This window comes from Nonomuraea sp. NPDC050310, assembly GCF_040655795.1.
Taxonomy (GTDB): domain Bacteria; phylum Actinomycetota; class Actinomycetes; order Streptosporangiales; family Streptosporangiaceae; genus Nonomuraea.
Genome location: NZ_JBFAKP010000010.1, coordinates 1 through 109572, shown reverse-complemented (window position 1 = coordinate 109572; position 109572 = coordinate 1). Strand labels below are relative to the sequence as shown.

The following is a 109572-nucleotide window of genomic DNA, read 5'->3' as shown; positions in this document are numbered from 1 at the left end:
GGGCCGCGCTGTGGGACGTGCGCGAGCGCCGCAGGACCGGCCTGATCACCGGGGTCGGCGAGGCGGTCAAGGCCGCGCTCAGCCCGGACGGGCGCACCCTCGCCCTCCAGGACGCCCGGCGGGTGCGGCTGTGGGACGTGGCCTCCGCGCGGCCCACCGGGATGGAGCTGGACAGCCCGATCAGCCTGCCGCACATCGGGCTGCTGGAGTTCGACGCCACCGGGCGGCGGCTGGCGGTGCCGTCGGGGGAGTGGGCGGTCGCCTGGTGGGACCTCGCTACCCGCACCCGGCTGCTGAGCCCGGACGGCGTGCCGTACGACGCCCTGAGCCCCGACGCCGCGTACGGCGTGGTGCGCTCGGGCGGCAAGGCGGGGCCGGTGGAGCTGTGGGAGACGGGGCCGCGGCGGCGGCTGGAGCGCTCGTGGCTGACCGCCAAGACCGAGTCCGACGACGCCGCGTTCAGCGCGGGCGGCGGCCTGCTGGCCCTGGTCGAGCCGGGCGACAGTACGCAGGAGCGCGTCGTCCGGCTGCGTCGCTGGCCCTCGGGCGAGGAGGTCTCCGCCACCGTCGCGCCGGCCGCCGGGCTGCAGGTGGCCTTCGGGTTCGGCGACCGGTACCTGGCGATCTGGAGCCTGCTGGGCGACCTGATCGTGCTGCGCACCGACGACGGGACCGCGGTCGTGCGCCGCAAGGTCGCCGACGACCTCGACCTGGTCCGATTCGACGAGGCCGGGCGCGTGCTGCGGCTGTTCGCCCTCGACGGCGAGGTCACCACGCTCGACCTGGCCCACCTGTTCGACGAGCCGCGCACCGCCGTCGCCGGGAGCTCGGCCGTGCTGGGGCCGGGCGGGCGGCTGCTGGCCACCTTCGCCGGCGGCCGGGCCCAGCTCTGGCACGCCGGTACGGCCCGCCGCATCGGCCCCGCCGTGGAACTCGGCGGCTACCGGGCGGAACTCGCCTTCGACCCCACCGGCAGCCGCCTGGCCGTGGGCGGGCAGGCCGGGGTGCGGGTGCTCGACACCTCGTCCGGCCAGGTCCTGCACTCCTTCACCCACGGCGCCGAAGGCGTGGACGAGCTGGCCTTCGTCCCGGGCGGGCTGCTGGTGGACACCTTCCAGCCCGAACGCCTGGAGCTTCGCGCCGGCCCGCGGGTCGTGCCCGTCGGCCTGACCCAACCGCTGGCCGAACCGCTGGCCGTACGCCCCGACGGGCGGCTCGCGCTGGCCGGGAACCCGCCCACGCCGTTCGACCCGGCCACCGGCCGCCTGCTGCCCGCGCCCGCCGGCCTCGGCGCGTTGTCCGGGCCGGCCGCGTTCAGCCCCGACGGCAGCCTGGTGGCCTTCGCCGGGGACGAGCGGATCCGGTTGTGGAAGGGCGATCTGAGCGGACCCGCCGGAGACCTCCCCGCCGCCGGGATCACCGAGTTCGTCCGCTGGTCGCCGGACGGCCGGCTGCTGGCCTCCTACGAGCGGGGCGACCGCGTCCGGCTGTGGGAGGTGGCCGGGCGGCGCTCGCTCGGCGTGCTCTTCGACGGCGGCACCGAGATCGGCGCGCAGAGCGGCGCCTCGCTGGCCTTCGCCGGCTCCTCGCTGGCCGGCGCGGTGCCCGGCGGGATCGTCCGGAGCTTCCCGCTGGAGCCGGCCCGGGTGGCGGCGGCGGTCTGCGCGCGGCTCGCCAAGCCGCTGACCGAGGCCGAGTGGACGGCGCTGGACCCCGGCACCGCGCCGATCACGGAGTGCAACCGCTGAGAAATCGGCCTGCAAGCCCCCGAACCTACCGTCGGCACATGCGCTCGAAGTTCCTGCTCGGCGTCGCCGCCACGGCCTGCGCCGCCCTCCTGCTGCACTCCCAGGCCGCCGCCGCGGCCCCGCCCAAGCCCGCCAAGGTCGCCGGGCAGCTCTTCAAGGCCTGGCTGGCCGACGACCCGGCCGCCGCGGCCGCGCTCGCCTCGCCGGCCGCGGTCAAGACGCTGTTCGCCTACAAGTTCCGTGCCCCCGACACCGGGCCGCACTGCACGGGCGGCGTCTGCGACTTCCGGCACACCAGCGTGACCGTGCCGGGCGGGCTGAACGGCATCCGCATGATCGTCTCCGGCTCGAAGGTGACCCGCGTGTACACCTCGCGCCATCTCACCAAGCCCTCGGCCGCGGCCAAGTGGCTCTACGGCGCCTACCAGCGCGGCGACCGGCACGCGGCGCTGGAAGTGGCCTCGACCGGGGCGGTGAAGCAGCAGTTCAAGGTCAAGTACGACCCGAACTCGACGCCCCACCAGTTCATGGGCTGCTCGAAGGAGCCCAAGGGCTACGTGTGCCACTGGTACTACGAGGGCGGCTCGGTCGGGATGCACGTGCGCGGCACCAAGGCGCGCGGCTACCACGTCTCGTTCCTCACCTACGTCGCCGACTGAGCCGTCCACTGGCCCCACGCGTCGAGGGGCCGGTAGCCCAGCTCGTCGTTGACCGCCACCATGGGCGCGTTGCTCGCCGCGTTCCAGGTGACCAGGCGCTCCACCGAGGGGGCGTCGCGGCGCAGGCGCACCAGGTTGGCCGCCTTGAGCAGCACGCCCAGCCGCCGGCCCCGATGCTCGCGCAGCACGGTCGTGTCGGCCTGCAGCCCCCAGGCCGGTTCGCCGTCCTCGTCCACGTAGATGCGGGTGAAGCCGGCCGGGACGCCGTCGGCCAGGCGGCGCGCGACCACGACCAGCGACCGCTGGCGGCACGGGCCCAGCGCCTCCTCGGCGAAGGCCACCCGCTCCCGGCCCCAGTCGGGTTTGTCCACCCCCTCGGCCTGCGGGGCGTCGTTCATGCCCTGCATCAGGGCGGTCAGGTCGTCCAGCCGCGCGCCGCGCGCCGGGCCGTCCCAGTACTCCAGCTCGTAGCCGGGCACCCGCACGGCCGCCAGCTCCCGGTACCGGTCCCAGCCGGCCGTGCGCAGGTCGAGCAGGCGGCGCACCGAGGCGTAGGTCTGGTCGAAGCCGAGCGCCTGGGCGAACCCCGCCGTGGCGCCCTCCGCCCGGGCCCACGTCAGCACCGCGCCGCGGCCGTTGGCCCGGGCCCGCTCATGGACGTGCGCGATCAGCGCGCGGCCCACGCCCCGGCGGCGGTGCGCCGGATGCACGGTCAGCGCGATCAGCTCGGCCAGGTGCGGGTTCTCGTCCTCCGGGAACTCCAGCGCGTAGCCGCCGACCACCTCGCCGTCCGCCACCGCGGCCCAGGCCTCGTGCGGGTAGCCGGCCCAGCCCCGGGTGATCATCCACGCGAACCTCGGCCGGGACCGGGGCGGCTCGGGGCGCTCGTCGTCGCCGGCCACGTAGGCCGCGTAGTAGCCGTCGAGCAGGTGACCCGGCCGGTCGAGATCGATGCGGTGCAGTTCCATGCCGCCCAGCCAAACCGACGCGGAGAGGCGGGCGCCACGGGTTTTCCGGCGCCCCTACTGCTGGTAGTTCTCCACCTCGCCGGGCGGGCGCACGCCGGAGGCGTCGGGGTCCTCGCCGAACTCGCGCCGGGCCCGGCGCTGGCGCAGCAGATCCCAGCACTGGTCGAGCGCGACCTCGACCTCCCGCATGCGCGCGTTCTCCTCGTCGGAGCCGATCGAGCGGTCCTGCAACCGGGAGCGCAGCTCGTGCTCCTCCGCCACCAGATCCTTGATCCGGCCCAGAATCTCGTTGTCCTGCATGATCCTGACTCTAGCCACCGCGTGATAGAACACGCCCTATGTCTGGTATCGCGCTGGTAAGAAAGCCCGGACCGCGGCTGGCCGACGGCCTCGTCACCCACCTCGAACGCACTCCGGTGGACCCCGTTCTGGCGCTCGCGCAGCACGCCGCCTACGTGGCCGCGCTGGAGGACAACGGCTGGCGCGCGGTCCACCTGGAGGCCGCCGACGAGCTGCCGGACGCCCCCTTCGTCGAGGACACGCTCGTGGTGGCCGGGCGGCGGGCCGTCCTCACCCGGCCCGGCGCGCCCGAGCGGCGGCCCGAGGTGGACTCCACCGCGCGTGCCGTCCAGGACCTCGGCCTCGACGTGCGGCGCATCGAGGCCCCGGGCACGCTCGACGGCGGCGACGTGCTGCAGGTCGGCCAGACCGTCTACGTCGGGCGCTCGGCGCGCAGCAACGACGAGGGCATCGCGCAACTGGCCGCCGCGCTGCCGGACCGCACCGTGGTGCCGGTGGAGCTGCGCGGCGTGCTGCACCTCAAGTCCGCGGTCACCGCCCTGCCCGACGGCACGCTCATCGGCGACCCCGCCTTCGTGGACCTGCCCGGCCTGCTGGTGCCGCCGGAGGAGGCCGGCTCGCACGTCGTGCCTCTCGGCGGGACGCGGCTGCTCATGGCCGCCTCCGCCCCCCGCACCGCCGCCCTGCTGGAGGCGCGCGGGCTTTCGCCGGTCAAGGTGGACATCTCCGAGTTCGAGAAGCTGGAAGGCTGCGTCACCTGCCTTTCGGTTCTCATCATGTGAGACCGGGGCCGGGTCATCGCGAGACGTCTGGTAGCGTGCTTGACATGCTGCGCGGGCTGCTTCTTCTTAGCCGCCGCGGCGGGGGCCTGTAAGAGGCCGGCTCCCTCGCCGCGGTGCCGCTTCCGCGTGTCGGCCGCTTTCCGTCTTGACGAAACCGGCGAGGAACCCCGATGACTTCTCAGCAGCCCAGTGGCATGCCCATCCACCGTTACCAGCCCTTCCAGCCCGTACGGCTGGCCGACCGCACCTGGCCCGACCAGGTCGTCACCAAGGCCCCCCGGTGGTGCGCGGTCGACCTGCGCGACGGCAACCAGGCCCTGATCGACCCGATGGACTCCCACCGCAAGCTCCAGATGTTCGAGCTGCTGGTCCGGATGGGCTACAAGGAGATCGAGGTCGGCTTCCCGGCCGCCTCCCAGACCGACTTCGACTTCATCCGCAAGATCATCGAAGAGGGCCGCGTCCCCGAGGACGTGACCATCCAGGTGCTGACCCAGGCCCGCCCCGAGCTGATCGAGCGGACCTTCGAGTCGCTCGCCGGCGTGCACCGCGCCATCGTGCACCTGTACAACTCCACCTCGACCCTGCAGCGCCGCGTCGTGTTCGGCCAGGACCGCGAGGGCATCACCGCCATCGCCGTCGAGGGCGCCAAGCTGGTCAAGAAGCTCGCCGAGGCCAGCGAGGTGGACGTCCACTTCCAGTACTCGCCCGAGTCCTTCACCGGCACCGAGCTCGACTACGCCGTCGAGGTCTGCAACGCGGTCAACGAGGTCTGGCAGCCCACCCCCGACCGCAAGGTCATCATCAACCTGCCCGCCACCGTCGAGATGGCCACGCCCAACATCTACGCCGACCAGATCGAGTGGATGAACCGGAACCTGGCCCACCGCGACTCCATCATCCTGTCGCTGCACCCGCACAACGACCGCGGCACCGCCGTCGCCGCCGCCGAACTCGGCTACCAGGCCGGCGCCGACCGGATCGAGGGCTGCCTGTTCGGCAACGGCGAGCGCACCGGAAACGTCTGCCTGGTGACCCTGGGCATGAACCTGTTCTCGCAGGGCGTCGACCCCGAGATCGACTTCAGTGACATCGACGAGATCCGTCGCGTCACCGAGTACTGCAACCAGCTCCCCGTGCACCCGCGCCACCCGTGGGGCGGGGAGCTGGTCTACACCGCCTTCTCCGGCTCCCACCAGGACGCCATCAAGAAGGGCTTCGAGCACCTGGAGCGCGACGCGGCCGCGGCCGGGGTGCCGGTGGACGACTACACCTGGGCCGTGCCGTACCTGCCGATCGACCCGAAGGACATCGGGCGCAGCTACGAGGCGGTCATCCGCGTCAACAGCCAGTCCGGCAAGGGCGGTGTGGCCTACATCATGAAGGCCGACCACCAGCTCGACCTGCCGCGGCGGCTGCAGATCGAGTTCTCCCGGGTCGTGCAGGCCCAGACCGACGACCAGGGCGGCGAGGTCACGCCCGCGCAGATGTGGGACGTCTTCGCCGACGAGTACCTCCCCAACCCGGCCAACCGCTGGGGCCGGCTGGGCCTGATGGCGCACCGGCACGAGTCGACCGTCGACGAGAAGGACCGGATCAGCGCCGACGTGCGCTTCGACGCCGAGATCCGGGAGATCAGCGGCACCGGCAACGGGCCCATCTCGGCCTTCGTGGACGCGCTCGGCGCCGTTGGCGTGGAGGTGCGGGTCCTCGACTACGTCGAGCACGCGCTGACCTCCGGCTCGGACGCCAAGGCCGCCTCCTACGTGGAGTGCGAGGTCGGCGGGCAGGTGCTGTGGGGCGTCGGCATCGACGCCAACACCACGACGGCCTCGCTCAAGGCCATCATCTCTGCCGTCAACCGGGCCACCCGGTAACCGCCTTCCACCCGGGGGCGCCACGCGCCCCCGGGCTATCGGCCGGGTGCGGGGACGCCGCTGTAGTCGGCCTCGGGCAGCTTGGTGATCTCGGAGGCCGCGGCGCGGGCCTGTTCGACCCGCAGATCGGCCTGGTCGGGCATCGTCGCCAGGACGCCCTCCCACCGGGTGCCGCCCTCGCCGGTGACCGGCTGCCAGGCCAGCAGGAAGGCGGGCGAGCCGTCCGGGCGCAGCACGAGCGGCGGCATCCGCAGCGGCTGCGGCTCGGCGTCGTCGCCGGGCGCGGGCCGGGGGACCGGCGAGTAGTCCACGCCGGGGAGCTGTTTCAGCTCCGCGGCGGGCGCCCACCGGTAGTTGAGCCCGTGCACGCGGTGGCCGTAGACGTCCACCTGTGACTGCGGTACGGCGAGGCGGGCCTCCCAGACGGGCTGCCCGTCGGCCGTGCCCCGCCGCCAGGCCAGCAGGAAAGCGGGGGATTTGCCGGCGTAGAGCACCAGCGGTGGCATCTGAAGCGGTTCGACCTGATCCACAGCACGCAGGGTAGCCGCGCGGTCCGACAAAACGGGAGACCCACCGCGAACGGGGGAGGCCGCGCCCCCGGGCGAGGGGGACGCGGCCTCCGGTCTGCGGTGCCTCGGGGTGATCAGGCCGAGGCGGTGGCCTCCTGCTTGGGCTCGGACGGCAGGTCCAGGCTGTCGCGCAGGGTGGCCGGCTTGAGGAAGGCCGCGGCGATGATGCCGACGACCGCGATGCCCGCCGAGACGAGGAAGATGTGCCCGGTGGCGTCGCCGTACGCGACCTTGATGATCTCCTGGATCGGCTCCGGCAAGTTGCCCAGGTTGGGGCCGATCTTGCCGGTGGTGGCGCCCGTGACGGGGACGCCGGCCTTGGCCAGGCCCTCCAGGGCGTTGGCGGTGACCTGGTTGGCCAGGATGGCGCCGAGGACGGAGACGCCCACGGTGCCGCCGAGCGAGCGGAAGAAGGTGATCGCGCCGCTGGCGGCGCCGATCTCGCGGAGCGGCACGGTGTTCTGGACGACCAGGACGAGGTTCTGCATGGACATGCCGACGCCGATGCCGACCAGGAGCATGTAGAGCGAGATCAGGACCAGCGACGTGGCGTGGTCGATGGTGGACAGGCCCAGGAAGCCGGCGGTCAGGACGATCAGGCCGACCATGATGTACGGCTTGGTCCTGCCGGTGCGGGAGACCATCCGGCCGCTGATGGTGGAGGAGAGCAGGACGCCGGCCATCATCGGGATGGTGAGCAGGCCCGCCTCGGTGGGTCCGAAGCCGCGGCTGGTCTGGAAGTACTGGCCGAGGAAGACCGAGCCGCCGAACATGGCCATGCCGACCGCGAGGCTGGCCAGGATGGCCAGGGCCGGGGTGCGGCGGCGGATGACGTGCAGCGGGACGACGGGCTCCTTGACGCGGGTCTCGACCCAGGTGGCCAGGGCGAGCAGCACGACGCCGCCGCCGGCCATGGCCGCGGTCTGCCACGACAGCCAGGCGAAGCTGTTGCCGACGAAGGTGACCCAGATGAGCAGGACGCTGACGCCGGTGGCGATGAGGGTGGCGCCCCAGTAGTCGATGGAGACGCCGGTGCGGCGGGTGTCGGGCAGGTGCAGCGTCTTGGCCAGCAGGACCAGGGCGACCGCGGTGAACGGCACGGCGATGAAGAAGCACCAGCGCCAGCCGAGCCAGGAGGTGTCGGTGAGCAGGCCGCCGAGCAGCGGCCCGCCGACGGTGGCGACGGCCATGACGGCGCCGAGGTAGCCGTTGTAGCGGCCGCGCTCCTTGGGGCTGATCATGGCGGCGATGATCACCTGCGCCAGGATCTGCACCGCGCCCATGGCCAGGCCCTGGACCGCGCGGAAGGCGATGAGCTGCCCGGCGTTCTGGGCGAAGCCGCAGGCCAGCGAGGCCACGGTGAACAGCACGATGGAGATCTGGAGCAGGAGCTTCTTGTCGAACAGGTCGGCGAGCTTGCCCCAGATCGGCGTGGAGGCGGTCGAGGCCAGCAGCGAGGCGGTGATGACCCAGGTGAACTGCGACTGCGTGCCGTTGAGGGCGCCGATGATCTGGGGGAGCGCGACCGAGACGACGGTCCCGCTGATCATCGCGACGAAGAGCACGAGCAGCAGGCCGCTGAGCGATTCGAGCACCTGGCGGTGGTTCATGGGTGCCGCCGTGGGCGGCGCTGCCGGCTGTGCGCTCATTCGCGACCTCCAGGAAAGGGGATGACTGGGACACCATACATGCACAGTGAGAAAGTTTGCGCACTGGGCATTTATTCCCCTCCGGTAAGCTCGTCCGCATCATGGACACGACAGTCGGGTTGCGCGAGCGCAAGAAGGCCGAGACGCGCCAGGCGGTGCACGAGGCCACGTTGCGGCTGGTGATGGAGCACGGGCTCGACCACGTGACGGTCGAGGCCATCGCCGACGCGGCCAACATCTCGCGGCGGACCTTCTCCAACTACTTCGAGAGCAAGGAGGACGCGCTGCTCTACGGCGACGAGCAGCGCGTGGCGGAACTCGTCCAGCTCGTCCGCGACCAGCCGGCGGAGTACTCGGCCTGGCAGGCGTTGCGGGGGGCGTTCGCGTCCTACTACGGCGAGCAGGGCTCGCCCGACCGCGAATGGCTGCAGCGCGCCCGGCTGGCCAAGCAGCACCCGTCGTTGCTGGCGCGGCAGCTCGCCGGCCGGGTCCGGCTGGAGAACGAGCTCGGCCAGCTCCTGGCCGGGCGGGTCCAGCCGGACGGGGTGGACCCGATGGTGATCGCCGGCGCGTTCCTGGCCGCGCTGCGGATCGCCACGCACCGGTGGCTGGCCGAGGAAGAGGCCCGCACCCTGCAGGAGGTCAGCGACGAGGTGCTCGACCAGTTCGCGCGCCCGTTCCGGTGACCGTCAGCCGAGCAGCCCGAGGACCCGCTCCAGCGGCAGTCCCGGCACCCGCCGGCCCTGCCGCCCGGTCATGGTACGGCCGGCGACCAGGGCGTTGAGCACGGCTTCCTCCACCGCCTCGACCACCGCGCGGTAGAACGGGTCCATCCATCCCCAGGGCACGAAGCGCAGGCTCTCGTAGACCGCCGCGCCCTCGGGGAAGCCGCTGGTGAGCGCCCCGGCGTTGGCGGTGGAGAAGGCCAGGAAGATGTCGCCGGAGAAGTGCGAGCCGGTGGTCCCGGTCCTGGCCAGGCCCAGCGGGACCCGCCGGGCGAGCGCGGTGCACTGGCCCGGAAGCAGGGGCGCGTCGGTCGCCAGCACGACGATGACCGAGCCCGCGCCGGGCGGGGGCGCGGCGTCGGCGAACGGGTCGTCGTCGAGCAGGAACGGGCCGACCGGCCGGCCGGTGATGGTGAGCTCGCGGCGGGCGCCGAAGTTGGCCTGGACGAAGGCGCCGACGGTGTAGGTGTCCTCGCCGTGCGAGACCAGCCGGGAGGCGGTGCCGCTGCCGGCCTTGAAGCCGTAGCAGTTCATGCCGGTGCCGCCGCCGACCGAGCCCTCGGCGATCGGGCCGGGGTGCGCGGCGTCGATGGCCGCGACGGCGTGCTCGGGGCGTACGTGATCGCCGTTGATGTCGTTGAGGTAGCCGTCCCAGGTCTCGGCCACCACCGGCAGCAGCCACTCGTGCGCCCCGGCGGGCCGCTCGCGGGTGACCCACTCGACGACGCCGCGGTGGCAGGAGCCGACCGCGTGCGTGTTGGTGATCATGATGGGCAGGCCGGCCGAGCCGCTCTCGCTGATCCAGGCGGTGCCGGTCATCTCGCCGTTGCCGTTGAGCGAGTGCCAGCCCGCGGCGCACGGCAGGGCCAGGTCGGGGCGCGGTCGGGGGAGGATCGCGGTCACGCCGGTGCGCACGTCGTCGCCGGCCACGAGCGTGGTGTAGCCGACCTCGACGCCGGGGACGTCGGTGATCGCGTTGTGCGCCCCGGGCAGCCCGGCGAGCGCGAGGCCGAGGTCGCGCGCCCTCACAGGCTCACCCCCGTGACGCCGGCGGCGTAGGCGCGGATCTGCGCCGCGGCCTGTGCGGGGGTGACGGTCGGCACGGCCATGGTGGCGTGCAGGCCGTAGCCGTCCTCCAGGGTGACGAGGTTGCGCGCGATCACCACCGCGTCGCCGGTGAGGGCGAAGCGGCCGGTGGCCGCGCCCGCTTCCAGAATGGCCACGTAGATTCCCACCTGTCGTTCGTAGAGCCGGATGTACTCGGCCGCGCAGCCGGCGTCGCGCCGGGCGATGGCGCCGAGCTCGTAGAGCAGTACGCACAGTTCGTCGCGCGGGTCGCCGGGCAACCCGCTGTCGATCATCGCGGCCAGCTTGCGCCCCGGGTCGGGCTCCTCGCGCACCGCCTCCTCACGGGCGGTGCAGAAGCGCTCGACCGCCTCCCGGTGCACCTCGCGCAGCAGGTCGGTGAGGCCGGGGAAGTAGTAGAGCACCGAGCCGGGTGACATGCCCGCCTCCTCCGAGACGTCGCGCAGCCGCAGCCCCAGCAGGCCGCGCTCGACGACGCTGCGGCGGGCCGCCTCGATCAGGTGCGCACGGCGTTCGTGCGCACGGGAGGGTCGTGCCATCTCACCTCTCAGTTGTCTGAATGACATTCAAAGCTATTGACGGGGCCGACGTCGAGTTCTTTGATGCTTGTTAAAAGTATGGAGGCGTCATGACCACTCTGCCGCGCGGGTTACGGGCCTTCGGCACCCTCCTCATCGTCCTGTCCGCCATCACCCCGGCCTCGTCGGTCTTCATCATCGCCCCGGGCGTCATCGCCCAGGCGGGGACCGGCGCCTTCTGGAGCTACGTCGCCGCCGCGGTGGTCGGCGTCTTCATGGCCTTCGTCTACGCCGAGCTGTCGTCCGCCTATCCGCTCACCGGCGGCGAGTACACCATCATCGGCCGCACCCTCGGCCGGCTGCCCGGCTTCATGGCGCTGGTCCTGGTGCTGGTCACCCAGCTCCTCATCCTCGCGGTCATCGCGCTCGGCGTCGGCACCTACCTCGGCGCGCTGATCCCCGGCCTCAACGGGCCGGTCGTCGCCGCGGTGACCGTGCTGCTGGCGATGGTGCTCGCCGTCCTGGACATCAAGGTCAACGCGCTGGTCACCGGGATCTTCCTGGCGGTCGAGATGCTCGCGCTGGCGGTCGTGACCTGGCTCGGGCTGGCCAACGTCACCCGTCCGGCCTCGGCCATCCTGGTGGAGCCGCTGGCCGGCGGCGGGCTGGGCCTGATCGCGATCGCCACCGCCGTGGCGATCTTCTCCTACAACGGGTACGGCTCGGCGGTCTACTTCGGCGAGGAGACGCACGAACCGCGCCGCGACATCGCCCGGGTGATCCTCTGGGCCCTGCTCATCACCGTCGCCGCCGAGCTCATCCCGATCACCGCGGTGCTGCTGTCGGCCGACAGCCTCCAGGGGGACGTGATGCTCGGCTTCGTCACCGCGCGCGGCGGCTCCACGCTCGCCACGCTGGTCAGCCTCGGCATCGCCCTGGCCATCGTCAACGCGGTCCTGGCCATCATGCTGCTCTGCGCCCGGCTGATCTTCAGCACCGCCCGCGACGCCACCTGGCCGGCCGGCGTCAACCGCGTGCTGGGCACGATCCACCCGCGCTTCGGCACGCCGTGGCCCGCCACGCTGGTCGCCGGGGTGATCAGCGCCGCGGTCTGCTTCGTGCCGCTGTCGTTCCTGCTCGTCGTCACCGGCACCTCGCTCGTGGTGCTGTACGCCGCGCTGTGCGTGGCGGTCATCGCCGGCCGGCGCAACGGCAGTACGGCACGCGGCACCTACCGCATGCCGCTCTACCCGCTCGCGCCGGTCGCCGGGCTGCTCGCGCTCGGCTACGTCGTCTACGCCAGCGCGCTCGACCCGGTGATCGGCCGCCCGAGCCTGTTCGTCACCGCGGGCATCCTCGCCGTCGCCGCGGCGCTGTTCTTCCTCACCGTACGGCGGAGCTGGGCGGTCCAGGACGTCAGCGAGTGAACCCCAAGTAGGCGGCCATCGAGCGGGCTCCGTGCTCGAAGGTCGCGTCCAGGTGGTGGAAGAGGTTGTTGTACATCCCGAACAACTCGAAGCTGACCGACCCGTACAACCAGGTCCACGCGTGCACCGCGCGCAGTGCGACCTCGGGCGGGACCCCTGGAAAGATCGCTTCCAGGTGCCGGGCGTCCTGTGCCGCGCCCGGCGGGGCGGGGGTGGGTGGCGGCGCGGCCACCGCCCCCGCCGACGCCGCCTCGGCGATCAGGAGCCCGAAGCGCACCCCGTCGCGGGAGGCCGGGTCCACGGTGTCCTGCGGCGCCTGGTAGCCGGGCACCGGCGTGCCGTGGATCAGCGCGTACTCGTGCGGATGGGCCAGCGCCCAGGTGCGCACCGCGGTGCACATCGCCAGCCAGCGCCCGGTGTAGTCGTCCCGGTCGCACGCCTCGTCGGCCTGCTCGACCGCGTCGCCGACCGCGTTGTACGCCTCGATGATCAGCGTGGTCAGCAGGTCGTCCTTGGTCGGGAAGTAGCGGTAGATCGCGCTGGAGACCATCCCCATCTCCCTGGCGACCGCGCGCAGTGACAGCCCGCCGGCCCCCTCCGTGGCCAGGTGACGCCGCGCGATCTCGGTGATCTCCCTGGTCAGTTCAGCCCTGACCCGTTCTCGTGCCGTACGTCCAGCGCTCATAGCCGTCACCGTATCAGAGCGGTGCCCGTTTGTGAGAGCACCGCTCTTGACAAGTGCGCTTCGTTTGGAGAGCATTGCTCTCGTTGCGAAGCACTAATCACGAAATTGCGAGGCGATGATGTCGGTTCTCAAGGGCGCCAACCTGCTCCTGATGTTCCTCCTGGAGCTCGGCGTGCTGGCCGCCGCCGGATTCTGGGGCTTCACCCTGCCGGCCGGCTGGCTGGTCCGGATCGTCGCCGGGATCGGCGCACCCGCCCTCTTCATCGCCGTGTGGGCCCTGTTCGGCGCCGCCAACGGCGCCACCTACCCGCTCACCGGGCTCGCCCGCCTCCTGCTCGAACTGGTCTGGTTCGGCGGCGGCGCGGTCCTGCTCTACTTCGCCGCCTCGGCCGCCCCCGCGGCCGCCTTCTTCGCCCTCTGGGCGCTCAACGGCGTCCTCCGCCTCGTCTGGAAGCAGGTCTGATCATGGGAAAGCACATCGTCGTCGGAGCCGGCCAGGTCGGCTCGCACCTGGCCGCCAAGCTCGCCGCCCAGGGTGAGGAGGTCGTCGTGGTCACCCGCTCCGGCAGCGGCCCGGACGGCACCACCAGGGTGTCCGCCGACATCGCCGCCCCGGGCCGGCTCACCGAGCTCGCCCGCGGCGCCGACGTGATCTACAACTGCGTCAACCCGCCCTACCACCGCTGGCTCACCGACTGGCCGCCCATGGCCGACGCCTTCCTGGCCGCCGCCCGCGACACCGGCGCGGTCCTGACCATCCTGGGCAACCTCTACCCCTACGGCCCGGTGCGCGGCCCGATGACCGAGGACCTGCCGCTGGCCTCGCCCTCGGCCAAGTTCAAGGTGCGGACCCGCATGTGGCACGACGCGCTGGCCGCTGGCATCCGGACGGTCGAGGTGCGCGGCTCCGACTACTTCGGCCCGGGCGCCACCGACCAGTCCTACCTCGGCGACCGCTTCATCGCGCCGCTGCTGGCCGGGCGGCGCATCCCGGTGCTGTGGCCGCTCGACGTCCCGCACACCTGGACCTACCTGCCCGACGTCGCCGACGCCCTGATCATCGCCGGGCGCGAGGAGCGGGCCTGGGGCCGCGCCTGGCACGTGCCCAGCGACGAACCGCAGACCTTCCGGCAGATGGGCGCGCGGATGGCGGCCGTGCTCGGGAAGCCCGCGCCGAAGATGAGCTCCCTGCCGTGGCCGCTGGTGCGGGCGGCCGGGCTGTTCTCCCCGATGATCGGCGAGCTGGGCGAGGTGCGCTACCAGTTCACCGCCCCGTTCGTCATGGACTCCACCGACTTCCAGAAGACCTTCGGCATGGCGCCCACGCCGCTCGACGAGGCGCTCCGCCGTACCCTGGGGCGATGAGAATCGCCATGATCGGGCTCGGGGACATCGCGGAGAAGGCCTACCTCCCGGTGCTCGCGGCCCAGCCCGGACTCGACCTCCACCTGTGCACGCGCAACCCCCGGACGCTGGAGCGCCTGGGGGCCGCCCACCGGGTCGCCGCCCTGTCGAGCTCGGTCGAGGAGGTCGTGGCCGCCGGGGTCGAGGCGGCCTTCGTCCACGCCGCCACCGACGCCCACCCGGCGATCGTGGAGACGCTGCTCAAGGCCGGGGTGCACGTCTACGTCGACAAGCCGATCGCCTACACCCTCGGCGAGAGCGAGGCGCTGGTACGGCTGGCGCGCGAGGCCGGGCGCTCGCTGCTGGTCGGATTCAACCGCCGGCACGCCCCCGGCTACGCCGCCCTGGCCCAGGCGCCTCGTGACCTGGTGCTGATGCAGAAGAACCGCACCGGCTTCCCGGACACCCCGCGCCGGGCGGTCTTCGACGACTTCATCCACGTCGTCGACACCCTGCGCTTCCTGGCCCCCGGCCCGGTGCGCTCGCACTCCTTCCAGGTGCGGGTGGCCGGCGGCGTGCTGGAGCACATCGTCCTCAGCCTGCACGGCGACGGCTTCACCACGATCGGCACCATGCACCGCGCGAGCGGCGCCTCGGAGGAGTCCTGCGAGGTCATGGGCGGCGGGCAGAAGAGCCGCGTGGTCAACCTCGGCGACGTGGTGACCTACACCCCGGCCGGCGAGAGCCTGGTCCGGCGGCCCGACTGGGTGCCCGTCTCCCGCCAGCGCGGGGTCGAACAGGTGACGCTGGCCTTCCTGGAGGCGGTGCGGGCCGGTGAGCTGCTCGACGCGGGCGACGCGCTGGTCACGCACCAGATCTGCGAGGAGATCGCCGTCGCCGCGGAGCGCTGACGGGAGTAGACACTTCCCGCCACTTTCAACATATAGCGCGACCCGGGGCTTGCGGCAAGACCCCCGTCATGCCGCACAATCGCTAGCCGTACGTCCGGACCTGCGAAAACAAGGGGGAAGTGATGATCGACGTCATCATCGCGGGCAGTGGACCGACCGGCACGATGCTGGCCGCCGAGCTGCGGCTGTGGGGCGTGGAGGTGGTCGTCCTGGAGAAGGAGGCCACCCCGCCGCCCTTCGTCCGCTCGCTCGGCCTGCACGTGCGCAGCATCGAGGTGATGGACCAGCGCGGCCTGCTGGGGCGCTTCCTCGAGCCCGGCAAGAAGTTCCAGCTCGGCGGCTACTTCGCCGGCATTATGAAGCCGTGGCCGGAGGGGATGGACACCGCCCACCCCTACCTCCTCGGCCTGCCGCAGCCGGTGATCGACCGGCTGCTGGAGGAGCACGCGGCCGAGGCGGGCGCGCAGATCCGCCGCGGCCGGGAGCTCACCGGCCTCAGCCAGGACGCGGACGGCGTGACCGCCGAGCTGGCCGACGGCACCCGCCTGCGCGCCCGGTACCTGGTCGGCTGCGACGGCGGCCGGAGCACCGTGCGCAAGCTGCTCGGCATCGGCTTCCCCGGCGAGCCGGCCCGGCGCGAGACGCTGCTCGGCGAGATGGAGGTGACCGAGGACCCGGCGGCGATCGCCGAGCTCGTGACGGAGATCCGCAAGACCGAGCTCTTCTTCGGCCTCGGCCCGATCGGCGGCGAAGGCGTCTTCCGCGTCGTCGTGCCCGCCGACGGGCTCACGCGGGACAAGACCGTCCCGCCGACCCTGGAGGACTTCCGCCGCCAGCTCCGCCGCTACGCCGGCACCGACTTCGGCGTGCACTCGCCGCGCTGGCTGTCGCGCTTCGGCGACGCCACCCGGCTGGCCGAGCGCTACCGCGAGGGCCGGGTGCTGCTGGCCGGCGACGCCGCGCACATCCACCCGCCGCTCGGCGGGCAAGGGCTCAACCTCGGCATCCAGGACGCCTTCAACCTCGGCTGGAAGCTGGCCGCCGAGGTCGCCGGCTGGGCGCCGGACGGGCTGCTGGACAGCTACGAGGCCGAGCGCCGCCCGGTGGCCGCCGACGTCCTGGACAACACCCGCGCCCAGGGCCTGCTCATGTCCACCGAGCCCGGGCCGCGGGCCATGCGCCGGGTGATGTCCGAGCTGATGGACTTCGAGCAGGTCAATCGGCACCTGATGGAGAAGGTCACCGCCGTCTCGGTGCGCTACGACTTCGGCGAAGGCGGGCACGAGCTGGTCGGCCGGCGGCTGCGCGACGTGGAGCTGAAGCGCGGGCGGCTCTACGAGCTGATGCACGGCGGTCGGGGCCTGCTGCTCGACCAGACCGGCCGGCTGTCGGCGGCCGGCTGGGAGGGCCGCGTCGAGCACGTCGTCGACGTCAGCCCCGAGCTGGACGCGCCCGCGCTCCTGCTGCGGCCCGACGGCCACGTCGCGTGGGCGGGCGAGGCCCAGGAGGAACTGCTCGCCCACCTCCGCAGGTGGTTCGGCGCCTGACTAGCGCTGCGCGGTGTACTGCCGGGCCAGCTCGCGCAGCCGCGCGTGGGCCGAGCCGTACACCTCGCCGCCGCGCAGGTACTCCTTGGCGACCTTCGCCACCATCGTGTAGTTGGTGTCGCAGACGTTGCCCACCGGCGCCGTGCCCGCCTGGCTGATCAACTGGTAGGCGTCCAGGGTGTCGAGCCCGGTCAGCTCGGCCGCCCAGGTCACCAGGTCGTGCTGGCTGACCCGGAAGGCGTCCTCCAGCGGCCGGGCCGAGCCGGTGGACATGAGGTGCAGATCGTCCTCCAGGCGCGGCCACGGGGTGGCGACGCCCTTGATCAGCTCGACCGCGACCACGGTGTTCATCGCGCACTCCAGCGCGGTGCCGCAGACCTCGCCCTCGCCCTGGCGGGCGTGCCCGTCGCCGATGGCGAACAACGCGCCCTCGACGTTGACCCCCAGGTAGGCGGTCACGCCGGCACGCAGCTCGGTGGTGTCCATGTTGCCGCCGTGCGCGTCCGGCGTGATCGTCATCCGGGCCTCGTTGGCCGCCGGGGCGACGCCGACGGTGCCGTGCATCGGGTCGAGCGGCAGCTCGACCGAGTAGTCGCTGCGGCGGGCCTCGAACCGCGCCACCCGTCGCTCCAGGTCGAGGTCGTAACGCCAGACCCGCTCCTCCAGCGCCGGCTGCAGCGTCGCGGTGGTGTGCGTGCCGGTCAGCGCGCCGAACAGCGGGAAGGTCGACGACCACGCCACGTCCCGGGCCGGGGTGATCGAGACGAAGTGCAACGCCAGCGTGTCACCGGGCTCGGCGCCCTCCACGTGGAACGGGCCGGTCACCGGGTTGAGAAAGGGGAACTCGCACACCTGCGACGGCAGGTCGCCCACGTCCCGCACCCGGCCGCCGAAGCAGTCCTCGGTGAACAGCTCCAGGATCGTCCCCGGGCGCACCTTCGCGACCGGTGCCCGGCCGCCGAAGGTGTAGCTGAGCTCGCTGGGCTCCGGGCGGTAGGTCAGGACGTTCATACAACCTCGATTTCGTGCGGGATGCCTGGAAGGCACCCTAGGACCTATCGCTTTCTAGAGAAAAGGTTTCTCCAGCAAGAATTCGAGCCCGTCGGCCCGGCCCAGCAGGACCCGCTGCCGGACGTGCCGGTCCTCCAGGGTCAGCCGCCCGCGCGCGCTGGTGATCGACGTGCCGTCCGCGTGCGCGTCGATGTCGGGTACGGCCAGCGAACCCGCCCTGGCGGCGAGCGCGGCCAGCATCGCGACCGCCTCGTAGAGGCCGTGGCCGTGCGCGTTCAGCAGCGGGGCGCTCGGGCCGAAGGCCCTGGTGTAGCGCTCGGCGAAGCGCAGGCCGGCGTCGGTGGTCAGGCCGTGGAAGTAGCCCATCGAGGCGTACAGCTCGCCGGTGTCGTCACCGCCGATGCCCATCAGGCCGTGCTCCTCCAGGGCCGCGCACAGCCGGGGGGTGGTCAGGCCCGAGGCGTTGAACTCGCGGTTGAACTCGACCAGGTCGCTGCCGATCAGGGTCACCAGGATGGCGTCGGGGCGGGTCGACTTGATCGTCTCGATGGTGGCGGCTGCTCTGCCGTACGGCACATAGAGCTCAGCCACCACCTGCTCCAGATATTTCCGGACACCGGAGTGCACCAGCCGCGGCCAGACATAGTCGTTGCCCAGCAGGAACCACCGCCGCGCCCGCCGGTGCTCGGCCAGCCACGCGATCGCCGGCCCAAGCTGCCGCACCGGCGTCTCACCCAGGAAGTACACGCCCTTCGCGTGCCCGCCCCCCTCGTACGGCGGCGCGTACACGAACGGCACCCGCCCGCGCACCGCGCTCACGATCGCCACCCGCACGTCGCTGGCCACCGACCCGGCCAGCGCCTGGACCGTGCCCCCGGCCACCAGCCCCGCCACCTCCTCGGCCACCTCGTACGGCCGGCGGCCCCCGTCGACGAGCACCAGCTCCACCGGACGGCCCAGGATGCCGCCCTTGGCGTTCAACTCCTCCGCCGCGAGCAACGCGCAGTTGATCGCGCTCGGGCCGACCATGCCCAGCACTCCCGACACCGGCACGATCAGCCCGATCCTCGTCGCCTCGGACGGCAGCAGCCGTGCCTCCAGCGGATCGACCATCGGGACCACGTGGACGAGTATCCTCCCTTACGGCGGCATTTCGTACGGGGCTGGAGGATTCGATGGTGACGACCGGGCTCGGCGCCTCACTCGCCTACCTCCTCAGCCGGGCCGAACGCAGCGTCAACCGCGCCCTCGCCACCGCCCTCAGCGCCGAAGGCGTCACCGTCGAGCAGTGGCGCATCCTGCGTGCCCTGGCCGACGGGCAGGGCCACTCCATGGGCGAACTCGCCGTCGCCGTCCTCATGCCCCACCCGACCCTCACCAAGGCCGTCGACCGCCTGATCGACGCCGCCCTCGTCTACCGGGGGCCCTGCGCGGGCGACCGCCGCCGTGTCGCCGTCTTCCTCGCCGACCGGGGTGTCGACCTCCTGGCCCGCGTCGAGGGCACGGTGGCCGAGCACCACCGGGACATCGAGGCCGCCTACGGGCCCGACCGCACGGGACGCCTCATGACCGACCTCGACGACCTCATCCGGGCCCTCGAACAACAGTAGACCGGGCCTCCGCTTCGCTCCGGGCTCCCTTTTGTGGGGGGCCGAGCCCCCCACACCCCCACCGGCCCACCCGTGGCGCGCTTGGACTTCTACGCGCCTGATGCCCGCCCCGGTGGTCCTCGCCCTTCGGGCTCGGGCTGTTTCTCTGTGGGGGCAGAGCCCCCACACCCCACTTGCCCACCGTTGTGCGCCTCGGCTTCTGGCTGCGTGATGGGTGGCCCGGATTGAGCCGATGGCCAGAAGGTGAGAGATCCCGAGATGCCGCAGCCTCGCCGTGGCGAGGGTCAGGAAGGTGACGCGAGGTCCGCTGCCGAAGGTGCGCGTGGAGGGAAGGGCCGCGGCGTGACGACGTACGGGAACCGGGACGGCGACAACGCACGTCAAGCAGGCATGCGGGGAAGAGACGGTTGCCGGGCTTCGGGAACGAATTGGGCTGCGTGTCCTGGCTGGGAGGCTCGGTTTCTAGACTCGAGGCGTGAGCGTGATGCGCGAGGAGCTTCATCACCTGGTGGATCTGCTGCCCGAGGAGAAGGTGGCGCCTCTGCTACGCCTGGTCCGTGACCAACTCGACTAGCCGCCGGCGGCCCGCGGCCTGCCGTTCATCGGGATGCTGGAGGCGGAGCCGGATCTCGCGGAACGGGCTGAGGAGATCCTGCGGTCGGAGGACAGTCACTCCTAAGCCCAGCCGTTGCGCCCTCAGCGGTCTAGGGGACGGCTGTCGGGTCGATCGTGGCCTCCCATCGTCCTCGGCACAGGGTTATCACACCATCGGGGGTGATCGTCGCACGGGCGCCTCGGAACGGCAGTTCACCGTTCCGGATCCAGAAGTCGCGGAGCCGGTCGAGGACGTCCTACAGGCGGCGCGGCCCGGACTGGTGCACCAGTACGCGGCCGTCACGCTCGACGGCGCGAGCCCAGGAGCCGTCCGCGTGAGTCATCACCGCGACCCTGCGCCCGTCGTCGTGCTCGGCGTAGTGGTGCTGGGTGCCAGGGGCGAGGATGCTGATCATGGTGTGCACGTCCCACGCTTCGACCACGTCGAGCACCGGGTAACGGCCCGGCTCGACGTGCTCGCCGTCCTCCACCAGCGCCCGATCACGCAGGGCCAGGTCCCGAGGCGGGTAGTCGTCACCGGTGCGGGTGTGCATGAACGCTGCCTGGTCGCGCTCGACCCGGCCCGCCGCGGTGCCGTCGGTGAGCTTCTCGGCGGTGAGGATGAGGCCCATGTCGGCAAGAGTGGTGGCCAGCCTGCCGCCGGTGGGGAGCGCGTCCAGCCAGGAGGGCGGGACGGTCGGCATGGCGACCATCGCGACGATGCGGTCCCACTGTCCGTCGAGCGGGCCGGCCGCGTCGCCGGTGAGGATGCGCGGCCGATGGCCGATCGTGTCCAGCCGATCGGCGGCGGCGTCGTTCAGCTGCTGGTCGATGTCGATGGCGGTGACACGGGCGTCGCCGAGGCGGGCGCACAGGACTGCGGTGCCGTACCCGCTGCCGGTGCCGACGTCCAGGACGGTGTCGTGGTCGGCGATGGAGGCGTGCCGGTACATCTGGACGACCAGGCTCGGCAGCGTCGAGGACGAGGTGGCGCGGCCGGTCGCGGACGTGCCCGGAGCGGCGTCGTCGGCGTGCAGCGGCCCGACCCGGGTGACGAGTGTCCGGTCACGATAAGCCGCCGACAACCACCTCTCGACGTCGTCTTGACCGCGACGAAGCCGCCAGCCGCCGTTCCCGGCCGCCCACCAGTTCGGGACGAGCACGTGCCGGGGCGTGCTCTCGACCGGGCCACGCCGGCGGGAGCCGGGCGGGGTCGCCACGGAGGCGAGGGCGGACGCTTCCTGTTTCCAGTCCATGACCGAGTATGGACGCGCGGCGATCACTGGCCGCCCCCCGGCGCGTCAGGGTCTCGGCCGAGATTGTCGGCAGGATGAGGGCGTTGCTCTCGCACAGAGTCTCGGCCGGGCTGCAGTCGCCGCCGGCTTGCAGTCTCGGCCGACCTTGCGCGGCACCTGCCCGAGCAACCCGATCCACGCCTCACCGGCCAGGATGTCGGCCAGCGGTCGACCAGGCCGTCACACTGGCCGAGCGGGATCGGGCATGGTTGCGGGAGCGACTGGCCGACCTCCGCTCGCGATGGGAGGCGCTGCAGCCCGGGTTGCCGCACAGCGTGGTGCACGGCGACGCATGGGTGGGCAACGTGGTGGCCACCGAAGACGGGCAGGTGGTCCTGCTGGACCCGGAGCGCTGCTCGGCCGGGCCGCCGGAATGGGAAGCCGTGCCCTAGGCCCACATGCTCCCCGGGCGGTCGGGCGGCTGATGGTGGGGCGGGACCGTCTGGAGTCCGGCCCCACCATCAGCCGAGGAGCATGAGAGCAGGCTCAGGGGTAGAGCCCCCGCATGCGGTGGGCGTCGGCGACGCGGCCGACGCCGATCAGGTGGGCCGCGTCGCGGAGGGTGACGCCGCGGTCGGCGGCCAGGGACTTGACCTCGCCGAAGGCGCCCTCCATGAGGTCACGCAGCCGCACGTCCACCTCGCCGGCGCTCCAGGAGTAGGCCTGCATGTTCTGCACCCACTCCAGGTACGACACGATCACCCCGCCGGCGTTGGCGAGGATGTCCGGGACGATGACGGTGCCGGCGTCGGCCAGGATGGCGTCGGCCTCGGGAGTGGTGGGCCCGTTGGCGCCCTCCACGATGAGCCTGGCCTTCACCCGCGGGGCGTTGGCGGCGGTGAGGACGCCTTCGAGCGCCGCCGGGACGAGCACGTCGACGTCGAGCTCCAGGAGCTCGTCCAGGCCGAGGGCGTCGGCCTCGCGGTAGCCGCGCACGCCGCCGGTCTCGGCGACCCAGGCGCGCACGGCGGCGACGTCCAGGCCGGCGGCGGAGTGGATGGCACCGGTGACGTCGGAGACGGCCACGACGCGGCAGCCGGCGTCGGCGAGGTACTGGGCGGCGAGCGCGCCGACCTTGCCGAAGCCCTGCACGGCCACGGTGACGCCGTCGCCGGAACGGTCCAAGGCGGCCATCGTGGCGATCTGAACGCCGCGCGAGGTGGCGCCGGCGCGGCCGAGCGACCCACCCAAAGTGGTGGGTTTACCGGTCACGACCCCGGGGACTGAGTAGCCTGCGTTGACGCTGTACGTGTCCATGATCCACGCCATGGTCTGCTCGTCGGTGCCGACGTCCGGGGCGGGGATGTCCTTCTCCGGGCCGATGAGCGGAAGGATCTCGTTGACGTATCTCCTGGTGAGCCGCTCCAGCTCGCGCGTGGTGAGCGAGCCCGGGTCCACGGCCACGCCGCCTTTGGCGCCGCCGTACGGGATGCCCACCAGGGCGCACTTCCAGGTCATCCACATCGCCAGCGCGGTGACCTCGTCGAGGTCGGTGCCGGGATGAAAGCGGATGCCGCCCTTCGCCGGGCCTCTGGTGATGTTGTGCTGCACGCGGTAGCCCTGCACGACGTCCATGCGCCCGTCCTCGCGCCGCACCGGGACCGAGACGGTCAGCGAGCGGCGGGGGGTGGCGAGCATCGCGTGCAGGCCCTCGTCGAGGCCGAGTCCTTCGGCGGCCTGGGCGAGCTGGTGGAGCGCGGAGTCGAGGGCCTGGCGGCCGGGGGTGATCGAGTGGGCCGGCGTCCTTGACGGCACCATGACGGTCATGGAAGGAAGTCCTCCTGTTATGGACGCCCATAATTCAGGCAAGGCGCCGTTGCCTTACCTGTATGGGCGATCTGTCGGAATCAACCCTAGGCGGGGGGTTTGGCGTTGGCTAGGGGGTGGCGTTGCGTCTGTTGTGGCTTCGCGGCCGATCTGTTGTGATCGTTTGAAGTGGGAAGGGGTACGGCATGGCATCACTGGTGGTGGGGCCGCTGCTGCGGTATGTGGATTCGAGCAGCGCCTCGATCTGGGTGGAGACGAGCGTGCCCTGCGAGGTGGGCGTGCGCGCGAGCGGCGTGGACGCGAGCTCGCGGACCTTCACCGTGCACGGGCATCACTACGCCATCGTGGACATCGAGGCGGCGGGCGCCTACGAGGTGCGGCTGGACGGTGAGCGGGTGTGGCCGCTGCCGGGCGAGTCGCCCAGCCGCATCACGTTGACCAACCAGGACAAGGCCACCCGGCTGGCCTTCGGCTCCTGCCGTACCAGCGTGCCCCACGACGCCGCGCACAACCGCACGCACGGCCCCGACCTGCTGCGCGCCTACGCCCGGCACCTGAAGAATGCCCCTGAGCAGGAGTGGCCCGACGCGTTGCTGCTGCTGGGGGACCAGGTCTACGCCGACAGCCCGTCGGCGGAGATGGTGCGCTTCATCCAGGAACGCCGGCCCGGCACCGAGCCCGCCAAGGAGATCGCCGACTACGAGGAGTACGCCGAGCTCTACCGGCTGGCCTGGTCCGACCCGGAGATCCGCTGGCTGCTGTCGACCGTGCCGACCAGCATGATCTTCGACGACCACGACCTGCGCGACGACTGGAACACCTCGCGCGACTGGCGGCGGAAGATGGCCAAGGTCGAGTGGTGGCCGCGCCGCGTCATCGCCGGGCTGGGCGCCTACTGGGTCTACCAGCACCTGGGCAACCTCTCCCCGGCCGAGCGGGCCGAGGACGAGCTCTTCGCCCGGCTGCGCGAGTGCGACGAGGTGGAGGCGACCAAGGCGCTCGACGTCTTCGCCGCCCGCGCCGACGCCGACCCGGCCAGCAACCGCTGGAGCTACTCGCGCGAGTTCGGCGACACCCGCCTGATCATGGTGGACACCCGCTGCGCCCGCCAGCTCACCCCGCGCGACCGCATGATGCTCGACCCCACCGAGTGGTCGTGGCTGCTGGAGCAGGTCAGCGCGCCGACCGGGCGGCTGGTCATCGGCTCGTCCATCCCGTACCTGCTGCCCGAGGGCGTGCACTACGTCCAGAACTGGAACGAGGCCCTGTCCGACGGCAGGTGGGGCCGTTTGGTCGCGCGGCTGTCCGAGACCTTCCGGCAGGCCTTCGACCTGGAGCACTGGGCCGCCTTCCGGCAGTCCTTCGACCAGCTCGGCAGCCTGCTGCACCGGCAGGGCAAGCCGGTCCTCATCCTGTCCGGCGACGTCCACTACTCCTACGCCGCCCAGGCCGGGCCGATCCACCAGCTCGTCTGCTCGCCCATCCGCAACCCGCTCAGCCGTACGCTCCGCCTGGCCAACGTGATCACCCAGTTCGGGCTGGCCACCCTGGTCGGCCGCTTCCTGGCCCGGCTGGCCGGGCTGCCGCGCCCGCCCTTCCGCTGGCGGATCACCAAGGGGCCGTGGTTCAGCAACGCCCTGGCCACCCTCGACCTCGGCGAGGCCGCCACCGTCACCTGGTACACCGCCTCGCCCGACTTCGCGCCGATCGACGCGCTCAGGGTGAAGTAGCGGGATGTGAAATAGCGGGATGGACGAGCACTTCTCCAGGGCCGTGCCCTTCTACGACCTCTGGCACGACGACGGCCACCTGCCCGCCGTCCGCGAGCACCTGCCCGGCCTGCTGTCCGGAGTACGGCGGAGCGTCCTGGAGATCGGCGCGGGCACCGGACGGGTCACCGAGATCATCGCCACGGCCACCCCGGCGGAGATCTTCGCCGTCGAGCCCGCCCTCGCCATGCGCGGCGTGCTGCTGTCCCGGCTCACCGACCGGCCCGAGCTGCTCGACCGGGTCACCGTCCTGCCCTGCGGCGGCCTGGACGTCGAGCTCGACGAGCCGGTGGAGGCGGTCGTGCTGATCGCCGTGCTGGCCGCCTTCTCGCCGCAGGAGCGCGAGCGGCTCTGGCCCGTGCTCGCCCGCCAGCTCGAACCCGGCGGCCTGCTCGTGCTCAACCACCGCGAGCGCCCGCTGCCCGAATCCGGCGAGGAGGAGCTCCTGGCCGGCTACCGCGTCGGCCGGCACGTCTACGAGATCCGCTCCCGCGTCCTGGCGGCCGAGCCCGGCCGGGTCACCTCGCGCTTCCGCTACCTGATCCGCCAGCGCGGCGTGGTCATCGACGAGACGGTCGTGGTCAGCGACGCCTACCGGCCCACGCGCGCCGACCTCGAGGCCGAGCTCGCCCGGGCCGGCTTCGTGCCCGCCCCCGCCCCCGAACCGCTCCTCGCCTGGACCCTCGGCTGACCGGCCGCGAAACGGCGGGAAAACAGGCGGAACCAGGGCTCAGTCTGCGGCCAAGTACGGGAAGACAGCAGTGATTCCCGGGAGGACCTTCCTTGACCGCTGACGCCGAGCTGATCGGGCGGTCGCTGACCGAACCGGAGGCCTTCGCGCGGCTCTTCGACCGGCACGCCGACGAGCTGTTCCGCTACGCCGCCCGGCGGCTCGGCGGCGAGCTCGCCGAGGACGTGGTCGGCGAGGTCTTCCTGACCGCCTTCCGCCGCCGCGCCGACTACGACCGCGCCCGCGAGGACGCCCGGCCCTGGCTGTACGGCATCGCCACCCGGGTCATCGCCCAGCACCGCCGCGCCGAACGCCGGCGCACCCGCGCGCTGGCTCGCCTCGCGGCCGACCGGCCGGGCGGCTCCGAGGCCGCCTTCGACGAGCGCAGCGCCGAACGGGTCAGCGCCCAGCAGCTCCAGCCCCGGCTGGCCCGGGCCCTCACCCGGCTCAACGCCGCCGAGCGCGACCTGCTGCTCCTGCTGGCGTGGGCCGACCTGTCCTACGAGGACGCGGCCCTGGCCCTCGCCGTGCCGGTCGGGACGGTCCGCTCGCGGCTGCACCGGTTACGGGCCAAGGTACGCCGGGACCTGGGTCCCTTCGTGGAGGAGCGGCACAGTGGATGACGAGGTCAGGATCTTCGCCGAACACCGCCCGGAGGCCCCGCCGTACCCGGAGAGGGCCAGACAGGCGCTGCGCGCCCGGTTGCTCGGCCAGCCGGCCGGCCGGCCCCGCCGTTCCCGCGCCTGGGGCGTCGCCGGACCGCTGGCGGCGGTGTTCGCCCTCACCGGGGTGCTGGTGGGCGGGGTGGCGATCGTCGCGTCCGGCGGTCCGGGTGACACCCAGTGGGCCACCACGAGCGACCTGCCGGAGCTCGATCCCCGGCCGGGCCAGCTCATCGTCACCGAGACGCTCCGCCAGGCGCTCGACTCCGCCACCTCCGCGCGGACGTGGTCGAGCTGGTACGAGCGTTCCTGGCAACCGGTGGAGCCGGCCGGGGCGGGCTTGGTCGAGACCGGCCGGCGCGGCAGGCCGGTACAACCGATGCGGCGACCGGCGGACTTCCAGGTAGCGCCCTGCGCGAAGCTGCCGGAGCAGGCGCGCTCCGACTACGCCCTGTTGCGGACGCTGCCCACCGAGCCGGCCGCCATGCGGGCCTACCTCGTCGAGCGCCTGGGCGGGGACACCAGCCCGGTGGGCAGGGGGGAGATCGAGCGCCTGCTCCAGGAGCTCTACGCGCCCCTTCCCCAGCGCAGGGCCGTCTTCGAGGCGCTCAAGGGCTGGCCCGGCTATCGGGTGATCGAAGGGACCCGGGACGCGCTCGGCCGGGCCGGGACCGCCCTGGGCTTCGAGCACGAAGGGGAGCTGCGAGAGTTGATCTTCGACCCGCAGAGCTACCTGCTGCTGGGCGCCCGCCGCACCCTCACCGTCGCCGATGGGACGCTGCCGGTGGGGACCGTCAAGTACCTGTCGGCACGGGTGCGGCACGAGCTGGTTCCGGCACCGGAGGGGCTCGGTGGCGGCGGCTGCCTCGTCGCGCCGAAGCCGGCCCCCGGCTCCTGGGACGCCGCCTGGTACACCCCGCGCCCGTACACGGACACGCTCTCGTCGACGGTGCCGCCCCTGCCCTCGACCCTGCCTCCGCCCAGTTCCGAGCCGGCGATCGTCTCGCCCACTCCCGGCCCGGGTGTGCCCACCTTCTCGCCCTCGCCGACGCCCTCCGGCTGACACGCGTACGGCCCGCACCCGGAGGACCGGATGCGGGCCGTACTGGAAAACAGGGGTCAGGCCTGGGTGAAGGAGGCGATGGCCTCGGCGAGCCGGTCGACGGCCCAGAGGAGGTCCTCCTCCGAGATGACGATCGGCGGGGCCAGGCGGATGGTGGAGCCGTGCGTGTCCTTGGCGAGCACGCCACGCGCCAGCAGCGCCTCGGAGACCTGGCGGCCGGTGGCGAGCGAGGGGTCGATGTCCACGCCCGCCCACAGGCCGCGCCCGCGGATGGTGATGACGCCCTTGCCGACCAGCTCGCCGAGCCGGGCGTGCAGGATCTCGCCGAGGCGGGTGGCGCGCTCCTGGAACTCGCCGGTGTTGAGGATCTCGATGACCGCGTTGCCGACCGCGCAGGCCAGCGGGTTGCCGCCGAAGGTGGAGCCGTGCTGGCCCGGCTTGATGACGCCGAGCACGTCGCTGTTGGCGGCGATGGCCGAGACCGGGACGACGCCGCCGCCGAGGGCCTTGCCCAGGACGTAGATGTCCGGGACGACGCCCTCGTGGTCGCAGGCGAAGGTCTTGCCGGTCCGGCCGAGGCCCGACTGGATCTCGTCGGCGATCATCAGCACGTTGTTCTCGGAGCAGATCTCGCGCACCTGGGTGAGGTAGCCGTCCGGCGGCACCAGCACGCCGGCCTCGCCCTGGATCGGCTCGACCAGGACCGCGACGGTGTTCTCGTCGATCGCCTCGCGGATCGCCTCGGCGGAGCCGTACTTCACGATCGTGAAGCCGGGGGTGTACGGGCCGAAGTTGTCGCGCGCGTCCGGGTCGGTGGAGAAGCTGACGATCGTGGTGGTGCGGCCGTGGAAGTTGTCCTCCATCACGATGATGTTGGCCTGCTCCGGCGCGACGCCCTTGACCTCGTAGCCCCACTTGCGGGCGACCTTGATCGCCGTCTCGACGGCCTCGGCGCCGGTGTTCATCGGCAGGATCATGTCCTTGCCGGTGAGGTCGCCGAGCCCGGCCGCGAACCGCGCGAACTGGTCGTGGTAGAACGCGCGGCTGGTCAGCGTGAGGTTGCGGAGCTGCTCCTGGGCGGCCTCGATGATCTTCTCGTTGCCGTGACCGAAGTTGAGGCTGGAGTACCCGGACAGGAAGTCCAGGTAGCGCTTGCCCTCGACGTCGGTGACCCACGCACCGTGCGCCTCGTGGATGACGATCGGCAGCGGGTGGTAGTTGTGCGCGCTCCGGCGCTCGCTGATCTCGATCAGGTCGGTGGTGGTGCTCATCGAATCTCCAGGGTGCAGCACTTCGGTCCGCCGCCCGCCTTGCGAAGCTCGGACAGGTCGACGGTGACGATTTCGTAGCCACGGCGCTTCAGCTCGAGCTGAAGGTCGTGCGCTTCGGTATTGATCACGACGGTGGAGCCGTCGCTGACCGCGTTGAGTCCGAGGACCTCCGCGTCGGCCGCGGTGGCGATCACCGCGTCGGGGAACATCCGGCGCAGCACTTCACGGCTCCCTTCACTGAACGCTCCGGGGTAGTACGCGATATTCCGCCCGTCGAGCGGGAACAACGCGGTGTCCAGGTGGTAGAAGCGCGGGTCGACGAGCTGGAGCGTGACCACTGGGACGCCGAGGAACTCCTGGGCCTCCAGGTGCGCCGACCGGTCGGTCCGGAAGCCGGTCCCGGCCAGGATGACGTCGTCGAGTGTGAGGAAATCCCCTTCGCCCTCGTTGGTGAACTCCGCCTCCTTGGCCTGCTCGAAGCCCTGCTCCACGAACCACTTCAGGTAGGCGGGGCCCTCGGCGGCGCGCTCGGGGAAGGCGAAGCGCGCGCCGTACACGCGGCCGCCCACGACGAGCGCGCCGTTGGCGGCGAAGACCATGTCCGGCAGCCCGTCGATCGGGTCGATCAGGCTCACCTTGTGCCCGAGGCCCTCGTAGGCCGCCTTCAGCGACTCCCACTGCCCGATCGCCACCTCGCGGTCGGCGCCCTCGGAGGGGTCCATCCAGGGGTTGATGGCGTACTCGACCGCGAAGAACTCCGGGCGGCACATCAGGTAGTGCTTGGGCATGGCTGGGCTCCATCACTCGTTCAGGGGGAACGGAGACAGCCTAGGAATGCATGTTTATGCAGGCCAAGCACCCTGCATTGCGTGTTGCCGCAGGTCTGTTGCGCGTCTCAGCCGCCGACCGGGGATCCGTTGCGTGCCTCCGGTACGGCGGTGCCCGGCGGGGTGTCGACGAGCCGCGAGAGCACGATCGAGGACTTGGTCCGCACCACGAACGGCTCGGCCGCGATGCGCTCGATCACCCGCTCCACGTGCCGCACGTCGGTCGCCCGGATGTGCAGCAACGCGTCGGCCTCGCCGGTGATCGTGGCCGCCGAGACCACCTCGGGATAGCGCGTCACCGCGAGCGCGATGTCGGACGGCTTGGTCTTGCCCGCGCAGAACAGCTCGACGTAGGCCTCGGTGGTCCAGCCGAGCGCCTGGGGCGCGACGCGGGCGCTGAACCCGGTGATCGCGCCCAGTTCGCGCAGCCGGTCGACGCGCCGCTTCACCGCCGACGCGGAAAGGCCGACATGAAGGCCTATTTCGGCATAAGTCGCCCGAGCGTCTTCCACGAGCGCGCCGATGATGTCACGGTCAAGCCGGTCCAGTTCCACGAAAGTCCTGTATACCGCCTCTTCGCGCTATCCGAGCACGTCGGCGCGGAGCTGGGGGAAGACCTTCGCCACCTTGCCCAGCAGGTACTCGCCGTAGGTGCCGGTGAAGGCGCGCAGGTCCTGCCCGTCCCAGCGGGCCCGGCCGCCCGGCGTGTACGGCAGCGGCGGCACCTCGCGGTCCCAGCCGGGGTCGAAGAAGAACGGGAAGCTCAGCCGCTCGTTGCCGGTCAGGTTCCGCACCCGGTGCGGCGTCGAGCGGTACAGCCCGCCGGTGAGCTTGTCGAGCATGTCGCCGAGGTTGCAGACGAAGGTGCCCTCGATCGGCGGCGCGTCGATCCAGCCGTCGCGGGTGTGCACCTGGAGGCCCGCGTTGCCGTCCTGGAGCAGCAGCGTCAGCAGGCCGTAGTCGGTGTGCTCGCCCACGCCCCAGCCGTCGGCGTCCGGCTCGCTGGGCGGGTAGTGGAAGATGCGGAACAGCACCGTCGGGTCGGCGGTGTAGGTGTCACGGAAGTAGCCGCCGTCCAGGCCCAGGCTCTCGGCGACGGCGTGCATCACCCGGTGGCCGGTGGCGGTCATGACGTCGAGGTACTCCAGCACCGCCTCGCGCAGCTCGGGCACCTGCTCGGGGAAGAGGTTGGGGCCGTGCAGCGGCACCGGTCCCGGCGGCTCCTCGCGGCCGAAGTAGAGCCCCTCCTTCAGGTCCGGCACGCCCGAGGTCAGCTCGCCGCCGACCGGGAAGAAGCCGCGCCAGGCCCGGCCGCCGCGCTCCATGGAGATCTCGTTCTTGACCGCCTCGGGCAGCTCGAAGAAGGCCCGCGCGGCCCGGTCGAGGCGCCGGGTCAGCTCCGCGGGCACGTCGTGGCCGGCCAGGTAGAAGAAGCCGTGCTCGCGGCAGGCCCGGCCGATCTCCTCGGCGACGGTGGGGGAGTCCTGGCCGAGGTCGATCACCGGTAGCGCGGTCATACCCGGCATTATCGGCTCCCGGCGCCGGGTCAGGCGAGCCAGAAGTCCCAGGCGTGCGCGCCCGGCCGGAAACCGGCGGACTCGGCCATGGCCGCCGCCACCCCGAAGCCGTGCGCCAGCCGCTCCGGCTCGTGCGCGTCGCTGGCGAAGGTCACCGCGCGCCCGCCCTCCTCGCGCCACCAGCGCAGCACCCCGGGGCCGAGCGGCACCCGCGTGTTGACCTCCAGGGCCTTGCCCGCCCGGGCCAGCGCGCGCAGCACCTCGCGGAACTCCTCCTCGAACGCCGCCGCCGCGAACGCCTGTCCGGGCCAGCTCCGCGCCGGGTAGTCGAGGTGGGCGAGCACCTCGAAGTCGTCGAAACCCTCGATCAGCCGCAGCGTCTCGGCGAGGTAGTCGCGCACCACGGCCGAGGCGGGGCGCTCGCCGTACAGAGCGGAGACCTCGGTGAACCCGCCGCCGACGGGCAGGGAGTGCACGGAGGCCAGCACCCGCTCGAAGCGCCCGGAACGCAGCAGCCGCGAGCTGCGCCCGGCGTGGTGGTGCGGCTCGCTCAGCTCCACCCCCGACAGGATGGTCAGCCGGGGGAACCGCTCCCGGCAGCGGGCCAGGCAGGCCCGGTAGCCGTCGAGATCGAGCTCGGGCGGGGTGAGCACGCCCTCGCGCACCAGCGGCAGCCAGGCGTCCGGCAGCCGCTCGCCGGGGCCGAGCACCCAGGGCGTGAAGTCGGCGTGCTCGGTGAACGCGAGAGCGGGCAGTCCGAGCCGGACCGCCCGCTCGCAGGTGGCTTCCATCGAGCCGGCCAGCGCGTCCCAGGACCACTGGCTGTGCACGTGGCTGTCAGCGGGCAGTCCCGGGTACGGCATGCGGATCAGCCCTTGTCGGCCTCGCCGGTGGCGGCCTCCTGGGCGTCCTCGGGGGAGGCCTCGAGATCCTGCTCGGCGTCGGCGCCCGCCTGGGCGGAGGCCTTGTCGAGCCGGACCCAGGAGGTGACGCTCTCCACCGAGAAGAGCACCAGCAGGTAGGCGGTCAGCACCGCCAGGACCCAGGTGAGCTGCCCGGTCGCCGCGCCGATGCCGATGATCAGCAGGCGCAGCTCCCAGCCGAGCCCGGCCTGGAACACCCAGGCGGGCGGCCAGATGCTCTGCCGCGTCCGGTAGACGGTGTCGTAGGTGTGGTAGCCCACGACGTACAGCAGCACGAACAGCAGCCACTTGGGCGCGTCGGCGGCCAGGCCGACCAGCACGATGACCAGGAACTCCAGCCCTCGCACCAGCGGCGGGGTGAGCCAGTCGAAGCGGCCCAGGTGGTTGTGCGCGGCGGTGGGCAGCACCAGCACGAGCATGACCAGCGCCGGCACCAGCAGCCAGAAGCCGGAGGTGAGCAGCCCCGCGGCGGCCAGCGCGACGACCGCCACGACGGCGACCAGGAGCGTGGGCACCGGGGGCAGGGAGAAGCCGAGGCGGGGCGCCACGGCGTGGACGAGGGGACCGTCGTCGCGGTAGGCGTGCAGGCGGGCGGTCTGGATCCGGCGGCGCTCCTCGTCGGGGTCGGGGGCGCCGGTGGACAGGGCCTGCGGCTGAGTGATCATGATGCGAGCGACCTCAGGAGACGACCGGAGAGGGAGTAGCAGGCGGCGACGGTGCCCCAGATCAGCAACGTGAGGAAGGTGATCCGGGCGTCGAAGAGGGCGGCGGTGATCGCGATGGCCGCGAACCGCTCGCCGATCGGGAAGACCAGCATCTTGCGCGTCCAGTGCACGGCGCGGTTGCGCCCCGCCTTGGTCCACATCTTGAGCAGGCCGCGGATGCCGCCGCTGCGCTCGACCCGGCGCTCCTCGAGCTGCTTGCGGAGCTGGCGGTCGTCGGGGGCGGTCAGCTCCAGGGTGGGCAACTGCCGGGGCGGCTTGCGCCGGCTGGCCGCGCCGTAGGAGAAGTCGAGCAGGTGGCGCACCGACTGCAGGCCGATCGCGGCCATGGCCAGCACCCAGATCTCGTCGCCGTGCCCGATGGCGACGTAGCCGATCGCCAGGCCGGCGAAGACCACGTACTCCTTGAACCGGTCGAAGGTCGCGTCCAGCCACGCGCCGAGCACGCCGAACTTGCGGGCGTAGCGGGCGACCTGGCCGTCGACGCAGTCGAAGACGAAGGCGAAGTAGATCAGGACGCCGCCGGCGACCATGCCGAGCCGCTGGCCGGTGGCGAAGCAGGCGGCGGCGGCCACGCCGAGCGCGATGGAGATGAGGGTGACCTGGTTGGGCGTCAGCCCGCGCCGGGCCGCCCAGCGGGCGATGAAGCGCGAGTAGGTGCTGACGAAGTAGGTGGTGAAGAAGCCGTCGGCGCCCTTGACCGCGTTGTCGAGCCGGGCGCGGTCCTCGTCCATGCCGGCGATCTCGGCGCCGGCCTCGTTGGCCTCCGGCTGGGTGGTGACCCGGCGGAAGAACAGGTCGCGGCGGCCGCGGATGCCGAGCGAGACGCCCTTGCGCACCAGGCCGAAGGCGACGAGCTGGACCAGGTCGTCCTCCGGCCCGAACAGGTGGGCCAGCTCGGCCAGCTCGCGGCAGGTCTCGGCCAGCAGCGGGAGGTGCTGCGCCTTGAGGTGGAGCGGTCCGAGCAGCACCGTGTTGGGACGGGTCACCGCGTGGTGGGCGGTGCCGACCGAGACGATTCGCGACTTGCCGGCGCGGGCGCGGACCATGAGGCCCTCCAGCGAGCGGCTTCCGATCTCGGGCTCGGACTCGTCGACAGGGATAACCTCTTCGGGCTCCTCGCCGTTGCTCTCCGGTCGGGGCTCCTTGGCGACGAGGGCCAGCGCGCCGCGCTTGGCCTTGGTGATCTGGTAGATCAGCTCGTCGTGCACGACGGAGTTGTCCGGCAGGATCAGCAGGCTGTCGCCCGTGGCGGCGTCCGCGGCGTCGGCGAGGGCGCGCAACATCGTCGCGACATCGGCATGGGCCACGGTGGCGAGCTGCGGATCCAGGGAGAGGAGCTGGCTGCGCAGGCGGTCGCCGACGGTGGGGCTGCCGGGCAGCGCGGCCAGGCGCAGGCCGGTCGGAGCGGTGTCGTGGCCGGGCGAGGAGCCCAGCAACACAACCTTGGTCATATCTCCCTCTCGACGGGGGGTGGTGGAGGACGGGCAGACGTCAAAGTCTAGTGAGCCTTGAGTAAAGCCCGTGCAGCCGAGGTTTGGGGCCGGAGGATTGCATAGACTCCCCAGGTGAGTCTGTATCGTGACGAAGGCGTTGTGCTTCGCACCACCAAACTCGGCGAAGCCGATCGCATCATCACAATCCTCACCAAACGCACCGGCAAGATCCGGGGCGTGGCGAAGGGCGTGCGGCGCACGACCTCGCGCTTCGGCGCGCGCCTGGAGCCCTTCACCCACGTCGACCTGCAGCTGCACACCGGCCGCACGCTCGACGTCATCACCCAGGCCGAGACCCTGCGCCCCTACGGCGAGGCGCTGGCCCACGACTACCCGCGCTACACCGCCGGCCACGCGATGCTGGAGACCGCCGACCGGCTCACCATCGGCGAGAAGGAGCCGGCGCTCAAGCAGTTCCTGCTTCTCGTCGGCGGGCTGCGCACCCTCGCCGACGGCAGTCACGAGCCGCGTCTGGTGCTCGACGCCTTCTTCCTGCGCTCCCTGGCCATCGCCGGCTACGCGCCCGCACTCGTCCAGTGCGCCCGCTGCCAGGCGCCCGGCGTGCGCGCCTTCGCCATCGTCGCCGGCGGCGCGGTGTGCGGGCAGTGCCGGCCGGCCGGCGCCGCCGTACCGGCGGGGGAGACGCTGCTGCTGATGTCGGCGCTGCTGAAGGGCGACTGGCCCGCCGCCGACGCCTCCGACAAGCGCCATCGCAGCGAGTGCAGCGGCCTGGTCGCCGCGTACCTGCAATGGCACCTCGAACACGGCATACGCTCTCTCCGACACGTAGAAAGGGAGCCCATCGCGTGAACGTGCGTCCCCCGTCCCCCCACCCCTCCGGCGCGACCCCGCCGCCCATCCCGCGCGACCTGGTGCCGCGGCACGTGGCGATCGTCATGGACGGCAACGGCCGCTGGGCCAAGCAACGCGGGCTGCCGCGCACCGAGGGGCACAAGGCGGGCGAGGCGTCGCTCTTCGACGTCATCGAAGGAGCCCTGGAGCTCGGCATCCCGTACCTCAGCGCCTACGCCTTCTCCACGGAGAACTGGAAGCGCTCGCCCGACGAGGTCCGCTTCCTGATGGGCTTCAACCGCGACGTCATCCGCCGCCGCCGCGACGAGCTCCACGCCATGGGCGTGCGGGTGCGCTGGGCGGGCAAGCCGGGCCGGCTGTGGAAGAGCGTCATCTCCGAGCTGGAGAGCGCGCAGGAGATGACCGCGCGCAACCGCAAGCTGACCCTGCAGTTCTGCGTCAACTACGGCGGCCGGGCCGAGATCGTCGACGCCGCGGTCAAGCTCGCGCACGACATCGCCGCCGGCCGGGTCAAGCCCGGCAAGGTGGACGAGAAGCTCTTCGCCCGCTACCTCGACGAGCCCGACATCCCGGAAGTGGACCTGTTCGTCCGCAGTTCCGGCGAGCAGCGCTTCTCCAACTTCCTGCTGTGGCAGTCCGCCTATGCGGAAATGGTGTTTCTCAACCGCCTGTGGCCTGATTTCGACCGGCGTGACCTCTGGGAGGCTTGCGAGACATTCGCCAAGCGCGACCGCCGGTACGGCGGAGCCGTCCCCAACGAGGTGGTACCACGATGACGAGCCGCGACGAGCAGATCGACCTGCTGTGCGCCCAGGTGGAGCAGTACTACGTCTTCCCCGACGTGGCCAGGGAGATCACCGCGGTGCTGCGCGGCCGGGCCGCCGAGGGCCGCTACCGCGATCTCGCGGGTGACGAGGAGTTCGCCGCCGCGGTCACCGAGGACCTGCAGAAGGTCAACGGCGACAAGCACCTGCGGCTGCTGCACAGCGTCGAGGAGGTCCCCGAGCACGACGCCTTCGACCTCGTCTCCTACCGCCGCCAGGCCGAGCTGACCTCCTACGGCTTCGCCCGGGTGGAGCGGCTGGCGGGCAACGTCGGCGTGCTGGAGCTGACCAGCTTCTACGCCGCCGAGCTGGCGGGGGAGCGGGCCGCCGCGGCGATGACGCTGCTCGGCACCACCGACGCGCTCATCGTCGACCTGCGGCGCAACGGCGGCGGCTCGCCCGACCTGGTCGCGCTGCTGTGCAGCTACCTGTTCGACGAGCCCACCCACCTCAACTCGCTCTACTGGCGCGACCGCGACGTCACCGAGCAGTTCTGGACCCTGCCGTACGTGCCGGGCGGCCGGTACGGCCAGGCCAAGCCGGTCTACGTGCTGACCAGCGCCACCACCTTCTCCGGCGCCGAGGAGTTCAGCTACAACCTGCAGTCCAGGGGCCGGGCGACGATCATCGGGGAGACCACCCGCGGCGGCGCCCACCCCGGCACCCGCTACCGCATCGCCGCGCACCTGCGCTCGGCGGTGCCCAGCGGCCGGGCGATCAACCCGGTCACCGGCACCAACTGGGAGGGCACCGGCGTGCTGCCCGACGTGCCGCTGCCGGCGGAGCAGGCCTTCGACCACGCCTACCGGCTGGCCTTGGAGCACGTCCTGTCGCTGGGCGAGGCCGACGGCCGCCGCACCGTGGCCGAGGAGGCCCGCACGGCGCTCAACGGGTGACCAGCGGCCTCAGCCGGTGATCAGCGCCTCCCGGCGCGCGCTCAGGTCGCGGTGGTTGGCGGCCAGCTCCGCGCGCCGGGCGGCGGCGGCGTCCATGGTCGCCCGCACCCACTGCTCCATGGCCGTCACCGCGTCGCGCGTCGCCATGATCCGGTGGTGCTTGAGCGCGTCGGTGACGATGTTGTCGAAGAAGGTGTCGGCGAACCACCGCGTGTCCACCTCGGCCAGTCTCGGCTGTACGGCGAGGCCCACGTCGGCCAGCTCGCGGGCCAGGACGTCGAGCTTGCGCTGCGCCTGCCAGGCCAGCCGGTCGGCCTCCTGGAGCCGCCGGCGCTCGTGCGCGTCGGCCATGTAGCCGCCGCCCATCACGTCCCACGTCGAGGCCCGCTGCGCCGCGCCCAGCCGCTCCAGCACCTGGCCGAGCGCGTCGAGCGCCTCGCCGCCGGACATCCGCACGTGATCGTGCTCGGAGATCGCCGCGTCCACGTCGGTGAGGTGGCGGGCCAGCTCGACCAGCTCGGTCGCGCGCGGGTCGGCGCGCTCCAGCAGTTCCCGTTCCATCGCCGCCAGCAGGCGCGGGTACTCCTCGACCGCCTGGGCCAGCTCCGCCAGCTCCCGCTCGTGGGCCGCGAGGTCGGCCTGGAGCTGCTCGACGCGGGCGCGGTTGCCGGCCACCCGCTGGCGCACCGCCTCGGCCTCGGCCCGTTCACGGGCCAGCCGCTCCTCCCGGGAGCCGGTGAGGCCGGCGACGAAGCCGAAGAAGCCGCCCTCCAGCCGGGTCACGTCGCGCTCCTCGTCCTCGAGCTGCCCGACCAGCGTGGCGAGGGCCTGCCGTACCTCGGCGAGCTGGGCGCGGGCGCCGTCCCTCAGTCCCTGCAGGTGCCGGGCCCGGCGGACGAGCTCGCCGGTGCCGCGCAGCCGGGCGTCGAGCTCCTCGAAGGTCATCTCCATGCGAGTGGGACGAACCGGGGCGGAATATCGTTCCTCAGGCGCGCCGGCGGGCCCGGTAGGCCGCCACGTGCATCCGGTTCCCGCAGGTACGGCTGTCGCAGTAGACCCGCGAGCGGTTGCGCGACTCGTCCACGAAGACCCGGTCGCAGTCGGGCGCCGCGCAGGTGCGCAGCCGCTCCCACTCGCCCTCGACCAGCAGGTGCGCCAGCGCCACGCCGCAGTCGGCGGCCACGTGCTCGGCCAGCGTGGCGTCGGGGGCGAAGTAGTGCACGTGCAGCGGGTGCCCGTCGTGCTCGGTCAGCCGCGGGGTGATGCGGGTCTTGGACAGCATGCCGTTGAGCAGCCGCACGGCGGCCGCCTGGTCGGGCGCGGTGAAGACGGCGTGGAACGCCTCGCGCAGCCGCCGGAGCTCCTCCAGGTCGGCGCCGGTCAGCTCGGCCACCCCGCTCACCTGCCGGGAGTCGACGAAGGCCCGCAGCTCGTCGAGGCTGCCCAGCCCCTCCGCGTCACCCGTGGCGGGGGAGGTGTTGATCAGCTCGACGACGGTGGCGAGCGAATACACCATGTCATGGCCAAACGGCATATTGACTCCTGACTGCACCCGGTCTTGACGTGAAGACTATCTCGCCATCCGGACGCCCAGAGCCCCTCGCTGGGTGCACATCGCCGTAGCGCCCCGCCCGGCCCGCCCTCAGCCGGGCCGCTGCGCGAGGCGGCGCTCAGCCGGCCTTGGCCGTGGCGCAGTCGGCGCAGGTGCCGAAGACCTCGACGGTGTGCGTGACCTCGGAGAAGCCGTGCTCGGCCCCGACCGCCTCGGCCCAGCGCTCGACCGCGGGCCCGGCCACCTCGACGGTCCGGCCGCAGCGGCGGCAGACCAGGTGGTGGTGGTGCGCGTCGGTCGCGCAGGCGCGGTAGACCGACTCGCCGTCGTCGGTGCGCAGCACGTCGATCAGGCCGCCGTCGGCCAGCGCCTGCAGCGCCCGGTAGACGGTGGTCAGGCCGATCTTGGCGCCGTCCGACCGCAGTTGCGCGTAGACGTCCTGCGCGCTGCGGAAGCCGTCGCTCCGGCGAAGTGTGTCGTGAACGGCGTCGCGCCGACTGGTCATGAGGCCCTCCTCCGGCGTACGAATCTACCGACTCCCAGCGCGAGCACGAAGCCCGCCAGGGCCAGCAGGACGATGGCCGCGCCCGGCGGCACCTTCGGGGAGAGCGTAGAGCTCAGCAGGCCGCCCACGGCCGCGATCACGCCGAAGAGCATCGCGAGTCCCATCGTGGCACGGAAGCCGTTGGTGAACTGCTGGCTGGTCGCCACCGGGATCACCATCAGCGCGCTGACCAGCAGCAGGCCGACCACGCGCATGGCGATGACCACGGTCAGCGCGGCGGTGATCGCGATGATCATGGACAGCAGCCGCACCGGCAGCCCGCTGGCCTTGGCCACCTCCTCGTCCTGGCAGAGCACGAACAGCTCCCGGCCGAAGACCGCCACCACGCCGATCACCGCGACGGCCAGCCCGGCGATGACCCACAGGTCCTCGGCGGCGACGGTGGCGATGGAGCCGAACAGGTAGGAGTTGAGCTTGGCGTTGCTGCCGCCGGGCGCGATCGCCATGAGCAGCACGCCGCCGGCGATGCCGCCGTAGAACAGCAGGGCCAGGGCCACGTCGCCGGTGGTGCGGCCACGGGCGCGCACCAGCTCGATGGCGACCGCGCCGGCGACCGAGACGATGATCGCGGTCAGCACGGGCGCGGTGCCGGTCAGGAAGCCGAGCGCCACGCCGGTCAGCGCCACGTGGCCGATGCCGTCGCCGAGCAGGGCCAGGCGGCGCTGGACGATGAAGGTGCCCACCGCCGGGGCGCACAGGCCCACCAGCAGCGCGGCGATCAGCGCCTGCTGGAAGAAGGGGAGCTGGAGCAGCTCGATCACGGGTTCACCACCAGGGCGCGGGGCTGGACGGAGGTCGGGTTCACGGCTTGACCTGCCAGCTCTCCAGCGGGCCCGACTCCTCGGGGCGGCCGGAGTGCGGGTGGAGGTGCTCGTGGCCGGGCCGGGCGCAGTCGCCCTCCGGCGCGGGCGGTCGGCCGTCGTGCGCGATCACGCCGTCGCGCACCACGACGCCCCGGGTGATCAGCGGCTCCAGCGGGCCGAGCTCGTGCGCGACGAGCACGATGGTCTTGCCGCCCTCTACCAGGGCGGCCAGCGTGTCGGCCAGCAGGCGCTGGCTCTCCGCGTCGACGCCGGCCGTCGGCTCGTCCATCACGTAGGTGTCGGGGTCGCCGGCCAGCGCGCGGGCGATGAGCACCCGCTGCTGCTGGCCGCCGGACAACTCCTGGGCGCGGTCGCCGGCGCGGTCGCTCAGGCCCACCGCCTCCAGGGCGCGCTCGACCGCGGCCCGGTCGGCGGCGTCGGTGAAGCGGAAGCGGCGCTGGCGGGCGATGCGCCCGGAGGCGACCACCTCCCGCACGGTCGCGGGCACGCCGCCGCCCACCTGCAGCCGCTGGGGCACGTAGCCGACGCGCTGCCAGTCGCGGAAGCGCGCGGGCGGCGTGCCGTACAGCAGCGTGCTGCCGCCGGACAGCGGCATGAGGCCGAGCAGCGCCCGGACCAGGGTGGACTTGCCGGAGCCGTTGGCGCCGAGGACGGCCACCACCTCGCCCGGGCAGACGGTCAGGTCGACGCCGCGAAGCACGGGCCGGCGGTCAAGTGTCACCTGGCCGCCGGTCATCGCGAAGACTGGCTGGTTCAAGAGCATCCCAGAGCGGTGCGCAGGGTCTGGAGGTTGGTGCGCATGGCCGACAGGTAATCACCGCCGGACGGCTGGCTCTCCAGGGGGTCGAGCACCGCGGTCTTGGCCCCCACCTCGCCGGCGAGGACCTCGGCGACCTTCGGGCTGACGAGGGCCTCGGTGAAAATGGTAGTCACCTTCTCCTGCTTGGCGAGCTTCGCCACCTCTGCGATGCGCGTGGGAGAGGGCTCGCTCTCCGGGTCGAGCACGATGCCGACCTGCTTGAGGTGGTAGCGGTCGGCCAGGTAGCCGAAGGCCTCGTGGCTGGTGACCAGCGTCTTGGAGGAGCAGGTGGCCAGGCCCTTGGCCAGCTCGCCGTCGAGGGCGGTGAGCTCGCCCGCGGTGGTGGCGGCCCGCTGCCGGTAGCCCTCGGCGTGCGCGGGATCGGCCTTGGCCAGGCGCTCGCCGAGCGCGGTGGCGACGGTGGCCAGGCGGCTGGGGTCGAGCCACAGGTGCGGGTCGTAGGAGACCTCGTGGTCGTGGCCGGGCTCCTCGGAGTGCTCGCCGGCGTGCTCCTCGGCGTGCTCTCCCGCGTGCTCTTCGGTGTGCTCCTGGGCGGCCAGCGTCTTGACGGCGGTCGCGGCGTCGAAGCTGCGGTCGGCGGCGTGCTGCTCGACGGCCTCGTCCACGGCGGGCTGCACGCCCTTGATGTAGACCGACAGCGACGCGCCGCCGAGCTGGGCGACCTGCTGCGGGGAGAGCTCGAGGTCGTGCGGCTCCACGCCGGGGGCGGTCAGGCCGGTGACCCGGATGTCAGTGCCGCCGACCCGCTCGGTCACCCACTGCAGGGGATAGAAGGCGGCGACCACTTCCTGCGTGCCGTCCTGGCCCTTGCTCGTCTGGGCGTTGCCCGCGCCGCAGGCGGCCGCGGCGAGCAGGGCCGTTCCCGCGAGCAAAGCGGAGGCACGTGAACGGATTTTTCCTGACATCATGCCGACCAGTATGCGGCAAAATGAAAACGGTTGTCAAAATCGGTGCAGACGCCCCGAACCCGGAGCCCTGGGGGCCGGTCGCTTCAGAAGGCTCCGAACCTGGACGCCACCAGGAGCGCCAGGAAGGTCAGCATCGCCACCCGCAGCAGCTTCCCGCCGGGTTTGAGCGACGGCCACGACAGGTAGGCCAGCCAGCCGACGAAGACGATCACCGGCAGTACGGCCAGCCCGCCCAGCCAGCTCTGCACGGCGAAGCCCGCCAGCAGCAGCCCGACCATCACCACCGGGACCACCCAGCGGGGCACGTAGACGAACAGGAAGGTCATCGGAGGGCCGCTGCGCTCCTCCACCCGCTTGCGCAGGCCGGTCGCGCCGGGCGTGAAGAACTGCTCGCCCTGCGGCAGGGGCCGCTTGGGACGGGCCTGCGGTCGCCCGCGGCGGTCGTTGTGTGAGGCCACGAGCCCGAGCCTAGCGCCGCACCCCGTTCCTGAAGAGCCCTCCGGCCAACCGCCGCCCGCGCTTTGCCGACCTCTGGGGCGAGCGACTGCCCGTGGCTATGATGGGCGCACGGCGATTCCCGCGCCGAACCTCCACGGTGGCCGTCCACGCCGGCCGCGGCAGCACGGGGGCAAAGGGGACGCAAGCGCCTCGGGAGCAGCTCAGTCCGTCAGGCCTGACCACCGTGCGGCGGCCGGGGCCCGCGGGCGTGGACCGCGCCCTTGGCGACGCCGCTGACAGGATCGGGCATGACCGGCAAGAAGCAGCTCAAGGCGCGCATCCGCGCCCGCATGGCCAAGACCGGCGAGAGCTACACCGCCGCGCGCCGCCACCTGGTGGGCCCCGCCGAACCACCACGCGACGGCGACTGGGTCTTCCACGGCGGCCGCGACCCCCGCAGCGCGGTCGTCTCCGCGCTCACCGGCCTGCCCGAACCGCTGGTCTTCCTGGCCGGCGGCGGCATCGGGGCCGGCTACATCCTGTGGGAGTTCAAGCGGCACGAGGCGGTCCACCTCACCCTCGGCTTCAGCCACCTGTGGCAGTACCACGACCGCTGGATGACCGGCACGCTGGAGCGGCTCGGCGTGCCCTTCGACCACCACGAGACCTCAGGCGCGAAGGGCGCGGCGGCCCGGCTCGCCGCCGAGCTGGCCGCGGGCCGGCCGTGCGTCGTGCTGCCCGACCGCTACGGCGCGGGCTACTGGAGGCTGCCGGAGTTCCTGGACGGGCACGGCGGCCACCCCGTCATCGCGTACGGCACGGCCGGAGACGTGGCCAAGGGTGGCATGGTCAAGCTCGACGACCGCGGCACCGCGCCCGTGCTGGTGCCGGCGGACCGCCTGGCCGCGGCCCGGGGCCGGGTCCCGTCCTACCGCAACTGCCTGTTCGTGCTGGGGCAGGTGCCGGACGGCGGGGCCCGGCTGGCGCCTGCGGTACGCGAGGGACTGCGCGCCTGCGTGACCCAGCTCTCCGGCGGCTCCGACTCCTTCGCGCTGCCCGCCTGGCGCAAGTGGAGCCGCACCCTCACCGACGCCCGCGCGGCCAAGGGCTGGCCGCGGGTCTTCGAGAACGGCCGGGGCCTGGCCGGGGCGCTGCTGTCGGTGTGGGAGGGCGTGGAGCCGGTCGGCCTGGACGGCGGCAACCTGCGCGACCTGTTCGCCGACGGCCTGGACCTGGCCGCGCCGCTCCTCGGCGAACCCCGGCTGGGCGAGGCGGCGGCCGAGTTCCGGCGGGTGCACGGCCTCTGGCACGACCTGGCCGAGGCGGCCCTGCCCGCCGAGCGGTTCGGCCGCATCCGCGAGCTGACCGCGGCGGTCCGCGAGTCGGTGGCCTCGGAAGGCGAGGCGGGCGAGGCCGAGGCCGCGGAGCTGTGGGAGCTGCGCGCGGCGGCCGACCGCGAGCCCGCCGGGGTGGACCTGGCCGAGCTGGGCGCCAGGCTGGCGGCGATCCACGCGGCCGAGTCCGGCGCGATCGCCCGCCTGGGGGAGATCGTCTGACATTCTGGACGGGTGCTCGCCGTCATTCGCTACACCGTTCCCGAAGCGCAGTCCCAGGACTTCGTCAAGCAGGCCCAGAACATCCTCGACACGCTGGCCGCCCAGCCGGGCCACCTCCGCGGGCGGCTGGCGCGCTCGGTGGACGAGCCCAACCTCTGGGCCCTGGTGAGCGAGTGGGAGGGCGCGGGCTTCTACCGCCGCGCCCTCTCGGCCGCCAGGATGGCGATGTATCCGCTGATGATCCTGATGCTCAACGAGCCCAGCGCCTACGAGGACGTCTACGTAACCGGACAAGACGTTTAGTCCCGCACGGGGCCGCCATGACGTCCCCTAAGCTTGAGGTTCATCCGATCCACCTCGCCGACCTCCAGCCGGAAAGAGACTCATCACCATGGCACGCCGGACCGACATCCTGGACACCATCGTCAGCCTCGCCAAGCGCCGCGGGCTCGTCTACCCGTCGAGCGAGATCTACGGAGGCCTGCGGGCGTCGTGGGACTACGGTCCTCTCGGAGTCGAGCTGAAGAACAACGTCAAGCGCGAGTGGTGGCGCTCGATGGTGCAGGGCCGCGACGACGTGGTCGGCCTCGACTCCTGCGTCATCCTGGCGCGTGAGGTGTGGCAGGCCAGCGGCCACGTCGAGACCTTCACCGACCCGCTGACCGAGTGCCAGTCGTGCCACAAGCGCTTCCGCGCCGACCACCTCGTCGAGGCCTACGAGGAGAAGCACGGCCGCGCGCCGGAGCAGGGCCTGGCCGACATCACCTGCCCCAACTGCGGCAACAAGGGCGGCTTCACCGCGCCCCGGCAGTTCAGCGGCCTGCTCAAGACCTACCTCGGCCCGATCGAGGACGAGTCGGGCCTGGCCTACCTGCGGCCCGAGACCGCGCAGGGCATCTTCATCAACTACCTCAACGTGCAGCAGTCGGCGCGCAAGAAGATCCCGTTCGGCATCGGCCAGATCGGCAAGTCGTTCCGCAACGAGATCACGCCGGGCAACTTCATCTTCCGCACCCGCGAGTTCGAGCAGATGGAGATGGAGTTCTTCGTCAAGCCCGGCAGCGACGAGGAGTGGCACCAGTACTGGATCGACGAGCGCTTCCGCTGGTACTCCGACCTGGGCATCAACAAGGACAACCTGCGCCTGTACGAGCACCCGAAGGACAAGCTGTCGCACTACTCGAAGCGCACCGTCGACATCGAGTACCGCTTCAACTTCACCGGCAGCGAGTGGGGTGAGCTCGAGGGCATCGCCAACCGCACCGACTTCGACCTGACCGCGCACGGCAAGGCCTCCGGCACCGACCTGTCCTTCTTCGAGCAGGACTCGGGCGAGCGCTACGTGCCCTACGTCATCGAGCCCGCGGCCGGTGTCGACCGCGCGACGCTGACCTTCCTGCTCGACGCCTACACCGAGGACGAGGCGCCCAACGCCAAGGGCGTGCTGGAGAAGCGCACGGTGCTGCGCCTCGACCACCGGCTCGCGCCGGTCAAGGTCGCGGTGCTGCCGCTCAGCCGCAACGCCGACCTGTCGCCCAAGGCCCGCGACCTGGCCGCGCAGCTCCGCCGCCGCTGGAACGTCGAGTTCGACGACGCCGGCGCGATCGGCCGCCGCTACCGCCGCCAGGACGAGATCGGCACGCCGTTCTGCATCACCGTCGACTTCGACACCCTGGAGGACCACGCGGTGACCATCCGCGAGCGTGACTCGATGGCGCAGCAGCGCATCGCGCTCGACCAGGTCGACGCCTACCTCCGGCAGAACCTCAACGACTGATCGCGCTCTTGGTACGGCCCCCGTCGTCCCGGCGGGGGCCGTCGGCGTTTTTTGAGCACCCCCTACTCATGTCACGACGGCGCGCGCGGGCGAGCGTGGTGGGCATGAGAAGAGCACTCGCCATGGGCACGGCGGCCGTCGCGTCGGTCGCCGGAATGATCACCGCTCCCGCCGCCTCCGCCGCGACCTCGGCCTGCTCGATCCAGCCGTACGGGCTGATCGGCGACTACTGGCGCTCGCTGGGCGGGGAGGACAGCATCATCGACTGCCCGACCGGGGTCGAGTACAGCATCCCCAACCGCAACGGCCGCCGGCAGAATTTCGAGGACGGCCAGATCGCCTGGTCCCCAGACCAGGGCGGCCGGATGATCGTCGCCGCCTACGCGGCCAAGGTGAACGGGCGGCGCGCGGTCGTCTTCCGCTGGGGTCCGAGCACGCCGTTCACCTACGACTACTGGAAGATCTCCGTCCGGACCAGCGACGGCAGCCTCAACCGCACCGGCAACGTGGACAACCAGCCGAGTTCGCACGGCAAGTTCGTGGTCTATCCGGCGGCGGCCGGGGTGAAGGTCAGCTTCACCGTCATGGGCTGCGACGACCTGCGGCTCAACCCGTGCCGCCAGGGGTGGACCCTCTGGGTGAGCGCGACCTCGAACTGACCGCGCTCGGGGCGAGCGGCTAGAGTGGCGGGACGTGACGATTACCACCGCTTTGGCGACGTTCGCGGTGATGGTGGGGCTGCTCACCCTCACGCCCGGTCTCGACACCGCGCTCATCCTCCGCACCTCCGCCCTGGGTCACCGCCGCAAGGCCGTCGGCGTGGTCCTCGGCATCCAGGCCGGCACGATGGTGTGGGGCATCCTCACCGCGGCCGGGGTGACCGCCCTGCTCACCGCCTCGCAGCTCGCCTACGACGTGCTGCGCTGGGCGGGCGCCGCCTACCTGGTGTGGATGGGCGCCCGCATGATCGTCGACACGCTCCGCAGGCGTACGGCAGAGGCGGCCGACGCGGGGGAGGTCGTGGTCGCCGGCGCCGACTCGCTCGCCGCAGGCTTCCGGCAGGGCGCGCTCACCAACCTGCTCAACCCGAAGGTCGGCGCGTTCTACGTCGCCGTCCTGCCGAACTTCATCCCGGCCGGCGCGCAACCCCTGCTGCTGGGCGTGGCGCTGGCCGGGACGCACGTGCTCCTCGGCCTGGTCTGGTCGAGCGTGCTGGTCGTGCTGGCGCGGGCGCTCCGCGCGCAGCTCGCCAGGCCGCGCGCCCGGCGCGTGCTCGACCGGCTCACCGGCACCGTCGTCGCCGCCTTCGGGATCAAGCTGGCGCTCGGCGATCAGTAGCCGCCCCGCACCGGCGACAGGAGCTGCGGCTGCCCCTCGTCCCGATGTACGGCCAGGCAGGCGATCTTCTGGTCGTCGCGCCAGCCCTGCAGGCTCGGGATGAGGGTGAGCTGGCGCAGCGGGTCGCCGGAGTCGGTGCCGACCTTGATCCGCACGCCGGTCCGCTCGGCGCACTCGGTGTCGGCCAGCTTCTTCAGGACCAGCTTGCCCGGCCAGCGGCCGTCGGGGGCGGAGAAGACGGCCAGCACCTCGCCGTCGTGGAAGTCCTGGCACGGCACCGCGAACAGGTACTTGGCCTGAGCGGTCTCGAACACGCCGTTGACGCACATCCCGGTCTCCAGGTCGGCGAGCCGTACCGGATCGGGGACCGGGGCCTCGACGAGGTAGCCGGTCTCTGGAGGCGGCTCGCCGGTGTCCATCCCGGCCACGCGTAACCCCACGGCGCCCATGCCGCTCACCGCGAGGGCGAGCACGAGCGAGGCCGCGACGGGCAGGGCCCGCGAGCGGGCGTGGGGCGGCGGGCCCGGCGGGGTGTCGTACCCCCAGCGGAACTGGCCGTGGTCCTCCGGTGGTGTCCAGGTCATGCCCTACCCCTCCTGCGGCAGATGGCGAGAGTGATCGCGAAGGCCAGGGCCGGAAGGACGAAGACCGCGACGCGTAAGCCGTACGTCACGACGGTCAGGGTCTCCGGCGAGACGGTCAGCAGCGGGCTGTAGCCCTTGGCGGGGGCCGAGAACCAGGTCGCGGCCCAGACGACGGTGAAGAAGGTCATCACCGCGACGCCGACTGCGGTGCGCACGGGCGCCTGCGAGGGACGGTCGTTGAGGTGGTGCACGCGCCGGTCTCCCGTCAGCCGCCGTTCGAGGTAGGGATAGAGCAGCAGCAACGTGAAGAAGCCGCCCAGCACCAGCAGCGGCACGAGCAGGCCGAGGTTGACCGGGCCGAGATCCCAGGCCGGCATCAGGCGCAGCAGGCCGTCGAGGACGCCTGAGTACCAGAACGGCTGGGCCATCGGCGGGACCGCGCCCGGCTGGTACGGCCCCGCCTGCCAGACCGGGTTGACCAGCACGAAGGTGGCCAGCGCGCTGATCACCGCGAAGGTGCCGAGCGAGGTGATGCCCTGCTTGAGCGCGAAGTAGGGGAAGAACGGCCCGCCGGACACGCGGCGCTCGTCGGAGTCGCGCGCCCGCCGCTCGGTGTGCTTCTGCCGCCAGGTCAGCACCAGCGCGTGCAGCGGCACGATCGCCAGCAGGATGCCGGGCACCAGCAGCACGTGCGCGACGAACAGCCGGCCGATCGCGTCGCCGGGGAAGCCGCCGCCGAAGGCGAAGGCGGACAGGTAGGTGCCGATCAGCGGGATCGACAGCAGCAGGCCGTCGGCCTGGCGCAGCCCGGTGAAGCCGACCTGGTCGGCCGGGAGCGAGAAGCCCAGGAAGGACTCGAATAGCACCAGCGCGAAGAGCGTCACGCCGAGCATCCAGGTGAGCTCGCGCGGCTTGCGGAAGGCGCCGGTGAAGAAGACCCGCAGCAGGTGCAGCACGATCGAGAGCACGAAGACCGTCGCCGACCAGTAGTGGAGCTGGCGCATCAGCAGCCCGCCGCGCACCTCCAGGCTGAGCTCGGTGACGGAGGCGAAGGCGGCCTCGGGGGTGGCCTGGTAGAAGAACGTCAGGAACGTGCCGGTCAGCACCAGGAAGACGAAGGCGTAGAGGGCGAACTCGCCCAGCAGGAACGACCAGTGGCTGGGGAAGAGCTTGCGCAGGTTGGGGCGCAGCCACCGGCCCAGGCCGAGGCGGTCGTCGAGGTAGCCCGCCGTGCCCGCGGCGGCCCGCGTGGAACCGGCGGCCAGGCGCTCTCGCCGGGTGGGTGGCTTCGTGGGGGTGACCATTGCGCCTCCCGTGAGGGGTCTTCCTGATTCTGCACCGGCGGCCCCGGTTTCTCAAGAATTGGTTTACACCAATTGGTATAAACCAATTACCGCCAAGCGGGATTTACAGTGGATTAGACCTCATGGGAGGTGTTGAGCTGGGAAAACGGGAAGTTAACAGGGGGGTGCAGTTTCTTCGTCTTTTCCATAGGTAGAGTCCGGGCAGAGTCGTGGAAATCCCAGAAGGAGCGCTCGTGGCCAAGTACGTTTACGACTTCACCGAGGGCAACAAGGACCTCAAGGACCTCCTCGGCGGAAAGGGCGCCAACCTTGCCGAGATGACGAACCTCGGTCTGCCCGTCCCTCCGGGCTTCACCATCACCACCGAGGCCTGCCGTCACTACCTCGCCGAGGGCGAGGTCCCCGGCGGGCTCGACGAGGAGATCGGCACGCACCTGGCCGCGCTGGAGACCACCATGGGCAAGCGGCTGGGTCAGGCCGACGACCCGCTGCTGGTCAGCGTGCGCTCGGGGGCCAAGTTCTCGATGCCAGGGATGATGGACACCGTGCTGAACATCGGGCTCAACGACGAGTCCGTGCACGGCCTGGCCAAGCAGGCCGGCGGCAACGAGCGCTTCGCCTGGGACTCCTACCGCCGCCTCATCCAGATGTTCGGCAAGACCGTGCTCGGCATCGATGGCGACCGCTTCGAGCACGCCCTCGACGAGCTCAAGGGCAAGCGCCAGGACACCGAGCTGAGCACCGCCGAGCTGCGCGAGCTGGTCGGCACCTACAAGGAGATCGTCCGCGAGGAGACCGGCCACGACTTCCCCGCCGACCCGCGCGAGCAGATGCGCCTGGCCATCATGGCCGTCTTCGACTCCTGGAACTCCGAGCGCGCCGTGCTCTACCGCCGCCAGGAGCGCATCCCGGCCGACCTCGGCACCGCGGTCAACGTCTGCTCGATGGTCTTCGGCAACTGCGGCGACGACTCCGGCACCGGCGTCGCCTTCACCCGCGACCCCGCCTCCGGCCGCCAGGGCGTCTACGGCGACTACCTGTCCAACGCGCAGGGCGAGGACGTCGTGGCGGGCATCCGCAACACCATCCCGCTCCAGGACCTGGAGCAGCTCAACAAGGGCGCCTACGACGAGCTCATGGCCATCATGGCCACGCTGGAGAACCACTACCGCGACCTGTGCGACATCGAGTTCACCGTCGAGCGCGGCAAGCTCTGGATGCTGCAGACCCGCGTCGGCAAGCGCACCGCCGCCGCGGCCTTCCGCATCGCCACCCAGCTCGTCGACCAGGGCCTGATCGACCTGGACGAGGCGCTGCTGCGGGTCACCGGCGACCAGCTCGCCAAGCTGATGTTCCCGCGCTTCTCCACCGACGCCGAGCGCACGCTGCTCACCAAGGGCATGAACGCCTCGCCGGGCGCGGCGGTCGGCAAGGCCGTCTTCTCCTCCGAGCGCGCCGCCGAGCTGGCCGCCGCGGGCGAGGACGTCATCCTGGTCCGGCGCGAGACCACCCCGGACGACCTGGCCGGCATGATCGCCGCCCGCGGCATCCTCACCAGCCGCGGCGGCAAGACCTCGCACGCCGCCGTCGTCGCCCGCGGCATGGGCAAGACCTGCGTCTGCGGGGCCGAGGAGCTGGAGGTCTCGATCTCCGGCAAGCGCTTCACCGCGCCCGGCGGCGTCGAGGTCACCGAGGGCGACGTGATCTCCATCGACGGCAGCACCGGCGAGGTCTTCCTCGGCGAGGTGCCCGTCCAGGACTCGGTCGTGGTCGAGTACTTCGAGGGGGCCGCCGACGAGTCCGACGAGCTGGTCCAGGCGGTGCACCGGATCATGGCGCACGCCGACTCGGTACGCCGGCTCGGGGTGCGGGCCAACGCCGACACCGAGGAGGACGCCGCGCGGGCGCGCCGCTTCGGGGCGCAGGGGATCGGGCTCTGCCGTACCGAGCACATGTTCCTGGGGGAGCGGCGGCAGCTCGTCGAGGACCTCGTCCTGGCCGCCTCGCCCGAGGAGCGCAAGGCCGCGCTGGACGCGCTGGAACCGCTCCAGCGCACCGACTTCATCGGGATTTTTCAGTCTATGGCGGGACTGCCGGTGACGATCCGGCTCATCGACCCGCCCCTGCACGAGTTCCTGCCCGACCTCGTCGAGCTGTCGGTCAAGGTCGCCAAGGGCGAGGCCACCGACAAGGACCACAAGCTGCTGGAGGCCGTCCGCCGCCTGCACGAGCAGAACCCGATGCTCGGCCTGCGCGGGGTACGGCTCGGCCTGGTCATCCCCGGCCTGTTCGCCATGCAGGTCCGGGCCATCGCCGAGGCCGCCCGTCAGGTCGAGGGCGCCCAGGCGGAGATCATGATCCCGCTGGTCGGCGCGGTGCAGGAGCTGGAGGCGGTCCGCGAGGAGGCCGCCGCGATCCTGGCCGACGCCGGCGTCGAGGCGCTCATCGGCACCATGATCGAGGTGCCGCGCGCCGCCCTGACCGCCGGCCAGATCGCCGAGGCGGCGGAGTTCTTCTCCTTCGGCACCAACGACCTGACCCAGATGACCTGGGGCTTCTCCCGCGACGACGTCGAGGCCTCGTTCTTCTCGCGCTACCTCGAACTCGGCATCTTCGGCGTCTCCCCGTTCGAGACCCTCGACCGCGACGGCGTCGGCCGCCTGGTCCGCATCGCCGCGGAAGAAGGCCGCAAGGCGCGGCCCGACCTCAAGCTCGGCATCTGCGGCGAGCACGGCGGCGACCCCGACTCGGTGCACTTCTGCCACGAGGTGGGGCTCGACTACGTCTCCTGCTCGCCCTTCCGCATCCCGGTCGCCCGCCTGGAGGCCGGGCGGGCCGCCCTCGAATCCGCGGGATCCGGCGACACCCGATGAGTGTGGCGGGCCCGTCCCGCGGATATCATCTCGTCACTTATGGCCCTCTACACCGATCATGACCAGGCGAGATGGGTGCCGGAACCGCCCGGCCCGCCCGAGCGCAGCGCGTTCGGGCGTGACCGGGCGCGGGTCCTGCACAGCGCCGCGCTCCGCAGGCTGGCGGCGAAGACGCAGGTCGTGGGGCCCATCGACGCCACCGGCGACGGCCAGCACGTGCCGCGCACCCGGCTGACGCACTCCCTGGAGTGCGCGCAGATCGGGCGCGAGATGGGCGACGTGCTCGGCGTCGACCCCGACCTGGTCGAGGTCGCCTGCCTGGCCCACGACCTCGGGCACCCGCCCTTCGGGCACAACGGCGAGACCGCGCTCGACGCCCTCGCCGCCGGATGCGGCGGGTTCGAGGGCAACGCGCAGAGCCTGCGCCTGCTCACCCGCCTGGAGGCCAAGGTCCTGACCGAGGACGGGCGCAGCGCCGGGCTCAACCTCACCCGCGCCGCGCTCGACGCCTCGATCAAATACCCCTGGACCCGCACCGAACCCGGCGCCAAGTTCGGCGTCTACGACGACGACCTGCCGGTCTTCGAGTGGATCCGCGACCACGCCCCGCCCGGCCGGGTCAGCTTCGAGGCCCAGATCATGGACTGGGCCGACGATGTCGCCTACTCCGTCCACGACCTGGAGGACGCCCTCCACTCCGGCCACGCCACCTTCGCCCTGCTCCGCTCCACCGCCGGACGCGCCGAGGTCTGCGAGGTCACCCGCCGCCTCTACGCGCCCGACGCGCCGGTGGAGGAACTGGAGCACACCTTCGCCCGGCTGCTCGCCGAGCCGCTCTGGCCGCGCGGCTTCGGCGGCACCCTCGCCGACCTCGCCGGGCTCAAAGCCCTCACCAGCGGGCTCATCGGACGCTTCTGCCGCGCCGCCCAGGCCGCCACCCGCGAGGCGTACGGCTCGCGCCACCACGCCGACCTGATCGTGCCGCGCGCCGCGCGCCTGGAATGCGCCCTGCTGAAGGGCGTCACCGCGCACTACGTCATGCTGCGCGACGACCGCACCGCCACCCAGGCCCGCCAGCGCGACCTCATCGCCGAACTCGCCGCGCTCATCACCCTCGGCGCCCCGCGCACCCTCGAACCGGCCCTGCGCCCCGCCTTCGAGCAGGCGCCCGACGACGCCGCCCGCACCCGCGTGGTCATCGACCAGATCGCCTCCCTCACCGACACGTCCGCGGTCGCCTGGCACCGGAGGTTGTCCTAGGCCGATACTGGGCCATGACCACCCACGTGATCGTCGGAGCCGGGCTCGCGGGCGCCAAAGCGGCGCAGACCCTGCGCGAGGAGGGCTTCGACGGGGACCTCGTCCTGATCGGCGCCGAACGCGAACGGCCCTACGAGCGGCCCCCGCTGTCCAAGGACTACCTGCAGGGCAAGAGCGAGCGGGAGAAGATCTTCGTCCACCCGCCCGGCTGGTACGGCAAGCACGACGTGGACCTGCGGCTCGGGGTGAGCGCCACCCGGCTCGCCCTCGACGAGCACGTCGTCGAACTGTCGGACGGGACGCGGCAGCCGTACGACAAGCTCCTCCTGGCCACCGGCGCGACGCCGCGCCGGCTGCCCGGGCCCGGGCTGACCCTGCGCAGCGTCGAGGACAGCGAGACCCTGCGGGACGGCCTCGCCCGCGGCGGGCGCGTCGTGATCGTCGGCGGCGGCTGGATTGGGCTGGAGGTCGCGGCGGCCGCCCGGCTGGCCGGCTGCGAGGTCACCGTCGTCGAGCCCGAACCGCTGCCGCTGGCCCGGGTGCTCGGGGCCGAGGTGGGCGCGGTCTTCGCCGCGCTCCACCGCGAGCAGGGCGTCGTGCTGCGGCTGGGCGTCGGCGTCGCCTCCGTCTCCGACCACGGGGTACGGCTGGCGAGCGGGGAGACCGTCGAGGCGGACCTCGTCGTCGTGGGCATCGGCGCGGCGCCGAACGTCGAGCTCGCCCGGACCGCCGGGCTGGAGGTGGCGTCCGGCATCGTGTGCGACGCCTCGCTGCGCACCTCCCACCCCGACGTCTACGCGGCCGGGGACGTGGCCGAGCCGTACCATCCGCTGTACGGGCGGAAGCTGCGGGTCGAGCACTGGGCCAACGCGCTGAACGGCGGCCCCGCGGCGGCCCGGGCGATGCTGGGGCGCGAGGTCGTCTACGACCGCCTGCCGTACTTCTTCACCGACCAGTACACCCTGGGCATGGAGTTCACCGGCGACACCACCGGCTACGACGAGGTCGTGTTCGAGGGGTCCGTGCCGGAGCGCGAGTTCGTCGTGCGCTGGTCGCGCGACGGACGGATGGTCGCGGGGATGAACGTGAACATCTGGGACGGCGTCGAGGAGCTCCAGAACCGCATCCGGGCGGACCTCAGCCGGAGCTGAGACCCGCCCGGTTCCGTCAGCCGTTGGCCGTCGTCGGCACCGTGTGCGGCGGCGGTTGCTCCTGCTGGTCGTCGTTCTGGCCGCCGCCCGAATCGCCCTGGTCCTGGTCCTGCTTCGGCGTCTTCTTCTTCGGCGGCTTGCCGGCGCACTGGACCGTGCAGCTCGGCGTCTCGCCCACCTTGCCGCGCAGCTTGAACGTCTCAGCCCGCGGGGACAGCGTGGAGTTGCCGCTCTGCCAGGCGTCCAGGTAGTCCCACGGCTTGACCATGCCGCGCCGGACCCACCAGTAGGCGGGGCCGGTCTTCCACGAGATCGCGAAGTACAGGTTCGGGGCGGTGTCGCGGGCGTTGCCCGTGTTGCCCACCGTCCCGAGCTGCTGTCCCGCCTTGACCTTCGTGCCCGGCTTGATGTCGTCGCCGATGTCGTCGAGATGCCCGCCTAGGTACCGCACGCCGTCCTCGCCGATCACCGTGACGAACCGGCCCTCCCGCGTCGCCCCCGCGTCCACCGACGGGCGCCACCTGTTCTGCAGGTTGACCTCGTCCACCACGCCGTCCACCGGGGACACGAACGCGCACCCCTTGGCGGCCCAGATCGTCGTCTTCGGCAACACCAGCAGCTTGCGCTGATAGGTCGTCGAGCAGCCCTTCACCGGGAAGACGTACTTGTGCTTGGACAACTTCGGCGGCGGCACCTGCACCGGCTCGTCCGTCGCCGGCCGTCCCGCCTGATGCTCCGGGGTCGGCGTCGCTCCCGGCGTCGTGCCCGTCACCTCGGGCGTCGCCCCCGTCGCCGTCGCGACCGGCGCCTTCGTGCTCACCCCGGCCACGCCCGTCCCCTGCGCGCACGCCGTCGCGCAGGTCAGCAGCAGCGCGCCGGTGAGCGCGGCCAGCTTGGTTGAATGCCCCGATCGCATGATCTCCACCTGTGTCACCGTATCCAACGACAACTTTTACCTTTTTAGCCGACTCCTTGGTTGGGGATGGGGTGTTTGGCCCTTTCCTTACCGGGCCGGGACCTCAAAGGCATGGGCCTCGCTTCGCTCGGGCTGCTCTTCCGGTCGCGCTCCGCGCGACCCCTGGCGGACTGCGCTTCACGCAGGCGCTTCTCTTTCAAGGCGCCTGCGGCGCCGACGAGGGTGGGGCGTTTGGGGAGGGTCTGGTGCCGGCTGGGTGGGGATATTGGGGTCTGTCGGGCTGGGTCAGGTCGAGGGGTTCTTGGAAACACGCTGTTGCTGTGATGAAGCCGCGGCGGCGAAGGGTGCTTTGACGCGCGCGGAGAAGATCTCCGTCGGGGTCAGCCCTCACCGCCCGCGCGGGAATGGTTCCGCCGGCTTGGTCGCCGAGCAATGAGGAGAGGCTCAGTTCATGCGCACTGTCTATGTCGTCACTCACCCGGAAGCCACGCATCACATCGAAGGCGTCGTCGGGGGCTGGCATGACTCGCGGCTGACGGAGGGTGGGCTCGGGGCGGCGGCGGCCATTGCTCGTGCGTTGCGGGGGCGGATTCCCGAGGACGCGGAGGTGGAGCTGTTCTCGTCGGATTTGCGGCGGACGCGGGAGACGGCCGAGGCGATCGCTGAGGTGTTCGGGGTGGGAGCTGTGCTGGATTGGCGGTTGCGGGAGAAGTCCTACGGGGTTGCGGGGGGTCGGGCGCAGGAGTGGCTCGATCAGCGGTTCGTGCCGCCGCCGGCGGTGGGGGAGCGGATGGAGCACGACGAAGGGATTGAGGGGGCGGAGACCAAGGCGGCGGTGGCGCGGCGGGTCTATGCCGCCATGGACGAGATCTTGGAGCGGCCCTGTGCGCATCAGATTGTGGTGACGCATGTGGGGTCGTTGACGTTTGTGGTGACCTCCTGGATCAGGATGCCGGTTGAGGCGGTCGGGTATGCCAGTTTTCGGGTGCCTTCGGGGAGTATCACCACATTGCGGGAGGACGACTTCTATCGCAATCGGGCGGTTGTGGGGCTGGGGGACATCGGGCATCTCGGGGTTGGGTGATGGCGCTGTGGGGTTCTCAGGTCAGGGTTTTGTGGAGGAGGGTGGCGAACTCGGTGGGGTGGGTGGTCAGGCCTACGTGGCCGCCGGGGAAGTGCAGGAGGTCGGCGCCCAGGTGGGCGGCGAGCCAGGCGGCCGGGCGGTAGGTGAGTTCGCCGGGGGAGTCCTCGCCGGCGGCCAGGGTCAGGCGGTCGGAGAGGGTGGCCAGGCGGGCTAGGTCGGGGGTGTGGGACATGAAGGTGGGGACGATGCGGCGGAGGAAGAACGGCATGTTGGACATGGTGCGTTCGATCCGGGCGGCGGCTTCGGGGGAGAGGGTGGGGGGCTGCTGAGCTTCCCGGGTGGCGGGTGTGGGCCGGGACTGGGCCGCGGTGGGTTCGGGGGTGAGGCGGGCCTGGGTCGCGGTGGTTTCAGGGGTGAGGTCGGCCGGGGCCGTGGTGACTTTGGGGGTGGGGCGGGGCGGGGTGGCGGTGGATCCTGAGGTGGGGCGGGACAGTCCGGTGGTGAAGACGGTCATGGCGGGCTGGAGGCCCTCGGTGTCGTAGGTGTCGCGGAGGTTTTGCAGGAAGGCGCGGTGGGTGGCGGCGTCCGGGAGGAGTTCGACGAGTGGGGGCTCGTGGGCGATCACCTGGGTGACGCGCTCGGGGTGGGTGGTCAGCAGGTGGAGGGCGACGATCGCGCCTGAGCTGGAGCCGAACACCTTCGCGGGGCTGGTGGGGGACAGGTGCTCCAGGAGGCGGTAGGCGTCGTCGGCGTGGACTGCGACCTGCTGGTCGGTGGCGGGGGCGTCGAGAGGGCTGCGGGAGAAGCCGCGGGGGTCGTAGGTGATGACGGTGCGGTCGGCGGACAGGAGGTCGGCGACGCCGTCGAAGGCGGATGCGGCGCCGGTGCCGCCGGGGATCAGGAGGAGGGCCGGGCCCTGGCCTCGGGTCTCGTAGTGGAGGGTGGCGCCGGGTACGCGGAGGGTTCCTGTGGCGGGCGGGGTGGTCATGAGGGTGTTCCTCCGGTTGTGAGGGCGAGTTCGGCGGAACTCGGCGTAGGGCGGCCGCGGGTTGGGCGTTCGGTACAGGTGGGCCCAGGGGAGGCCGGGTGGGCTCTCGGCGTAGGGCGGGTCAGGGGTTCGCGGAGCGCAGTCGGCGGTTCTTTCCCTGGGTCGGGGTCAGGGGCTGAGACGGCCAGTCCGTTTGGTGGGGCGGGAGGGCGCGGGCTGGGGTGGAGAAGGGGGTCAGGGTGGGGGCCAGTTGAGGAGGAGGGTGTGGAGGGCGTCCAAGGTGCGGGGCCAGGTGTGGTCCGGGGTGCGGTGGTGGGCGAAGCCGCCGGCGGCCTCCAGGGCGACGAAGCCGTGGAAGGTACTGCGGAGCAGGCGGACGGCGTCGGTGAGGTCGGGCTCGTCCAGGCCGTAGGCGCGCAACATGGTGTAGGTGAGCTCGACGGCGCGGCGCGGGCCGGAGGCGGCGGCGGCGAGGGCGGGGTCGATCCGGATCGGTGTCTGGGTGGCCAGGTAGCGGCCGGGGTGCTGGTGGGCGAAGTCACGCCAGGCGTTGGCGTAGGCGACGAGGGCGTCCTTGCCGGCCCGTCCGGCGGTGGCCTCGGCGATGCGCGTGGTCTTCTCGTCGGCGGCGAGCAGGGCGATCCGGCCGCGCAGGTCTTCGAGGTTGCGGACGTGGGTGTAGAGGCTGGCGTCCTTCACCCCAAGGCGGCGGGCGACGCGCGCCATGGTCACCTGGTCGAGTCCTAGCTCGTCGGCCAGGTCGGCGGCGGTGGTGGTGACGCGGTCCACGGTCAGTCCGGCTCTCGGCATGATGTCCTCCTAGGGGTCCTAGTTCTATCCTAGGATTCCTAGGAGACGCAAATGGGGCGGATGGGTGGTTATGTTGGGGCGGGTGAGCAAGCTGAGCCTGTCCTGGGACCTGCCCGTGGTGGCCGCGGCGGCGCTCGTCGGCGCGTGGGGGATCACCACGCCGTCGCTCTGGCGCGACGAGTCGGTCAGCGCGATGGTGGCGAGGATGTCGTTCGGCGACCTGTTCGCCTTCCTGGGCGACCTGGACGCGGTGCACGCGCTCTACTACCTGGTCCTGCGCCCGTTCGCGGCGATCGAGGCGGGACCCGTGGAGTGGTGGCTGCGGGCGCCGTCGTGGCTGGCGTTCGTGGGGGCGGCGTACGGCGTGGCGGTCCTGGGGCGGCGGCTGGCGGGGCCGGTGGCCGGGCTGATGGCGGGGCTGGTCTACGTGCTGCTGCCGATCGCCTCGCGGTACGGGCAGGAGGCGCGGAGCTACGCGCTGGTCTCGCTGGCGGCGGTGGCGGCGACCTGGTTCCTGGTGGAGTTGATCGAGGGGCGGCGGCCCCGGCGGGCTTTCGCGGGATATTTCGTGAGCGTGTGCCTGCTGGGAGCCTTGCACCTGTACGCGCTGCTGCTCCTGCTCGCGCACGGGGTCGCCGTGGCGGCCGCCGCCCGCACGAGCCCGAAGCGGGGCCGGCGGGTGGTGGTGGCCTGGGTGAGCGCGTGCGCGAGTGCCGCGGTCGTGCTGACGCCGCTGGTGGTGATCGCGGCGGGGCAGCGCGAGACGCAGGTGTGGTGGCTCAAGCGGCCCGGCCTGGCGGAGATCGGGGCGTTCCCGGTCGAGGTGGCGGGCGGGGTCGCGGGGGCGGTGCTGCTCGGGGCGCTGGTCGCGGCCGGGATCTGGGCGGCTCGCCGTACGCCGGTGGTGGGGGTGTGGGCGATAGTGCCGTTCGCGGCGGCGGTGGCGGTCTCGCAGGTGCAGCCGATCTATCACGCCCGGTACGTGCTCTATGTCGTTCCCGGGATCGCGCTGGCGGCGGGGATCGGGCTGGCCGTACTGGCTCGGCGGTGGTCGCCCGTGGCGGCGGCCGGGGGCGTGACGGCGCTGGCCGTACTGGCCGCAGAGGCCCAGGTGGTGCAGCGGGAGCCGGGTGCGCGGCCGGACGACCTGCGGGCCCTGAGCGCCACGCTCGCCGCCGAGCGGCGGCCTGGGGACCGGGTGCTGTTCGTTCCGCACCGGTACCGGCTGTTCACCGCGGTGTACGGCGAGCCGTACCGGAATCTGGTGGATGTCACGCGGGAGCCGGGTTCGGCGGTCCCGCACAGTGGTGAGCAGGTTCGGGCGGCTTTGGCGGGTGCGCGCCGGGTCTGGCTGGTCTCGCCGTGGATCGGGGCCCGGTACCGGGACGACGAGCGACTGGTGGGCCTGCGGGCGCGGTTCGAACCGGGGCCGGTGAAGGCGTTCGGCGACGTGCGGCTGACCCTCTACGAACGGCGGGCGAAGTCCTGAGGCCCTGCGAGGGCGCCGCGAGCGGGCGGAGTCCTGAGGCCGCGGCAGCCCACCGCGAGTGGGGTCATCGGCGTTATTTGTCGGTGGGGCGCAATAGACTCGCCGCGTGGCAGGCCGGATCCGTGACGTCGACATCGCACTAGTTCGTGAAAGGTCGCCGATCGACTCCGTCGTCGGTGACTACGTGCAGCTCCGCAATGCCGGGGGCGGCAACCTCAAGGGCCTGTGCCCGTTCCACGACGAGAAGAGCCCGTCCTTCAACGTCACCCCCGAACGGGGGATGTACTTCTGCTTCGGCTGCCAGGCCGGCGGCGACGTGATCAAGTTCGTCGAGGAGATCGAGCACCTGTCGTTCGCCGAGTCGGTCGAGCGGCTGGCGCAGCGGGCCGGCATCCAGCTCCAGTACGAACAGGGCGGGTATGTCCCCAAGCGCGACCACGGCGAGCGGGCCAGGCTGGTCGAGGCGCACCGGGTGGCGGCCGAGTTCTACGCCGAGCGGCTGCTGAAGGCCGACGCGGCGCCGGGCCGGAAGTTCCTGTCCGAGCGCGGCTTCGAGCGGGCCGACGCCGAGCGCTTCGGCGTGGGCTACGCGCCCAACGAGTGGGAGGCGCTGACCCGGCACCTGCTCGGCAAGGGGTTCACCACCGAGGAGATCGTCAAGGGCGGGCTGGCCAAGGAGGGCCGGCGCGGGCCGATCGACCGCTTCCGCGGCCGGCTGGTGTGGCCGATCCGCGAGGCGACCGGCGACGTGATCGGGTTCGGGGCGCGCAAGCTGCTCGACAACGACGACGGGCCGAAGTACCTCAACACCCCCGAATCGCCGATCTACAAGAAGTCGCAGGTGCTCTACGGCCTCGACCTGGCCAAGCGCGAGATCTCCAAGCGGCTGCAGGCGGTGATCGTCGAGGGGTACACCGACGTGATGGCCTGCCATCTGTCCGGCGTGCCGACCGCGGTGGCCACCTGCGGCACCTCCTTCGGCGAGGAGCACATCAAGGTGCTGCGGCGTTTCCTGCTCGACCAGGCCGAGTTCCGCGGCGAGGTGATCTTCACCTTCGACGGCGACGAGGCGGGGCAGAAGGCCGCGCTGCGGGCGTTCGCCGACGAGCAGAAGTTCGTGACGCAGACCTACGTCGCGGTGCAGCCGGACGGGCTCGACCCGTGCGACCTGCGGATCAAGCAGGGCGACGCGGCGGTGCGCGACCTGATCGCCTCGCGCGAGCCGCTGTTCCAGTTCGCCATCCGCAGCACGATCGCCCGGTACGACCTGCGCAGCAACGAAGGCAAGATCGCCGCGCTCGACGCGGCGGCGCCGATCGTCGCCGGGATCAAGGACGTCGGGCTGCGCAAGCGGTACGCGATCGACCTCGACCGGTGGCTCGGCTTCATGGACGAGCGCTTCGTGATGCAGCGCATCGCCGACACCGCGCAGTCGCAGGCCGGGCGGCCGAAGCGGGCGCCGCGGCCGGCTCCCGTCGATCCGCACGTGCGGGTGGAGGGGGAACTGCTCAAGCTGGCCGTGCAGCGGCCGGCGCTGCTCGGGCCGCGGTTCGACGCGCTCGACGTGCAGGCCTTCACCGCGCCCGACCACGTGGCCGTGCACCGGGTCATCATCGCCGCGGGCGGGATGGGGGCGGCCGGGCACGGTGGCCGGACCTGGGTGGACGCGCTGCTGGAGCAGGCGCCGGACGAGGCGGCACGCGGTCTGATCACCCGGTTCGCGGTCGATCCGATCCAGGCCGACTCGCACGTGGAGGAGCGGTACGCCTCGGCCATGCTCGCCGCCATCGAGGCGGTGGCGGTCGACCGGGCCATCGCGCAGGCCAAGTCGCGGATGCAGCGCCTCAACCCGGTGGAGGAGCAGGCGGAGTACAACCGGCTCTTCGGCGAGCTGGTGGCGCTCGAACAACAACGCCGCGTCCTGCGAGACCGCGCCGCGGGAAGCTGAGAGCGCGCCGCGGATAGCTGGGCCTGCGCCGCGGGAAGCCGAGCCCGCGTCGCAGGAAGCCGAGCCCGCACGGGGCGCCGGAACCGGAAGGCCCGCCGCCGATCCCGGAAAGGCCCGGCTGGTCCGCCTGCCGTACCCCTGCTCCGACAAGCCCGACGAAGCGCAAAAAATGCTCTGAACTGGTTAGATGTCCCAGGCAAGGCCCCGGAGGCCGCGCAGGCAGGCTGCACAGACGGATGGAGAGACGATGACCAAGGGCAGCACGTCGCCCGAGATGCACCCCGCGGACAGCCACGACCTGATCCGCGTGCACGGCGCCCGCGTCAACAACCTCAAGGACGTCAGCATCGAGATCCCGAAGCGCCGCCTGACGGTCTTCACCGGGGTCTCCGGCTCGGGCAAGAGCTCGCTGGTGTTCAGCACGATCGCCGCGGAGTCGCAGCGGCTGATCAACGAGACCTACAGCGCGTTCGTGCAGGGATTCATGCCGACGCTGGCCCGCCCCGACGTGGACGTGCTCGACGGGCTGACCACGGCGATCATCGTCGACCAGCAGCGCATGGGCGCCGACCCGCGCTCGACCGTCGGCACCGCCACCGACGCCAACGCCATGCTGCGCATCCTGTTCAGCCGGCTCGGCACGCCGAAGATCGGCCCGCCCACCGCCTTCTCCTTCAACGTGGCGCAGGCGGTGGCCAGCGGCGCGATCACGGTCGACAAGGGCCAGGGCGAGCGGAAGGTCGTGCGCGACGCGGTCTACCACGGCGGCATGTGCCCGCGGTGCGAGGGCCGCGGCTCGGTCACCGACTTCGACCTCACGCAGCTCTACGACGCCGGCAAGTCGCTCAACGAGGGCGCGCTGTCCATCCCCGGCTACAGCATGGACGGCTGGTACGGCCGGATCTTCCGGGGCAGCGGCTTCTTCGACCCGGACAAGCCCATCAGCAAGTTCACTAAGAAGGAACTGCACGACCTGCTCTACAAGGAGCCGACCAAGATCAAGGTCGAGGGCATCAACCTGACCTACTCGGGCCTGATCCCGCAGATCCAGAAGTCCTTCCTGTCGAAGGACGTCGACGCGATGCAGCCGCACATCCGGGCGTTCGTGGAGCGCGTGGTCACCTTCACCGCCTGCCCCGACTGCGGCGGCACCCGGCTCAACGAGGCGGCGCGCTCGTCGAAGATCAAGGGCGTCAACATCGCCGACGCCTGCGCGATGGAGATCCGCGACCTGGCCGAATGGGTCCGCGGGCTCGACGAGCCGACCATGGCGCCGCTGCTCGGCAAGCTGCTGCACAGCCTGGAGTCGTTCGTCGAGATCGGCCTCGGCTACCTGTCGCTCGACCGGCCCGCGGGCACGCTGTCCGGCGGCGAGGCGCAGCGCACCAAGATGATCCGCCACCTCGGCTCCGCGCTCACCGACGTCACCTACGTCTTCGACGAGCCGACCATCGGCCTGCACCCGCACGACATCCGGCGGATGAACGACCTGCTGCTCCGGCTGCGCGACAAGGGCAACACCGTGCTCGTGGTCGAGCACAAGCCGGAGGCCATCGCCATCGCCGACCACATCGTCGACATCGGCCCCGGAGCCGGTACGGCAGGCGGCACCGTCTGCTTCGAGGGCACCATCGAGGGCCTGCGCGCCAGCGGCACCATCACCGGCCGCCACCTCGACGACCGCGCCAAGCTCAAGGACTCCGTGCGCACCCCCAAGGGCAAGCTGGAGATCCGCGGCGCCACCCGGCACAACCTCCAGGACGTCGACGTCGACGTCCCGCTGGGCGTGCTCTGCGTCGTCACCGGCGTCGCCGGCTCGGGCAAGAGCTCGCTCATCCACGGCTCCATCCCGGCCTCGGCCGGCGTCGTCTCGATCGACCAGGCCCCGGTCCGCGGCTCGCGGCGCAGCAACCCGGCGACCTACACCGGGCTGCTGGAGCCGATCCGCAAGGCCTTCGCCAAGGCCAACGGCGTGAAGCCGGCGCTGTTCAGCGCCAACTCCGAGGGCGCCTGCCCCACCTGCAACGGCGCCGGCGTCATCTACGTCGACCTGGGCATCATGGCCGGCTCCAGCACGACGTGCGAGGACTGCGAGGGCAAGCGCTTCCAGGCCGCGGTGCTGGAGTACCGCTTCGGCGGGCGCGACATCGCCGAGGTGCTGGCCATGCCGGTGACCGAGGCCGAGCGGTTCTTCGCCGAGGGCGAGTCGAGGGTCCCGGCGGCGCACGCCATCCTGGAGCGGCTCGTCGACGTCGGCCTGGGCTACCTCACCATCGGCCAGCCGCTCACCACGCTGTCCGGCGGCGAGCGGCAGCGGCTCAAGCTGGCCACGCACATGGCGGAGAAGGGCGGCGTCTACGTCCTGGACGAGCCGACCACCGGCCTGCACCTGGCGGACGTGGAGAACCTCCTGGGCCTGCTGGACCGGCTCGTCGAGTCCGGCAAGTCGGTCATCGTGATCGAGCACCACCAGGCGGTCATGGCGCACGCCGACTGGATCATCGACCTCGGCCCCGGCGCCGGCCACGACGGCGGGAAGATCGTCTTCGAGGGCACGCCGGCCGATCTGGTCGCCGCGCGCTCCACGCTCACCGGCGAGCACCTCGCCGACTACGTAGGCGCCTGATCCTGCGCTAGATCAAGAACTGCGGAAACCGGGCCCGCGTTACGGCATGCCGTGACGCGGGTTCTTACTCTGCGGGAAAGCCGCCGGGCACGCTAACGCTGGTATTTCCCGTAGATCGGGTGGACAATTCCCGGCCGGGCAGACGGTAAGGGCACCCTGACCTCGGGTGGGACCAGCAGGATCACGTAATTACGTTTACTTTCCTGATCAAACTTCGGCCAAACCTGGGCCGGATCTCGATTTGGTAATGATGCACGCCTTACCTTCTGTGCCAAAAATGGGTCTGCCATTTTCACTAACGAATACTGCAGACTGTCTCCCGTGGGTGCATCGGTGCTGCCAAGTGGACCGCCATCCGTAGATCAGGTGGCGGACCTCGTCGCGAAAGGAAGGGAGCGCGGGAGCGTAACCGTCGATGACGTCGCAGCCGCGCTCGACCGATCCGAGCTTCCCTCCGACACGCTCGAACGCGTGGTGCGGATGCTCGCCGAGAACGGCGTGGAGGTGCTGGAGCCTCAGGGCGACGAAGAAGTCGTCCGCGCCGATGAGGAGGACGTAGGCAAGCGGGCGCCGACCAGTGATCTGGTCCGCATCTACCTGCGGGAGATCGGCCGCGTGCCGCTGCTCACCGCCGAAGAGGAGGTGGAACTCGCCAAGTCGATCGAAGCCGGCCTGTTCGCCGAGGACAAGCTGGGCAACGGTGTCTCCAGGCTGGCCTTCCCGGAGTTCAGGGAGCTCGTCTGGGAGGGCACCAGGGCCAAGCAGCGGCTGATCGAGGCGAACCTGCGGCTCGTGGTGTCGATCGCCAAACGGTATGTCGGACGCGGCATGCTCTTCCTCGATCTCATCCAGGAAGGCAATCTCGGCCTCATCCGCGCGGTCGAGAAGTTCGACTACACCAAGGGCTACAAGTTCTCCACGTATGCCACGTGGTGGATCCGCCAGGCGATCACGCGCGCGATAGCGGATCAGGCGAGGACCATCCGGATCCCCGTGCACATGGTGGAGACGATCAACAAGCTGGTCCGGGTGCAGCGCCAGTTGCACCAGGACTTCGGCCGCGAGCCGACGCCGGAGGAGATCGCCAAGGAGATGGACCTCCCGGTCGATCGCGTGGTGGAGATCCAGCGCATCGCGCAGGAGCCGGTCTCGCTGCAGTCGCCCATCGGTGAGGAGGATTCCGACCTAGGCGACTTCATCGAGGACGCGGACGCTGTGGTGCCCATGGAGGCCGCGGCCTTCATCATGTTGCAGGATCAGCTCGACGACATCCTGGCGACGTTGTCCGACCGCGAGCAGCGGATCATCCAGTTGCGCTTCGGACTGGCCGACGGCCACCCCCGTACCCTGGAGGAGGTCGGCCGCGAGTTCGGGGTGACCCGGGAGCGGATCCGGCAGATCGAGTCCAAGACGCTGGCCAAGCTCCGGCACCCGACCCGCGCGCAGATGCTGCGCGACTATCTGGACTGAACCCGTGCCCGCCGTCCCGCGCTCCCGCGCCGGGACGGCGGGCCTTGCCTTTCCAGAGGCCGGCGGGGGCTGCCGGGAAGGTGGGCAGGGGTGCGCAATCCCCCTATGGCTGCCGTTCTGATCGGCGGTGCGGCCCTGGTCGTCGTCGCCGTGCTGCTCGGGCAGCCGGTCGTGGCGGCGGCGGTGGGCGGCGTGGTGGCGGGGGTGGCCGTGACGGCCGTGGCCGCGCGGCGGGCCGGGCGCGAGCAGCGGGCCGAGGCGGAACGGCTGGCCGGCCTGGTCGAACGCCGGGCGGAGCAGGTGAGCGCGCTGAGCCACGAACTCCGCACCCCGCTGAGCATGATCAAGGGCGCGGCCGACCTGCTGCTCGAGGGCAGCCCTGGCCCGCTGACCGCGACGCAGACGAAGTTCCTGCACACCATCGACCAGCAGTGCGCCCAGGTGATCCACCTGTGCGAGAGCCTGCTGATCCACGCCCGCATCGAGTCGGGTCTGTTCAGCCCGGCCTTCGAGAAGGTGGACGTGGCCCAGCTCACCCGCGAGGTGGTGGTCGCGATGCGCCCGCTGTGCGCGCGGCGCGGGCAGCGCATCACGCTGGACACCCCGCAGGTCGCGCCCGAGGTGGAGGCGGACCCGAGACTGCTGGTCCAGGCGGTCACCAACCTGTTGTCGAACGCCGGCCGCTTCACCACCGTCGGCGGCAGCATCGCGGTGCGGGTGGCGGCGATCGACACCGGCATCGCCCTGTACGTCACCGACGACGGCGCGGGCATGACGCGCGAGCGCCGCCGCGAGCTGTTCCGCCCGTTCGTGACCAGCTCGCCGCTGGGCGACGGCACCGGGCTCGGGCTGGTGATCACCAAGTCCATCGTCGAGCTGCACGGCGGCTCGATCCTGATCGACACCCAGGCCAGGAAGGGCACGACCATCCTGGTGACCCTGCCGAAGGGACGGACCGCGTGAGCGTGGCCCTGGTCGTGGACGACGAGCCGCAGATGACGATGATCGTCGCCTTCGCCCTGGAGACGCAGGGCTTCACCGTGCACCAGGCGCACGACGGCGCGACCGCGCTCAACCTGCTGCGCACCCGCCAGGTGGACCTGGTCGTCCTGGACGTGCTGATGCCCTCGATGGACGGGCTGACCCTGTGCCGCGCCATCCGCGCCCGGCACGAGGTGCCGATCATGATGCTCACCGCGCTGGCCGGGCCCGACCAGGTGGTGGCCGGGCTGGAGTGCGGAGCCGACGACTACGTGGTCAAGCCCTTCCATCCGCGCGAGGTGGCTCTGCGGGCCCAGGCGCTGGTACGGCGGGGCGGTGGCGGGGCCAAGACGATCGAGGCCGGGCCGCTCACCCTCGACCTGGTGGAGCACGTCGCCATCGTGGGGGGCCGCCGCCTGGAGCTGCCGTTCACCGAGTTCAAGCTGCTGGCCCATCTGGCCGGGCGGCGGGGGACCCCGGTGTCGTGGCAGGACCTGCTGCGCGCGGTGTGGGGCACGACGGCCCTGCGCGGCGGGCGGGACGTGGTCAAGTCGGCGATCTTCCGGCTGCGGTCGCGGCTGGCCGAGGCCGGGCAGGACGCCGTCGCGATCAAGACCGTGCGCGGCGTCGGCTACGTGATGCCCACCGACGCTGACGGGAACGCGGGATGAGCGGGGGCTGAGCGCCGGTGACGGCGGCGTTACCTGAGCTCACCGGGTGTTCACCCCCGGGCCCGCGGGCCCGCCTACGGTGAGGGCATGCTGAGGCTCCTGGCCGCCGCCGCCCTCGCCCTGGTCCCCGCCGCCTGCGGGAACACCGCCCAGGACAAGATCACCATCATCTGCGGCGCGGACGAGCAGTGGTGCGTGATGATGGCCTCGCGCTTCGCCGAGCAGACCGGGATCGACGCCGACTTTGCCCGGCTGTCGAGCGGCGACGCCCTGGACCGCATCCGCCGCACCCGCTCCGCGCCCGAGTACGACGTCTGGCACGGCGGCCCGGCCGACGCCTACGCCGCCGCGGCCCGGGAGGGGATGCTGGAGCCGTACCGCTCGCCGATGGCCGCCCACGCCCGCCAGGGCTGGGGCGACCCGTCCGGGGCCTGGACCGGCGTGTACGGCGGGGTGCTGGCCTTCTGCAACAACGTCAGAAAGCTGACCGCCAAGGGGCTCGGCCCGCTGCTGTCGTGGCAGGAACTGCTCGACCCGCGCCTGGCCGGCAGCGTCGGCATCGCGCACCCGGCGACCTCGGGCACCGCCTACACCGCGCTGTGGACCCAGGTCGAGCTCGGCGGCTCGGCGGAGGCGGGCCTGGACTACCTGCGCCGGCTGCACCCGAACGTGCTGCGCTACAACCGCTCCGGCGCCGCCGCGGCCGAGCAGGCCGCCCGCGGCCAGGTGGCGGTGGGCGTGGCCTTCTCCCACGACTGCGTGGACCTGCAGGAGCAGGGCTTCCGCGACCTCCAGGTCAGCTTCCCCGCCGAGGGCAGCGGCTACGAGGTCGGCGGGGTGGCGGTGCTGGCCGGGACCCGGCACCCCGAGGCCGCCCGCCGCTTCGTGGACTGGGCGCTCAGCGGCGACTCCCAGCGGCTCGGCCCGCTGGCCGGCTTCTACGCGCTGCCGGCCAGCACCGAGGTGGCTCCTGACTCCAAGGCGGCCGATCTGGCGCAGGTGCGGCTGATCGGCTACGACTTCACCCGCGCGGGGGCGGCGAAGTCGGAGCTGACCCGGCGCTTCGGCGCCGAGATCGCGCCGCCTCCGGAGCGCTAGCGCCCCCCGGCCAAGGGGGGCGCTAGCAGCCCTCGAACTGCGGCACCGCGACGGCCGACAGGTCGAGGCCGGCCTTGCCGAACCACTTGTCGAGGTACATCCGGGCGCTGCCGTCCTGGTACATCTTGGTGATCGCCCGGTTGAGCTCCTCGCAGCCGTCCACGTCGCCCAGCCGCATGCCCACGCCGGTGCGCTGCTCGTTGAAGCGGGCGTTGAGCAGCTTGAGCCCCGACCCGTCGTGCAGCGCGAGCCCGGCCAGGATGATGTCGTTGGTGGTGATCGCGTCCACCCGGCCGTCCTTGAGCATCGTCACGCAGCCGGCGTAGTCGTCGGAGGGCACCAGCGTGGCCTTGACCCCGCGCTCGTCCACCACCCGCTCGGCCGCGTTGGCCCCCTTCACCGCGCAGATCTTGCGCCCGTCGAGGTCGCGCACCTCCCGGATCGCGCTCTCCTCCGGCCGCACCAGGATGTCCTGGTAGGACACGTGGTACGGCCCGGCGAACCCGATCTTCGTCTTGCGCTCCTGCGAGATGGTGAAGGTGGCCAGCACCAGATCGGCCCGCCCCGAGGTGAGCAGCGGCTCCCGGTCGGCGGCCAGCGCCTTGACGAAGCGCACCTCCTTGCCGAGCTCCTTGGCCAGGTAGCGCGCCACGTCCACGTCGAAGCCCTCGAAGCGGCCGTTGCCGGTCTCCAGCCCGATCTGCGGCAGGTCGGGCCGTACCCCGACGACGAGCACGTCCTTGTCCATGATCGACTCGGGCGTGCCGGAGCCGCACGAGACGCTCGCCGCCGCCAGCAGCAGGGCGCACAGCAGGCGCTTCACCGGTACTCCTTCAGTCGCGGCCAGATCCCGGCCAGGATGAGCAGGGCGCTGAGCGCCAGTCCGGCCGGGACGAAGCGCCACAACCCGGCCAGGGCCGCGTCCCCGGAGCCGATCGCCCGCCCGAACACGGACTCGTAGCGCTTGGTCAGCTCTTCGAGGAGCTGGTCGTAGCGCTGGTAGTCCTCCTTGAGCGTGCTGTTCCAGAGCTGGATCGCCTGCGCGGGCGGCTGCTTGCGCAGCTCGGCGTCGCTCTTCTGGAAGGCCTGGTAGGCCTGGAAGACGCGCTCGCCGTCCTGGCCGACCACCGGGGCGAGCATGCCGAGGAAGCGGGGCCCCTTCTGGTCCTTCGGGTCGGGCGGGTCGAGCGCGGCCTGGTAGGCGGGCAGGCTGGTCTTGTCGAGCTTGAGGTAGGCGACCGCCTGGGCCTTGTCCAGGAAGGTGTGCTCGTAGGTGTCGCGGCGGCCGGCGTCCAGCAGGTAGCGGCTCTGGTCGCCGTACATGCTGTTGCTGATCGCCCGTGCCCTGGTCAGGGTCAGGACCTGGTCGAAGCCGCGCCGCTTGGCCTCGTCGAGCGCGCTGTCCTGGCGGCTGAGCAGCGTGACGCCCAGCACCGTGCCGACGCCGGCCAGCAGGGTGGCCAGCACCAGCGCGGGCGCGAAGACGCGGCGGAAGCTGCGCGTCAGGTAGAGCTGGAGCGCGACCAGCAGGCCGAGCGCCAGCAGCCCGGTGAGCACCACCGCGGCCTTGGCGAGGGCCGCGGCCGACTGCTCGGCGGCGTGCGCGCGGCGCACGATGGTGCCGGTCTCCAGGGTCAGGTTGTAGGCCTGCGGCAGGAGTTCGCGGTGCATGAGGTCGGTCGCCTGGCGGTAGACCGCGACGACCGCCTCGGGGGTCTCGCCCGCCTTGTGCCCGGACTGCGCGTCCAGCAGCCTGGCCCGCGCCGCCAAGCGCTCGTAGCGGCCCAGGCCCTCGATCAGCGACTGGACGGTGCGCTGCTCGGCGGGGTTGTCCAGGGCCAGCTCGTAGGCCTTGAGCAGGGTCCGCGTCACCTGCTGGCGCTGGGTGTCGTAGGCGGTGTGGTCGGCCTGGCGCTGCTCGCCGTACTCCGCCCCGAGCAGGAGCGACTCGGCCACGAGCGCGTCCATCGAGGACATGTGCCGGTAGAGGCCGGTGGTGGCCAGCACCTGCGGGCCGGCGTCGTGGCCGATGGTGCGCAGGCCCTCGCCGGTGCCGGCCGCGCCGGCGGCGGTGACGCCGAGCAGGAGCGCCAGCGACAGCAGGGACAGGGTGGCCAGCGTGCGGACCCGGCGGGGCACGGAGACCCGCCGGGAGCGCACGCGAGGGGTGGCCTGGGTGACGGTCACGGCGCACCCCGGAGCGTGATGACCGTCCAGGCGCCCAGGTGGATGCGGTCGCCGTCGCCGAGCGGCACCGGCACGTTCGGCTCCACCGGCTGCCCGTTGACCTCGGTGCCGTTGGCCGAGCCGGGATCGACCAGGGTCCAGCTCCCGTCCGGCTGCGCCATCAGGACGGCGTGCAGGTGGGAGACGCCTGGGTCGGGCGGCGCCTGCCCCAGGTCGATCTCGGGGGTGACGCCGCGCGAGCGGCTGGCCCGGCCGATGCGCACCTGCTCGCCGCTGAGCGGGTAGGAGCGCTCGGGGCAGTAGGGCGGGAAGACGATCTTGCCGGAGTCGGGCCCGCCCACGCCGATGACCCGCTCGAAGTAGGCGCGGTCGGCGCCGACGACCGCCTCCCAGGAGGAGGCGGGCAGCGGCGGGGCCTCGACGACCGGCGCGGTGGAGTCGTGCCCGCAGACCTCGCAGTAGCGGCCGGGCAGCGGCGCCTGGCAGACCGGGCAGCCGGTGAGCCCGGTCGGCTCGGCGGCCGGGGCCGCGCCGCCGATCTGGGTGCCGCACTCGTCGCAGAAGGTGTCGTCGGTGGAGGGGTGGCCCAGCGGGCAGACGGCCATCACGCCTCACCCGTCTTGAGCCGGCTGGTCCGGACCGAGCCGGTGTCGAGCTCCAGCTCGACGTCCTTGCCGACGCCGGCGCGAAGCCGCGCGGTGCCGGAGGAGTCGACCTCGACCATCTGGGCCAGCAGCCGGGCGGTGTCGTCGCGGCCGGTCTCGTCGGCCAGCTTCTTGGCCTTGGCCAGCCGCGCGGTGGCGGTGTCCTGGTCGCCGGAGTCGCGGGCCTGCAGCCCCTCCTGGATCAGCGAGTGCAGCTCGGCCTGGCCGGTGTAGTGGGCGACCTTGCGGTTGATCCGGGTCGACTGGGCCAGGTCGTCGGTCCAGGTGGCCAGCACGTTGCCGGAGGCGAAGATCTCCAGGGTGTCGGGCCGGACGAGCCGGACCCACGCCGCGCGCACCGGCGGGCCGGGCTGGCGCGCGGGCATCTCAACGCAGATGTGGTAGACGCGCTCCTCGGCGCCCCACGAGCCGGTCGGGAAGTCGGTGGTCAGCGCGTCCACCTGGACCCGCTGGCCGGTCAGGTCGAGGATGGTCGGCGCGACCTGCTTGACGAACAGCACCTTGGCGTCGTTGGGCGTCTTGACGTGCAGGGTCAGCTCGGCCAGCGTCTTGCTCATCGCGGTCTGCGTGAGGTCGCGGAAGTAGTCGGCCAGCGCGGCGCCCTGCTTGACGTAGTCGTAGGTGCCGAGCAGCGCGGTGGCGACCTTGGCGAGCTCGGTCCGGACCCAGTCCTCGCCGACGCCGAGGCTGTCGCAGGTGAAGCGGCCCTGGCAGGCGCGCAGCACGCTCTCGAAGCGGCTCGCGCTCTCGTTGTTCTGCCCGTCGGTCATCAGGATGGCGTGCCGGATCGCCTCGGGGTGGCCGTCCAGCAGCGAACCGGCCAGCTCCAGCCAGCGGCCGATCTCGGTGCCGCCGCCGGCGGTCATCCGGTTGATCTCCTTGACGGCCGCGTCGCGGGTGGCGCGCGAGGCCCGTACCAGGTTGCGGCCGCTGGGGTAGATCAGCCGCGCGTTGTCGGTGCCGGAGATGACGCCGAAGTGCACGCCGTCGCGGAGCGACTGCACGGCGACCGCCGCGGCCTGCCGCGCCTCGCGGATCTTGCTGCCGGACATCGAGCCCGAGGTGTCGATGATGATGACCTCGGCCGCCTCCGCGGGCCGGGTCTCGACGACGGGGCCGCCGGCCGAGCCGACGGTCAGCACCGCGTGCACCTGGGTGGCGCCCACGGCGAGGTACTGGTTCTGATCCACGTGCAAGGTGAAGCTCATACCGGGCCTCCCGGGATAAGGACGATGGTCACGTTGTCGCGGCCCCCGGAGTCGAGCGCGTGCCGCAGCAGCAGGCGGGCGCGCTCCAGCGGGGTGCCGGCGGCGGGGAAGTCCCCCGTCAGGTACTCCCAGAGGCCGTCGGTGCAGGCCAGCAGGAGACCGGGCAGGTCGGGGGAGAAGCTGAGGACGTGCGCGTCCTCCGGTTCGGCGTCCGCGCCGAGCCAGGAGGAGATCACGCCGTGCGAGGCGACGTCGTCGGTGGTCAGCAGCCGGCCCGGGCCGCCCTCGGGCAGCCAGTAGGCGCGGCTGTCGCCCAGCCAGCCCACGGTGATCTCGCCGGGTGCGACGACCGCCGAGACGTAGGTGCAGGCCGGGGCGTCCTCGACGGTGCCCATGGCGGCCACCGCCGAGGCCGCGGCGGCGCAGGCGCGGACCGTCGCCTCCTTGGCGTCCGCGCCGCCGCCGAGCTCGGCCAGCAGGCGCTCCACCGCCAGGTCGGCGGCGGCCTGGGCGGCCTCGTCGGCGCGGGGCGAGGTGGCCACGCCGTCGCAGACGACGGCGACGGTCAGGCCGCCGGCCGCGCCGAGGGCCATGGCGTCCTCGTTGCGGCGCCGGCGCAGGCCCAGGTCGGTGACGCCGGCCGCGCCGCCCGGCTCCAGCTCGGTCTCCAGGTGGTCGCGGCCCTGCGGCAGGCGGGTGCCGCAGTCGGGGCAGAAGCCGGAGTCGTCGGTGGCGGCGGCGCCGCAGGCCGTACAGGCGGGGGTGTGGAGGTTCAGGCCGCAGTTCTCGCAGAAGTTGTCGCCGGGGGAGACCGCGTGGCCGCAGCCGGAGCAGGTCATACCCACGTCCGGGGGCGGACGGCGTTGGCGCGGTCGACCAGGGCGTGGCGTTCCTGGCGGGTGGCGGCGGCCTTGGCGAGCCGGCGGTAGATCGCCGCCAGCTCGCGGCGGTGCTCGTCGGAGTCGGCGCGGGCCAGGGCCGCCTCCAGGACGCGGGCGGTCAGCTCGTCGTGGCGGCGGGCGTCCAGGCGCAGGTCCTCCAGCCGCTCCAGCGCCTTGGGCACGTCGCCGGGGTCGCTCAGGTCGCGGGCCAGGCACTCGACCGCGGCGAGCTGGGCGTTGGCATGCTGGCTGGAGCTCTCCGGCACCTCGTCCAGCAACGCCACGGCCCCGTCGCGGTCACCGGCCTTCAGCCGGGCGCGGGCCAGGCCGAAGGCGGCGCCCACGTAGGAGTGGTCGGTGCGCCAGACGGTGCGGTACCACCGTTCGGGGTCCTGGCCCGCGCCCTCCAGCGCCAGGCCGAGCGCCAGCTTCGGCGGCAGCTCGCCGGGCAGCCAGTCCAGCACCTTCTCGAACTCCACGGCCGCGTCCTGGAAGCGGGACTCGGCCAGCGCGAGCTGCCCCCGCACCCAGTCGACCCGCCAGTCGCGGGGCAGCGCGGCGTCCGCCTCGTCGATCGCCGCCGCCGCGCCGGCCAGGCCGTTCTCCGCCAGGACGCGCGCCCGGGCCAGGATCGACTCCGGCGTCCTGGGCAGCGCCTCCAGGCGGGTGACCAGCTCGGCGGGGCTGCGCGCGATCAGGCCGCTCAGCCCGGACGCGGCCGGGTCCTCCGGATCCGGCACCGGTACCGGCAGGCTCGCCGGTCCCGGCCGCTCGCTCACGCTGCCCTGCGCGGCCCGTTCCGGGCCGAACAGCCGGGACTGCCCCGGGTACGGCACGCCGTCCTCTTCGGCGCTGAGCTCGCGCAGCACGCCGGTGAGCTGCTCGGCGAACTCCGCGCTGGACTGGAAGCGGCGCCGCGGGTCGGCGTCGGTGGCGCGGCGCAGCACCCGGCCGAAGGAGTCGTGCCCGCAGTCGGCCGGCAGCGGGTTGACCTTGCCCTGCGTGGTCGGGCTGAAGTTCCGCACGCTCAGCACGGCCAGCGTGCGGGCCACGGTGTAGAGGTCGGAGGCCACGCTGGCCGGCTTGGTCTCGATCTCCGGCGCGCTGTAGCCCGCGGTGTGCCACGAGGTGCCGGGCGGCGAGCCGACCCGCTGGACCGCGCCCAGGTCGATCAGCTTGAGCCGGCGGCCGGCCCGGATGGCGTTGTGCGGCTTCAGGTCGCAGTAGACCAGGCCCTGGTCGTGCAGGTAGCCGAAGGCCTTGAGGATCTCCAGCCCGTAGCGGATGGACTCGCTCAGCGGCAGCAGGCCGTCCTTGCGGAGCTCGGCGAGCGAGGGGCCGCCCACGTACTCCATGACGATGTACCCGGCCGAGTCGTGCCGGCAGAAGTTGAAGATCTTGACGATGTTCGGGTGGTCGACGCTGATCAGGAAGCGCCGCTCGGCCTCGGCCGCCGCCATCGCCTCGGCGTCACCGGCGTTCAGCAGGCCCTTCAGGACCATCCACTTGCCGTCCAGGTTCTGGTCGGAGGCCAGATAGATCCAGCCCAGCCCGCCGTGGGCCAGCGCCCCCTCCACCCGGTACTGCCCGGCCACCAGGTCGCCCTTGCCCAGCTTCGGCGCGAAGTCGTAGGCGTGGCGGCAGTTGGGGCAGAAACCCCGCACCCGGCCCGGCTGCCCCTGGATGCCCCGGCCGACCGGCTTGCCGCAGGCCGAGCAGTAGCGCTTGTCCTCCGAGACCGCCGGGTCGGCGAGGATCACGTCCTGCGGGTTGCGCACCGGGATGGCCGGCAGATCGGCCAGGCCCTCACCCAAGAATCCACGCGAACGGGCGGACGACGAGCCGGTCGACCGGCTCACCGACCCGGACGGGGTGCTCACCGGCGTGCTCACCGGCGTGCTCACCGGCGGGGGCGGCGGCGCGGCGACGGCCGCCACCTCCGGAGCCTCCCCGCAGCGGTCGCAGAAGCCGTCCTGGATCGTCCCGGAACAGCCTGGCCTGGCGCACTGGCTCACCGGTTGACCTCCTCGCTGTAGCGCTCGACCGCCCGTGCCGCCCCGGTCAGATCGCAGGGCGCGCTCCACAACAAGGTGCGCGCCTCCTCGTACAACCGGCTTGCCACGGGATCTTCGGCGAGTCTCTTCCGTACGGCTTTCGCCTGGGTTGCAGTGAGCCTGCCGCGCAGCTCGTCGCGCCGGTTGACCAGGCCGAGGAGCGCCCCGGCGGTCCGGGCGGCACGCTGGCCGGCCTCGGCCGCGGCCTTCTCCAGCGCGCCCAGGCGGGCGGCCCGGGCGCTCCAGCCCCCGGCGGAGGCGTCGATCGCCTCCAGCTCCGCGCTCAGCTCGGCGGACCGGGCCGGGGGACGCGCCGAGGGGGGCAGCGCGATCTTGGCGCTCACCTGGGTGTGGGCCAGCCGGGCCTGGCGTTCGGCGTCGGCGGCCTTGGCTATCTCGATGGTCAGCAGTTCCTTGCGCCTGCCGTACTCGGCCTTGAGCGTGGCGGCGGCGCGCAGGGTCGTGCGGCGGGCGGCGAGCGCGGCCAGCGCCCGGTCGAGGGCGGCGGACGGCAGGCCGGGGCCGAGCGGGTCGAGCAGCACCTGCTGCCGCATCCCGTCCACCTCGCCCTCCAGCGCGCCCAGGGCCGGTTCCTCGCCCAGGTCGGCGGCCAGGTCGGCGATCTCGCGCAGCGCGGCGGCGGCCTCGTCGAGGCGGGGCAGCGCGGCCGACCACGCCTGGTCGACCGCCTCGACCACCTCCATGACCTGGCGGAAGGCGAGCTCCATGCGCTCGACCACCTCGTCCATGGAGACGGTCTCGTCGGGCGCGGGGAGCAGGGTGAGCGGCCGGGCCTTGGGCGCGGGGGAGGGGACGATGATCGACGACTCGGTGAGCAGCAGGTTCAGCTCGGCCATCTCCTGCGCGCCGGGGCGGGCGCGGCGGGCCCGCACCTCCTCGGCCTTGCGCAGCGTGCTGCGGTAGGCGTCGTTCAGCGCCCACATCGTCGCGGCGGCGGCCTCCGCCTCGGCCCAGCGGTCCTTGGTGGTGCCGCGGAGCTGGGAGCCGTCCAGGAGCTGGTAAGTGGTGTGGGACTCCAGCGTGAGCAGGCTTTCGGATATGCGGTCGCGTTCGGCCACCCGCGCGCGTAAGGCGTGATCGACCCATTCCTTGCTGATCGGCGTTCCCATGGCGCCTCCCGCCCCGTAGCCCCCTACGAGGTGATTTATCGGCTCAACGGGTGGATTGTCTAGGCAGTTCCTCGTGAACTTCTGCCGGATCCGGTGCCCGCGTGACCGCAAGCGACACCGCCGGACTCTTTCCGGTCCGTTCCGATGCGCGCATAGTGGGTTGATGGAAGGCCGGCCGGCAGTCGACGACGTCGCGCTCGAACGCGAGGCGCTGTCGGTGCTGGAGTCGAACTGGACGGGCACGGCGACGGTGCCCGCCCCCGGCCTGTACCCGCACCAGTGGAGCTGGGACTCGGCGTTCGTGGCGATCGGCCTGGCCCGGCACCGGCCCGAACGGGCCAAGGCGGAGCTGATGAGCCTGCTGCGCGGCCAGTGGGCCAACGGGATGCTGCCGCACATCGTCTTCCACACGCCCGAGGTGTACTTCCCGGGGCCGTCGGTCTGGCGGTCGCAGGACCAGGCCGAGGCTCCGCATGCCGTACTGACCAGCGGGCTGACCGCGCCGCCGCTGCACGCGCTGGCGGTGTGGTGGCTGTGGCGGCACACCGGGGACGAGGCGTTCGTGCGGCGGGTCTTCCCGGCGCTGGCCGCCCAGCACCGCTACCTGGCCACCGCGCGGGACCTGGGCGGGTCCGGGCTGGCGGCGATCGTGCACCCCTGGGAGTCGGGCATGGACGACAGCCCCGCCTGGGACGAGCCGCTGGCCGCCCTGCCCGAGATCAGGTACGGCTACCGCAACATCGACCTGGAGGAACGCCACCCCGACAGCGCCCACGACCGGTACGTCTGGCTCGCCCTGCGCTACCGCAACGCCGGCTACGGGGCCGGCTACCTGCGCGACGAGCACCCGTTCGCGGTCGAGGACCCGATGTTCAACGGCATCTGGCTGGCCGCCAGTGTCGCGCTGGCCGAACTCGCGCCCCTGGCCGGAGCCGACCCGGCCCCGCACGCCGACCAGGCCGACCGGATCAGGGCCGCCCTGGCCGAGCGGCTGTGGGACGGCTGCTTCCACGCCCGCGACCTGCGCGGCGACCGGCTGGTCCCGGTGTGCACGGTGGGATCGTTCGGGCCGCTGCTCGACCCGCACCTGCCGGCCGAACGGGTCGGCGCGATGATCGAGGTGCTGGAGTCGGCCCGGTTCATGGGCGCGACCGGCTACCCGGTGCCGAGCTGCGAGATCAGGGCCGGCCAGTTCGACCGCACCCGCTACTGGCGCGGGCCGTCCTGGGTGAACACCAACTGGCTGCTGCGGCACGCCGCCGGCGTGCACGGCCTGCGGCAACTCGCCCAGCTCCTGACCACCGGCACCCTGCGGCTGGTCCGGCAGGCCGGTTTCCGCGAGTGTTTCGACCCGTTCGACGGCAGCGGGCGGGGCTGCCGGGACTTCTCGTGGAGTGCGGCGCTCACCCTCGACCTGCTCGCGGATACCGTGGACGGATGAGGTTCTTGACCGGCCGGATGCCGGCTGAAGTGCGCAAGGGGCTGGCGTTGGAGCCGGGGGAGCGGGTGCTGGCCTACGCCGCGCCCGTGGTCGCCACCGAGCGGGCGTTGCTGCTGCCCGAGGGGGTGCGCGTGCCGTACGAGACGGTGGGCAAGGCCTCCTGGGACGAGAGCGGCCTGCGGCTCTCCCTGACCGACGGGACGGTCCACGAGGTGCCGGTCGAGACCCCCGGACGGCTGCCCGAGACGCTCCGCGAACGGGTGAACTCCACGATCGTGGTCAACAAGCACGTGTCCCTGCCCGGCCGGGGCGGCGTGCGCCTCATCGCCCGCCGCAAGCCCGGCGGCGAGGTGCTGGGCTGGAGCTTCCTCTTCGACGAGGGCCTCGACCCCGACGACCCCGGCCTGCGCGCCCACGCCGAACAGGCCCTGGAGACCGTACGGCGGAGCATGGGCGTCTGACCGCTGGAGAAACGGCGAAGGCCCCGCGATCGGTCAATCGGGGGCCCTCGGTCAGTACGGCATGCCGCTGCGATCCAGTTTGTCGCCGTGTTTCTTCTCCCCGCCGGGTTCGTCCGGCCAGCCCAGCCCGGTGTCGTGGTGATCTCCCCGGTTGAGGAACGGCACCCGGTGCTGCAACGTGTCCTTGGCCAGCCCTGTGGCCTTCGAGACCTGGGCTCCCACGAGCCCCGCGGCCTCCTGCACCGTCGGGCTGTCGGCCACGCGCTGCGCGGTCCGCTTGATCTGCTCGTACCGTTCCCGCCCGGCCCGGCTGCCGAGGACGTAGCCGACGGCCAGTCCTACGGCGAACACCATCCGATATCTCATGGTCCACCTCCGCTTCTTCCGGGCCTACCCCGAGGACGATGCAGCACGCACTCCAGATGTGCGCTAATCTATTCCTGCGCCGCAAGAAGGGCCCCAAACACCCGGCGAGCAGCGCAAAGCACGATCCCGTGTAGCTCAATCGGCAGAGCAGCCGGCTGTTAACCGGCAGGTTATAGGTTCGAGTCCTATCGCGGGAGCAAGCCGAAGGGCCCCCTCATCGAGGGGGCCTTTTTCGTGTGCCCGGGCGGGTGTTGTGATCTCGATCACAGGGGGGGTCGCCGGGCCGTAGATTGGCCGGCATGCGTGCGGTGCGGATCGTGGGGGTTGTGGCCGGTTTGGCACTTCTGGCCGGGCTCACCGGGCCGTCGGCGGTGGTGGAGGAGCCGGGGCCGCCGGTGGCGAGTGTGGCCGACTGTCCCGCCGAGCGGCCCGAGGCGGTTCTGTCCCGCGCCGATCATCCGGGTCCGCTCGTGCCGTCGGTAGGGGCGGTGTCGGTGACCTATTGCGAGATGCCGGTGAAGAACTGGTCCCGGTCCCTGTCGCGGCGGGACCGCACGCTAACGGTCGGCGTCGAGCGGATGGTCGCGTTGCTCAACCGGCTGCCGCGCCGCAGGGAGTACGTGGGACTCGTGCGGCGGCAGTTGATCGCCAAGGGGGAGGATACGACGAGGGTGTCCATCGGCGAGATGTGCACGCTGATCGGGTTCAGCCACGAGCAGTGGCTCCTGGTGCGTTACCGGGACGGGTACGGGGCCGCGGTGCACGTGGACTTCAACTGCGGCACGGCTCGGCGCGGAGGGATGCGGCGCTACCTCACCGAGAAGCCGGTCGAGGCGTTCCTGGAGCTCTACCGGGCGCAGGTGGCCGCCTCCCGGCCGCCGAAACCGGGCCTGGCGTGTGCGGGAAGCCTGCCGCGCCGGCAGGACCTGTTGAGCGACCCGATGGACGGGATCGCCGTCAACCGGGGGTGGAAGGGTGCCTATCTGCCCACCGAGCTGACCGCGGCGCTGGCCTGCCGGTACGAGGCAAGGGGTGGCCGGCTCCGGCTGGTGCGGCAGGCCGCCCCAACCGGTCTGGACGAGGTGCGAACCTTGCTCAACGAGGCGGCGCTTGTCTGGACGACCAGCCCGCCGGGCGGCGGGCAACTGGATGTGAGCACGACGGGCTGCGGGCTGAACGGGGAGCCGGCGATCGAGGCCATGGACGTGGTCTGGGTCGCCGACCGGACCGGCCAGGTGGCCGAGTCCCGCGTGGTGAGGGCGCCGTGCCAGGCGGTCGCGTCCGGCCGGAAGGGGCCGCTCAAGGTGAAGCCGCCCCTGCTGCCCGCGCTCGACGCCTGGCTCGCCCGCTGACCCGCCCGCGATATCACCCTCAGTGTCGATAAGATCACAGATTTTTGGATTTACCGGGACAACAGGCCTCAGTGCGGATAAAGATGTGGCTGCTGCGGACACAACGGTCCCGGGTGGCAGGGGAGGGCGCCACCCAGAGGATCGTGCGCCGGCCCGGAACCGGCTGCGCGATCCGTGAACGCGATTGAGCTGGTTGTTGCGTGCTTGCTTGGATCAGGGCCATACGGCCCGTCGAGGGCCATGCCGTACGAGAGAAGACCGTGGATCTGGGGGAGGCCGAGCGGTTCATAGCGCTGTTCTGCCGCGAGAACGGAGGCGACCCGCAGGCGAGGATGCGCCAGGTGGCGCGGGAGGTGGCCAGGACGGGCAGCTACACCCACACGCCCGAGGAGCTGGCCTTCGGCGCCCGGGTGGCCTGGCGCAACAGCAACCGCTGCATCGGGCGGCTGTACTGGCGCTCGCTGCGGGTGCGGGACCGGCGCGCCGTGACCACGGCGGAGGGCATCGCGCTGGAGTGCGTGACGCACCTGCGCGAGGCGGCCGTGGGCGGGAAGATCCGCCCGACGATCACCGTCTTCGCCCCGGACCGGCCGGGACGGGACGCGCCGCGCATCGTGAACGAGCAGTTGATCCGCTACGCCGGCTACCGCGCCGACGACGGCACGATCGTGGGCGACCCGCGCAACGTGGAGCTGACCGAGCTGGCGCTGAAGCTGGGCTGGCGCGGCCGGGGCGGGCGGTTCGACGTGCTGCCGGTGGTGATCCATCCGGGCCGGGGCAAGCCGCTGCTGTGCAACCTGCCGGGTGACGCGGTGCTGGAGGTGCCGCTGGCGCACCCGGACTACGGCTGGTTCGCCGAGCTGGGGCTGCGCTGGCACGCCGTGCCGGCGATCGCCAACATGTGCCTGGAGATCGGCGGGATCTGCTACCCGTGCGCGCCGTTCAACGGCTGGTACATGGGCACCGAGATCGGCGCGCGCAACCTGGCCGACGAGGACCGCTACGACCTGCTCCCGGTGATCGCCCGGCGGCTGGGGCTGGACGTGCGCAACGAGCGCACGCTCTGGCGCGACCACGCGCTGGTCGAGCTGAACGTCGCGGTGCTGCACTCCTTCGAGCTGGCCGGGGTGACGATGACCGACCACCACACCGAGTCGCGCCGGTTCATGAAGCACCTGGAGAAGGAGAGCCGGGCCGGGCGGGTCTGCCCGGCGGACTGGTCGTGGATCGTGCCGCCGATGTCCGGTTCGGCCACGCCGGTCTTCCATCGCTACTACGACGAGAGCGTGTTGTCCCCGGCCTTTGTTCACCACGGCGAATGAGGTAGAACATTGTTCTATGGATGACCTCGTGCTCTCCGCCCTCGACCGGGGCGTGCTCACGCTCACCTTCAACCGGCCCGACCGGCTCAACGCCTGGACCGACCAGCTCGGCCGGCGCTACTTCGACCTGCTGGCCGAGGCGGAGAAGGACCCGGCGGTCCGGGCGATCGTCGTCACCGGCGCGGGCAAGGGCTTCTGCGCCGGCGCCGATTTCCAGACGCTGGGCGAGTTGCGCGACGGCTCCTACCAGGGAGAGCCGGACCCGCGGCCCAACACCTTCCCGGCGAGCGTCGGCAAGCCGATCGTGGCCGCGGTCAACGGGGCCTGCGCGGGGCTGGGGATGGTGCACGCGCTGATGTGCGACGTGGTCTTCACCGCCGCCGAGGCCAAGTGGACCACCGCCTTCGCCCGGCGCGGGCTGATCGCGGAGTACGGCCTGGCCTGGGTGCTGCCCAGGCTGGCCGGGCAGCAGCGGGCGATGGACCTGCTGCTGTCCGGGCGCACCTTCACCGGCACGGAGGCCTACGAGCTGGGGCTGGTCAACCGGGTGCTGCCGGGCGGGGAACTGCTGGCCGCGGCGCAGGACTACGCCGCGGACCTGGCCGCGCACAGCTCCCCGGCCTCGATGGCGGTGATCAAGCGGCAGGTGTGGGGCGACTGGGAGCTCACGCTGGAGCAGTCGGCCCGCAACGCCACCCACGAGATGCTCGCCTCGTTCGGCCGGCCCGACTTCGCCGAGGGCGTGGCGAGCTTCCTGGAGCGCAGGCCGCCCGCCTTCCCGTCGCTCTAGACGTCGATCCTGTGCGCGCCGGCCGAGGGGACGGCGGTGAGGAAGCCGGGCTCGGTCCAGCCGCGCTCGGCGTAGGCGGCCAGCACCGACTCCCGGACCGCCTCGACCCGCTCCTCGGCCACCAGCGCGATCGCCGAGCCGCCGAAGCCCCCGCCGGTCATCCGCGCGCCCCGCGCCCCGCCGCGCAGCGCGGCCTCGACGGCCACGTCGAGCTCGGGGCAGGAGACCTCGAACTGGTCGCGGAGTGACAGGTGCGAGGCGTTGAGCAACGCGCCGATCTCGGTGATCGCCCCGGCGCGCAGCAGCCCGATGAGCGCCTCGACGCGGTGGTTCTCGGTGACCACGTGCTGGACCCGCTTGCGCTCGTCGCCCTGGAGCTGGGCGAGCGCGCCGGCCAGGTCGGTCACGTCACGCAGGGCCTCGACGCCGAGCTTGCGCGCGGCCGACTCGCAGTCGGCGCGGCGCTTGGCGTACTGGCCGTCGGCCAGCTCGTGGTGGACCTTGGTGTCGATGATGAGCAGGCGCAGGCCGTGCGCGGCCAGGTCGAGCGGGACGGCGCGGGAGCCGAGCGAGCGGCAGTCGAGGAAGAGCGCCTTGCCCTCCTGCGACAGCGCGGAGGCGGCCTGGTCCATGATGCCGCAGGGCATGCCGACGAAGTCGTTCTCCGCCTTCTGGCCCAGCAGCGCGATCTCCATGGGGGTCAGGCGCAAGCCGTACAGCTCGTTGAAGGCGGAGGCGACGGAGACCTCCAGGGCCGCGCTGGAGCTGAGCCCGGCGCCCTGCGGCAGGTCGCCGTCGACGGCGATGTCGGCGCCGCGCACGCGCTCGCCGAGCATGGCGGGGATGCCGACGACGTAGCGGGTCCAGCCCTGGGCCTGGTCGTGGGAGGAGAGGGTGATCGGCGCGCCGGGGCTCTGGAGGGACAGCAAGCGGATGACGCCGTCCTCGCGCGGGCTGACCGCGGCGGTGACGCCCCACGGCACCGCGAAGGGGAGGACGAAGCCGTCGTTGTAGTCGGTGTGCTCGCCGATCAGGTTGACCCGGCCGGGTGCGCGCCAGACCGTCTGAGGGTCGGCGCCGAAAGCCCCACGAAAAGCTTCAATAACCCGCATTTTTCAACATACCTCCGCCGGTACTCTAGCGCCCATGGAGCTCGGCAACGTCCGGCTCGTGCTGGTGCACGACGACAACAAACCGCGCAAGCTCAAGCACAACCTCGGCCACCCCAGGATCCTGGCCTTCGGCGGAGCCTATTCGAACCTGATCCGAGCCCTGGCCGGAGCCGGTAGGGAGCACGGCGTCGAGACGATCGGGGTCATCCGCGGCGAGGAGCACCTGCCGCTCAACCCGGTGCTCGCCTACGCCCGCGCGTGCGGCATGCGCCTGACCTACCTCGACCGCGCCGCCTACCGGCGCAAGCACACCCCCGAGGTGCTCGACCGGCTGCGCGCCGAGTTCGGGGAGGTCTTCGTGCTGCCGGAGGGCGGCAGCAACGCCGCCGCCGTGCGCGGCTGCGCCGAACTGCCGGCCGAGCTCGGCGACGACTACGACGTGATCTGCTGCCCGGTCGGCACCGGCGGCACCTTGGCCGGGATCGCGGCCGGGCTCCCGCCCGGCCGCCGCGCGATCGGCTTCTCGGTGCTCAAGGGCGGCGGCTTCCTGCACGAGGAGGTCGCCCGCCTGCAACGCCAGGCGTACGGCGAAGCCACCGCCAACTGGTCGATCGAGCTCGGCTACCACTTCGGCGGCTACGCCAGGACCACCCCCGAGCTCGACGCCTTCGCCGCCGAGCACCACGTCGAGCGGATCTACGTCGCCAAGATGCTGTACGGCGTGCACGACCTGATCCGGAAGGGCCGCTTCGAGCCCGGCACCCGCATCCTGGCCGTGGTCACCGCTCAGCCGGAGTTGCCGGTCGCCTCGTGCGACTCGCCCACCGGCTTCGACTCGGGTGAGCCCCGCTGGCGCAGGTAGATCGAGAGCACCACCATCGAGGCGACCGCCAGGAACTCCGACTGCCAGTTCTGCAGCGTCCGGTTCCAGAACTCCGGTGCCAGCACGTACTCCCCCCACGAGATCGGATCGCGCAGCTCCGACAGCCGTTGCGCGTTCCCGGCGGCCACCCCGGCGATCGACTGGCTCAGCCACGACAGCAGGAAGATGATCCCCATCGTCAGCCCGAGCGAGTTGCTGAACAGCCAGCGCCGGAAGCCGCCGACCTTGGCCCAGGCGGGCGAGTCGGGTTCGGCGTGCTCGCCGATCTTCTGGTCCTTGTCCGACTCGGCGCCCTCCTTGCCCGGCTCCTTCGACTCGGTCGAGCCGCGCTGGATCAGCCACACCGTGACGATGACGAACAGGAAGAACTGCAGGTACTCCGACTGCCAGTTCTCGGCCACGTCCACCGCGAAGTCGGAGGAGGCCACGTAGGCCAGCACCGAGAGCGTCGAGCCGCCGTCGACGAGCTGCCGCTCGTTGTAGTCGGCGGTGCCGGCGAAGGCCTGCCCGACCAGCGCGGCCAGGAAGAGCAGCAGGAAGACCAGGGACAACGCGTTCTGCCGGATCTTCATCGTTGCAGCACCCCCATGGCGAAGAACCAGATCAGCCCGATGACGATGATGGCGAGCGTCGCCGCGAAGACCAGGCGCATCAGTCCTCCACCTCGCAGTCGAAGGGCAGCTCGGGGCGCGGCTCACAGCCGGCCGCCTTGATCCGCCAGCCGTCGGCGTACCGGTGCAGGAAGAGCGTGTCCTCCGCCAGCGAGACCTGCGCCTCCTCGCCCCACACCGCGGCCCGCTCCACCTGGCCGCCTTCCAGCCCGAGCTTCGCCAGGGCCTGGCCGCAACTCTCGCCCTCGTCCGGCAGCTTCGCCGCGGTGCGCGGCGCCAGCAGCAGGCAGGCGGCGTCGGGTTGGCCGGAGGTCAGCGCCCGGTAGAAGCGCTCGGCCGTGCCGATCGGCGCCGAGGCGTCCGGCGCGCACCCGCTGACCAGCACCACGGCGGCCAGTATGAACAATCCCCTCATGGCTGGGCTCTACCCAGAATCATCTCCACCATGAATTGACCCCCGTATCTGGCGCGCCCAGCCGAGTCGTTGCGCTGAGAGCGGAGCCTTGTCGTGTCCCGCCTCGAACGGGGTTACCGTCCGGGGAGAGGAGGTTCGAGACGTGACCCTGGAATGGACGCCACCGCTCAGACCCGACCCCTTCCCGGCCCCGCCGCCGCCCCAGCCCTACAACGTGCACCTGACCCGTGACCCGGTCGCCGAACGGCTCTTCGAGCAGCGCCTCGTCCTGGCGCACGGCGAGCTCACCACCGAGCGGCTCACCCAGTGGTGCGCCGCGCTGCTCACCCTCGACGGCGCCGGCGACCAGCCGATCAAGCTGCACCTCAGCGTCCCCGACGCCGAGCCCGGCGCGGCGCTGACCCTGCTGGACACGATCGAGTCGCTGCGCGCCGAGGTGCACGTCATGGTGACCGGGCAGCTCGGCGGGCCGGCGCTGGTGGTGCTCGCCGGCGCCGCCAGCCGCCGGGCCTCGCCGAACGCGCTCTTCCGGCTCGGTGAGCCGCGCTTCACCGCCGAGGGGCACGCCGAGCAGATCCTCGCGCAGCAGGAGCAGCATCGGCGGGTGCTCGACACCGTCTACCGGCGGCTGGCCGAGCTGACCCGGCGCCCGGTGGAGGAGGTGCGCGAGGACGCGCGCCGCAACCGCCACCTCGACGCCGACGAGGCGATGGCCTACGGCCTGGTCGGGCCCCTGTAGATCTGCCGGGTTCGTTAGCCGGTCGGTTTCGTTGGCGGACTGACTTCGTTGGCCGGTCGGTTTCGTTGGCGGGCTGGTTTCGTTAGTGGGCCGGTAAAGTGCCGGGCGGACCGCGCGGCCCGCCGGGAACGATGGCGATCATGCACGACTGGAGCCTGGCCGACGACCACGACGTGGAAGCGCGGTGCGCCGCCTTCCGGCAGGCGAAGCTCGCCCTCGACCGGGGCGTCTCGCTGGAGGTCCTGCTCGGGCAGTCGCCCGGGGGCGAGATGAGCTGAGGAGTGTCCAGCCCGTACGCGCGCCTCCGCACAAGGTGCCGGCCCAGCAGGACCGAGCCGCCGAGTTGCCGAGCTGCTCGACCAGGCCGAGGCAAACGTCTACACCATGGCCGCCACCGGCTCCGACGACACCGCGCACCTGGAGCTGCTGCTGGAGTTCGGGCTGGGGCGGGGCGACGGCGGGCCGTGGATCGCCCGGTTCGGGCGGGCACACCACCCCCGCCCAGCTCCTCGCCGACGAGCTGGCCACCGCCGCGCTGCGGGGCCGCCCTCCTGCTGGCGTACGGCACGCCGCCCGGCGCCGTGGGCGCTCACCCGGTCTTCGGCGGGCGCCTGCCGTACGAGCTGGCGGTGGCGCACGGGCACGCGGAGGTCGCCGAGCTGCTCCGCGCGGCCGGTGCTCAGGCCTCGTCGTAGAGGCTGTCGATCACGTCGGAGTACTTGGCGTGGATGACCCGGCGCTTGAGCGAGAACTTCGGGGTGAGCTCCTCGGTCTCGGTCGTCCACTCCACCGGCAGCAGCCGCCAGTGCTTGACCTGCTGGACCCGCGCCAGGTGGCTGTTGGCCCGCTCCACCGCCGCCTCGATCTCGGCGAGCACCTCGGGCCGGTCGGCGAAGTCGGCCAGGCCGGCGAACTCCAGGCCGCGCGCCGCCGCCCACTTCGGCGCGATCTCCGGGTCGAGCGTGATCAACGCCACCGGGTACGGCCGGCGATCCCCGTAGGCCAGGGCCTGGGCGATCAGCGGGTGCTGCTTGAGGTGGTTCTCGATCAGCGACGGCGCGACGTTCTCGCCGCCGGCGGTGATGAACAGCTCCTTCTTGCGGTCGACGATGCGGTAGTAGCCGTCCTCGTCCACCTCGCCGACGTCGCCGGTGCGCAGCCAGCCGTCCTCGTCGTACAGCTCCTCCTCGGGCAGGTTGCGGTAGCCGGAGGTGGCGATCGGGCCGCGCATCAGGATCTCGCCGTCCTCGGCGATCTTCACCTCGATCCCCGGTACGGCGGGGCCGACCGAGCCGAAGCGGTAGGCGGCCGGCCCGTTGGCGGTGAACGCGCCGGTGGTCTCGGTCATGCCGTAGACCTCCAGGATGTTCATCCCGAGCCCGGCGAAGAACTGCTGCACCTCCAGCGCCAGCGGGGCCGCGCCGGAGCCGACCCAGGTCGCCCGGTCGAAGCCGATCAGCGCCCGGATCCCGGCCAGCGCCGGATCCACCCGCTCGAAGGCCGCCTTCAGCTCCTCCGGCGGCGTCGCTCCGCCCTGCCCGGCCTCGTAGTACGCCAGTGACGCGGCCATCGCCGCCTTGAGCTGGGCCTGCTTCTCCTCCGGCTGCGCGGCGAGAGCGGCCTGCAGCCCGGCCATCAGCTTTTCCCACACGCGCGGGACGCCGAAGAACGTCACCGGCCGCACCTGCCGAAGCGCCGGCGCGAGCTGCGTCGGATCCGGGCAGAAGTGCACGTGCGAGGCCTTGAACAGCGGCAGGTACAGGCTCAGCACCCGCTCGGCGATGTGCGCGTAGGTCAGGTAGGAGATCTGCGCGCTCAGCGGCGCGAGCTGGCCGATGCGGTCGATCACCTCGACCTCGTAGCAGACGTTGCGATGCGTCAGCGGGACGCCCTTCGGGTTGCCCGTCGTGCCCGAGGTGTACAGCACGGTCAGAACGTCCTCCGCGCCGATCGTCTCGTACCGCGCCGCCACGGCCGCCTCGTCGTAGCCCTCCGTGCCCCGCCGCAGCAGTTCCGCCCACGTCATGAAGCGCTCGTCGCCCGCCGGGCAGGCCGCCTCGTCGAGCACCACCACCTTCTCCAGGTGCGGCAGCTCGGCCAGCGCGTGCTCCCACCGGGCCAGCTCCGCCGCCCCGCCCACCACGGCCACCCTGGCCCGGCAGTCGGCCGCGATGTAGGTGACCTGCTCCGGGGCGAGCGTGCCGTACACCGTGATCGGGACCGCGCCCGCGTGGAGCGCTCCCAGGTCGGTCAGCACGTGCTCGGTGCGGTTCACCATCATCAGCGCCACGCTGTCGCCCGGCCGTACGCCCAGGTCGACGAACGCCTGGGCCAGGTCGAGCACCTGCCGCCTGGCCTCGCCGTACGTGATCGTCCGCCACCCCTCGCCCTCCGGCGTCGAGTACGCCGGGGCGTCGGGGTGGGCTTCGGTGATGGCCTTGAGCTGGGCGCAGATGGTGTGGCCGGCGATCTGCGCGTCGATGGCGGAACGCTCCTGGAGAACTTCGGCCATGCGGGCTTCTCCTGTCAGTATCCACTTATTGGGGGTGGGTGTATCTGACCATGCGCACTCGCCTGTGACAAGGGTCACTTCTGTCGGTGCCTGGCCCTATGCTGCGACCTGATCTTGGATTGCGGAGGAGGGGCCATGCGGTTGTCACCGGAAGAGAGCCAGTGGGCTCTGCTGACCGGGGCCGGAGTGCGCGGCGGTTTCCAGGCGGCCTGGATCGAGGGAGACGACCTCGATGCGATCACCGCCGGGCTGGGCATGGACCCCGAGGAGCGGATCGAGTGCGACCTGGCCACCGCCATGCGCTGGCGCCGGCCGGTCCACGCGCCCGTCGTCCACTGGGTAGGGTCGCATTCGCCGGGCTGGACGTTCGCGATGCTGGTGGCCGGCTTCGAGTTCGACGCCGCGCTGCCGGGCCGGCAGGTGTACCCGTTCACCTACCTGTACGAGATCGGCGAGTTCTACAGCGTGCCCGGCCTGGAGTGGGACGACGAGCGCTTCGCCGATCTCGCTCTTCCGGACGACATGGGCGACGAGGAGTGCCTGGACGACTGCCTGGTCGCGGTCGGGCGGATCACGGGGCGCTTCATCGACCGGGCCTGGCTCGCCGAGCCGCGCACCCTGGGCCGGCTGACCGGCGGAGGCTGGTGATGAGCGCTGAACTGCTCCGTGAGCGGGGCTTGGGCTGGTTCTTCGCCGCCACCTGGATCGAAGGGGACGACCCGGCGGAGATCGCCCGCCTCCTGCGCGCCGACCCGGAGGACGGCGTGCCGTGCGAGCTGGCCGAGGCGATGCGGCACTTCGACCCGTACGCGTTGACCGAGCTGATCTGGCTCGGCGCGCACGCTCCCGGCTGGAGCCACGCCGTCACCATCGCCGGCCCGCCGTTGCGCACCGCCCCGTTGCTGGCGGCCGGGCGCAAGTACGTCCACGTGGTGTGGGACGGTCCCGGCCCCGGCGTGCACGACCTCGTCCACTCCGACGGGGTCACCGAGTTCCGGCAGCCGCCCGCCCGCGTCCACGACCCTGGCTGGCGCCTGCACGAGTACGCCGAAGGGCTCCTGCCGCCCGGCCACCCAGGCGTCTTCGACGTGCTGGCGGGTGGCGGCGAGCGGCAGTGCCTGGACAACTGGCTCACCGTGGCCGCCCGGCTGACCGGCCGTGCCCTCACCGAGGAGGCCCTTTCCGCGCCCCGGCTGCTGTACCGCCTGCCGATCTGAGCCGAACCGGGACTGCTGCGCCGGTCCGTCCTCCCTTCCACGGTCAGCCGGCCGACGCCTCGAACCCTCCACGAGCCAGCACCACCGACCTCGTTCTCTCTCCCGAGACGGTCACCCGGGGCTCACCGGGACCGTGGAGGGCACTGGTCCGCAGCCCGAACACGCTCGGCTCGCGGATCTGCAGGCCGGACAGCCGCCACGGTTCGTCCGGAGCGGACGGCCGAGCCATCTGGACGACCGCCGAACCGGCCCGCTCGAACCCACGCTCCACGTAGCCGGCCCGGTACCGGGCCAGCCGCAGCCTCGCCTCAGCCGGAAGGTCGTGGTCCTGCTGGGCTGGCAGCCGTGAGTACGGCGGCGCCGCCGGTGTGAGCGCTCGGGCCTCCTCCGTGAGGTGGCTGTCACCGCCGATGTCGTGCAAGGCGTTGACCAATCGCGGCCGCAGAGCCGGACCGCCGCGGCTCAGCCACGTGTCGATCAGCCGCCGGAAGGCCACTTCACGCCGCGCCGCCAGCCGATGAGCGGCTGCCGCCACGACGTCCGCCCCCGCACCACTGAAGGCCCGGGCCAAGGCGTGCACCGGGATCTCGCCCGCGTGCTCCGGCGGACTATCCGGATCTCCACCATGACGCGACGAAGGAAGCTCAGGACGCTCCGGCGGAGCAGGCGCCCACACTGCTGGGCTGACCCTCGGCATCCGAGCTGCGGACAGGGCCCAGCCGGAGTCGTCGAGCCACCCGTGTAGCTCTGCGAGTGGGCGATCGGTCCCCGGCAGGTAGCGGCGAACCACGCCTACGACGAGCGCGCCTGTCAACCGGGAGCCGACCCATTCCAGGCCCGGGATCAGCCATCCATCGCAGGGCCGCCCGGGCTTGCCGCTCCCGGCCCCGGGCAGTGCGCGTCATCGCAGCGCGGAACAGCGGGAGCGTGTTGTTGTCCCAGACATCCGCGGTAGCCCGGACGGTCTCCCGGTCGAACGTCCTGGCGTCAGCGGAAGCCTCCGCGATCTGTACCAGAGACCCATCCAGCAGAGCGCCCAACGCGGCGAGAGCATTTCTCCTTCTGCCCATCATGCGGGAGGGCACCTGACGTCGGACAGCCGCCTGCTCAGAGCCGAGATGCGCGGCACGATCACCACGAGCAGCTCATCCGCCCGGTCCGGTCGGCTGGATGGAAGCACCGTCGCCGACCGTGGGCAGGTCGCCTCGTTCGACGGGGCTTCGACGCGGTCCCGGCGACCCCGTCGCGACCGCACGGCGGGCGCTGCCCACAGCCGTCTTCAAGGTGTCCCGATCGACGTCCGCGAGCTTCCCGGCCAGCACGAGGACCGCGTCACCGCGGACAGCGACGTACTCGTGCCGCCCAGCGGCCTGCCGGTACCACCCGGCCTCATCACGCGCGCATTGGACCGGCGAGCCGACGGGATCGGCGTCGGTGACCGGCTTGTCCGGACAGAGCGCGTCGCTGAAAGTGCCGCGATCAACGCGCAACTGGAGCTGCTCACCCTCGGGAGAGACGTAGAAGGCCCCGAAACCCTCTTCGTTGACCCCGCCGACGGACTGCTCGACGAGGTCGTAGCCCGGCACATCCACCACATAGATCAGATCAGGCGCGACACCGGCTGCCCGGGCCTGATCGATCAAGGCCTGGCTGAGCGCGCCTCCCGAACCGCACCCCGCGACGGCCAAGACCACGATCCCGAGCCCGACGCTCTTCAGCATGCCGTCACCCTAACGCGGCCCACGATCGCTGACGGCTGTGATCACCGTCATCCGAACGGCCCTACACGCCAACCCGGTGATCGCTTCGAGTCACAGCCCCAGCCCGTACGGCACGCACGAGCAAGCTCACTGCGAGGGCGACGTGCCACAGGGCGTACCCCAGTGCGCTGATGGCGTCCCACGTGGTGATGTCGCTCCAGCTCACACCGCGGTTTTCTATCGCGAACCACAGCACGTACGTCGCCGTGGAGACCAGCCCGATCAAGGTGCCCAGCACCGCGGGGACCCAGCCCGCTCGCCAGGCCAGCAACGCCGTGACCACGACCAGCAGCCCCTGGACCGCGGAAACGGCGATCACCGCCTGCTGGTCGAATCCCGTCACCATGGCGATCGACACCATCACGCTCACGAGAGCTGTCGGCACGAGGGTGACGGCGGCGGCGAGGCTGGTTCGCCGGAGGGAGACGGCGAGGGCGACCAACGCTGCCACCAGGGTGATGTCGCTGACGACCCACACCGCCAGCATGATCTCCCGCAGTTCCCTCCTGCCCCACACGAGGATGATGACCGTCAGGATCAGGATGAAGAAACCGGACAGGATGGTCAGGACCAGCGCGGTGGTCGCCTGCGGTACTCCCGTCTTCGGCTTGGCCGGGCGAGCGTGCGGGTGCACAGGCGGTGCCCCCCAACCGGGCGGCTGGGCAGGCATCGGCCGACCCCAGCCCGCCTGCCCACCGGAACCCCCGCCTGGCTGCTGCCCCCCGGACTGGCCGGAGGGACCCCAAGGGGCCCTGACCTCGGGCGCGGCCACGGCCGGACGAACGGTGTGCTGGTCGGAGTCGGGCAGCAGCAGGGTCGCGGGCGGTGGTCCTGACAGCAGGGTGGGCTGTTCGGCCAAGGCAGCCGGAAGCTCCTCCCCGGTGATCCGCCGCAGCAGGTCAGCGGCACTGGGCCGGGACGCCGGGTTCTTGGCGAGGCAGGCAGCGAGCATCGGCCGCAGTTCATCGGGCACAGCGGACAGATCCGGCTCGCGAGTCATGATCGCATGCATGACCGCCGGGAAAGTATCCCCGCGAAACGCCTGCTGCCCACTGGCCGCGTAGATCATCGTCGTGGCCCAACTGAACATGTCCAGCGCCGAAGTGGGCGGACTCCCCTCGAACTGCTCAGGTGCCATGAACGCGGGAGTCCCCATGATGCTGTGTGTGGCACTACGGTCCAACGCCCGGGCGATCCCGAAATCGATCACGACCGGCCCCTCGGGACCCAGGATCACATTGCTCGGCTTGAAGTCGCGATGCACGATCCCGGCCCGATGAATCGCCGCCAAGGCGGTCAACGTCGTCACGGCCAGCCGCTCCAACCCGCTCCCCGACCGCGGCCCCTCCTTCCGGACCAGCTCATCCAGCGAAGGCCCCGGAATGTGCTCACTGACGATGTACGGCCGCTCATTCGCGATCCCGACATCCAGCACCCGCGCCGTACAGAACGGAGCCACCCGTCGGGCCGATTCGGCCTCCTGCAGAAACCGCTGGCGCGCGTTGTCGTCCGCCAGCGCCTCCACGTGGAGGGCCTTGACCGCCACCTGCTGCCCCGTAGGCCCCTGCCCGAGATAGACAGTGCCCTGGCCACCCCGGCCCAGCACACCCATCAACCGATACTCGCCAAGTTGTCCGGGCTCTCCCGGTATGAGGGCTTGCACGAGATCCGACCCTACATGCGGCCTTCTGCCGGGCGGCGCATGATCATCGCAGTGGGTGAGAGCAATGGTCGGAGAAACTTGATCCAACTGAACCGCGCCGGCGCGCCTCGCGGGCAGTGGGTAGCCGGGTGGTGCGCTCGCCGATACTGCGCCGCATTCGTACGCAGAATCGCCCCACGTTCCGACGATGCTGCACTGGAACCGGGGCCGCCGCCCGGACCGGCATCACTGCTGCTCGTCAATCCGCCAGGATCTTCAAGGCAAGGTTGACGGGAGGAGAAAGCTTTTCTTGGAGTGGAGAGCGTGCTTCGCCTGGCGATGACAGACGCAACTTTCCTTCCCGCTTGAGCAAGATATCCCGCAGAACTACGCGATATACGGAACACCGCCGATATCTTGCGAGCGCCGCACGCCTATCTCAAGCGCTTCCAAAAGGCAGGGAACTGCTGGTCTGGCATCCTCCCCCCGGCCTGCCGTACTCCGCTTACGTGGTTTGTCGGCGCGGGGCACATGCATGGCCCAGGCGCTGAGCAGCAACATGGCGGCCTGGAACGATCCATATGCGAGTCCTCCGAAACCGGCCTACCATCCCGGAGTTCAGAGCTGCGGCCGTGAAACGAGGCGACGGACGCGGCGGCGATCCCACTGCACATCCCGAGAACCAGGGGAGCGATGTGACGATTCTAGTGACGGGCGCAACCGGCAACATCGGCCGTCGCGTGGTGGGTGGGCTGGTGGGCGCGGGTCAGCGGGTGCGCGCCATGACCCGCGACCCGGGAGCGGCCCGCCTGCCCGACGGCGTCGAGCTGGTGCGTGGAGACTTCACCCGGCCAGACACCTGGTCGGGTGCGCTGGACGGAGTCGATCGCGTCTACCTGTTCCCCTTCGCGTATTACGTGCCGGAATCCGCTGCGCTCGGCTTCGTCGAGGAAGCAGCCGCGGCGGGCGTACGCAGGTTCGTGGTGCACTCGGCCGCGGCAGCGGGGTTCGCCCCGTCCGACGGAACGAGCGCGCTGGACCGCCACCTGGAGGAGGAGCGGGAAGCTCATCGCGGGCTGGAGCTGATGGTGGAGGCCACGGGCCAGGAGTGGACACACGTGCGTCCGGGGCTGCTCGCCGCCAACGCACTGGGCTGGGCGGCGCGGATCCGCGCCGAGCGAACGGTACGGGAACCGTACGGCCGCTCCGGCTATCCCTTGGTACACGAGGCGGACGTCGCCGAAGTGGCCGTCGCCGCCCTGCTGACCGATGCCCATCTCGGCGCGGCCTACACGATCACCGGCCCGGCTCGGGTCACCTTGGTCGAGCAGGCCACGGCGATCGGCGCCGCCATCGGCGCGGAGATCCGATTCGAGGAACTGACCCCGGAGCAGGCCCGAGCGCAGTGGCTCGCGGACGGCTACCCGCTGGAGATGGCCGACTGGATGATCGAACTGCGCGCCGCGGCGGTCGACGGGCCTGGTGTGCTGCCGCCTACTCGCACGTACGAGGAGATCACCGGTCGCCCGCCGCGCACGTTCGCCCAGTGGGCGCGCGACCACGCGGTGGACTTCATGGAGGTGGCGGCATGACCACCCTGGTGACCAAGGCGACCGGCGTATCGGCGTCTCGAGGAACGGCTGAAGGTCCGTCAGGACCTACGCGCTGGGACGCGGCGCCCTGCGGTTCGCGGCCCGCCGGACAGGGCTGAGAGCGAGGATCGAGCGGCGTATGCCCATGCGCTCGCTGCTGTCGAGCGTGGCGTGCACCGCCGCTTCGGCTCCGTCGCCAAGCCCAAGGACAATCTGGCGCGGTGCTCGCCGGCGCCTCAGCATGTCCTCTATGGCTCGCCCACTTGCTGGGGGTGAGGAAGGAACCCTGAGCAACAACGGAAGCCAGCTCGGACGGGCCGATCGTAGGGCTGTATCCGCCCGGCGGCGTGGCGCCGGGGTCGGCGAGGTCGCTTGGTGCGGCGGGCCTGGCAGTCGACGGGCAAGCGACCAACCGCTGTACGGCGGGCCGCGGCGCCGCCTTGACGTTGCGTGACAGAGTCGCGCCCACAAGGACCCCGGGACGCCTCGAGGTCCTTGGTCGTTGTCGCGGAATCTGCAAACAACGCATCCGAATTGCCACTTCACCCGGGAAACGCCCCAAGATCCATTCCCCGGATATTCCGGGAAGGGTGGCATGCGGCTGCAGGCGGAGCTCAGCTCGCCGTGAGGTGAAACCCCTGCTCAGCAGCATGATCTGAGGTGAATAGTGGTAGGGCGGGTGGGACTTGAACCCACGACCCACGGATTATGAGTCCGATGCTCTAACCGGCTGAGCTACCGCCCCGCAATCATGGAGTCTCCCACAACTTGAGAGCAAACGAGACGGCGAAGTCGTGCCTCGTCTGGGCGCGACGACGGGGGGGTTGGGATCGGGTGTCCAGTCGTGAGGGGTCACGTCGTGCTTCGGGCTCGTAGCAGGACCTCCTCGGTCGAGAGTGGGGCGCGGGGGTGGTGGGACAGGCAGAGGGGGGTCTGGATCTTGACGAAGGGGTCGCCCTCGGCCGAGGCGTAGAACTGGCCGGTGCGGAGGCGCGCGATGTCCTCCACCGCGCTGCCCTTGGCGGCGGCGAGTTCGCGGGCGGCGGCGATCTGGGCCGGGGCGTTGAGCAGGCCGAAGAACTGGGTGGCGCAGTTGCCGGGGATGCGGTTGTGCAGACCGCGCGGAGCCTGGGTGGCGAAGACCAGGCCCAGGCCGTACTTACGGGCCTGCGAGGCCAGGGCGAGGGTGCTCTGGGTGCAGGGGGTCAGGGCGCCGGAGGGGGCGAAGGTCTGGGCCTCGTCCATGACGAACAGGCCGCCGAGGGGGCGGTCGCCGGCCGGGTGCTTCTTGATCCAGGCGAAGAGCGCCATCTGGAGCTGGTTGACGAAGCTCTGGCGCTGGTCGTCCGCCTGGAGGCCGACGAAGCTGATCACCGAGACGCGGGCTCGGCGGCCGGGGGCAGGGGTGAGCAGGACGCCCGGGTCGGCGGGTTCACCGGCACCGCCGAACAAGGGGTCGATCACCATCGCGGCCTTGAGGCTCTCGCCGAGGTCGGCGGCTATGCGGTGGGCGTTGTCCAGGCGGCTGACGCCGTCGGGGAGGTCGCCGAGCAGGGCGATCAGGCCCTTGAGGTCTGGGCGGGCGGTACGGCTGCGCTTGCCGTACCAGTCGAGGGCCTCGCGGAGGACGGCCTGGCCTCGGTGGGCCTTGACGGTGCGGGCGGTGAGGCGGGCGTGCGGGATCAGGGCGGCCAGGGCGGATTCGACGGCCTGGTCGTATTCGTCCGGGTCGTCGGCTACGGCGGTGAAGTCGGGGAGGGGGTGGAAGGCCAGGGGGCGGCCGCTGTCTCGGCGGGGGGTCCAGATCACCACCTCGGTATTGGCGAGGTAGGCCTCGGCTCGGGTGGGCTCGGGGTGGGGGTCCGGCCAGGGGTCGCCCAGCCGGGCCAGGTCGTTGTTGGGGTCGAGGACTATGGCGGAGACGCCCTTGAGGGCGCATTCCTCGATCAGGCGGCGGATCAGGACCGTTTTGCCTGAGCCGGAGCCGGCGAAGACGGCGACGTGTTTGCGGAGGGCTTCTAGGTCGAGGTGGAGGGGGGTTTCGTTGGTGGTGTCGTGGCCCAGAGGGATTTGGGGGTGGCCCGCCGTACCGGCTGGGGTCGTGGGGCCAGCCGACTGGCCGTTCTGGCTGGGGTGGCCGAGAAGGACGGTGGGGGCCGGGGTGGGGTGGCTTCCAAAGACAGTGGGGGTTGGGGCCGGGGGAGGGGTGAGGGTGGTGGTGAGGAGTTTGAGGCCCTGGGTGGGGCGGCGGGTGGCTAGCCAGGTGGGCAGGCCAGGCGGGTTGGCGGCGAGGAGGTCGCGAAGGGCGGCCAGGAGGTGGAGGTCGTCCGAGGCGAGGGGCAGGACCCGGCCGCCTGCCTCCTCGAAGGCCTCGACGGTGAGCCGGGTGATCGGACCGCTGGGCCAGGCGGAGTTGCGCAGGACGAACAGCCGCCGCTTGGGGGTGGCGGCGTCGAGGCCGGCGGCGACGGAGGCGGCACGCAGCCGGGCCAGGACGGCGTTGTGGTGCTTGGCGCCGATGGCACGGAAGGCCCAGTGGATCTCGTCGCCGGTGGCGTCGTCCAGGACCTCGCGCAGCCGGGCGTGCAGGGGCGGGCGGGAGCTGGGGGCGGCGTCGCGGGAGTAGCGGCGTCCGGCCTCGCCCTGCTCCATGATCCAGGCGGACAGTCCGGCGTCGAGCAGCGGCGGGATGACCTCGTCCTCGGAGTCGGCGTCGAGGCGGAGTCCCAGGTCGCCGCGGGCCAGCAACGCGGCGAAGCGGGCGTCGAGCTCGTCGTGGTCGCCGGGCGCGGGGGCGACGGGCGTGACCGGGACCCGGCCGGAGCCGTCGAGTCCGCGCACGACGCCTTCGGCCAGGCACGCCTGCACGTGCCGGTCGATCTCCAGCAGCAGCTCGCGCGGGGTGAAGTCGGTGACCCGGTCGAAGAAGGCCGGCAAGACCGGCCAGGTGGGGTACGGCGGAGCGAACCCGATCTCCGCGAAGCGGCCGGTGAAGCGGCGCTCGACCAGGTTCTGGGCCAGGTCGCGGTGGAGGGTGGTGTGCAGGAGCGGCACCTCGCGGAAGCGGTCCTGGACCGAGTCGGTGGCGACCTTCTTGATCATCGCCCAGGAGGCGGGCAGGCAGCTCAGCACGGTGAGGGTGCGGAAGGTGGACTCGCGCAACGTCATGAGCCCGCCCCCGACCCGCTCGACGACGAGCTTGTCGTTCCAGGAGATGGTCTCCTCGCCGGCGGTGTTCAGGCCGGACTGGGCGATCAGGGTGTCGACCTGGTCCACGGCGATGACGCTGTGCCCGGTGAGGGAGAGCACGAGCGACAGGTGCCGGACGATCTCCTGAGGGGAGGGGACCGCGGGCCCGAGGCCCCAGTGGGCGCGCTCGCCCGGGTGGCCCTCGGGGACGCAGGTGAGGTAGGCCTCGCCGATGTCCTGCAGCCCGAGGTCGGGCCCGGCCAGCAGCACCAGCGCCCGGAGGACGTCGCGGCACTCGCGCCCGGCCTTCGGGTGGCGTCGCCGTACCTCCTCCACGAACAGGTCCAGGGTCTCGCGGGACAGGGGCGAGCGGCCGGCGGCCTCGCGGCGCTTCATCCGCGGCAGGTTCACCTCGTGGGCCAGCCGGGACAGCAGGACGCGGAGCTGGGTCTGCCCCTCGGGCCCGGGCCGGGCCAGGCCGTCGAGCATGGAGACGACCGCGCTCTCCCAGAAGCCCTTGGCGTCCAGGAGGCTGAACAGGAAGAAGTAGCCGCCGTCGCGCATGACCTGCTCGCGCAGCCAGCCGAGCAGGTGGGTCTTGCCGGTGCCCCGGATGCCGCGTACGGCCAGGCCGACCGGGTTGCCGTCGGTGCGGGTCTCGGTGAGGGCGGCGCGCAGGACGCGTTCGATGTTCGGGTAGAGGTCGTCGACGTGGAAGGGGGAGGGCCGCCAGACGTCGTCGGCCACCTCGACCGGATGGAGCCGGAGCGCGGCGAGCGCGTCGAGGTCGTGCATCAGACGCCGATCGCCAGCAGGTGCTTGGCCTGGTTGCCGAGGGTGAGCGCGGCGGCCTCGTCGGCGGGGGTGAGGGACTTCTGGTTGCCTTCGGGGATGAGCGCGCCGTCGGAGCGGTTGATGGCGGTCAGGGCGGTGTCGACGGCCTCGCGGGGCAGGTCGCTGAGCAGCGGGCGGAGGTCGGCCAGGCGGACCCAGTCGCCGGGGGCGGGAGCGAGGGCGGCGTAGGCCTGGCGGACGCGATCCTCGGGAGTCGAGCCTTCTGAAGCCGCGGCCGGGGCCTCCGGCAGCGGGGGCTCCGCAACGCCGGGCGCGGGGGCCGGGGTGAGGAGGTCGGGGGCGAAGATCTCGGCCAGGCTGCGGTCGCCGCGGCGCAGGGAGGTGGTGAGCCAGGCGAGCATGACCCGCGCGATCACCGCCCCGCCGGTCCGCAGCGGGATGCCCGCCCGCAGTTCCTCGCCGGCGCGGGCCCAGCCGGAGTCGGTCAGGACGTGGCGGAAGACCCGCCCGTCCTTCTCGCTCTCGACGAGCTTGGCCTCGTTGAGCGTGGTCCGGACCTTGCCGTCGATGGCGGCGCCGTACCGCTCCTTGAGCAGGGTGTTGTCGGCCTCGCCGGTCTCGGCCATGAGCATCAGCAGGGCGCCGAGCTGGGGGAGGGTGAGCGTCATGGGGTCAGCCTCTTCTGCGGGTGTGGAGGAGTGTCGCGATCTGGGCGAGAACGGTGGCCACGTCGGTGAGCACGTCGTGGTTGGTGAAGCGGAGGACGGCGAAGCCGTCGAGCTGGAGCAGGACGTCGCGGCGGCGGTCGCGGGCGAACTTGGCGGCGCCCCGGTGGTCGGGGCCGTCGATCTCGACGATGCACCGCTCGGCGGGCCACAGCAGGTCGGGGTGGATCGGCTCGCGCAGCGGGGCTGGGTGGTAGCGGCGGTTCCACTCGCGGCCCTCGGCCCAGGGGCGGGTGGCCAGGGCCGCTTCGAGGGCGCGCTCGGCGGCGCTGCCCGGGTGCGGCCGACCGGCGACCGCGGGGTAGGTGAGCGCGGGGAACAGGCCGGGGACTCCCGAGTCCGGAGGCCCGGTTCCGGTCGAGGGTTCCAACGTTCCAACGGGTGCGCGCTCGACCGCCTCCCGCAGCTCAGCGCCGGCGAGCCAGACCCCGAACCGCCCCCGCTGCGCCAGCCACGAGGCGCCCGACACCAGCCGGTGCTCATCGGACGGGCTGAGCCCCGGCGGCACCCGCACCAGCAGGGCGGCGGCCTTGCGCCCGTAGCTGGCGGCGAGCACCTTGGCCAGCCCGGCGGCCCGCGTCTCGACCGGGAAGCGGCGGCCGGGCCCGCCGGTGAGGGCACGTTCGGCCAGGTCGCCGAGCCAGGGCCCGAAGTGGCTGGTCCGCCGGGACAGCTCCAGGGCGAGCGAGCGCGCCGCGGCCGGCCCAGCCCCGCCCGAGCCGCGTAACCCCTCGGCGCCCGGTAACCACGCCGGGAACAGCGCCAGGCAGGCCCGCTCGATCTCGGCCAGCGCGGTGTCGATGAGGTCGGGACCGGGCGGGGCCAGGACGGCGATGGCGGGGGAGCGGTCGGGCAGCGGGTTCACCGCGAGCGCGAGGGCGTCGGCGTCCCCGCCGGTCAGCCGCACGGCGCGGCCGACGGGCAGTTCCGCCCACGACAGTGTCACGTCGTCGTTCCCCTGCCCTCACCGGTGGTCAGCGTCAGCGTGGTTATACACCAACGATCACCACCTTCGCCCCGGAATCACCCGCAAAACGGGCCCCGCCGATCGCGGCGGGGCCCGGAGGATCTAGCGGGTCAGGGGCGCGTGATGCCCAGGGTGTAGGAGCCGGAGCCGCTGTAGGAGTGCACGCGGTACCGGTAGTAGCCGGAGGTGCCGTTGTAGCTGATCGTCTCGTCGGGGTTGGCGCTGTCGCCGCGCGCGACGACCGCCCAGGACGAGCCGTTCCACTTCTGCAGGTAGAGGTCGAAGTCGGCGCCGTCGGGCCCGTCGAGGCAGCCGGCGTGGGTGCCGGAGGCCGCGGCGTGGTAGTAGGAGCCGTTGGGCTGGTAGACGCTCTGCCCGGAGGTGAGCGAGCCGGTGTAGCGGTCGGGGGAGTTCTGGCAGCCGGTGGGCGGCGGGCCTCCGCCGTACAGGACCAGGCTGTAGCCCCGGTTGAGCAGTTCGCCGAGCGGCTGGAAGTAGGTGGTGCCGCCGGAGCTGCAGTTGCCCGAGCCGCCGGAGGTCATGCCCTGCGCCTGGTCGCCGCTGATGAACGCGCCGCCGGAGTCGCCGCCTTCGGCGCAGACCGTGGTGCGGGTCAGGCCGGAGACGGTGCCCTCGGGGTAGTTGACGGTCTGGTTGAGCGAGGTGACCGTGCCGCAGTGCCACTGCGTGGTGGAGCCGGAGCGGCAGACCGCGCCCTGCGGCTGGGTGACGGCCGAGCCGCGCACCGGCAGGATGCCGGCGCTGTAGCCGTTGACCACGCCGGGCGCGGTCCAGCTCGAGTTGGTCTCGACCCAGGCGTAGTCGTCGCCGGGGAAGGACGAGACGCGGAAGGTGCCCTGGGCCTGCTGGTTGACGCCGTTGGTGGCCTGGCCGACGTCGCCGCAGTGGCCGGCGGTGGCGAAGCCGAGGGCGTTGTCGCTGGTACGGCGGGCCGCGAAGCCGACCGAGCAGCGGTAGCCCGCCGCGGGGATGTAGTAGGCGTCGCCGCCGCGGATGTCGGCGTACGGCTTGGGCTGCTCCGCCGAGGCGACGATCTTGATGCCGTCGCGCCCGCCGGCCCAGGCCTGCGCGGCGGCGGGGTCGGAGGCGTGCAGGACGACCGCGTTGTCCTGCGGGGAGACGCCCCAGCCGTGGATGGTCGAGGCGGGGCGGGGCGCCTGGTCGAGGGCGGCCTTGAGGGCGTCGAGCTGGGCGAGGGAGCGGGTGACGACCCGCGCCTCCGCGCCGGCCCGGCGGATCGTCCTGGTGTGGGCGGCGTTGACGGTGGCCACGACGAGGGTGCTCTCGGCGCCCTCGTACCAGGCCCCGGCGTAGTCGGCGCCGAGCCGCTTGCCGAGCGAGGGCGCCAGGGCGTTGCCGCGGGCCTCGTTGGCCAGGCGCTTGATCGCCTGGGCCTCGGTGATGCCGAGGTCGCGTTCGATCGCGTCCACCATTCCGGGCGGGGGATCGGCCGCGGACGGGGCCGCGTGGGCGGGGACCGCGCTCAGGGGGATGGCGAGCGCGCCGAGCGAGAGCAGCGCGATGATGCGTCGCATGGTCTCTCCTTGCTGGCTGGGGGTGCCGTCAACGTAACGGCGGGTCCAGCAGTCGAGGAGCTACCATTTCGCCCCTATCGCGGGGTTATGGGCCAGCCACGCGTCGTAGACGGGGCTCTGCCGTACCGCTTCGGCGTGCGCCTGCCTGGCCTGGGCCAGCACCCAGGAGGCCCCGGGGGTGGCCGGGTGCCAGCCGAGCACGTGCCGCCAGCGCAGCGGCGCCCCACGCAGCGGGATCATCACCAGTCCGGGGGCCGGCTGGTGGGTGGCCTGGCACAGGATCGCGGCGCGGCCGATGCGGGCCAGGTGCACGCAGGTGGCCACGTCGGTCTCGTAGATCGTGCCCGGCGTGAAGCCCGCGCGGGTGCACGCGGTGGCGAAGCAGTCGCCGAAGCAGCCGTCGCCCGGGTTGACCGCCCAGCTCTCCTCGGCCAGTTCGGCCAGGTCGAGCTCCTTCTCCCCGGATAATCGGTGGCCCAGGCCGAGCAGCACGAACACCGGGTCGACGCCGATCGTGGTCCAGCTGATCGAGTCGCCCGGCGGGCCGCTGTCGCCGCACACGCCGACCAGGGCGTAGTCCAGGCGTCCGAGTTCGGTCATGGTGGCCAGCTCGCGCGCCGACCACGAGGTGCAGGTGCGGACGGGGCCGTGCGCGGTCAGCCGTTCGACCAGGCCGCCGAGGATCGCCCCGCTGGTGGCGCCGATGCGGAAGCGCGTGGTCGGGCCGTTGGCGAAGCGCACCGCCTCCTCCTGCAGTTCCTTCGCCGCGGGCAGGAGTACTCGGGCGCGGTCGAGGACCAGCTCGCCGAGGGGGGTGGGGCGCGCGCCGGTGCGGTCGCGCTCGAACAGGGGGCCGCCGAGGAGGCGTTCGATGCGCTTGAGCTGCGCGGTCAACGCCGGCTGTGCCAGCCCCAGCCGGGTCGCCGCCTTACTGACACTTCCCGCGTCCGCGACCGCCCGGACGATCCTGAGGTGCCGGAGCTCGAGGTCCATATGCGGAGTGTGACACATTTGTCAGGAAATATGACGAGCAAGTGTCGGGGATTCCTGGGTAGAGGCTGATTCATGACAGAGATGGGAATCGACCCGCGCGACCTGACCGAGGAAGACCTGCGCCGGGAACTGCGTCACCTGCACACCACGCGCACCGACGCGTTCCTGCACGGCTCCGACGAGGCGCTGGCGCGGCACACCTCGCGCACGGCCGAGCTGGAGAGCGAATACCTGCGCCGCCACCCCGAACGCGAGGTCGATCCGGAGCGGCTGCGCGAAGGGGCGAGGAAGCGATGAAGGACCACGACGTCCAGGCGATGTCCGACGCTGATCTGCACGTCTACGAGGCCGTGGCCGCCCGGGCGACCGCCGGCGAGTCCACCGACCCGGCCACCGTCACCCGGCTGACCGGCTTCACCGACCCGGGAGTACGGCGAAGCCTGGCCAAGCTGGTGGCGCTCGGCGCGCTCGTGCCCAGCGGCGACGGCTACCGGCTGGGCGAGCACACCTTCGAGGTCGACTACTAGGGCTCGTCCCCGGTACGGCGGAGCCGTACCCACAGCAGGAAGGCCGCGCCGAACACGCCCATGGCCAGCCCCGTCCACAGGTTGACCGCCTCGCCGCCGACCGCGCCGGTCACGACGAGGATGACGCCGTAGAGCAGGAACAGCCCGCCGATGACCTGTCTGATGTCCATCAAATGATCACTCCGTACATCGCGGCCGCCAGGATGAGGGCGCCGATCCCGAGGATCAGCGGGGAGCGGTACCAGCGCTCGTCGCCGGAGAGCGTGTCGTCCTCCAGGTCCACGGTCAGCCCGTAGACCAGGCCGCGCAGCTCTTCGGCGGGCTTGGGCGTGGTGACCAGCGTGACCACGGCCGACACCAGCAGGTCGACCACGAACGCGGTGCCCGCGCCCCAGAAGCTGGCGTTCAGCTCGGTGCCGAAGTCCAGGACGCCGGTCTTGTAGAGGATGTAGGAGGCGAAGGCGGCCAGCGTGCCGGCCAGCAGCCCCCAGAATCCCGCCCACGGCGTCATGCGCTTCCAGAACAGGCCCAGCAGGAAGGTGGCGAACAGCGGGGCGTTGAAGAAGGAGAACAACGCCTGCAGGTACTCCATGATGTTGGAGTAGCCCGCCGCGATGAAGGCGGTCCCGACGCCGAGCAGCACCCCCGCGACCGTCGCGATCCGGCCCACCCGCACGTAGTAGGCGTCGTCGCGGTCCTTGGCGATGTGCGCGCCCCACAGGTCGTTGGTGAAGACCGTGTTGAACCCCGAGATGTTGGCCGCCATGCCCGCCATGAACGAGGCCAGCAGGCCGGTGACCGCCACGCCGAGCACGCCGTTGGGCAGCAGGTCGGCCATGAGCAGCGGGATGGCGTCGTTGTAGTCGTGCTTGCCGCCCAGGTCGCTGAAGAGCACCAGGGCGATCAGGCCGGGGATGACGGTGATCAGCGGGATGAAGATCTTCGGGTAGGCCGCCACGATCGGGGTCAGCCGGGCGGCGTTGGTGTTGCGCGCCGACAGCGCCCGCTGCACCTCGGCGAAGTTGGTCGTCCAGTAGCCGAAGCTCAGCACGAACCCCAGGCCGAAGACGATGCCGATCCAGTGCGCGGCCATCGGGTTGTCGCTGGCCGTGTGCGACCAGGTGTGCAGGCCGCCCTCGCCGAGCGCGCTCTGCCGTACCCGGTCGGCCAGGCCGCCGAGGCCGCCCACCTTGATCAGCCCGAGCACGGTCAGCGGGATCAGCCCGGCGAGGATCACGAAGAACTGCAGCACCTCGTTGTAGATCGCGCCGGACAGCCCGCCCAGGGTGATGTAGGCCAGCACGATCAGCGCCGAGACCACCACCGAGACCGGCAGCGGCCAGCCCAGCAGCGCCTCCATCACCAGGGCCAGCGCGTACAGGTTGACCCCGGCGATCAGGATCTGCGCGGTGGCGAAGGTGAGCGCGTTGAGCAACTGCGTGGAGGGGTTGAAGCGCCGCCGCAGGAACTCCGGCACGCTGCGCACCCGCGAGCGGTAGTAGAAGGGCATCATCACGACGCCGAGGAAGACCATGGCGGGGATGGCGCCCACCCAGTAGTAGTGGACGGTCATGGCGCCGTACTGCGCGCCGTTCGCGGCCATGCCGAGGATCTCGATCGCGCCGAGGTTGGCCGAGACGAACGCCAGGCCGGTCACCCAGGCCGGCAGGCCGCGTCCGGCCAGGAAGAAGTCGTCCCTCGTGGTGATCGCCTTGCGTGCCGCGAACCCGATGCCCAGGACGGTCGCGAAGTAGATCGCGATGAGCGCGTAGTCCAGGAGGTTGACGTCGAGCCGCATCCGCCGTCGCTACCCCGGAAAATGCTGAGAAATCCCGTGAAATCAGGGCTTCACGCTGGGGCAGAGCCGCCGCCACAGCACCTCGTTGGTCGCGGCCAGCTCGCGCCCGGTGCGCGGGGTGTAGGAGATCGACGCCTGCCGGCTGCCGTCGGCCAGGTGGAAGGACATGGTCTGGTAGCCGAACGCGGTGCCGGTGTGGCCCACGACCAGGCCGCAGGGCGTCTGCTTGAGCCCGAGTCCCATGCCGTACTCCTGGCCGGTGGTCATCAGCCGGAGCAGCGCGGGCGGGAGCAGCCGGCCGGTCAGCAGGGCGCGGTAGAAGCGGTTGAGGTCGGCGGTGGTGGAGTTCAGGTTGCCCGACGCCGCGGCCACGGTCAGGTTGAACCTGCTCACGTCAACCGAACCGTCGAGGTAGCCGTGCAGGTGGGGGCCTCTGATGGTGGTGCGGGCGCCCGGCACCTCGGTGTCCTTCAGCCCGAGCGGGACCACGATGCGCCGCCGGATCTCCTCGCCGAAGTCGCGGCCGGTCACCCGCTCGATCATCATGCCGAGCAGGACGTAGTTCGTGTTCGAGTAGGCCTGGGCCGCCCCCGGCTCGAAGGGCCGCTCGTGGCGGCGGGACAGGGCGACCAGCTCGCGCGGGTCCCAGGTGCGGAAGCGGGAGGCGAGCGTGCCGCCCGGGATCTCGCCGTCCGGCAGGTACTCGGGCACGCCGCTGCTGTGGGTCAGCAGATGCCGTACGGTCACCCGCGACGCCAGCTCGACGCGGTCCTCGCCCAGCTCCAGGACGGTGGCGACCGTGTCGTCGAGGGCGAGCCGGCCCTCGCCGACCAGCTGCAGGATCACGGTGGCGACGAACGACTTGACGATGCTGCCGGCGCGGAAGTGCTCGCGGCCGGTCGGGGTGGCGGGCGAGCCGAGCTTGGTCCGGCCGGTGGCCGCTCGCTGGATCCGGTCGCCTTGCCGTACCTCGGCGATCACGGCGAGGGCGCCGGCGCGGCGGATGTGGTCCAGGTCGGCGGCGAGGGTGGGGGTGGGGGAGACGGTGGTGGTGGTCAGGGTGGCGCACAGGGCGAGGGCGGGGCGGATCATGGGATCGACGCTACGGGCGGGATCCGGCGGCGGGGTCGTGCCGGGGAACGGTCCCGGTCCGGCCGGTCGAAGGGGCGGGCTCCTCCTCGCGGAGGAGCCCGCCCCTCAACGAACAGCGGGGGTGACCCTGAGGCGCCCGACCCTCAGCGAGCGGCGGGGGTGACGCGGAGGGGCAGGGTGCGGGGGCCGCGGACCTGGCCGGTGGCCCAGGTGACGGCCTCCGGATCGGCCAGCGAGAACTCAGGGAACCGCTCCAGCCACACCTCCAGCGCCACCCGCAGCTCCATCCGCGCCAGGTGCGAGCCGACGCAGCGGTGGATGCCGAGGCCGAAGGCGACGTGCCGGTTGACCTCCCGGTCGATGACCACCTCACCGGCCCGGTCGAAGTGCGCCGGGTCGCGGTTGGCCGCGGGGAAGGAGAGCAGGATCCAGTCCTCGGCGCGCATCTCCACGCCGTTGAAGCTGGTGTCCTCCTTGACCAGCCGGGCCATGGTGACCGGCGCGTAGGCGCGCAGGAACTCCTCCATCGCGGTCGGCAGCAGCTCCGGCTCGGCGACCAGCCGCCGCCGGTCGGCGGGCGTCTTGGCCAGGTGCCACAGCGAGGCTCCGATGGCGCTCCACGTGGTGTCGATGCCGGCGATGAGCAGCAGCGCGATGGTGCCCGCCACGTGCCCGGAGGTGAGCTTCTGGCCGTAGAGCTCGGCGTTGATCAGGTAGGTCGTCAGGTCGTCGCGCGGCCGTTCCAGGTGGTCGTGGATCTGGTCGAGCAGGTAGTCGAACAACGCGTCCATGTTGGCCATGCGCTGTTCCGGCGGCAGGTTGACGCCCTCCAGCGCACCCTCGATGAAGCCGCGGAACTTGCGCCCGTCCTCGGGCGGGAAGCCGAGCATGTCGGCGATGACCCGCATCGGGATGTGCTGGGCGTAGTCGTGCGCGGCCTCGACCACGTCCTGCCCGGCCAGCGCGTCGATCAGCTCGTGGCAGAGCGCCCGGGTGGCGGCCTCGCGCCGGCTGACCGCGGTCTTGGTGAAGGCGGGCAGCAGCAGCTTGCGCGCGTCGTGGTGGAAGGGCGGGTCGGAGGAGATCGGCGGCACCCCGCCGACCGGGGCGGTCTCCTTGGGCGGCCGGAAGTTGGCCATGACGACCGCGCGGGAGGAGAAGCGCTCGGTGTCGTAGGCGATGGCCGCGACGTCCTCGTAGCGGGTGGGCAGCCAGCCGCCGCCGAACCGTTCCGTGTGCGCGATCGGGCAGCGTTCGCGCAGCTCGTCCTGGATCGGGTAGGGGTCGGCGGCCCACTCCGGCTCGGTGTGCGAGAAGTCGGTGGCCCAGTCGGTGACCGGCCCGACGACGATCTCGTTGCGGACACCGAGCGGGGTCTCCGGATCGATCCCCTCGCGCGGGCTGCGGACGAACCGCTCGTCGGTCGTCACCTCACACCTCCCGCAGCAGGTCGATGGCGCGTTCCGGGCAGTTCTGGGAGGCCAGCCTGGCCTCGCGTTCGTGCTCGGCGGAGACCGCGCCGTCGCCGGCGACCTGCCCGTATCCCTCCTCGTCCTCGGTGAACAGGCCGGGGACCAGGTCGTAGCAACGACCGTGTCCCTGGCAGCGGTCAGGGCTGATCTGCACTCTCACGGCTGGGCTCCGCTCTGTGGGATGTCGGCGCGGGGTGGCGCGAGGGCGGCGACGACCCGGCCGAGCAACGCCGACCAGGCCTCCTCGTCCACCTGGTGGAGGTCGGAGGGAAGCAGCGCACTGCCCATCGTCAGCACGAGGCAGAAGTGCGCCAGAGCCGCGGGGGACAGGCCCCCGTCGATCTCGTCGCTGTGCTGGGCCAGCTCCACCAGGCCGGACAGGAACCCGGCCCGCTCGCCCACGTAGTCGCGCATCGGCCCGGCGACCTCCTCGTCCCGCCGGGCCGCCACCAGCGCCTCGACGATGAGGTAGCCCAGCGGCTCGCGCCGCCGCGGCAGCCCGCGCCCGACCTCCAGCAGCAGGTCGGTGATCGGCCGGTCGGGCTCGGCGGCCAGCAGGCAGGCCAGCATCCGCGGCCCGTGCGCCCGCAGCGCCGCCACCAGCAGGTCGGCCTTGGAGCCGAAGTGGGCGTAGAGCGCGCCGTTGCTGACCCCCGCCGCGGCCGCGATGTCCGCCACCCGCGTGCCGTCGTAGCCCCGCGTCGCGAAGGCATCGGCGGCGGCGTGCAGCAGCCGTTCGCGGGTCTCCGCGGCGGTCACTCCGGCTATGCGGCCCATGTCCGAATTAAAAAGTCGTTCATTTGATTTCGTCAAGAGCCTCGCTTCAAGCCAGAGGAAGTGACTGACGGCATGGCCCCGGCGGCCGGCGTTGGTCACCCCACCACCCGCACTCAGCCGAGACGTCGGCCTGCGGCTGCTCACGTGAGCGCAGCCGTGGCAGGAATCGACAACCGAGCCAGAAGCTCGTACGAAGGCGAGTACGGCCGCACCAAGACAGCGCTTGAGCTCGGGATCGATCGGAAAATCTCAGTACATGATCATACTCTTGCCGACCATGACCACTACTCGCACCGTCTCGTTCGACCTCTCGGTCCACTACGGGCAGGCGTACCTCGTCGACGACACTGACGACAATCCGGGCTACGCCACCTTTGCCGATGACCATCCCGATCACCCCGTCGGCATCATCCGCGTGGAGGACGGCGCCGCCCTCCTGCTCACGGGCACGCACACGGGCACCCTTGGCTTCTCGGCGACCGTGGCCGACCACGACCCGGGAGCGGACACCGACGGGTATGAGGACATTGTGGAGATCAGCTTCCGGTCCGAGGCCGGACGGGTCTCGCTGTGCGAGTGGGGAGGGGAAAGTGTTCACGAGCTGCCCGAGCTGCCCTCGGGACCAGGGTGGTATCGGCTGCGCTACCACGCCGTGAACATGGACGAGGAGTCGGAAGCGGAAGATCGCTATCTGCTGCAGATCTGGCCAAAGCCTGAATCCATCCCGCAGGTGGTCAAAAGCACGAGCGCGCAACTCGCCTACTGGCGCCGGGCGGGCTGACGCCCCGACTTCAGGAGATTTCCGAGGCCTTCTACGCTGCCGATCAGAGACCCTCGAGCAGGGGAACACGTTCGCGACGGTCCGCCGCCGCGCTCACCCACCACACCTTCGCCGCCCGATCCTCGGCGCTGCCGTACCCGGGGCGTACTGATCGCCTTGACCGCGCCTCGTGATCTCGGCACCATGCCGGCATGAGTGTCGGCCTGATCATCGCGATGCCTCTGCGCCAGTGGGGACTCATCGACGGAAGCATGGACAATGACTCCAGCGTCGAGACGGTGAACGGCAACCTCCAGCGGGCCGACCTCGCCCGCAGCATCCGCAGGGCCGGTTGGGACCAGATTGCCCACTGGGCGCCCGGCGTTCCAGGCTCCGGCTCGTGGCCACCACCGGACGAGATCGTGAAGCCCAAACTCACCATCGCCCAATGGCTGCTCACGATCGACGTCCTCGAACGCTGGTCCGCAACCGCCGAGCGCATCGGGCGTCACGAAGCCGCCGCGCAAGAACGCGAAGTCCGAGAACTGATCCTCTCCCGGCTGCAAGCGCACGGCATCCGACTCCCTGAAGCCTCCACCGGTAACCCTGGGCCAGAACAACGACCGAGTTCGGAGTCATAGCCCCCCTCTCGGGGATACGATCTCCACACCAGAAGAAGATTCGGGTACCGTGACCGGCAACCGCCCACTCCGCGCCGGAGGCCTCGTGAACCTCGACCCCGTCCCCGCCGACCAGCTCACCTTCCGCCTGCCGCAGACCTTCGACACCGTCGAGGAGACGCGCCGTCATCGCCAGGAGCGGCTGGTGGCCGCGTTGCGGCTGTTCGGCAGGTTCGGCTTCGAGGAGGGAGTGGCCGGGCACATCACCGCCCGCGACCCCGAGCACCTCGACCACTTCTGGGTGAACCCGTTCGGCATGAGCTTCAAGCACATCAAGGTCAGCGA

General features: G+C 71.8%; 109 protein-coding genes and 2 tRNA genes (1 of these 111 only partly in view). 54 read left to right on the top strand and 57 right to left on the bottom strand.

Translation table 11 applies throughout. From position 1 onward, the window contains the following. Nucleotides 1–1748 carry the 3' portion of a WD40 repeat domain-containing serine/threonine-protein kinase gene (locus AB0I67_RS23635; RefSeq protein ID WP_357927294.1) on the top strand. Its footprint begins 1621 nt before the window's first position, so the window shows 1748 of its 3369 coding nt (coding positions 1622–3369); the start codon falls outside the window, past its left edge; its stop codon occupies nucleotides 1746–1748. 38 nt (nucleotides 1749–1786) lie between these two features. After that, entirely contained in the window at nucleotides 1787–2407 is a 621-nt protein-coding gene (locus AB0I67_RS23630; protein ID WP_357927292.1) for a hypothetical protein, read from the top strand. Here the strand turns inward: AB0I67_RS23630 and AB0I67_RS23625 are convergent. Both AB0I67_RS23625 and AB0I67_RS23620 read right to left on the bottom strand, forming a co-directional pair. After that, nucleotides 2392–3375, bottom strand: coding sequence for a GNAT family N-acetyltransferase (locus tag AB0I67_RS23625; protein ID WP_357927290.1), 984 nt, complete (start codon nucleotides 3373–3375; stop codon nucleotides 2392–2394). The two genes, AB0I67_RS23630 and AB0I67_RS23625, sit on opposite strands and share 16 nt — an antisense overlap. A gap of 54 nt (nucleotides 3376–3429) precedes the next feature. Continuing rightward, complete coding sequence (locus AB0I67_RS23620; protein ID WP_357927289.1) at nucleotides 3430–3675, bottom strand: DUF2630 family protein; 246 nt, start codon at nucleotides 3673–3675, stop codon at nucleotides 3430–3432. A gap of 38 nt (nucleotides 3676–3713) precedes the next feature. On the opposite strand from AB0I67_RS23620, the gene ddaH (AB0I67_RS23615) reads away from it, so the two are divergent. Both ddaH (AB0I67_RS23615) and leuA read left to right on the top strand, forming a co-directional pair. After that, nucleotides 3714–4457 (top strand): dimethylargininase, encoded by a 744-nt coding sequence (gene ddaH / locus AB0I67_RS23615; RefSeq protein WP_357927288.1) that lies wholly within the window; start codon nucleotides 3714–3716, stop codon nucleotides 4455–4457. A 194-nt stretch (nucleotides 4458–4651) separates the two neighbouring features. Then, entirely contained in the window at nucleotides 4652–6334 is a 1683-nt protein-coding gene (leuA, locus tag AB0I67_RS23610; RefSeq protein WP_357927287.1) for a 2-isopropylmalate synthase, read from the top strand. Nucleotides 6335–6369: 35 nt separating this feature from the next. On the opposite strand, the gene AB0I67_RS23605 is transcribed toward leuA, so the two are convergent. Then, nucleotides 6370–6864 (bottom strand): hypothetical protein, encoded by a 495-nt coding sequence (locus AB0I67_RS23605; RefSeq protein WP_357927285.1) that lies wholly within the window; start codon nucleotides 6862–6864, stop codon nucleotides 6370–6372. A 113-nt stretch (nucleotides 6865–6977) separates the two neighbouring features. Next, entirely contained in the window at nucleotides 6978–8513 is a 1536-nt protein-coding gene (locus AB0I67_RS23600) for an MDR family MFS transporter (RefSeq protein ID WP_357927283.1), read from the bottom strand. A gap of 140 nt (nucleotides 8514–8653) precedes the next feature. On the opposite strand from AB0I67_RS23600, the gene AB0I67_RS23595 reads away from it, so the two are divergent. Further along, nucleotides 8654–9238 (top strand): TetR/AcrR family transcriptional regulator, encoded by a 585-nt coding sequence (locus AB0I67_RS23595; protein ID WP_357927281.1) that lies wholly within the window; start codon nucleotides 8654–8656, stop codon nucleotides 9236–9238. A 3-nt stretch (nucleotides 9239–9241) separates the two neighbouring features. Here the strand turns inward: AB0I67_RS23595 and AB0I67_RS23590 are convergent, their stop codons facing one another. After that, a complete protein-coding gene (locus AB0I67_RS23590; RefSeq protein WP_357927279.1) occupies nucleotides 9242–10306 on the bottom strand; it encodes a P1 family peptidase in 1065 nt (354 codons plus the stop codon). Beyond that, entirely contained in the window at nucleotides 10303–10902 is a 600-nt protein-coding gene (locus tag AB0I67_RS23585) for a TetR/AcrR family transcriptional regulator (protein WP_357927277.1), read from the bottom strand. Before AB0I67_RS23585 ends, AB0I67_RS23590 begins: the two co-directional genes overlap by 4 nt. A gap of 89 nt (nucleotides 10903–10991) precedes the next feature. On the opposite strand from AB0I67_RS23585, the gene AB0I67_RS23580 reads away from it, so the two are divergent. After that, on the top strand, nucleotides 10992–12308 hold the full coding sequence (locus tag AB0I67_RS23580; protein ID WP_357927275.1) for an APC family permease: 1317 nt from the start codon (nucleotides 10992–10994) through the stop codon (nucleotides 12306–12308). On the opposite strand, the gene AB0I67_RS23575 is transcribed toward AB0I67_RS23580, so the two are convergent. Next, nucleotides 12298–12993 carry a TetR/AcrR family transcriptional regulator gene (locus tag AB0I67_RS23575; RefSeq protein ID WP_357927273.1) on the bottom strand — a complete coding sequence of 232 codons (696 nt, stop codon included), beginning with the start codon at nucleotides 12991–12993 and terminating at the stop codon, nucleotides 12298–12300. The two genes, AB0I67_RS23580 and AB0I67_RS23575, sit on opposite strands and share 11 nt — an antisense overlap. 115 nt (nucleotides 12994–13108) lie before the next feature. On the opposite strand from AB0I67_RS23575, the gene AB0I67_RS23570 reads away from it, so the two are divergent. The 4 genes from AB0I67_RS23570 to rox all read left to right on the top strand — a co-directional run bounded on the left by AB0I67_RS23570 (nucleotide 13109) and on the right by rox (nucleotide 16795). After that, nucleotides 13109–13456 carry a YrdB family protein gene (locus AB0I67_RS23570; protein WP_357927271.1) on the top strand — a complete coding sequence of 116 codons (348 nt, stop codon included), beginning with the start codon at nucleotides 13109–13111 and terminating at the stop codon, nucleotides 13454–13456. A 2-nt stretch (nucleotides 13457–13458) separates the two neighbouring features. Then, a complete protein-coding gene (locus AB0I67_RS23565) occupies nucleotides 13459–14358 on the top strand; it encodes an NAD-dependent epimerase/dehydratase family protein (protein WP_357927269.1) in 900 nt (299 codons plus the stop codon). Next, nucleotides 14355–15248, top strand: a complete 894-nt coding sequence (locus AB0I67_RS23560) for a Gfo/Idh/MocA family oxidoreductase (protein ID WP_357927267.1) — start codon at nucleotides 14355–14357, stop codon at nucleotides 15246–15248. The genes AB0I67_RS23565 and AB0I67_RS23560 overlap by 4 nt, the downstream gene beginning before the upstream one ends. A 122-nt stretch (nucleotides 15249–15370) precedes the next feature. After that, on the top strand, nucleotides 15371–16795 hold the full coding sequence (gene rox, locus AB0I67_RS23555; RefSeq protein WP_357927265.1) for a rifampin monooxygenase: 1425 nt from the start codon (nucleotides 15371–15373) through the stop codon (nucleotides 16793–16795). Here the strand turns inward: rox and AB0I67_RS23550 are convergent, their stop codons facing one another. Both AB0I67_RS23550 and AB0I67_RS23545 read right to left on the bottom strand, forming a co-directional pair. Continuing rightward, nucleotides 16796–17806 (bottom strand): acetamidase/formamidase family protein, encoded by a 1011-nt coding sequence (locus AB0I67_RS23550; protein WP_357927263.1) that lies wholly within the window; start codon nucleotides 17804–17806, stop codon nucleotides 16796–16798. Nucleotides 17807–17860: 54 nt separating this feature from the next. After that, a complete protein-coding gene (locus tag AB0I67_RS23545; RefSeq protein WP_357927530.1) occupies nucleotides 17861–18919 on the bottom strand; it encodes a substrate-binding domain-containing protein in 1059 nt (352 codons plus the stop codon). 62 nt (nucleotides 18920–18981) lie between these two features. On the opposite strand from AB0I67_RS23545, the gene AB0I67_RS23540 reads away from it, so the two are divergent. Then, the gene (locus tag AB0I67_RS23540) at nucleotides 18982–19416 is read left to right on the top strand and encodes a MarR family transcriptional regulator (RefSeq protein ID WP_357927261.1); all 435 of its coding nucleotides are present in this window, start codon (nucleotides 18982–18984) and stop codon (nucleotides 19414–19416) included. Between the two features lie 851 nt (nucleotides 19417–20267). Here the strand turns inward: AB0I67_RS23540 and AB0I67_RS23535 are convergent. Further along, nucleotides 20268–21266, bottom strand: a complete 999-nt coding sequence (locus AB0I67_RS23535) for a methyltransferase domain-containing protein (RefSeq protein ID WP_357927259.1) — start codon at nucleotides 21264–21266, stop codon at nucleotides 20268–20270. 8 nt (nucleotides 21267–21274) lie between these two features. Here AB0I67_RS23535 and AB0I67_RS23530 point away from each other — a divergent pair, with 8 nt between their 5' ends. Further along, nucleotides 21275–21697 (top strand): phosphotransferase, encoded by a 423-nt coding sequence (locus tag AB0I67_RS23530; RefSeq protein WP_357927257.1) that lies wholly within the window; start codon nucleotides 21275–21277, stop codon nucleotides 21695–21697. Nucleotides 21698–21791: 94 nt separating this feature from the next. Here AB0I67_RS23530 and AB0I67_RS23525 read toward each other — a convergent pair whose 3' ends face one another. Next, nucleotides 21792–23072 carry a Glu/Leu/Phe/Val dehydrogenase gene (locus tag AB0I67_RS23525; RefSeq protein WP_357927256.1) on the bottom strand — a complete coding sequence of 427 codons (1281 nt, stop codon included), beginning with the start codon at nucleotides 23070–23072 and terminating at the stop codon, nucleotides 21792–21794. Between the two features lie 185 nt (nucleotides 23073–23257). On the opposite strand from AB0I67_RS23525, the gene AB0I67_RS23520 reads away from it, so the two are divergent. The 4 genes from AB0I67_RS23520 (at nucleotide 23258) to AB0I67_RS23505 (ending at nucleotide 27296) form a co-directional block, all read left to right on the top strand. Beyond that, nucleotides 23258–24802 carry an alkaline phosphatase D family protein gene (locus AB0I67_RS23520; protein WP_357927254.1) on the top strand — a complete coding sequence of 515 codons (1545 nt, stop codon included), beginning with the start codon at nucleotides 23258–23260 and terminating at the stop codon, nucleotides 24800–24802. 19 nt (nucleotides 24803–24821) lie between these two features. Continuing rightward, nucleotides 24822–25532: a class I SAM-dependent methyltransferase gene (locus tag AB0I67_RS23515; protein ID WP_357927252.1), complete on the top strand. Its 711-nt coding sequence runs from the start codon at nucleotides 24822–24824 to the stop codon at nucleotides 25530–25532. A gap of 92 nt (nucleotides 25533–25624) precedes the next feature. Further along, nucleotides 25625–26194: an RNA polymerase sigma factor gene (locus tag AB0I67_RS23510; RefSeq protein WP_357927250.1), complete on the top strand. Its 570-nt coding sequence runs from the start codon at nucleotides 25625–25627 to the stop codon at nucleotides 26192–26194. After that, complete coding sequence (locus tag AB0I67_RS23505; RefSeq protein ID WP_357927249.1) at nucleotides 26187–27296, top strand: hypothetical protein; 1110 nt, start codon at nucleotides 26187–26189, stop codon at nucleotides 27294–27296. The genes AB0I67_RS23510 and AB0I67_RS23505 overlap by 8 nt, the downstream gene beginning before the upstream one ends. 56 nt (nucleotides 27297–27352) lie before the next feature. On the opposite strand, the gene rocD is transcribed toward AB0I67_RS23505, so the two are convergent. The 7 genes from rocD to AB0I67_RS23470 form a co-directional block, all read right to left on the bottom strand. Beyond that, a complete protein-coding gene (gene rocD, locus AB0I67_RS23500; RefSeq protein ID WP_357927247.1) occupies nucleotides 27353–28567 on the bottom strand; it encodes an ornithine--oxo-acid transaminase in 1215 nt (404 codons plus the stop codon). Beyond that, the gene (gene ddaH, locus AB0I67_RS23495) at nucleotides 28564–29355 is read right to left on the bottom strand and encodes a dimethylargininase (protein WP_357927245.1); all 792 of its coding nucleotides are present in this window, start codon (nucleotides 29353–29355) and stop codon (nucleotides 28564–28566) included. Before ddaH (AB0I67_RS23495) ends, rocD begins: the two co-directional genes overlap by 4 nt. Nucleotides 29356–29462: 107 nt before the next feature. Continuing rightward, the gene (locus tag AB0I67_RS23490) at nucleotides 29463–29948 is read right to left on the bottom strand and encodes an Lrp/AsnC family transcriptional regulator (RefSeq protein ID WP_357927243.1); all 486 of its coding nucleotides are present in this window, start codon (nucleotides 29946–29948) and stop codon (nucleotides 29463–29465) included. 27 nt (nucleotides 29949–29975) lie between these two features. Continuing rightward, complete coding sequence (locus AB0I67_RS23485; protein WP_357927241.1) at nucleotides 29976–30911, bottom strand: 2-oxoglutarate and iron-dependent oxygenase domain-containing protein; 936 nt, start codon at nucleotides 30909–30911, stop codon at nucleotides 29976–29978. Between the two features lie 29 nt (nucleotides 30912–30940). Beyond that, nucleotides 30941–31774, bottom strand: coding sequence for a PHP domain-containing protein (locus AB0I67_RS23480; protein WP_357927239.1), 834 nt, complete (start codon nucleotides 31772–31774; stop codon nucleotides 30941–30943). A 5-nt stretch (nucleotides 31775–31779) separates the two neighbouring features. Further along, nucleotides 31780–32499: a DUF5941 domain-containing protein gene (locus AB0I67_RS23475; protein WP_357927236.1), complete on the bottom strand. Its 720-nt coding sequence runs from the start codon at nucleotides 32497–32499 to the stop codon at nucleotides 31780–31782. Further along, nucleotides 32496–34010, bottom strand: a complete 1515-nt coding sequence (locus AB0I67_RS23470; protein WP_357927232.1) for a CDP-alcohol phosphatidyltransferase family protein — start codon at nucleotides 34008–34010, stop codon at nucleotides 32496–32498. Before AB0I67_RS23470 ends, AB0I67_RS23475 begins: the two co-directional genes overlap by 4 nt. 114 nt (nucleotides 34011–34124) lie before the next feature. On the opposite strand from AB0I67_RS23470, the gene recO reads away from it, so the two are divergent. Genes recO through AB0I67_RS23455 form a run of 3 tightly spaced genes read left to right on the top strand, consistent with a single transcriptional unit; the run spans nucleotide 34125 to nucleotide 36585 of the window. Next, a complete protein-coding gene (gene recO / locus AB0I67_RS23465) occupies nucleotides 34125–34862 on the top strand; it encodes a DNA repair protein RecO (RefSeq protein ID WP_357927228.1) in 738 nt (245 codons plus the stop codon). Next, nucleotides 34859–35641, top strand: a complete 783-nt coding sequence (locus AB0I67_RS23460; RefSeq protein WP_357927225.1) for an isoprenyl transferase — start codon at nucleotides 34859–34861, stop codon at nucleotides 35639–35641. Before recO ends, AB0I67_RS23460 begins: the two co-directional genes overlap by 4 nt. Next, on the top strand, nucleotides 35638–36585 hold the full coding sequence (locus tag AB0I67_RS23455; RefSeq protein ID WP_357927222.1) for a S41 family peptidase: 948 nt from the start codon (nucleotides 35638–35640) through the stop codon (nucleotides 36583–36585). The genes AB0I67_RS23460 and AB0I67_RS23455 overlap by 4 nt, the downstream gene beginning before the upstream one ends. A 9-nt stretch (nucleotides 36586–36594) precedes the next feature. Here the strand turns inward: AB0I67_RS23455 and AB0I67_RS23450 are convergent, their stop codons facing one another. The 7 genes from AB0I67_RS23450 to AB0I67_RS23420 all read right to left on the bottom strand — a co-directional run bounded on the left by AB0I67_RS23450 (nucleotide 36595) and on the right by AB0I67_RS23420 (nucleotide 41712). Then, nucleotides 36595–37536 (bottom strand): hypothetical protein, encoded by a 942-nt coding sequence (locus tag AB0I67_RS23450; protein WP_357927219.1) that lies wholly within the window; start codon nucleotides 37534–37536, stop codon nucleotides 36595–36597. 34 nt (nucleotides 37537–37570) lie between these two features. Next, complete coding sequence (locus tag AB0I67_RS23445; protein ID WP_357927216.1) at nucleotides 37571–38119, bottom strand: CGNR zinc finger domain-containing protein; 549 nt, start codon at nucleotides 38117–38119, stop codon at nucleotides 37571–37573. A gap of 136 nt (nucleotides 38120–38255) precedes the next feature. Next, nucleotides 38256–38642 (bottom strand): transcriptional repressor, encoded by a 387-nt coding sequence (locus AB0I67_RS23440; protein ID WP_357927214.1) that lies wholly within the window; start codon nucleotides 38640–38642, stop codon nucleotides 38256–38258. Further along, nucleotides 38639–39463, bottom strand: coding sequence for a metal ABC transporter permease (locus AB0I67_RS23435; RefSeq protein ID WP_357927212.1), 825 nt, complete (start codon nucleotides 39461–39463; stop codon nucleotides 38639–38641). The genes AB0I67_RS23440 and AB0I67_RS23435 overlap by 4 nt, the downstream gene beginning before the upstream one ends. A 40-nt stretch (nucleotides 39464–39503) precedes the next feature. After that, on the bottom strand, nucleotides 39504–40289 hold the full coding sequence (locus AB0I67_RS23430; protein ID WP_357927209.1) for a metal ABC transporter ATP-binding protein: 786 nt from the start codon (nucleotides 40287–40289) through the stop codon (nucleotides 39504–39506). Next, on the bottom strand, nucleotides 40280–41254 hold the full coding sequence (locus AB0I67_RS23425; RefSeq protein ID WP_357927207.1) for a metal ABC transporter substrate-binding protein: 975 nt from the start codon (nucleotides 41252–41254) through the stop codon (nucleotides 40280–40282). Before AB0I67_RS23425 ends, AB0I67_RS23430 begins: the two co-directional genes overlap by 10 nt. An 83-nt stretch (nucleotides 41255–41337) precedes the next feature. Next, nucleotides 41338–41712 (bottom strand): DUF6703 family protein, encoded by a 375-nt coding sequence (locus AB0I67_RS23420; RefSeq protein WP_357927205.1) that lies wholly within the window; start codon nucleotides 41710–41712, stop codon nucleotides 41338–41340. Between the two features lie 288 nt (nucleotides 41713–42000). Here AB0I67_RS23420 and AB0I67_RS23415 point away from each other — a divergent pair, with 288 nt between their 5' ends. From AB0I67_RS23415 to AB0I67_RS23395, 5 genes are all read left to right on the top strand, one after another. After that, the gene (locus tag AB0I67_RS23415; RefSeq protein ID WP_357927203.1) at nucleotides 42001–43248 is read left to right on the top strand and encodes a BtrH N-terminal domain-containing protein; all 1248 of its coding nucleotides are present in this window, start codon (nucleotides 42001–42003) and stop codon (nucleotides 43246–43248) included. Nucleotides 43249–43260: 12 nt separating this feature from the next. Further along, nucleotides 43261–43551, top strand: a complete 291-nt coding sequence (locus AB0I67_RS23410; protein WP_357927200.1) for an antibiotic biosynthesis monooxygenase family protein — start codon at nucleotides 43261–43263, stop codon at nucleotides 43549–43551. An 88-nt stretch (nucleotides 43552–43639) separates the two neighbouring features. Continuing rightward, complete coding sequence (locus AB0I67_RS23405) at nucleotides 43640–45025, top strand: glycine--tRNA ligase (RefSeq protein ID WP_357927197.1); 1386 nt, start codon at nucleotides 43640–43642, stop codon at nucleotides 45023–45025. A 104-nt stretch (nucleotides 45026–45129) separates the two neighbouring features. Next, nucleotides 45130–45684 (top strand): hypothetical protein, encoded by a 555-nt coding sequence (locus tag AB0I67_RS23400; RefSeq protein ID WP_357927195.1) that lies wholly within the window; start codon nucleotides 45130–45132, stop codon nucleotides 45682–45684. Nucleotides 45685–45718: 34 nt separating this feature from the next. After that, entirely contained in the window at nucleotides 45719–46363 is a 645-nt protein-coding gene (locus tag AB0I67_RS23395) for a LysE family translocator (RefSeq protein WP_357927193.1), read from the top strand. On the opposite strand, the gene AB0I67_RS23390 is transcribed toward AB0I67_RS23395, so the two are convergent. Together AB0I67_RS23390 and AB0I67_RS23385 are read right to left on the bottom strand one after the other, a co-directional pair. Further along, entirely contained in the window at nucleotides 46357–46947 is a 591-nt protein-coding gene (locus tag AB0I67_RS23390) for a hypothetical protein (RefSeq protein ID WP_357927190.1), read from the bottom strand. The two genes, AB0I67_RS23395 and AB0I67_RS23390, sit on opposite strands and share 7 nt — an antisense overlap. Beyond that, entirely contained in the window at nucleotides 46944–48251 is a 1308-nt protein-coding gene (locus AB0I67_RS23385; RefSeq protein WP_357927187.1) for a cytochrome bc complex cytochrome b subunit, read from the bottom strand. The genes AB0I67_RS23390 and AB0I67_RS23385 overlap by 4 nt, the downstream gene beginning before the upstream one ends. A 233-nt stretch (nucleotides 48252–48484) precedes the next feature. Between AB0I67_RS23385 and ppdK the strand changes: the two genes are divergently transcribed. From ppdK to AB0I67_RS23370, 3 genes are read left to right on the top strand one after another with little or no spacing between them, the layout of a single operon-like run. Beyond that, nucleotides 48485–51124, top strand: a complete 2640-nt coding sequence (gene ppdK, locus AB0I67_RS23380) for a pyruvate, phosphate dikinase (protein ID WP_357927184.1) — start codon at nucleotides 48485–48487, stop codon at nucleotides 51122–51124. A gap of 39 nt (nucleotides 51125–51163) precedes the next feature. After that, entirely contained in the window at nucleotides 51164–52384 is a 1221-nt protein-coding gene (locus tag AB0I67_RS23375; protein ID WP_357927181.1) for a deoxyguanosinetriphosphate triphosphohydrolase, read from the top strand. Between the two features lie 14 nt (nucleotides 52385–52398). Then, nucleotides 52399–53535, top strand: coding sequence for an FAD-dependent oxidoreductase (locus AB0I67_RS23370; protein ID WP_357927178.1), 1137 nt, complete (start codon nucleotides 52399–52401; stop codon nucleotides 53533–53535). Nucleotides 53536–53551: 16 nt separating this feature from the next. Here AB0I67_RS23370 and AB0I67_RS23365 read toward each other — a convergent pair whose 3' ends face one another. After that, complete coding sequence (locus AB0I67_RS23365; protein WP_357927528.1) at nucleotides 53552–54451, bottom strand: M23 family metallopeptidase; 900 nt, start codon at nucleotides 54449–54451, stop codon at nucleotides 53552–53554. A 451-nt stretch (nucleotides 54452–54902) separates the two neighbouring features. Here AB0I67_RS23365 and AB0I67_RS23360 point away from each other — a divergent pair, with 451 nt between their 5' ends. After that, on the top strand, nucleotides 54903–55535 hold the full coding sequence (locus AB0I67_RS23360; protein WP_357927176.1) for a histidine phosphatase family protein: 633 nt from the start codon (nucleotides 54903–54905) through the stop codon (nucleotides 55533–55535). Nucleotides 55536–55551: 16 nt separating this feature from the next. Here AB0I67_RS23360 and AB0I67_RS23355 read toward each other — a convergent pair whose 3' ends face one another. Beyond that, nucleotides 55552–56523, bottom strand: a complete 972-nt coding sequence (locus tag AB0I67_RS23355) for an alpha/beta fold hydrolase (protein ID WP_357927174.1) — start codon at nucleotides 56521–56523, stop codon at nucleotides 55552–55554. Between the two features lie 234 nt (nucleotides 56524–56757). Further along, nucleotides 56758–57333: a WHG domain-containing protein gene (locus tag AB0I67_RS23350; RefSeq protein ID WP_357927171.1), complete on the bottom strand. Its 576-nt coding sequence runs from the start codon at nucleotides 57331–57333 to the stop codon at nucleotides 56758–56760. 82 nt (nucleotides 57334–57415) lie between these two features. Between AB0I67_RS23350 and AB0I67_RS23345 the strand changes: the two genes are divergently transcribed. From AB0I67_RS23345 to AB0I67_RS23315, 7 genes are all read left to right on the top strand, one after another. After that, the gene (locus AB0I67_RS23345; protein ID WP_357927169.1) at nucleotides 57416–58822 is read left to right on the top strand and encodes a hypothetical protein; all 1407 of its coding nucleotides are present in this window, start codon (nucleotides 57416–57418) and stop codon (nucleotides 58820–58822) included. A 106-nt stretch (nucleotides 58823–58928) separates the two neighbouring features. Further along, nucleotides 58929–60770, top strand: coding sequence for a DNA primase (gene dnaG / locus AB0I67_RS23340; RefSeq protein WP_357927166.1), 1842 nt, complete (start codon nucleotides 58929–58931; stop codon nucleotides 60768–60770). A gap of 247 nt (nucleotides 60771–61017) precedes the next feature. Next, nucleotides 61018–63396, top strand: coding sequence for an excinuclease ABC subunit UvrA (locus AB0I67_RS23335; RefSeq protein ID WP_357927163.1), 2379 nt, complete (start codon nucleotides 61018–61020; stop codon nucleotides 63394–63396). Between the two features lie 333 nt (nucleotides 63397–63729). Continuing rightward, complete coding sequence (gene rpoD / locus AB0I67_RS23330) at nucleotides 63730–64866, top strand: RNA polymerase sigma factor RpoD (RefSeq protein WP_357927160.1); 1137 nt, start codon at nucleotides 63730–63732, stop codon at nucleotides 64864–64866. 105 nt (nucleotides 64867–64971) lie between these two features. Next, nucleotides 64972–65829 carry a HAMP domain-containing sensor histidine kinase gene (locus AB0I67_RS23325; protein WP_357927158.1) on the top strand — a complete coding sequence of 286 codons (858 nt, stop codon included), beginning with the start codon at nucleotides 64972–64974 and terminating at the stop codon, nucleotides 65827–65829. Beyond that, nucleotides 65826–66518: a response regulator transcription factor gene (locus AB0I67_RS23320; protein WP_357927156.1), complete on the top strand. Its 693-nt coding sequence runs from the start codon at nucleotides 65826–65828 to the stop codon at nucleotides 66516–66518. The genes AB0I67_RS23325 and AB0I67_RS23320 overlap by 4 nt, the downstream gene beginning before the upstream one ends. An 87-nt stretch (nucleotides 66519–66605) precedes the next feature. Next, nucleotides 66606–67616, top strand: coding sequence for an extracellular solute-binding protein (locus tag AB0I67_RS23315; protein ID WP_357927153.1), 1011 nt, complete (start codon nucleotides 66606–66608; stop codon nucleotides 67614–67616). Nucleotides 67617–67638: 22 nt separating this feature from the next. On the opposite strand, the gene AB0I67_RS23310 is transcribed toward AB0I67_RS23315, so the two are convergent. From AB0I67_RS23310 to AB0I67_RS23285, 6 genes are read right to left on the bottom strand one after another with little or no spacing between them, the layout of a single operon-like run. Further along, complete coding sequence (locus AB0I67_RS23310) at nucleotides 67639–68439, bottom strand: transporter substrate-binding domain-containing protein (protein ID WP_357927150.1); 801 nt, start codon at nucleotides 68437–68439, stop codon at nucleotides 67639–67641. Continuing rightward, a complete protein-coding gene (locus tag AB0I67_RS23305) occupies nucleotides 68436–69803 on the bottom strand; it encodes a hypothetical protein (protein WP_357927147.1) in 1368 nt (455 codons plus the stop codon). The genes AB0I67_RS23310 and AB0I67_RS23305 overlap by 4 nt, the downstream gene beginning before the upstream one ends. Next, on the bottom strand, nucleotides 69800–70408 hold the full coding sequence (locus tag AB0I67_RS23300; RefSeq protein WP_357927146.1) for an FHA domain-containing protein: 609 nt from the start codon (nucleotides 70406–70408) through the stop codon (nucleotides 69800–69802). Before AB0I67_RS23300 ends, AB0I67_RS23305 begins: the two co-directional genes overlap by 4 nt. Continuing rightward, nucleotides 70408–71676, bottom strand: a complete 1269-nt coding sequence (locus AB0I67_RS23295) for a VWA domain-containing protein (protein WP_357927143.1) — start codon at nucleotides 71674–71676, stop codon at nucleotides 70408–70410. Before AB0I67_RS23295 ends, AB0I67_RS23300 begins: the two co-directional genes overlap by 1 nt. After that, entirely contained in the window at nucleotides 71673–72515 is an 843-nt protein-coding gene (locus AB0I67_RS23290) for a protein phosphatase 2C domain-containing protein (protein WP_357927140.1), read from the bottom strand. Before AB0I67_RS23290 ends, AB0I67_RS23295 begins: the two co-directional genes overlap by 4 nt. Further along, complete coding sequence (locus AB0I67_RS23285) at nucleotides 72512–74371, bottom strand: tetratricopeptide repeat protein (RefSeq protein WP_357927137.1); 1860 nt, start codon at nucleotides 74369–74371, stop codon at nucleotides 72512–72514. The genes AB0I67_RS23290 and AB0I67_RS23285 overlap by 4 nt, the downstream gene beginning before the upstream one ends. Here AB0I67_RS23285 and AB0I67_RS23280 point away from each other — a divergent pair. Next, entirely contained in the window at nucleotides 74340–74579 is a 240-nt protein-coding gene (locus AB0I67_RS23280; RefSeq protein WP_357927134.1) for a hypothetical protein, read from the top strand. The two genes, AB0I67_RS23285 and AB0I67_RS23280, sit on opposite strands and share 32 nt — an antisense overlap. On the opposite strand, the gene AB0I67_RS23275 is transcribed toward AB0I67_RS23280, so the two are convergent. Further along, entirely contained in the window at nucleotides 74569–75741 is a 1173-nt protein-coding gene (locus tag AB0I67_RS23275) for a hypothetical protein (RefSeq protein WP_357927132.1), read from the bottom strand. The two genes, AB0I67_RS23280 and AB0I67_RS23275, sit on opposite strands and share 11 nt — an antisense overlap. A 163-nt stretch (nucleotides 75742–75904) precedes the next feature. Between AB0I67_RS23275 and AB0I67_RS23270 the strand changes: the two genes are divergently transcribed. Both AB0I67_RS23270 and AB0I67_RS23265 read left to right on the top strand, forming a co-directional pair. After that, nucleotides 75905–77182: a hypothetical protein gene (locus tag AB0I67_RS23270; RefSeq protein WP_357927128.1), complete on the top strand. Its 1278-nt coding sequence runs from the start codon at nucleotides 75905–75907 to the stop codon at nucleotides 77180–77182. Then, on the top strand, nucleotides 77179–77643 hold the full coding sequence (locus tag AB0I67_RS23265) for a hypothetical protein (protein ID WP_357927126.1): 465 nt from the start codon (nucleotides 77179–77181) through the stop codon (nucleotides 77641–77643). The genes AB0I67_RS23270 and AB0I67_RS23265 overlap by 4 nt, the downstream gene beginning before the upstream one ends. Nucleotides 77644–77694: 51 nt before the next feature. Here the strand turns inward: AB0I67_RS23265 and AB0I67_RS23260 are convergent, their stop codons facing one another. Then, nucleotides 77695–78009: a YtxH domain-containing protein gene (locus AB0I67_RS23260; protein ID WP_357927124.1), complete on the bottom strand. Its 315-nt coding sequence runs from the start codon at nucleotides 78007–78009 to the stop codon at nucleotides 77695–77697. A 124-nt stretch (nucleotides 78010–78133) separates the two neighbouring features. Here AB0I67_RS23260 and AB0I67_RS23255 point away from each other — a divergent pair. From AB0I67_RS23255 to AB0I67_RS23240, 4 genes are all read left to right on the top strand, one after another. Beyond that, a tRNA-Asn gene (locus tag AB0I67_RS23255) sits at nucleotides 78134–78206 on the top strand. A gap of 102 nt (nucleotides 78207–78308) precedes the next feature. Further along, nucleotides 78309–79361 carry a hypothetical protein gene (locus AB0I67_RS23250; RefSeq protein ID WP_357927121.1) on the top strand — a complete coding sequence of 351 codons (1053 nt, stop codon included), beginning with the start codon at nucleotides 78309–78311 and terminating at the stop codon, nucleotides 79359–79361. 260 nt (nucleotides 79362–79621) lie between these two features. Next, a complete protein-coding gene (locus tag AB0I67_RS23245) occupies nucleotides 79622–80683 on the top strand; it encodes a nitric oxide synthase oxygenase (protein ID WP_357927119.1) in 1062 nt (353 codons plus the stop codon). A gap of 16 nt (nucleotides 80684–80699) precedes the next feature. Next, on the top strand, nucleotides 80700–81473 hold the full coding sequence (locus AB0I67_RS23240) for an enoyl-CoA hydratase-related protein (RefSeq protein WP_357927116.1): 774 nt from the start codon (nucleotides 80700–80702) through the stop codon (nucleotides 81471–81473). Here the strand turns inward: AB0I67_RS23240 and galK are convergent. Continuing rightward, nucleotides 81470–82585, bottom strand: coding sequence for a galactokinase (gene galK / locus AB0I67_RS23235; protein WP_357927113.1), 1116 nt, complete (start codon nucleotides 82583–82585; stop codon nucleotides 81470–81472). The two genes, AB0I67_RS23240 and galK, sit on opposite strands and share 4 nt — an antisense overlap. Before the next feature lie 34 nt (nucleotides 82586–82619). Here galK and AB0I67_RS23230 point away from each other — a divergent pair, with 34 nt between their 5' ends. Next, nucleotides 82620–83447: a pyridoxal-phosphate dependent enzyme gene (locus AB0I67_RS23230; protein ID WP_357927110.1), complete on the top strand. Its 828-nt coding sequence runs from the start codon at nucleotides 82620–82622 to the stop codon at nucleotides 83445–83447. Here the strand turns inward: AB0I67_RS23230 and AB0I67_RS23225 are convergent. Together AB0I67_RS23225 and AB0I67_RS23220 are read right to left on the bottom strand one after the other, a co-directional pair. Next, nucleotides 83372–84040: a DUF6766 family protein gene (locus AB0I67_RS23225; protein ID WP_357927107.1), complete on the bottom strand. Its 669-nt coding sequence runs from the start codon at nucleotides 84038–84040 to the stop codon at nucleotides 83372–83374. The genes AB0I67_RS23230 and AB0I67_RS23225 overlap by 76 nt on opposite strands. 79 nt (nucleotides 84041–84119) lie before the next feature. Further along, a complete protein-coding gene (locus tag AB0I67_RS23220; protein ID WP_357927104.1) occupies nucleotides 84120–84494 on the bottom strand; it encodes a hypothetical protein in 375 nt (124 codons plus the stop codon). 142 nt (nucleotides 84495–84636) lie between these two features. Here AB0I67_RS23220 and AB0I67_RS23215 point away from each other — a divergent pair, with 142 nt between their 5' ends. The 3 genes from AB0I67_RS23215 to AB0I67_RS23205 all read left to right on the top strand — a co-directional run bounded on the left by AB0I67_RS23215 (nucleotide 84637) and on the right by AB0I67_RS23205 (nucleotide 85928). Next, on the top strand, nucleotides 84637–85233 hold the full coding sequence (locus tag AB0I67_RS23215; RefSeq protein ID WP_357927101.1) for an ATP-dependent Clp protease proteolytic subunit: 597 nt from the start codon (nucleotides 84637–84639) through the stop codon (nucleotides 85231–85233). Between the two features lie 140 nt (nucleotides 85234–85373). Continuing rightward, nucleotides 85374–85511, top strand: coding sequence for a hypothetical protein (locus AB0I67_RS23210; RefSeq protein ID WP_357927099.1), 138 nt, complete (start codon nucleotides 85374–85376; stop codon nucleotides 85509–85511). A 186-nt stretch (nucleotides 85512–85697) separates the two neighbouring features. Continuing rightward, on the top strand, nucleotides 85698–85928 hold the full coding sequence (locus AB0I67_RS23205) for a hypothetical protein (RefSeq protein ID WP_357927096.1): 231 nt from the start codon (nucleotides 85698–85700) through the stop codon (nucleotides 85926–85928). Here the strand turns inward: AB0I67_RS23205 and AB0I67_RS23200 are convergent. Further along, on the bottom strand, nucleotides 85913–87745 hold the full coding sequence (locus tag AB0I67_RS23200) for an AMP-dependent synthetase/ligase (protein WP_357927093.1): 1833 nt from the start codon (nucleotides 87743–87745) through the stop codon (nucleotides 85913–85915). The two genes, AB0I67_RS23205 and AB0I67_RS23200, sit on opposite strands and share 16 nt — an antisense overlap. A gap of 135 nt (nucleotides 87746–87880) precedes the next feature. Between AB0I67_RS23200 and AB0I67_RS23195 the strand changes: the two genes are divergently transcribed. Together AB0I67_RS23195 and AB0I67_RS23190 are read left to right on the top strand one after the other, a co-directional pair. Further along, nucleotides 87881–88393: a hypothetical protein gene (locus tag AB0I67_RS23195; RefSeq protein WP_357927091.1), complete on the top strand. Its 513-nt coding sequence runs from the start codon at nucleotides 87881–87883 to the stop codon at nucleotides 88391–88393. Beyond that, a complete protein-coding gene (locus AB0I67_RS23190; protein WP_357927088.1) occupies nucleotides 88393–88962 on the top strand; it encodes a hypothetical protein in 570 nt (189 codons plus the stop codon). Before AB0I67_RS23195 ends, AB0I67_RS23190 begins: the two co-directional genes overlap by 1 nt. Before the next feature lie 43 nt (nucleotides 88963–89005). Here AB0I67_RS23190 and AB0I67_RS23185 read toward each other — a convergent pair whose 3' ends face one another. The 3 genes from AB0I67_RS23185 to AB0I67_RS23175 all read right to left on the bottom strand — a co-directional run bounded on the left by AB0I67_RS23185 (nucleotide 89006) and on the right by AB0I67_RS23175 (nucleotide 92334). After that, a complete protein-coding gene (locus AB0I67_RS23185) occupies nucleotides 89006–89542 on the bottom strand; it encodes a hypothetical protein (protein WP_357927085.1) in 537 nt (178 codons plus the stop codon). A 565-nt stretch (nucleotides 89543–90107) separates the two neighbouring features. After that, the gene (locus AB0I67_RS23180; protein WP_357927083.1) at nucleotides 90108–90683 is read right to left on the bottom strand and encodes a hypothetical protein; all 576 of its coding nucleotides are present in this window, start codon (nucleotides 90681–90683) and stop codon (nucleotides 90108–90110) included. Between the two features lie 61 nt (nucleotides 90684–90744). Further along, complete coding sequence (locus AB0I67_RS23175) at nucleotides 90745–92334, bottom strand: protein kinase (protein WP_357927080.1); 1590 nt, start codon at nucleotides 92332–92334, stop codon at nucleotides 90745–90747. A gap of 662 nt (nucleotides 92335–92996) precedes the next feature. Between AB0I67_RS23175 and AB0I67_RS23170 the strand changes: the two genes are divergently transcribed. Beyond that, a complete protein-coding gene (locus AB0I67_RS23170) occupies nucleotides 92997–93956 on the top strand; it encodes an NAD(P)H-binding protein (protein WP_357927077.1) in 960 nt (319 codons plus the stop codon). Between the two features lie 668 nt (nucleotides 93957–94624). Here AB0I67_RS23170 and AB0I67_RS23165 read toward each other — a convergent pair. From AB0I67_RS23165 to AB0I67_RS23140, 6 genes are all read right to left on the bottom strand, one after another. Continuing rightward, a tRNA-Ile gene (locus AB0I67_RS23165) sits at nucleotides 94625–94701 on the bottom strand. 107 nt (nucleotides 94702–94808) lie between these two features. Further along, nucleotides 94809–97940: an ATP-binding protein gene (locus tag AB0I67_RS23160; RefSeq protein WP_357927074.1), complete on the bottom strand. Its 3132-nt coding sequence runs from the start codon at nucleotides 97938–97940 to the stop codon at nucleotides 94809–94811. Further along, nucleotides 97940–98608: a hypothetical protein gene (locus AB0I67_RS23155; RefSeq protein WP_357927071.1), complete on the bottom strand. Its 669-nt coding sequence runs from the start codon at nucleotides 98606–98608 to the stop codon at nucleotides 97940–97942. Before AB0I67_RS23155 ends, AB0I67_RS23160 begins: the two co-directional genes overlap by 1 nt. 4 nt (nucleotides 98609–98612) lie before the next feature. Continuing rightward, nucleotides 98613–99611, bottom strand: a complete 999-nt coding sequence (locus tag AB0I67_RS23150) for a DUF559 domain-containing protein (protein WP_357927068.1) — start codon at nucleotides 99609–99611, stop codon at nucleotides 98613–98615. A 131-nt stretch (nucleotides 99612–99742) separates the two neighbouring features. Then, nucleotides 99743–101188 carry a S1 family peptidase gene (locus AB0I67_RS23145; protein ID WP_357927065.1) on the bottom strand — a complete coding sequence of 482 codons (1446 nt, stop codon included), beginning with the start codon at nucleotides 101186–101188 and terminating at the stop codon, nucleotides 99743–99745. 60 nt (nucleotides 101189–101248) lie between these two features. Then, nucleotides 101249–102181, bottom strand: coding sequence for a LysR family transcriptional regulator (locus AB0I67_RS23140; protein ID WP_357927062.1), 933 nt, complete (start codon nucleotides 102179–102181; stop codon nucleotides 101249–101251). A 72-nt stretch (nucleotides 102182–102253) separates the two neighbouring features. Here AB0I67_RS23140 and AB0I67_RS23135 point away from each other — a divergent pair, with 72 nt between their 5' ends. Further along, a complete protein-coding gene (locus tag AB0I67_RS23135) occupies nucleotides 102254–102478 on the top strand; it encodes a DUF6158 family protein (protein ID WP_357927060.1) in 225 nt (74 codons plus the stop codon). Then, complete coding sequence (locus AB0I67_RS23130) at nucleotides 102475–102708, top strand: hypothetical protein (RefSeq protein WP_357927057.1); 234 nt, start codon at nucleotides 102475–102477, stop codon at nucleotides 102706–102708. Before AB0I67_RS23135 ends, AB0I67_RS23130 begins: the two co-directional genes overlap by 4 nt. On the opposite strand, the gene AB0I67_RS23125 is transcribed toward AB0I67_RS23130, so the two are convergent. The 6 genes from AB0I67_RS23125 to AB0I67_RS23100 form a co-directional block, all read right to left on the bottom strand. After that, entirely contained in the window at nucleotides 102705–102878 is a 174-nt protein-coding gene (locus tag AB0I67_RS23125; RefSeq protein ID WP_357927054.1) for a hypothetical protein, read from the bottom strand. The genes AB0I67_RS23130 and AB0I67_RS23125 overlap by 4 nt on opposite strands. Further along, the gene (locus AB0I67_RS23120) at nucleotides 102878–104506 is read right to left on the bottom strand and encodes a sodium:solute symporter family protein (protein WP_357927051.1); all 1629 of its coding nucleotides are present in this window, start codon (nucleotides 104504–104506) and stop codon (nucleotides 102878–102880) included. The genes AB0I67_RS23125 and AB0I67_RS23120 overlap by 1 nt, the downstream gene beginning before the upstream one ends. Nucleotides 104507–104548: 42 nt before the next feature. Continuing rightward, nucleotides 104549–105598, bottom strand: coding sequence for a serine hydrolase domain-containing protein (locus AB0I67_RS23115; protein ID WP_357927049.1), 1050 nt, complete (start codon nucleotides 105596–105598; stop codon nucleotides 104549–104551). A 143-nt stretch (nucleotides 105599–105741) separates the two neighbouring features. After that, the gene (locus tag AB0I67_RS23110; RefSeq protein ID WP_357927047.1) at nucleotides 105742–107028 is read right to left on the bottom strand and encodes a cytochrome P450; all 1287 of its coding nucleotides are present in this window, start codon (nucleotides 107026–107028) and stop codon (nucleotides 105742–105744) included. A gap of 1 nt (nucleotide 107029) precedes the next feature. Then, the gene (locus AB0I67_RS23105) at nucleotides 107030–107230 is read right to left on the bottom strand and encodes a ferredoxin (RefSeq protein ID WP_357927044.1); all 201 of its coding nucleotides are present in this window, start codon (nucleotides 107228–107230) and stop codon (nucleotides 107030–107032) included. Further along, on the bottom strand, nucleotides 107227–107847 hold the full coding sequence (locus AB0I67_RS23100; protein ID WP_357927042.1) for a helix-turn-helix domain-containing protein: 621 nt from the start codon (nucleotides 107845–107847) through the stop codon (nucleotides 107227–107229). The genes AB0I67_RS23105 and AB0I67_RS23100 overlap by 4 nt, the downstream gene beginning before the upstream one ends. A 277-nt stretch (nucleotides 107848–108124) precedes the next feature. Between AB0I67_RS23100 and AB0I67_RS23095 the strand changes: the two genes are divergently transcribed. From AB0I67_RS23095 to AB0I67_RS23085, 3 genes are all read left to right on the top strand, one after another. Next, nucleotides 108125–108628 (top strand): hypothetical protein, encoded by a 504-nt coding sequence (locus tag AB0I67_RS23095; RefSeq protein ID WP_357927039.1) that lies wholly within the window; start codon nucleotides 108125–108127, stop codon nucleotides 108626–108628. Between the two features lie 191 nt (nucleotides 108629–108819). Next, nucleotides 108820–109248: a hypothetical protein gene (locus AB0I67_RS23090; RefSeq protein ID WP_357927036.1), complete on the top strand. Its 429-nt coding sequence runs from the start codon at nucleotides 108820–108822 to the stop codon at nucleotides 109246–109248. An 85-nt stretch (nucleotides 109249–109333) separates the two neighbouring features. Next, a partial coding sequence (locus tag AB0I67_RS23085; protein WP_357927033.1) for a class II aldolase/adducin family protein occupies nucleotides 109334–109572 on the top strand: 239 nt, incomplete at its 3' end.

Coding starts and splice junctions, on each gene's coding strand:
- AB0I67_RS23630 (WP_357927292.1), top strand. CDS start 1,787: ATGCGCTCGAAGTTCCTGCTCGGCGTCGCCGCCACGGCCTGCGCCGCC.
- AB0I67_RS23625 (WP_357927290.1), bottom strand. CDS start 3,375: ATGGAACTGCACCGCATCGATCTCGACCGGCCGGGTCACCTGCTCGAC.
- AB0I67_RS23620 (WP_357927289.1), bottom strand. CDS start 3,675: ATGCAGGACAACGAGATTCTGGGCCGGATCAAGGATCTGGTGGCGGAG.
- ddaH (WP_357927288.1), top strand. CDS start 3,714: ATGTCTGGTATCGCGCTGGTAAGAAAGCCCGGACCGCGGCTGGCCGAC.
- leuA (WP_357927287.1), top strand. CDS start 4,652: ATGCCCATCCACCGTTACCAGCCCTTCCAGCCCGTACGGCTGGCCGAC.
- AB0I67_RS23600 (WP_357927283.1), bottom strand. CDS start 8,513: ATGAACCACCGCCAGGTGCTCGAATCGCTCAGCGGCCTGCTGCTCGTG.
- AB0I67_RS23595 (WP_357927281.1), top strand. CDS start 8,654: ATGGACACGACAGTCGGGTTGCGCGAGCGCAAGAAGGCCGAGACGCGC.
- AB0I67_RS23585 (WP_357927277.1), bottom strand. CDS start 10,902: ATGGCACGACCCTCCCGTGCGCACGAACGCCGTGCGCACCTGATCGAG.
- AB0I67_RS23580 (WP_357927275.1), top strand. CDS start 10,992: ATGACCACTCTGCCGCGCGGGTTACGGGCCTTCGGCACCCTCCTCATC.
- AB0I67_RS23575 (WP_357927273.1), bottom strand. CDS start 12,993: ATGAGCGCTGGACGTACGGCACGAGAACGGGTCAGGGCTGAACTGACC.
- AB0I67_RS23570 (WP_357927271.1), top strand. CDS start 13,109: ATGATGTCGGTTCTCAAGGGCGCCAACCTGCTCCTGATGTTCCTCCTG.
- AB0I67_RS23565 (WP_357927269.1), top strand. CDS start 13,459: ATGGGAAAGCACATCGTCGTCGGAGCCGGCCAGGTCGGCTCGCACCTG.
- AB0I67_RS23560 (WP_357927267.1), top strand. CDS start 14,355: ATGAGAATCGCCATGATCGGGCTCGGGGACATCGCGGAGAAGGCCTAC.
- rox (WP_357927265.1), top strand. CDS start 15,371: ATGATCGACGTCATCATCGCGGGCAGTGGACCGACCGGCACGATGCTG.
- AB0I67_RS23550 (WP_357927263.1), bottom strand. CDS start 17,806: ATGAACGTCCTGACCTACCGCCCGGAGCCCAGCGAGCTCAGCTACACC.
- AB0I67_RS23545 (WP_357927530.1), bottom strand. CDS start 18,919: ATGGTCGATCCGCTGGAGGCACGGCTGCTGCCGTCCGAGGCGACGAGG.
- AB0I67_RS23540 (WP_357927261.1), top strand. CDS start 18,982: ATGGTGACGACCGGGCTCGGCGCCTCACTCGCCTACCTCCTCAGCCGG.
- AB0I67_RS23535 (WP_357927259.1), bottom strand. CDS start 21,266: ATGGACTGGAAACAGGAAGCGTCCGCCCTCGCCTCCGTGGCGACCCCG.
- AB0I67_RS23530 (WP_357927257.1), top strand. CDS start 21,275: ATGGACGCGCGGCGATCACTGGCCGCCCCCCGGCGCGTCAGGGTCTCG.
- AB0I67_RS23525 (WP_357927256.1), bottom strand. CDS start 23,072: ATGACCGTCATGGTGCCGTCAAGGACGCCGGCCCACTCGATCACCCCC.
- AB0I67_RS23520 (WP_357927254.1), top strand. CDS start 23,258: ATGGCATCACTGGTGGTGGGGCCGCTGCTGCGGTATGTGGATTCGAGC.
- AB0I67_RS23515 (WP_357927252.1), top strand. CDS start 24,822: ATGGACGAGCACTTCTCCAGGGCCGTGCCCTTCTACGACCTCTGGCAC.
- rocD (WP_357927247.1), bottom strand. CDS start 28,567: ATGAGCACCACCACCGACCTGATCGAGATCAGCGAGCGCCGGAGCGCG.
- ddaH (WP_357927245.1), bottom strand. CDS start 29,355: ATGCCCAAGCACTACCTGATGTGCCGCCCGGAGTTCTTCGCGGTCGAG.
- AB0I67_RS23485 (WP_357927241.1), bottom strand. CDS start 30,911: ATGACCGCGCTACCGGTGATCGACCTCGGCCAGGACTCCCCCACCGTC.
- AB0I67_RS23480 (WP_357927239.1), bottom strand. CDS start 31,774: ATGCCGTACCCGGGACTGCCCGCTGACAGCCACGTGCACAGCCAGTGG.
- AB0I67_RS23475 (WP_357927236.1), bottom strand. CDS start 32,499: ATGATCACTCAGCCGCAGGCCCTGTCCACCGGCGCCCCCGACCCCGAC.
- AB0I67_RS23470 (WP_357927232.1), bottom strand. CDS start 34,010: ATGACCAAGGTTGTGTTGCTGGGCTCCTCGCCCGGCCACGACACCGCT.
- AB0I67_RS23455 (WP_357927222.1), top strand. CDS start 35,638: ATGACGAGCCGCGACGAGCAGATCGACCTGCTGTGCGCCCAGGTGGAG.
- AB0I67_RS23450 (WP_357927219.1), bottom strand. CDS start 37,536: ATGGAGATGACCTTCGAGGAGCTCGACGCCCGGCTGCGCGGCACCGGC.
- AB0I67_RS23445 (WP_357927216.1), bottom strand. CDS start 38,119: ATGCCGTTTGGCCATGACATGGTGTATTCGCTCGCCACCGTCGTCGAG.
- AB0I67_RS23440 (WP_357927214.1), bottom strand. CDS start 38,642: ATGACCAGTCGGCGCGACGCCGTTCACGACACACTTCGCCGGAGCGAC.
- AB0I67_RS23430 (WP_357927209.1), bottom strand. CDS start 40,289: ATGCTCTTGAACCAGCCAGTCTTCGCGATGACCGGCGGCCAGGTGACA.
- AB0I67_RS23425 (WP_357927207.1), bottom strand. CDS start 41,254: ATGATGTCAGGAAAAATCCGTTCACGTGCCTCCGCTTTGCTCGCGGGA.
- AB0I67_RS23415 (WP_357927203.1), top strand. CDS start 42,001: ATGACCGGCAAGAAGCAGCTCAAGGCGCGCATCCGCGCCCGCATGGCC.
- AB0I67_RS23405 (WP_357927197.1), top strand. CDS start 43,640: ATGGCACGCCGGACCGACATCCTGGACACCATCGTCAGCCTCGCCAAG.
- AB0I67_RS23400 (WP_357927195.1), top strand. CDS start 45,130: ATGAGAAGAGCACTCGCCATGGGCACGGCGGCCGTCGCGTCGGTCGCC.
- AB0I67_RS23390 (WP_357927190.1), bottom strand. CDS start 46,947: ATGACCTGGACACCACCGGAGGACCACGGCCAGTTCCGCTGGGGGTAC.
- AB0I67_RS23385 (WP_357927187.1), bottom strand. CDS start 48,251: ATGGTCACCCCCACGAAGCCACCCACCCGGCGAGAGCGCCTGGCCGCC.
- AB0I67_RS23375 (WP_357927181.1), top strand. CDS start 51,164: ATGGCCCTCTACACCGATCATGACCAGGCGAGATGGGTGCCGGAACCG.
- AB0I67_RS23370 (WP_357927178.1), top strand. CDS start 52,399: ATGACCACCCACGTGATCGTCGGAGCCGGGCTCGCGGGCGCCAAAGCG.
- AB0I67_RS23365 (WP_357927528.1), bottom strand. CDS start 54,451: ATGCGATCGGGGCATTCAACCAAGCTGGCCGCGCTCACCGGCGCGCTG.
- AB0I67_RS23360 (WP_357927176.1), top strand. CDS start 54,903: ATGCGCACTGTCTATGTCGTCACTCACCCGGAAGCCACGCATCACATC.
- AB0I67_RS23355 (WP_357927174.1), bottom strand. CDS start 56,523: ATGACCACCCCGCCCGCCACAGGAACCCTCCGCGTACCCGGCGCCACC.
- AB0I67_RS23350 (WP_357927171.1), bottom strand. CDS start 57,333: ATGCCGAGAGCCGGACTGACCGTGGACCGCGTCACCACCACCGCCGCC.
- AB0I67_RS23335 (WP_357927163.1), top strand. CDS start 61,018: ATGACCAAGGGCAGCACGTCGCCCGAGATGCACCCCGCGGACAGCCAC.
- AB0I67_RS23325 (WP_357927158.1), top strand. CDS start 64,972: ATGGCTGCCGTTCTGATCGGCGGTGCGGCCCTGGTCGTCGTCGCCGTG.
- AB0I67_RS23315 (WP_357927153.1), top strand. CDS start 66,606: ATGCTGAGGCTCCTGGCCGCCGCCGCCCTCGCCCTGGTCCCCGCCGCC.
- AB0I67_RS23300 (WP_357927146.1), bottom strand. CDS start 70,408: ATGGCCGTCTGCCCGCTGGGCCACCCCTCCACCGACGACACCTTCTGC.
- AB0I67_RS23295 (WP_357927143.1), bottom strand. CDS start 71,676: ATGAGCTTCACCTTGCACGTGGATCAGAACCAGTACCTCGCCGTGGGC.
- AB0I67_RS23290 (WP_357927140.1), bottom strand. CDS start 72,515: ATGACCTGCTCCGGCTGCGGCCACGCGGTCTCCCCCGGCGACAACTTC.
- AB0I67_RS23280 (WP_357927134.1), top strand. CDS start 74,340: ATGGCCGGCAGATCGGCCAGGCCCTCACCCAAGAATCCACGCGAACGG.
- AB0I67_RS23275 (WP_357927132.1), bottom strand. CDS start 75,741: ATGGGAACGCCGATCAGCAAGGAATGGGTCGATCACGCCTTACGCGCG.
- AB0I67_RS23270 (WP_357927128.1), top strand. CDS start 75,905: ATGGAAGGCCGGCCGGCAGTCGACGACGTCGCGCTCGAACGCGAGGCG.
- AB0I67_RS23265 (WP_357927126.1), top strand. CDS start 77,179: ATGAGGTTCTTGACCGGCCGGATGCCGGCTGAAGTGCGCAAGGGGCTG.
- AB0I67_RS23260 (WP_357927124.1), bottom strand. CDS start 78,009: ATGAGATATCGGATGGTGTTCGCCGTAGGACTGGCCGTCGGCTACGTC.
- AB0I67_RS23250 (WP_357927121.1), top strand. CDS start 78,309: ATGCGTGCGGTGCGGATCGTGGGGGTTGTGGCCGGTTTGGCACTTCTG.
- AB0I67_RS23240 (WP_357927116.1), top strand. CDS start 80,700: ATGGATGACCTCGTGCTCTCCGCCCTCGACCGGGGCGTGCTCACGCTC.
- galK (WP_357927113.1), bottom strand. CDS start 82,585: ATGCGGGTTATTGAAGCTTTTCGTGGGGCTTTCGGCGCCGACCCTCAG.
- AB0I67_RS23230 (WP_357927110.1), top strand. CDS start 82,620: ATGGAGCTCGGCAACGTCCGGCTCGTGCTGGTGCACGACGACAACAAA.
- AB0I67_RS23225 (WP_357927107.1), bottom strand. CDS start 84,040: ATGAAGATCCGGCAGAACGCGTTGTCCCTGGTCTTCCTGCTGCTCTTC.
- AB0I67_RS23220 (WP_357927104.1), bottom strand. CDS start 84,494: ATGAGGGGATTGTTCATACTGGCCGCCGTGGTGCTGGTCAGCGGGTGC.
- AB0I67_RS23210 (WP_357927099.1), top strand. CDS start 85,374: ATGCACGACTGGAGCCTGGCCGACGACCACGACGTGGAAGCGCGGTGC.
- AB0I67_RS23200 (WP_357927093.1), bottom strand. CDS start 87,745: ATGGCCGAAGTTCTCCAGGAGCGTTCCGCCATCGACGCGCAGATCGCC.
- AB0I67_RS23195 (WP_357927091.1), top strand. CDS start 87,881: ATGCGGTTGTCACCGGAAGAGAGCCAGTGGGCTCTGCTGACCGGGGCC.
- AB0I67_RS23190 (WP_357927088.1), top strand. CDS start 88,393: ATGAGCGCTGAACTGCTCCGTGAGCGGGGCTTGGGCTGGTTCTTCGCC.
- AB0I67_RS23180 (WP_357927083.1), bottom strand. CDS start 90,683: ATGCTGAAGAGCGTCGGGCTCGGGATCGTGGTCTTGGCCGTCGCGGGG.
- AB0I67_RS23175 (WP_357927080.1), bottom strand. CDS start 92,334: ATGGGTGTGCTGGGCCGGGGTGGCCAGGGCACTGTCTATCTCGGGCAG.
- AB0I67_RS23160 (WP_357927074.1), bottom strand. CDS start 97,940: ATGCACGACCTCGACGCGCTCGCCGCGCTCCGGCTCCATCCGGTCGAG.
- AB0I67_RS23155 (WP_357927071.1), bottom strand. CDS start 98,608: ATGACGCTCACCCTCCCCCAGCTCGGCGCCCTGCTGATGCTCATGGCC.
- AB0I67_RS23145 (WP_357927065.1), bottom strand. CDS start 101,188: ATGCGACGCATCATCGCGCTGCTCTCGCTCGGCGCGCTCGCCATCCCC.
- AB0I67_RS23140 (WP_357927062.1), bottom strand. CDS start 102,181: ATGGACCTCGAGCTCCGGCACCTCAGGATCGTCCGGGCGGTCGCGGAC.
- AB0I67_RS23135 (WP_357927060.1), top strand. CDS start 102,254: ATGACAGAGATGGGAATCGACCCGCGCGACCTGACCGAGGAAGACCTG.
- AB0I67_RS23130 (WP_357927057.1), top strand. CDS start 102,475: ATGAAGGACCACGACGTCCAGGCGATGTCCGACGCTGATCTGCACGTC.
- AB0I67_RS23125 (WP_357927054.1), bottom strand. CDS start 102,878: ATGGACATCAGACAGGTCATCGGCGGGCTGTTCCTGCTCTACGGCGTC.
- AB0I67_RS23120 (WP_357927051.1), bottom strand. CDS start 104,506: ATGCGGCTCGACGTCAACCTCCTGGACTACGCGCTCATCGCGATCTAC.
- AB0I67_RS23115 (WP_357927049.1), bottom strand. CDS start 105,598: ATGATCCGCCCCGCCCTCGCCCTGTGCGCCACCCTGACCACCACCACC.
- AB0I67_RS23100 (WP_357927042.1), bottom strand. CDS start 107,847: ATGGGCCGCATAGCCGGAGTGACCGCCGCGGAGACCCGCGAACGGCTG.
- AB0I67_RS23095 (WP_357927039.1), top strand. CDS start 108,125: ATGACCACTACTCGCACCGTCTCGTTCGACCTCTCGGTCCACTACGGG.
- AB0I67_RS23090 (WP_357927036.1), top strand. CDS start 108,820: ATGAGTGTCGGCCTGATCATCGCGATGCCTCTGCGCCAGTGGGGACTC.